Consider the following 112,483-nt stretch of genomic DNA (forward strand, 5'->3'; position numbering starts at 1 on the left):
CGTTGTTTACCCTATTGCTGATGATGGTGGCGATCGCATTGGCGATCCTGTTCCGCGCGCACAACCAGGATTTGTTGCTGCAGGGTGAAGTGGATGCGCCTGAAGTGATCGTCGCTTCCAAAGCGAAAGGCCGGGTGGTTGAACGCCTGATTGAGCGCGGCGACGACGTGAAAAGCGGTCAGTTGATCATCCAGCTCGACAGCCCTGAACTGATAGCGCAACTGCGTTCCGCACAGGCGACGCGCGACGAAGCCAAGGCGCAGCTCGATCAGTCGCTGAACGGCACCCGTGAAGAGAGTATCCGCAACCTGCGCGCCAACCTGGCGCAGGCCGAAGCGCAGTACCGCAATGCGCAAAATGACTACAACCGCAACCTGAGCGTGGCCGGCAAAGGCTATATCTCGAAGTCCGAGCTGGACGCTTCGCGCCGCGCGCGCGACACCGCCTTCCAACAGGTACAGGCGGCCAAAGCCAATCTGGATGAGGGCATCAACGGCGATCGCGTCGAGCTGCGGCAACAATATGCGGCGGCGCTGCGGGCGGCGGAAGAGAACCTGCTGCAGATCCAGGCGCAGACCGACGACCTGCAGGTAAAAGCGCCGGTGGACGGTGAAGTGGGGCCGATCCCGGCCGAAGTGGGTGAACTGCTGAATGCCGGCAGCCCGCTGGTGACGCTGATCCGAGTGCCGGACGCTTACTTCGTGTTTAACCTGCGCGAAGACATCCTGGCCCACGTGCGCAAAGGCGACAAGGTCAAGCTGCGGGTGCCGGCGCTGAAGGACAAAATGATCGACACCGAGGTGCGTTACATCGCACCGCTGGGGGATTACGCCACTAAACGCGCCACCCGCGCCACCGGCGACTTCGACCTGAAAACCTTCGAAGTGCGCCTGTATCCGTCACAGCCGGTGGACGGCCTGCGTCCGGGGATGAGCACCTTATGGCAATGGAAAGAGTAAGGGCCGGCTGGCGCTGCTTCAGTCACGCGTTCGACAAAGAGTGCCGCGTCGCCTTTCGCAGCCCGGTGGTGCACTGGCTGAGCTGGATCTTTCCGCTGATCCTGTTTGTGCTGATCAGCAGCAACTTCTCCGAAGGCACGCTGCTCGATCTGCCGGTCTCGGTGGTGGATAGCGATCACAGCCCGCTGTCCAAATCGCTGACGCGCCGGCTGGATGCGGGTTCGCACGCCCACGTCGAGGCTTACGGCGGCGGATTGCCGGAGTCGCTGAACCGCCTGCGCAGCGCGCAGGATTACGCGTTGCTGTACATCCCGCCGGACTTTGAGGCCAACGCGCTGTCGGGCAAGCAGCCGAGCGTGGTGATGTACTACAACGCGCTGTTCTACGGCGCTGGGCTGTACTCCACCCAGGACTTCGGCGGCCTGATGAACGAAATCAACGCCAGCACCCGCAGCATCATCGCCACCGAGATGGGTAAATCGCTGCCGCCGCTGGCGGACGTGACGCTCTCCTACGGCAGCCTGTTCAACGCCAGCGGCAGCTATATCTACTACCAACAGTTTGCCGCCACTATTCACCTGCTGCAGCTGTTCGTGGTGACCTGCATGATCTACGTGCTGGCGCGCAGCAAATCGCTGCTGCAGGCCAAGCCGTTCAGCCTGGCGCTGCTTGGCAAGCTGGCGCCCTACACGCTGTGTTTCACCACCCTGCTGATGGTGGAGATCGCGGCGCTGGTGGGCATCTTTGACGCCCGCGTCAGCGGCAATCCGCTGTTTATGCTTATGATCGGCCTGTTCTACGTGATGGCGGCGCAGAGCATCGGCCTGCTGCTGTACACCTTTACCGGCAGCACCATCACCGCGTACAGCCTGATCGGTATTTTGGTCAGTATCGCAATGACTTTCTCCGGCATGGCGGTGCCTGAGCTGTCGATGCCGCTGCCGGCGCGCATCATTTCCAACATCGAACCGTTGACCCACGCGCTGTACGCGATGTTCGACGTGTTCCTGCGCCAGGTGCACGCTAGCGCCATCTTCAGCGTGTGCGCGCTGCTGGCGGTCTATCCGCTGGTGGCCGCGCTGCTGGTGCGCAGCCGCCTGCCGGCGCGGCTGGCAAAAGAGGGGAACGCCGGATGAAGCTCTATTGGCAAACCTTCGTTAAGGTGCTGCTCGGCATGCTGGAGCGGCCGGTGTGGCTGATGCTGATCCTGTCGCTGTGTATCATGAGCCTGGTGTACGCCAACCGCACGGTGTGGGATCTGCCGGTGGGGGTGATCGATCAGGATCACAGCACCGCCAGCCGCCAGCTGATCCGCCAACTGGACGCCACCTCCAAGATCGCCATTGAAACTTACGACAGCCTGGAGCAGGCGCAGCGCGATCTCGGCTGGCGCAAGCTGTTTGCGGTGCTCATCATGCCGGTGGATCTGGAGAAGAAAATTCTCAGCGGGCAGAACATCGTGGTGCCGATGTACGGTGACGCCACCAACCGCCTGGCTAACGGCCAGATCCAACAGGACGTGGTGGCGGCCTACCAGCAGTTGTTGACGGAGTACAACAACGGGCTGCTGCTGCGCAGTGGCTTCAGCGAACGGCAGGCGCAGATATTGCTGACGCCGATACTGGGACAAACGCTGGACGTGTTTAACCCCGGCATCAGCTTTGCGGCGATCATCTTCCCCGGCCTGCTGGTGATGCTGTTGCAGCACTCGCTGCTGATCGCCTGTATCCGCGTCAATATCGCCATGAAGAGCATGCCCGGTGGCAAGGCGCCGCTGGCGGCGCACCTCGGCGGGCTGACGGCGCTGCTGCCGATCTGGCTGTTCCTGTCGATCGTGCTGTTCGTGCTGTGGCCGTGGGTCTTGGGCTATCGGCAGACGGCGAACATCGCCGAACTGCTGCTGCTGACCTTCCCGTTCCTGCTGGCGGTATTGGGGCTGGGCAAGCTGGTAACCGAGTGCCTGCGCAGCGTCGAGATGATCTACCTGACGCTGGCGTTCATCACCACGCCGATCTTCTATCTGTCCGGCACCATCTGGCCGCTGCAGTCGATGCCGGCCTGGGTGCGCGCCATTTCGTACAGCATTCCCTCCACCTGGGGCACCAAGGCGATCGCCGGCGTCAACCAGATGGGGCTGTCGCTGAATGAAGTGTGGGGCGACGTGGTGATGATGTTGATACTCGGCGTGGTCTATACCCTGCTGGGCTTCGGCGTGGGTTTCTTGCGCAACAGCGTGGCGCTGCGCGGGATGTTCAGGAAGCGGCGAGTGTAGGGGATAAATAAAGGCGCCATTTTCGGTGCCTTTATTATTTCATATTATCTATGTATTTAATTTGTTTTGTTTTGTTTAGTTGGTTGCTGGTTTTTTTTTGATTTTTTATCTTTCCTTTGGTAATTATAATTGCCGATAGATTTATGGAATTAATGGTCGGCGTTAATTTTATCTGTAACGTGTTATTTAAAGGATGGAATAATATGTCAACAATAAGAACGCTTACATTTGACGAGATGAAACTGATTGGCGGTTGTGGCGATGGGCATAACGGCGGCGATCGTGACAGCCCAAGCAGAGGTGCACCAAACTCTTGTGCCAATCAGGTTGGAATGGGCATTATCATTGGCGCATTTACCGGTTTTTCCGGCGGCCCGCCAGGGATGATAGGCATGGCAGTTGCCGGCGGCTTGATGGGGGCAGTTTCTTGCGCAGATAACAGCCCAGCAAGAAGCAATAAGAATAACGATGGTGCTTTGGGAGGCAATAAAAATGCCAATAGTGTTAATGGGCAGTGTCGCCGGTGATGTGAGTGTCGTTTCTGGGGCATCAAAATAGAGGTTAGAATGATGGCCAATAAACGTCTGGTCAACCTGCTTTGCAATATGGTGGCCTTAACATTGAGCATATTGCTTATTTCGTTCTCCTCACTGCATATTATTTCATACGGAGAACATTTGGCAGATGCGGCCATTGCGGTTTTCACATATTTTGGTATCAGAAGCTGCTGTCTGATGGGGGTAAGCTTATTCCAGTGGTTCCACGGTGGGAATAATCGCATTCCTCTTGATAAATAAACCATGCCGGCAGCGTCTGCTGCCGGCATTGTCTTTGCTAAGATACCAACTCCAGCCCTGCCACCCGGCGCCAGTAGCCGTTGCAGTCGGCGCGGTCGGCCAAGGCCAGCGGCTGTTCGCCGCGTTCATTGGCGCGGAAGGCGTCGATTTGCGCCAGCGTCTCGGCGCCCTGCGGCGATAGCCGCACGATGTCCACCAACCCTTGCATGCTCGGCAGCTCGTTGCCGAGGTTGTAGCAGTAGCCGCTCATGGTCTGGATGCCATTGAGCACGAACACCTGCTGTTGCTCTTGGGAGCGCATCATGCGGCCCTGCGGATATTTGATGCAGCAGGTTTCGCACTCGTCCTTGCCGCGGTTCTCCGAGCGGGCGGTGAAGCAGCGCGCCGAATAGGCCAGCGGCAGGTGGCCGTAGCTCAGCACCTCCACCTCGAAATCGTGGCGGAAGCCCAGCTCGTCGCACTGCGTCAGCAGGTTGGCCAGCCAGTCGCGCGACAGCTCGACCGGCATGCACCAGCGCACCATGCCCTGGCGGCGCAGCAGGCGCAGGGTATAGGCGTTGTAGCAGTTCAGCGCATGGCCGGCGACGAACGGCAAACCGCGTTCCGCCGCCATGTTCACCGCGCCCAGATCGTTGGCTTCAAGCAGGAACTCGCCGTTCTCCACATAGCGTTTCAGCTCATTCAGCTCGGACGGCGCCTGCAGCAGCGCCAGCGTGGAGATCACCACCTGCTTGCCGCTGCGGGCGATTTCGCGCGCCAGCGCCAGCCAATCGCCGACCTTCATCTCGCGCCGTTTGGTGCAGACGCTCTCGCCGAGGTAAATGATGTCGGCGCTGCTCTCCGCCGCCTGTTGATAGAACGCCGCGATGTCGGTTTTCGGCCAGTAGTAGAGTACCGGCCCCAGTGCGTATTTCATGTTTCCTCCGGCTACTGCCATTTGCGGTGATAGGCGCCCAGCGTGGTCTGGGTGCCTTCGGACATCGCGCCCAGCGTCTCCATCCAGGCGGCGTCAGCGCGGTAGGCGGCAGGATTGGCCTGGCAACGATCGATCGCCTGGCGCCAGACGCGTGCCACCTGGCTGACGTAAGCCGGGCTGCGCTGGCGGCCTTCGATCTTCACCGAGGCGATGTTGGCGGCCAGCAGCTCCGGCAGCAGCTCCAGCGTATTGAGGCTGGTGGGCTCTTCCAACGCGTGGTAGCGCACGTCGTCCACCAGATAGCGGCCCTTGCACAGCGTCGGGTAACCGGCGTTTTCATGATCCTGGTAGCGATCGATCAGCACGTCGTTCAGGCGCGACTCCATGCCCTGAGGGGTTTGCTGCCAGCGCACGAAACGCGCCGGCGAGCAGGCGCCGACGGTGTTCGGCGACTCGCCGGTCAGGTAGGAAGAGAGATAGCAGCGTCCTTCGGCCATGATGCACAGGCTGCCGAAGGCGAACACTTCCAGCGGCACCGGGCTGGTACGTGCCAGCTGTTTCACCTGATGCATCGACAGCACGCGCGGCAGCACCACCCGGCCCACCTCGAAGTTGCGCTGGTAAAAACGGATCGCTTCCTCGTTGGTGGCGGAAGCCTGCACTGAAACGTGGCGCTCCAGTAGCGGGTAGCGCTGAGCGGCGTATTCCAGCATCGCCAGATCCGCCAGAATCAGCGCGTCGGCGCCCAGTTGGGCCGCCATATCCACCGCGCGCTGCCAGCGGGCATAGCCGTCGGGATGGGCGAAGGTGTTGATGGCGATATGCAGTTTGCGGCCGTGGCGATGCACGTAATCAACCGCTTCCTGCAGCTTTTTCTCGGTGAAGTTGAGGCCGGCGAAGTGGCGCGCGTTGGTATCGTCTTTCAGACCGATGTAAACGGCGTCGGCGCCGTTATCCACCGCGGCCTTCAGGGCCGGCAGGTTGCCGGCGGGACAAAGCAGCTCCATAGATTTATCCTGGCTTAGCCGTACGCCCGGCCGGGCGCACGCTGTCTTTAAAGGTTGCCGACGGCGGTGTTCCGCCGGCAAACGCGATTTGGGGAGGCCATTTTAGGCAAAGGGGCACACACAGGTTTTGATTTGGGGCAGCTTATGGCGTATTGATAAACATGGCGGTGAAATGCACTGTTTGTTGATATAGACCGCTGAAGCCGCGCGCCAGTGTGGCAAAATAGCGGTAGTCCGTATTGAAAGGAGTGGATGACCGTGTTGGAACAACTACGAGCACGCCTTGTGCGCCAGGGGCCGTCGCTGATGCGCGTCCCGCTGAAATTCACGCCGTTCGCTCTGCAGCGCCAACTGCTGCAGCAGGTGCTGAGCTGGCAGTTCCGCCAGGCGTTGGCGGATGGCGATCTGGAATTTCTCGAATCGCGCTGGTTGAAGATCGAAGTTCGCGATCTGGCGCTACACTGGTTTATGACGGTAGAAAACGACAAACTGGTAGTCAGCCAGCACGCCGAAGCGGACGTCAGCTTCAGCGGCGACGCCAACGATCTGATCCTGATCGCGGCGCGCAAGCAAGATCCGGATACGCTGTTCTTTCAGCGTCGGCTGCAGATTGAAGGGGATACCGAATTGGGCCTGTATGTGAAAAATTTGATGGACGCCATCGAGCTGGAAAGCATGCCTGCGCCGCTGCGCATGGGGTTGCTGCAGTTGGCTGATTTTGTCGAAGCAGGGCTGCAGGAGGGCACGGCGTCGGCTTCCCGTGTGGCGGTATCATGCTGATCCGCGTAGAGATCCCGGTAGACGCGGCGGGCATCGACGCCTTGCTGCGCCGCGCCTTTGGCCGCGACGACGAAGCCGATCTGGTGCAGCAGCTGCGCGAAGACGGCCTGCTGACGCTGGGCGTGGTCGCCACTGACGACGAAGGCGGAGTAGTGGGTTACGCCGCGTTCAGCCCGGTGGATGTGGCCGGCGAAGATCGCCAATGGGTGGCGCTGGCGCCGCTGGCGGTGGACGAAAGCCTGCGCCGCCAGGGGCTGGCTGAAAAGCTGGTGTACGAAGGCTTGGATTCGCTGAACGAATTCAGCTACGCCGCGGTGGTGGTGCTGGGCGATCCGGCCTACTACGGCCGCTTCGGCTTTAAACCGGCTGCCTCCTATGGCTTGAACTGCCGCTGGCCGGGCACGGAAAACGCGTTCCAGGTGTATCCGCTGGCGGAAGACGCCCTGAAGGGCGTCAGCGGCGAAGTGGCTTTTTCGGCGCCGTTTAATCGCTTTTAACGATCGGCAACAAATACTCAAGCGACAGCGGCGGGTGATTCACCAGCCGCTCTTTTTGTATTTTGCTCAGCTGTTTGAGTTGGCAGTTCAGCTCTTCTGTGGTGTCTATGTGTCTGAGTGAAGCGGATGGTGACACCAAACAGGGAACTCAATAATCGCCCCTAAAAATGCTGCAATGCATTTTTACTCAGTTCTTGGTTGCCGAACCCTTTTTTGAGTGATTTGCATAATTTATTGATTTTATGTGATGTTTTTAGACGCTTTGAAAAAGGGTTTTTTAAAAGATATACCGATTTTCTTCCAACAATCAGATGATTAGCGCTAAGATTCAACGGTGCACTGCCGTACAGGCAGCTTAGAAATGGAGAAAATAAATGGCCGATATCACGCCTAAGTGCACTGCCGTACAGGCAGCTTAGAAAGACAGCAAACACACCATCACAGATCACACCGGGTGCACTGCCGTACAGGCAGCTTAGAAAAATACGGCACATTCAACGCCCTGCGTCCGTTCGTGCACTGCCGTACAGGCAGCTTAGAAAAAACAAAGCAGGCAAGAAGCCATGCGATCAAGGTGCACTGCCGTACAGGCAGCTTAGAAAACTGGTGCTCCACCGTCGCGTTGTTGGCCAGCGTGCACTGCCGTACAGGCAGCTTAGAAAATTCCATTAGCTGCTCAGGCGTCATACCTTGCGTGCACTGCCGTACAGGCAGCTTAGAAAGACGGGGGTGATCAAAATGTCGCTGACAGACTGTGCACTGCCGTACAGGCAGCTTAGAAATTCATGGTCACCAGCTCACAAGGTCTGGCACTGTGCACTGCCGTACAGGCAGCTTAGAAAGTAAAACGGAGGGGTCGTCTGACTACCGAATAGTGCACTGCCGTACAGGCAGCTTAGAAAAGCTGCGGAAACACTTTCGCGAAAACACGAAGGTGCACTGCCGTACAGGCAGCTTAGAAAATAACTGACGCTTAACGGGTCAGTCTTCCACCGTGCACTGCCGTACAGGCAGCTTAGAAATTGACGCTATATGTCGCGCTAGGGACAAATCCGTGCACTGCCGTACAGGCAGCTTAGAAAGGCTCCCCGGCCTCAAAGGCGCGGGTGGCAGAGTGCACTGCCGTACAGGCAGCTTAGAAAGATGCGGATTCGGCGCAGGCGAAGCAGATCAGGTGCACTGCCGTACAGGCAGCTTAGAAAGGAGGGGTTCAGATGTATGCCGGATGGCGCTAGTGCACTGCCGTACAGGCAGCTTAGAAAAGTGGAAGAGTCGGCATCGTCGTCTCCTTTGCGTGCACTGCCGTACAGGCAGCTTAGAAAGTCGACTTTGTCGTTCAGGGCCAGCGCACGCAGTGCACTGCCGTACAGGCAGCTTAGAAAAGCTATTAACGCAATACGGAATGAAGCATTGCGTGCACTGCCGTACAGGCAGCTTAGAAAAAACCGGGGCTGGTTATACCGTCGATAAATATGTGCACTGCCGTACAGGCAGCTTAGAAAAGCAGCAGCGGATCGGGATCTTTGCTGTTTCGGTGCACTGCCGTACAGGCAGCTTAGAAAAAGCAGCGCGCGACTCTTTCAGAACGGTGTGCATGCACTGCCGTACAGGCAGCTTAGAAATTGCGATCGACGCAGAGCTCTGGCAGATTGGCGTGCACTGCCGTACAGGCAGCTTAGAAATTGGAGCATAACCCTTCGATGGTAAGGAGATAGTGCACTGCCGTACAGGCAGCTTAGAAAGATCGCACCACCATAGAGTCGGCCCCACTTAAGTGCACTGCCGTACAGGCAGCTTAGAAACACTGGCCGAGTGCATGAAGCAGGCGGCTAAAGGTGCACTGCCGTACAGGCAGCTTAGAAAACGATCGACTCGGTGGCGAAAACCGGCACGTTGTGCACTGCCGTACAGGCAGCTTAGAAAACTCGAACGGCACGCGGAAGTCATTCAAGTGCGTGCACTGCCGTACAGGCAGCTTAGAAATCGCTACCAGCTTCGATAGCCTCAGAAACAAGGTGCACTGCCGTACAGGCAGCTTAGAAATGATCGCAGGCGACGAAGTGGCCGTTTTTAAAGTGCACTGCCGTACAGGCAGCTTAGAAAATGCGCCGCTTAGGCCGCAGTATCCGGCGCTCGTGCACTGCCGTACAGACAGCTTAGAAATCAACTTCAACTAGCCAGCGACCATCAACCAGGTGCACTGCCGTATAGGCAGCTTAGAAAGTAGGGAGAGGGGTACTACTATCCCTGGCGTCGTTCACTGCCGTACAGGCAGCTTAGAAATGTCAGCGTCGGAAGCCCGTTTCATCGCCACCGTTCACTGCCGTATAGGCAGCTTAGAAAAGTGCGCTCATGTAGCCGGGGCGTCGTCCGCGTTCACTGCCGTATAGGCAGCTTAGAAATATGGCCGGGGGTATGCAGACGGCGGTCTTGTGTTCACTGCCGTACAGGCAGCTTAGAAATCGAACGCCGGCGGGTCGATGTCCTGCGCATTGTTCACTGCCGTTCAGGCAGCTTAGAAACGATGACCAGCAACGAAAGCAGCTGCGCCATGGTGCACTGCCGTACAGGCAGCTTAGAAAGTCTCGCATGATTCGGGTCTAGTAACCGTCTAGTGCACTGCCGTACAGGCAGCTTAGAGAGTAAGGTGATATGGAGGTGGTGTCGGGGCTGTGTGCATTCCGTACAGGAAAAGTATAGGAAAAAGTAATACCTACTGAGCATATTTCGGGAACGATCAATAAATGGATGATTTTATTTTTCTGATTGATGGATATTGACTCGGTTGCAACGGATTTCCCTAGAAAAACGTGGTAGAACGTTGGTGCCGTTGTCATTGATATGTATTGCTTGCTATTTATTTAAATTGTAATTATTTCGTTATGGATGAGAAATATAACAATGACAAATACCCTTTCTCCCTCAGAGCTAAAAACAATTCTGCACTCGAAACGAGCCAATTTGTATTACCTACAATATTGCCGAGTTTTAGTGAATGGCGGCCGCGTCGAATATGTCACGGATGAAGGAAAACAGTCCCTGTACTGGAATATACCTATCGCTAACACCACAGCCATCATGTTGGGAACCGGAACCTCAGTTACACAGGCTGCAATGCGTGAGTTTGCTCGCGCAGGTGTGTTGGTCGGATTTTGCGGTGGCGGCGGCACGCCTTTATTTTCCGCCAACGAAGTGGAAGTCGCTGTCTCATGGCTGACACCGCAGAGCGAGTATCGTCCTACGGAATACCTTCAGAACTGGGTTAGCTTTTGGTTCGACGAGGAGAAAAGGCTTGAGGCTGCCCGAATTTTTCAACAGGTGCGTATAGAACAAATTAAACGGCATTGGTTGGGTGCCCGAATGCAACGCGAAGATGGATTTGTCTTGAATGAAGAGCGGTTATTGGCGTTGGTTGAACGCTATCAATCAAAGCTTAGCGAAAGTGCAACGCACAATGAATTGATGTTGCAGGAAGCGGTAATGACCAAAGCGCTATATAAGTTAGCGGCGGAAGCAGTCAGCTATGGCGATTTCATTCGAGCCAAGCGTGGCGGCGGCAGCGATCTGGCTAACCGTTTTCTCGACCACGGTAATTACCTGGCCTATGGTCTGGCGGCGACAGCAGCCTGGGTAACCGGCTTGCCTCACGGTTTGGCTGTCTTGCATGGTAAAACGCGGCGTGGCGGGTTGGTGTTTGACGTGGCGGATCTGATAAAAGATGCACTTATACTGCCCCAGGCATTTATCGCGGCGATGGCGGGGGAAGAGGAGCAAGAATTTAGGCAACGTTGCCTGAATGGCTTTCAGCGGGCAGATGCATTGGATTTGATGATCGATACCCTGCAGGCAACTGCCTCACGCTTGGGTGCAGGCACCCCATGAATATTTTACTGATTTCGCAATGCAATAAGTTCGCGCTCACGCAAACGCGTAAAATTCTCGATCAGTTCGCAGAACGGAAAGGCGATCGCACCTGGCAAACGGCCATCACCCTGCAGGGGTTGGATACGTTGCGGCGTGCATTACGCAAGACGGCGCGCCGAAATACGGCGGTTGCCTGCCACTGGATTAGAGGGACGAACCAAACGGAGCTGTTGTGGGTGGTAGGCAATTCGCGCAGGTTTAATGTCCAGGGAACAGTTCCGACTAACAGTACTGCTCGAGACGTTTTGAGAAGCCAGGATGAGAACCATTGGCACAGCGCTGAAGCGATTGCCTTGATGGCGGGAATTGCCGGGTTGTTTCATGACTTTGGTAAAGCAAACGCTTTGTTTCAGGCTGGGCTGATACAAGCAGGAGCGAAACGGTTTCAGCCGTATCGCCACGAATGGGTTTCTCTGCGCCTGTTCCAGGCCTTTGTTGGTCAGCGGCAAGATAAGCAGTGGTTGGCCGCGTTAGCTGAAATCACCGCAGAGGATGAACCGGCTCTATTACAGCGCTTGTATCGCGATAGGCAAGGGGTGTCTGAAAGCCCGTTCAAAACCTTACCGCCGTTGGCACAGGCGATTGGCTGGTTGATCGTAGCTCATCATCGATTACCTGTATATCCTCGGCCAGATGATGCCGAACGCTACCGTGATATCCCAGACTTTGCCTGCAGCGACAGTTGGTTGGAAAATCAGCTTAACGCATGCTGGAACTCGACGAATCAGGATCACAGTGACTGGGAACCGGAGGATTTCACTCAGGTATGGCAGTTCCCGCAAGGCACACCGCTGCAAAGTGCCTTATGGTGCGCGAAAGCGCAAAAGCTGGCCCAGCGCGCACAGCAACTTGGTTCGTTGGCTCAATTCGGTAATTTGGATCAACAGTTTGCCGTTCATTTGGCGCGTTTGACGCTGATGTTGGCAGACCACGTCTATTCCGCTGGGCCAGCGATAACCGATTGGCAGGCGCCTGGGTATGCGGTATGGGCGAATACCGATCGCCAGACCGGCCAGCGTAAACAGCAACTGGACGAGCATAATATTGGCGTAGGGCAAAGGGCGTTACTATTGGGGCGTTTACTGCCGCATGTACGCAAAACGCTGCCCGCCATCACTCGCCACAAAGGCTTCAAACGCCGCTCTGCGCACGAAAGATATCGCTGGCAGGACAAGGCCTACGATGTCGCGGCCGCACTGCGGCAGCGTTCGGTTAAACAAGGCTTTTTCGGTGTGAATATGGCGTCGACCGGCTGTGGCAAAACATTTGCAAACGCCCGAATCATGTATGCATTGGCGGATGAACAGGAGGGATGTCGTTTCAGTATTGCGCTTGGCCTGCGTACGTTGACGTTGCAAACCGGTGACGCTTTACGCGACAGGCTGCATTTACAAGACGACGATCTCGCCGTGATGATCGGTTCCACGGCTGTTCAGCAACTGCATAAGACCCCTGCTTCAGATGTCGGTAGCGTTTCTGCAGAGGCTCTATTTGCCGAACATCAGTATGTTCGTTACGACGGTTCGCTGGATGATGGCCGCCTGAGCCGATGGTTGGCTCAGGATAGCCGCCTGCATAAGTTGATCAGTGCACCGGTCTTGGTCAGCACTATCGATTACCTCATTCCGGCGACGGAGGGCGTTCGCGGCGGGAGGCAAATTGCCCCGATGTTGCGCTTGCTCACTGCCGATCTGGTGCTGGATGAGCCAGATGACTTCGATATCGCTGACTTGCCGGCGCTCTGCCGTTTGGTTAACTGGGCAGGAATGCTAGGTACCCGCGTGCTGCTTTCGTCCGCGACACTCCCCCCTGCGCTGGTGCAGGCGCTGTTTAACGCTTATTGCACCGGCAGACGTGAGTATCAACGTTCCTGCTCTGAGCCGGGTGCATCGCTGAACGTTTGCTGCGCCTGGTTCGATGAGCATGGCGCTGTCAGTGCCGAGATAGATAAAGCGTCGATGTTTTTGGATGAGCACACCCGTTTTGTCACGCAGCGTATTGGCAAGCTGGAACAGCTTACGCCTTTGCGTCAGGCGGCAATGTTGCCCGTCGTGGTTGCGGGTCGGCAAAAAGAGGTGGTGTTGGAGGCTGTTGCGGCCTGTTTGCACTCAGCCATTATCCAACTGCATCAGCATCACTGCCAGCAGCATACGAGCGGTAAGAGAGTCTCCATCGGTCTGATTCGCATGGCGAATATCGATCCGTTAGTGGCGGTAGCACAATGCTTGATGCAACTCGCTCCACCGGCCGGTTACCGCATTCATTATTGCGTTTACCACAGCCAGCATCCTTTGGCGATGCGTTCGCATATCGAACGGCGGCTGGATGCCACGCTGACGCGCCACCAACCGGAAACCTTATGGGGAGTAGAGGAGATCAAGCGGGCTGTCGCGTGTGATGATGAATTGAACCATCTTTTTGTCGTACTGGCTTCACCGGTCGCGGAGGTTGGGCGTGACTGGGATCTGGATTGGGCAATCGCCGAACCCAGCTCCATGCGCTCGCTTATCCAATTGGCGGGGCGTATTCAGCGACACCGACAGCAGACGCCGGTAACGCCTAATTTGTTAATTCTCAATAAAAACATTAAAGCGCTGCGCGAGCGAAATAGCGAAGGTCTGGCGTATTGTCGGCCGGGGTTCGAATCCCGACACTTCCGGTTAGCCAGCCACGATCTGCAGGCGTTGTTGTTCCCTCAGCAGTACCAATTCCCCAGCGCTATCCCACGAATTCGCGAACGGCAAGGTGCCGGTAAGGGGCCCCTGTTCGAGAATTTGGTCGATTTGGAGCATCGCCGGTTGTGGGAAACGCTACTCGGTACGCAGAAAACCACAGAAAGCGCCGCTCTGTGGTGGCGTTATCCCCTGAGCTGGAACGCTGAAATGCAACGGCGCTACCCATTCCGTCAGTCTGCCCAAGAAGCACAGTATTACCTGTCTCTGGAGGAAGGCGAAGAAAGCATGGTGTTTGTGAATCGCGACGCTGGCTCCAGCGGCAGCAAACAGAGCGGTGATTTTGACTACCCGGGCCTGGCATTAGCAGATGGTAACAGCCTTTGGATGGATAACGATTATCCGCAGCTTTACCGCCGCCTGGCGGATACGCTGGGGATGGAGTTTGCAGAAGTCAGCGAGAGGTTTGGCGAAATCAACTTACGCGAGCTGGACGAGGACGATACCGATACGTGGCGCTTCCATCCGGCGCTTGGAGTGTTCCGCGTATTTTGAATCATAGATTTGATAATTAAGGAGCTCAATATGCCACAACAAGGACTGGCTTCTTTTATCGTGACCTACATCGAAGGACGACGGCAACCTAAGCTGGAAGCCTTCGATAAGGACGCGCAAAAGAAGCTGGCGGCAGCAACGGAGGCCGAACAAGGTGCGTTGCAACAGCTGCTGGCGCTGGAGCGGCGCGATCTGGAGCAGCGCTACGAGGTGCGGGCCTGGTTAACGGACGCCGCCGCGCGCGCCGGGCAAATCAGCCTGGTTACCCATGCCGCCAAATACACCCACAGCGATGCCAAAAGTAGCAGCGTGTACGGCGAGGGGGAAGGTGATACACGTTACTTGTCGACGGCGACATTGCTAAAACCAGCTGTCGATGCCGTCGGCAATGCCGCCGCGTTGGATGTTGCCAAGCTGCTGCAAACCGAGCATCAAGCCAACTCTCTGCTGGCCTGCCTGCAGCAGCAGGATCATTCGGCGTTAGCTGAACTTGCTGAAAATGCTGAGCAGCTTGAGCAGTGGGTCCGTGGTTTTAGCCAGGCGCTGATTAATAAACAACCCAGTTCGCATAAGTTGGCCAAGCAGATCTATTTCCCGGTGGGGGACGGTTATCATTTGCTGAGCCCGCTGTTTTCTTCCTCCCTCGCCCAGGCATTGCACGATCGTTTGCTGCATGTGCGCTTCAGCGACGAAACCAAAGAGGTAAATCAGGCGCGCAGAGCGGGACAGTGGCACTCGCAGCAATTGACCTATTTCCCGCAGACGGCGGTGATGAATATGGGGGGCACCAAACCGCAGAATATCTCTTATCTGAATAGCACACGTGGCGGGCGAGTGTGGCTGCTGCCATGTACGCCACCGGAATGGCAAAGCCTGGATAAACCGCCTTATGGCTGTAAATCCATTTTTGAACGGCATGGGCCGTTCAGCTATTTGGTGCGGAGCATAGTGGTGCAGCTGAGACATTTCTTGCTTGGGGTGCAGGAGCGAGGTAGCACCGTAGAGATCCGTCGCCACCGTCAGGCCGCTATCGATCAGATCATTGGCATGCTGTTTAACGTTGTGGCAGATATTCAACGTGAGGAATGGCTTGGCTGGAGCCGTCATGATAATTGCGAGCTGAAACCGGCGCAGCAGCTGTGGCTTGATCCCTATCGGAGTATAGATGACGAGTTGTTCCGGGCAGAACGGGAAAAAGCAGCATGGCAGGTTGAGATTGCTGATGACTTCGCCGTTTGGCTGAACCGTCAGTTGAGTAGCGAATCGATGAATATGGGAATGGTGGAGCGCCGAGAGTGGCGCACTGCGCCGCTATTCCGTCAACGGTTAAGGGAACTGGAAGACGCACTGGCGGAGGATCTCAAATGAGCCATGTGATCGTATTGCGTCATCTTCAGGTAGAGAATGCCAACGCGGTGGCGGGTTTGACCTACGGTTTTCCTGCCATTAGTCACTTTCTCGGCTACGTGCACGCGCTGTCCCGCAGGTTACAGGCTAGCCACGGCTTAACGCTGGGCGGTTGTGGTGTGATATGCCACAAGCGCCAAATTCATGCCTATTCATCAGGACGTGACTACCAGTTTGCATTGACGCGCAATCCATTGACTAAAGACGCTAAAACCGCCGCCTTCAATGAAGAAGGGCGTATGCACATGACGGTTTCTCTGGTGATTGAATGCGCCGGTGAAATTGCCAACGGCGATATCAGCTTGGATCAGCTGCAAGAACACCTTTACCGCTTATGCCAAACGCAAAAATTGGCCGGTGGCAGCATTACGCAACTGCGTGGCGTTAGCGTACGCGGCTATCCACAGCAGCCCAATGAGGTGCGGCGATTGGTATGTCGGTTGTTACCCGGTTTTGTATTGTTGGATCGCTCAGAGCTGCTACAACAACATTTCACGGCGCTAAAACAACATCAGCCGCAAGCGGAAATGCTGGATGCCTGGCTCGACTTTGCCGCATTGAAAATGCAGGCGGTGCCTGCCAATCAGGAAAAAATGCCAGAAGTGGGAGACAAGGCCGCTTGGGAATATGTTGGTAAACCTCAGCCCGGTTATTTAGTGCCGCTGATGACGGGTTATCAGCGTATTTCTCCTCTCTACCCGGCGGGTGAAGTGCTGAATGTGCGCGATGCGTCAACGCCGTTCTGTTTCGCTGAGGCCGTTTATGGCGTGGGGGAATGGTGCGGTCTGCACCGTATTCACGATTTATCCGTGCTGTTCTGGCGCTATCAAACGACCGATAACGGTTATTACTGCCGTACCCCGTCTGCAGTGATTCCGCAGGATGATGAATCCCCCGATCTAATTTATCTCGATGACTTTTAAAGGACTATAGCAATGGCTAAATCAACGATTAAAACCGCTTCGGTGCTGGCATTTGAACGCAAATTGGCAAACTCGGACGCCACCATGTCGGCGGGGGAGTGGGGGGCTGATAACTGGCAGCCTGTCGGCATTAAAGAAAAGGCGGTGCGCGGCACTATTTCTAACCGCCTGAAAAATGCGATTACCAGTGACCCTGCCAAACTTGATGCAGAAATTCAGAAACCGAACCTGCAAACGGTTGATGTTGCGGCGCTGCCGCAAAATACCGATACCCTAAAAGTCGCGTTTACATTGCGCGTATTGGGCAATCTGGCGGTACCGTCGGTCTGTAACGATCAGGACTATCAAAATGCTCTGCAGGCGGTGATTGAGGGCTATATCGCCGAGCATGGTTTTGGTGCTTTAGCCGCGCGTTATGCCGAGAACCTGGCGAATGGGCGCTTCTTGTGGCGTAACCGCGTGGGGGCTGAAAAAATCGCCGTGCGGGTGACCGGCAGTAAAACCTGGGAATTCAACGCGCATGAGTACAGCCTGCGCGAATTTAGCCAACCGAAGGGGGCGTTAGGCGAGCTGGCGGCGGAAATTGAGCGTGGCCTGGCGGGCGAAAGTTTTGCTTTGTTCAATGTCGAGGCGTTTGTACGCCTGGGGAATGGGCAGGAAATTTTCCCTTCTCAGGAACTGGTATTAGACAGCAACAGTAAGAAAAGTAAGCTGCTGTACCAGGTGGATGGCGTTGCCGCGATGCACTCGCAGAAAGTCGGCAACGCGTTGCGCACTATCGATACCTGGCATTCTCAGGCGGATTCTCTTGGCGCGATTGCCGTAGAACCTTATGGCTCGGTGACCAGCCGTGGCATTGCCTGCCGTCAACCCAAGGATAAGATGGATTTTTATACGCTACTCGACCGCTGGGTGATTAAAGAAGAGAAACCGTCGGTTGAACAGCAGCACTACGTGATGGCGGTGCTGATCCGTGGCGGCGTATTTGGCGAAAAAGGCGAGTAAGGGGATATCATGGATCATTATCAGGACGTCCGCGTATTGCCCGATCCTGAGTTCAGCGAACCCACTCTGCTGTCGGCATTGTTCGCCAAGTTGCATCGGGCGCTGGCTGCCTATGGCAAAGGCGATATCGGTATCAGCTTTCCGCAGATGCAACGTACGCCGGGCGCCATTTTGCGTTTGCATGGCAGCCACGATGCGCTGACGGCGTTGGGGGGATTCGACTGGATTAAAGGATTGAGGGATTATACAGACCTATCATCCATCCTGGCTGTACCTGCTGAGACGGCGCATCGTACTCTTAGCAGAGTACAGGTAAAGAGTAGCGTTGAGCGTATACGCCGCCGGGCCGTCAGTAAAGGCTGGCTGACGGAAGAACAGGCGCGGGAAAGAATACCGATGGCGAACGAGCAACGAACCTCGTTGCCTTTTATCGCTTTGAAAAGCCTCTCCACCGGGCAACATTTCCGTTTGTTCCTGAAACAGGGCAAGTTGCAGGAAATGCCAACGCCAGGCATTTTTAGTTTTTATGGGTTGAGTGCCTCCGCCACGGTACCTTGGTTTTAACCCTCTTTTTTCGTTCAGAGGTAACATATTGATTTTGTTATCTCTGAACGGTATTTAAAAAATTAGGGGTAAACTGAGGTATTTGCCTGTTGTTCTTTAATAATCAGCTTGTTAGTGATTTTTTCGTTCAGTTCACTGCCGTATAGGCAGCTTAGAAACTGAAAATCGTTATTAACGGTTCTTTCGGTAAGTTCACTGCCGTATAGGCAGCTTAGAAACGGCCGACGATGACGACCTGCTGCGGCGGGCCAGTTCACTGCCGTATAGGCAGCTTAGAAACGAAACAGATCATCGACGCACAATGTCGCCTTGTTCACTGCCGTATAGGCAGCTTAGAAAAATGGGACATTCACAACTGACGATCGCCTGCTGTTCACTGCCGTATAGGCAGCTTAGAAATGACGCTGATGAACCTTGACGGCTATATCAGCGTTCACTGCCGTATAGGCAGCTTAGAAATGCTGCGATGCGTGCCACGCGGACACGGTCGCGTTCACTGCCGTATAGGCAGCTTAGAAAATGGTGACGATATCGCCGTCATGTACCGTAATGTTCACTGCCGTATAGGCAGCTTAGAAATGCTCGAAAACCAATTCCTGGCTGATATCGCAGTTCACTGCCGTATAGGCAGCTTAGAAAAGACGGCAAGGGCGGCACCGGCAAAGAGCCGCGTTCACTGCCGTATAGGCAGCTTAGAAATTGGCCTGCTTGGCTTCCTGCTCGCGCTGTTCGTTCACTGCCGTATAGGCAGCTTAGAAAAGCTGTTTCAGCGGCCAGGTCAGCCAGCCATAGTTCACTGCCGTATAGGCAGCTTAGAAAGTATCCGGGTCAAAATTCTCCGCAGTGTGCAAGTTCACTGCCGTATAGGCAGCTTAGAAATATCACGATCGCTTCGTTCTGGAGTATGATCGGTTCACTGTCGTATAGGCAGCTTAGAAAAGCCTCACGGATATGCTGCCTGACTGGATGAAGTTCACTGCCGTATAGGCAGCTTAGAAAACATACCCCAGACCAGGGGCCACGGTGGCCGTGTTCACTGCCGTATAGGCAGCTTAGAAAAGACCGGCCACCGCCACGACGCCAGACAACAGGTTCACTGCCGTATAGGCAGCTTAGAAAGGCACAGTGCATAAGCTCGGCTACCCCGACGAGTTCACTGCCGTACAGGCAGCTTAGAAATATCATCATGAAGCATTTCGCACAGGTCGAACGTGCACTGCCGTACAGGCAGCTTAGAAAAGCACCTCGACCGGGTAATCGTCGGTCACGATGTGCACTGCCGTACAGGCAGCTTAGAAAATACCGGCACTTCATTCCCGGCACTGCACAGGGTGTACTGCCGTATAGGCAGCTTAGAAAAGAACGAGGCGCTGTTGGTACAGCGTCACGGCGTTCACTGCCGTATAGGCAGCTTAGAAAAAACACAACGGGGGTTGTATTCGGTGCCGGAGGTTCACTGCCGTATAGGCAGCTTAGAAAGTCGCGTGTTCTACGGCGGCCCGCTTCATAGCGTTCACTGCCGTATAGGTAGCTTAGAAAGTATCGCACACCCGGCGAATCTAGTTCCATGTTGTGCACTGCCGTACAGGCAGCTTAGAAAATTAATTTACGCGCAACCTGAGACGGGCGAACGTGCACTGCCGCATAGGCAGCTTAGAAAGGCACCGGCAACCGCGAATACATGGAGTTAAAGTTCACTGCCGCATAGGCAGCTTAGAAAGGGCATAGATTTGGACGTGAGCAGCGTCCGCGGTTCACTGCCGTCCAGGCAGTTTGAAATAGAAGGGATAACACTTTACTGACACGTGTTAATCAGGCAACAAATACTCAAGCGACAGCGGCGGGTGACTCACCAGCCGCTCTTTTTGTATTTTGCTCAGCTGTTTGACGCGGTATTCCAGCTTCAACGCCGTTGAGCGATCCCCCACTTGGCAGTGAAACGCCAATGTCAGCTCCCCTTTGCCGCGCAGCGCCTTAGCGCCTTTGCCGGCCTGATGCTGCGCCAGGCGGCGCGCCACGTCGGTGGTGATGCCGGTATACAGCATGCCGCTCGGTAAACGCAGCATATAGAGGTGCCAGGGAGTGGGGGAGGTGTCGGTCATCGTACGCCGTTTTGGTGGCCAGGGTCGGCGTATGATGGCATGTTCGCCGCCACAATCCCATCCCCGGCCGCCGGTGCCTTACCGCTTTACCCCTTTTTTCCCGCCAGCTCGAAGCGCGGCGAAACGATGCCGTACAGCGTCCAGCCGAGGAAGGTGGCGATGGCGCCCCACATCATCGCTTCCTCACCGGAGCTGTAGAGCGCGTAGAAGCTGTACAGCGCGCCGATGCCGGCGATGATATTGGCGATGCGCGCCTTGTTGTCCGGCACCTTCGCCACTTTCTGAATAATGACCAGCGCCGCCATCGACAGGATGTAAGGGATGATGTTGGTCACCACCGCCAGGTTCACCAGCACGTTGAACTGTTTGTTCAACGACGGGCTGATGGTCATCAGCGACAAACCGCTCTGGATGACGACGATGGTCAGCATGCCTTTAACCGGCGCATCGGCCTTGCTCAGCTTGGAGAAGATTTTCGGGAAGAAGCCGCTGTCGGCGGAGGATTTGAACACCTGGGCGATGGTGAACTGCCAGCCGAGCAGCGAGCCGACGCAGGACATCACCATCAACGCCATGATGATCTTGCCGACCGTCGGGTTGAACATGTGGGAGAACGCCAGCCCGAACGGGGCGGTGGAGTTGGCCAGATCCATGTTCGGCACGATGCCGGCGATCACGTTGGTCGAAACGATATAGATCACCGCCGCGCTGAGGGTGCCGCCCAGTACGGCGATCGGCACGTTGCGCTCCGGGTTTTCCACCACGTCGGTGTTGGCGCAGGCGGATTCCAGCCCCAGGAATGCCCACAAGGTCATCGAGATCGAGGCGCCGATGGCTTCGAAGGTCGGCACCTGATGCGGGTTCCAGGCGGCGACGTAGGCGCTGCCGCTGAACCAGTACCAGCCGACGATCGAGATGCCTACCACTGGGATGATCACGCCCCAGACGGTGATGCCGCTGATTTTGCCGGTGATGCGTGCGCCGCCGAAGTTGGCGACGGTCGCAAGCCACAGCACGCCGATGGTGGCGATGCAGATCCCGAGCGGGCTGAGCGTGGTGTCGAACAGCTCGGTGCCGTAGCCGACGGCGGAAATGGCGATGGCGATGTTGGCGATCAGCAGCGAAACGCCGTAGGTGTAGTTCGCCATGAAGTTGCCTGATTTACCGAAGGCGTATTCGGCGTAGCCGCCCATGCCGCCGGATTTACGGCTGAACATGCCGCATTTGGCGAACGCGTAGGCCAGCGCCATCGAGCCGACGGCGGTCACCAGCCAGGAAACGATCGAAATCGTGCCCACTTCGGCCAGCTTGGTCGGCAGCATAATTATGCCGGAACCCATCATATTCACGGCGGTCAGGATCGTTAATTGCACGACCCCCATTTTATTGTTGGACTTACTCATGATCATTTTCTCTTTTAGGATGCGATCCGGGCGGCGAAAATAATCGCCGCCCCGTAAGGTGATTAATTTTTCATGACGTAGCCGTAAGCGCGGTTCCAGCCGTCCTCATCCTGTTGGATATAAACGCCCTGCAATTCCGGCGCGAATCCCGGCAATAAGTTGATGCCTTCTTCCAATGCCAGGAAATAACGCTGCGCGGCGCCGCCCCAAATTTCACCGGGCACCACGCACAGCACGCCTGGTGGGTAAGGCAGGGCGCCTTCGGCGGCGATGCGGCCCTCGGCCTTGGCCAGCGAGACCAATTCCACGTTGCCGCGTACAAACTCGGTATTGGCGTCCTGCGGATTCATCACCACGCGCGGGAAATAACTTTTGCGGAACATCTCTTTTTGCAGTTCTTTAACGTCGTAGCTGACGTAAAGGTCGTGCATTTCCTGGCACAGCTGGCGGATGGTGTAGTTTTTGTAGCGCTGCTGGTGGTTTTTATAGACCGCAGGCAGCACCTCGCTGAGCAGGGAGTTTTGCTCGATGTGCTTCTCGAAGCGGGCGATCAGGGCCACCAGGTGTTGCATCTTGGCGATGTCTTCCGCCGGTGTCAGCAGGAACAGGATCGAGTTGAGATCGCATTTTTCCGGCACGATGCCGTTTTCGCGCAGGTAGTTGGCCAGAATGGTCGCCGGGATGCCGAACTCGCTGTAGCTGCCGGTCGCGGTATCGATGCCCGGCGTGGTGAGCAGCAGTTTGCACGGATCGACGAAATACTGCGATTCGGCATAGCCTTCAAAGGCGTGCCATTTCTCGCCGGGCACGAAGTTGAAGAAGCGCAGATCGTTGGCCATCGCCGCGGTGTCATAGGCCTGCCAGGGCTTGCCGTCGATCTGATCCGGCACGAACGGTTTGATCATCGTGCAGGTATCCAGCAGCATTTTGCGCGCTTCGATGCCCACGCGCACACATTCTTGCCACAGGCGCTGGCCGCTCTTGCCCTCGTGCATCTTGGCGTTGACGTCCAGCGCGGCGAACAGCGGATAGAACGGGCTGGTGGAGGCGTGCAGCATAAAGGCGTTGTTGAAGCGCTTGTGGTTGCAGTAGCGGCTCTGCCCCTTGATATGCTTGTCTTTTTTGTGGATCTGCGAGGTCTGCGAGAAGCCTGCCTGCTGCTTGTGCACCGACTGGGTGACGATGATGCCGGGATCGTTTTCGTTCAGCTCCAGCAGCAGCGGCGAGCAGTCTTTCATCATCGGAATGAACTGCTCATAGCCCACCCAGGCGGAGTCGAACAGGATGTAATCGCACAGGTGGCCAATCTTGTCGACCACCTGACGGGCGTTGTAGATGGTGCCGTCGTAGGTGCCGAGCTGGATGATCGCCAGGCGGAACGGGCGAGCCTCGTTGGCGCGTTCCGGCGCCACTTCGCGGATCTGCTGGCGCAGGTAGCGTTCGTCGAAGCAGTGCGCGTCGATGCCGCCGATAAAGCCGAACGGGTTGCGGGCGGTTTCCAGATACACCGGCGTAGCGCCGGCCTGGATCAACGCGCCGTGGTGGTTGGATTTATGGTTGTTGCGGTCGAACAGCACCAGATCGCCGCGCGTCAGCAGGGCGTTGGTCGCCACCTTGTTCGAGGCCGAAGTGCCGTTGAGCACGAAGTAGGTCTTGTCGGCGTTGAACACCTTGGCGGCGTGCTGCTGCGCGGCGCAAGGTGCGCCTTCGTGGATCAACAAATCGCCCAGTTTGACGTCGGCGTTGCACATGTCGGAGCGGAAAAGTGTTTCGCCGTAGAAGTCGAAGAACTGGCGGCCCGCCGGGTGTTTGCGGAAGAACTCGCCGCCCTGGTGGCCGGGGCAGGCGAAGGTGGCGTTGCCCATTTCTACGTATTGCGTCAGCGTGTTGAAGAACGGCGGCAGCAGCTCGCTCTCATATTTGGCGGCGGCGGCCTCCAGCTGTTTGCCGTAGAACTGGATATTCTTGCCGCACAGTTCAAACACGCCGTGCAGCGCCGGCAAGACGGCGTTATCCAGCTCTTCTTCGCAGCAGACGGCGACGAACAGCGGGATGTTCAGGCCGTGTTCTTCGATGCGCGCCACCATGCCTTGCGCGACGTCGTCTACCGACAGCACGATGGCGGCGACGTCATTGAAATCGCTGTGATGCACATCGACGATGTCGCGTTCAGTTTCAAAGCAGCCGAGGGTTTGGGTGTTGGCGGCAATTTTTAAATTTTTCATTTTTCTCATTCTTCAGGCAAAGGCAGTCCGCCGGAAAATAATTTCATTTGCCGTTAACGCCTTCACGAAAATAAAGGTGTGCGAGAACCCAGTGATGCCGAAAGGCATTAGCTGTGTTCGTTGTTTTATTTGGCTTGGATGCGCTTGGCCGAAATTAAAAATGCATTGCGTGTCCTTCCCGGTTAGCGAGAAAGAGACATTATCACCGGAGTGCGGAGAATAAAGTGAAACGCAAAGACACTCTTATCAACGGCGTAAGAGCGAAGGGGAGGGTTATCTGTAGTTGAAGAATGCGAAGCTAAAGCAGCTGCGATGAGCCATCATCATAATATGGGTTGTACGCCTGATGTGCGCCATTTTTCGGTTATTGTTTTCCATTTTCTAATCCACCTTGCTGAGTGAAAAGATGGCGCTATTTTAGCGCAAGATTCGCTGAAAATCGTGATGAGAATCACATAAATGCCGGTTTTGATAAATAACTATTCACCGGTTATGCAATGCGTTGCATAAGTATCATCCGGGTGCAGAGGTTGGCATGTAAATGAATTGCTAATGTTCGCGAGCCCTGAACGCTTAATTTCAATGGCGCTCGGGAAGGAATAAAAAAAAGCGGTCAAATAACCGGCTGCATAACGGTCAAATAAATCTGTATTGTGTTATTTATGTTATCAACCTGCTTTATGCTTAAATAAATAAAAATTCACTATCTGTGTTTTTATATTCATTTTTGTTTTTTGGCGATTATCGTTATTTGTGACTCGCTTCAACAACGCAGGGTAAGATGAGGCGAGTGAACAGGGAGGCGATTGACCTTGAATACCCCAGAACAACGGCAGCAGATTGCGGATTTCATCGGTAAGCAACACGTCTTGACGCTGTGCGCCGGCGACGGCCTCGACATGTGGTGCGCCAATTGTTTTTACGTGTTCGACGCCGCGACGATGGCGCTGTGGCTGATGACCGAACCGCACACCCGCCACGGCGGGCTGATGCTGAACAACGGCCGGGTGGTCGGTACCATCGCGCCGAAACCGAAAAGCATCGCGCTGATCCGCGGCGTACAGTACCGCGCCGAGGCGGTGCTGCTGAGCGGCGAAGAGGCCGAGGCGGCGCGCGCGCGTTACTGCAAGCGTTTCCCGATCGCCAGGGCGATGAAGGCCTCGGTTTGGCGGCTGGATCTGCACGAGGTGAAGATGACCGACAACACCCTGGGCTTCGGCAAGAAGCTGCACTGGGCGCGGTCTATACTTTAAGTCGACGTATTGATTACAACGGGAGATCGCATGGCGCGAGCACTGTTAGTCGGCGCAACCGGGCTGGTGGGGCGCGAGTTGCTGCAGCGGTTGCAAAGCGATCCGCAGATAACGGCCATCGTGGCGCCGACGCGCACGCCGCTGCCGCCGCACGGCAAGCTGACCAATCCGGTCGGCGACGCGCTGTTCGAGTTACTGAGTAGCCTGCAACAGCCGGTCGATTTGGTGTTCTGCTGCCTGGGCACCACCCGCCAGGCGGCGGGCAGCGCCGATGCTTTCCGCTACGTCGATTATCAACTGGTGGTGGAGAGCGCGCTGACCGGCCGCCGGTTGGGGGCGCAGCACTGTCTGGTGGTGAGCGCGTTGGGCGCCAATGCGGATTCCACCTTCTTATATAACCGCACCAAAGGCGAGATGGAGCAGGCGCTGCGCGAACAGCACTGGCCGCGCCTGACGCTGGTGCGGCCTTCCATGCTGGTGGGGGATCGCCCTGCGCCGCGCCTGATGGAGCGCCTCACGCTGCCGCTGTTCAGGCTGCTGCCCGGCAAATGGCGGGCGGTCGCCGCCAAAGACGTGGCGCAGACGCTGTTGCAGCAGGCGTTCACGCCGGGTGAAGGGGTCAGGGTGCTGGAGTCGGATCGGCTGCACTGCTACCGAGGCTGACGCTGAGGAGATCGAACGCCAGCTCCAGTCCGGCGGGCAGTTCGTGGTCCAGTAGCCACAGATCGAGATGATGACTGATGTGCGTCAGCAGCGTGCGTTTGGGCTGCAGCAACCGCTGCGTCTCCTGCGCGCGGGTCAGATCGTTGTGGTTGCGTGGCGCCTGCGGCTGAGGCGGCAGGCTGCAATCGAGCACCAGCAGATCCAGCGCCACGTTCTGCAGATAGTCAGCGGTGGCCGGCGGCAGGCCGACGGTGTCGGTCAGGTAGGCCAGTGAAGCACCTGCCGCCTGGATCAGATAGCCGTGGGTCAGTTTGGAGTGTTGCAGCGGCAGCGGGGTGATGCGCATGCCGCCCAGCTCGACGGTGGCGAAGGGCGCCAGCGGCGGCTGAAACGCCAGAATGCCGGGGTGTTTGAACAGATCGTCGCAGCCCTGTTCATCCGGCGGGCCATACACCGGAATGGAATTTCCGCACCCCCAACGCAAAGGAAATAACCCCTGAACGTGATCCATGTGGTAATGTGTCAGTAAAAAACGTTGAATTTGCCCCGCCGAAAATCGCCGCTCCAAAGCCGGCAATCCCGCATCCAATAAGGTCGTTTCCCCCTGATAGTTGAGCATGGCGCTGCACGCTCGCCGCCGAAATGCCGGCTCGCGCCGCGCCCGTTGGCAGATAGGGCAGTCGCAGCCGAACACCGGCACCTGCTGCGCGCCGCCGGTGCCGAGAAAGGTCAGTTGCATCGCTCCCCTCCGCTAAAGGTACTTCTGCGCAAAGCGGTTGATGTCGCGAAAATCCGCCAGCCGCGCCTGCAGCGTAGCGTGATCCCAGTGCCACCACTGGCTGCGTTCGATGCGTTCTATCAGCGCGTCGTCAAAGCGCATGCCGATCTTTTTGGCCGCCACGCCGGCGACGATGCTGTAGGGCTCCACGTCCTTGGTGACCACCGCCGCGCTGCCGATCACCGCGCCGTTACCGACGCTGACGCCCGGCATCAGGATGGCGTTATGGCCGATCCAGACGTCGTGGCCGACGGTGACGTGGTGCTCGCGCCGCCAGTCGAAGAACGCCGCGTCGTCTTCCCCCAGCCCGTATTCGGAAGCGCGGTAGGTGAAGTGGTGCTGCGCGATGCGCTGGTAGGTCGGGTGGTTGCCGGGATTGATGCGCGCATAGGAGGCGATGGAGACGAACTTGCCGATGGTGGCGTAAAAGATCTGGTTGTGCCCGGCGGTGTAGGAGTAGTCCCCCATCTCCACCTCTTCCAGGATCGCATCGTCGGCCAGGTGCACATACTGGCCGAGCCGGGTGCGGTTAAGAGTCACATTGTCGCCGATTTTCGGCTGGGCGAAGTCGTTCATGGCGTCGCGTCCTGAGTTTGTCGGGTAGTGGTGGGCAGCAGCGCCAGCAGCGCCGCCAGGGTGTCGTCGAGTGGGCCGTCGTTGTGCAGCACCCGGCAGCCGGCGGGCAGACTCTGCTGGTATTCCGCCGCCCGCGCCAGCCGCTGCTCGATCTGCTCGGCGCCTTCTCGCCCGCGATCCTGCAGGCGCTGGCGCAGGATCGCGGCGCTGACCTGCAGGCACACCGGCAGCAGCTGCGCCCCATAGCGCTGCTGTGCCTGCGGCAGGTGGGCACGCGAACCGTTGACCGCCACGTCGATCCCCTGCAGCAGCCAAAGATCCACCTCGATCCCAAACGCGTAGCGCTGCTGGTGCGCCTGCCAGTCGAGCGCGAACAGCCCCTTGGCGCGGCGGCGCAGAAATTCGGGTTCGCTCAGCGCGATATGATTCTCGCAGCCGGCGTCTGCCGGCCGGGTGATATAGCGGTGCGCCACCAGCGGCGCGCGGTCGGCGTCGGCCCGCAGTGCGGCCAGCAGGCTGTCCTTGCCTGCGCCGGAAGGCCCCATCAGATAGATGAGCCGCGCCATCAGAACACCTGCCTGCCCTGACGCCACACGTTCTGCACGTAAACGTGCTCACCGTGCGGCCGCGCCAGCACCAGATCCGCCCGCAATCCTTCGGCGAGGGTGCCGCGATCCTGCAGATCCAGCGCCCGCGCCGGGTTGCGGGTGATCATGCGCACCGCCTGGGGCAGATCGTAGGCGTTGCGTTCGTCTGCCGCGAGGCGAAACGCCGCGTCCAGCAGGCTGGCCGGGTAATAATCGGAAGAGAGAATGTCCAGCACGCCCAGCGCCGCCAGATGGTGCGCCGCCACGTTACCGGAGTGGGAACCGCCGCGCACGATGTTTGGTGCGCCCATCAGCACCTGCAGGCCCTGCTGGTGCGAAGCGCGGGCGGCCGCCTCGGTGGTGGGGAACTCGGCGATGGCGCTGCCGAGCGCGCAGGATTCGGCCACGTGCGCGGCGGTGGCGTCGTCATGGCTGGCCAGCGAGATGCGGCGCGCGCGGCAGTGGGCGGCGATCGCCTCGCGGTTCGGCGCGGCCCAGCGGGCGGACAGGGCGACCTGCTGCTCCTCGTACTCGCTCATCTGCTGGTCGTTGAGGTGGTATTTGCCCTGATAATATTCGCGATACTTTTCGCGTGAGGCGAACTGGCGCTGACCCGGCGAATGGTCCATCAGCGACACCAGCGATACGCCCGGCTTGTCCATCAGCTGTTCGAACAGCGGCAGGGTGCTCTCGTGCGGCAGTTCGCAGCGCAGGTGCAGCCGGTGCTCGGCGCGGTTCACCCCGGCGCGCTGGCTGTGGATCACCGCGTCGATCATCTTCTGCAGGTTTTCCAGCCGGTGGCCGCCGTCGCGCACGTCGCCGATCGCCACCGCGTCCAGCACCGTGGTGATGCCGTTGGCCACCATCAGCGCGTCGTGGCTGCTCATCGCCGAATGGGCCGGCCAGTCGACGTTCGGGCGCGGGGTGAAAAACTTGTCCAGGTTGTCGGTATGCAGCTCGATCAGCCCCGGCAGCAGCCAGCCGCCGTCGCCGTCCAGCGCCTGTGGCAGCCGGCTTGGGCCGTCGGCGAAGCTACGGATCACGCCGTCCTGCATCTCCAGCGAGCCTTGCACCACCTGGTCATCCAGCACCAGCTTAACGTTATTGACGATCATCAGAGGGCCTCCAGCGCCTGCGGCGCCTGCATGTCATAAAGCCGGTCGGCGACCTGTTGGCGGACGCCTTCATCGTGGAAAATGCCGACGATCGCCGCGCCGCGCGCCTTGGCGCGTTCGATAAGCTGCACCACCGCCGCGCTGTTGCGGCTGTCGAGCGAGGCGGTCGGTTCGTCCAGCAACAGGATGGGATAATCGACGATAAAGCCGCGCGCGATGTTCACCCGCTGCTGTTCGCCGCCGGAGAAGGTGGACGGCGCCAGCGGCCACAGGCGCTGCGGCACGTTGAGCGCGGCGAGCAGCGCTTCGGCGCGTTCACGGCACTCGGCGCGCTCGACGCCCTGTTCCAGCAAGGGTTGCATCACCACCTCCAGCGCGCTGATGCGCGGGATCACCCGCAGGAACTGGCTGACCCAGCCCAGCGTATGGCGGCGCACCGCCAGAATCTGGCGCGCATCGGCACTGACCATGTCCAGCCAGTCGCCCTGATGGTTGATCCAGATATGGCCGCTGTCCGGTAGATAGTTGGCGTACAGCGAGCGCAGCAGGGTGGATTTGCCGCTGCCGGAGTGGCCGTGCAGCACCACGCATTCGCCGCCGTGGACCGTCAGGTTGGCGTCGTGCAGCACCGGCAGACGGGTGCCGTACTGCTGATGCAGCACAAAGGTTTTACTGAGATGTTCAACTCGGATTTGCATAGTCATCTGTTATCGCCTTGGGTTACGACAGCACCGAAGAAACCAGCAGCTGGGTATAAGGATGGTGCGGATCGTCCAGCACCCGGTCGGTCAGGCCGCTCTCCACCACTTCGCCCTGTTTCATCACCAGCAGGCGGTGGGCCAGCAGCCGCGCCACGCCGAGATCGTGGGTGACGATCACCGCCGCCAGCTGCATCTCCACCACCAGATTGCGCAGCAGATCGAGCAGGCGCGCCTGCACCGACACGTCCAGCCCGCCGGTCGGCTCATCCATAAACACCAGCTTGGGGTGGGTGACCAGATTGCGGGCGATCTGCAGCCGCTGCTGCATGCCGCCGGAGAAGGTGGTCGGCAGATCGTCGAGGCGCGACAGCGGGATCTCGACGTCCTCCAGCCACTGGCCGGCCTGGCGGCGAATGTCGCCATAGTGGCGCTGGCCGATGGCCATCAGCCGCTCGCCTATGTTGCCGCCGGCGGAGACCTGCGGCCGCAGCCCGTCGAGAGGATGCTGATGCACCACGCCCCAGTCGGTGCGCAGCAGGCGGCGGCGATCGCTCTCCGCCATGGCGTACAGATCGTGTTCCTGGGCCGCCTGAGGGCGGTAAAGGATCTGCCCGTGCTGCGGCGCCAGCCGCGCCGAGATCGATTTCAGCAGCGTGGTTTTGCCGGAGCCGGATTCGCCGACGATGCCCAGCACTTCACCGGGGTAGATGTCGAACGACACGTCGCTGAAGCCCTTGCCGGGGGCGTACAGGTGGGTGAGCTGGTTCACCGACAGCAGCGGGGTGGTGCTCAAAGGGGTGGAAGTCATCAGTGCTGCGCCTCTTGCGAAGATTGCGCCAGCTGCTGCCGGCAGTAGTCGGTGTCCGAACAGACGAACATGCGGTTGCCCCGATCGTCGAGCACCACCTCGTCCAGGTAGCTGTGGCGCGAGCCGCACAGCGCGCAGGGGTCGTCCCACTGCTGCACGCTGAACGGATGATCGTCGAAGTCCAGGCTCTCCACCTTGGTGAATGGCGGCAGGGCGTAGATGCGTTTCTCGCGCCCGGCGCCGAACAGCTGCAGCGCCGGCATCATGTGCATTTTCGGGTTGTCGAATTTTGGGATCGGTGACGGATCCATCACGTAGCGATCGTTGACCTTCACCGGGTAGGCGTAGGTGGTGGCGATGTGGCCGTAGCGCGCGATGTCCTCATACAGCTTCACCTGCATCACGCCGTACTCCTCCAGCGCGTGCATTTTGCGGGTCTCGGTTTCGCGCGGTTCGATAAAGCGCAGCGGCTCCGGGATCGGCACCTGATAGATCAGGATCTGGTCTTCGCGCAGCGCGGTTTCCGGAATGCGGTGACGGGTCTGGATCAGCGTGGCCTCCGGCGTGCGCTCGGTGGTTTCCACCCCGGCGACGCGCTGGAAGAAGCGGCGGATCGACACCGCGTTGGTGGTGTCGTCGGCGCCCTGGTCGATCACCTTCAACACGTCGGCGCGGCCGATGACGCTGGCGGTGAGCTGAATGCCGCCGGTGCCCCAGCCGTAGGGCATCGGCATCTCGCGGCCGCCGAACGGCACCTGATAGCCGGGGATCGCCACCGCCTTCAGGATGGCGCGGCGGATCATGCGCTTGGTCTGCTCGTCCAGATAACCGAGGTTATAGCCGGTCAATACTTCACTCATCGCGGGCCTCCTGACGCTCGCTGTATTCCTGTCGCAGCCGCTTGAGCAGCTCCAGTTCGGCCTGGAAGTCGACGTAGTGCGGCAGCTTGAGATGGGAGACGAAGCCGGCGGCCTCGACGTTGTCGGCGTGGGCCAGCACGAACTCTTCGTCCTGCGCCGGGCCGGCGACGCCTTCGCCGTAGTCGGGGCTCTGCAACGCGCGGTCCACCAGCGCCATCGCCATCGCCTTGCGTTCGGCGCGGCCGAACACCAGCCCGTAACCGCGGGTGAAGTGCGGCGGGTGGTCCTTGGGATCGACGAAGCCGTTGACCATTTCGCACTCGGTCAGCAGGATCTCGCCGATATCGATGGCGAAGCCGAGCTCTTCAGGCACGATCTCCACCGAAACGTGGCCGGTGCGGATCTCGCCGGCGAACGGGTGGTTGCGGCCGTAGCCGCGCTGGGTGGCGTAGCCGAGCGCCAGCAGGAAGCCTTCGTCGCCGCGCACCAGCTGCTGCAGGCGCGCCGAGCGCGAGCAGGGGTAAACCGGCGGGTTGCGGGTGATGTCGTCCGGTGTGCTGCCGTCGTCCTGTTCCTCGTGCGCCAGCTGCTGGCGACACAACAGATCGAACACGTGGCTGCAGTTGTCCGGCAGCGGTTCGTCGGCCTGCGGCGCACGCGGCGCTTCGCCTTCCGCCAGCAGCGCGAAGTCCAGCAGCCGGTGGGTGTAGTCGTAGGTCGGCCCCAGCACCTGCCCGCCGGGCAAGTCCTTGTAAACCGCCGAGATGCGCCGCTCCAGCCGCATGTTTTCGCTGGCCAGTGGCTCGCTGACCGCCAGGCGCGGCAGGGTGGTGCGATAGGCGCGCAGCAGGAAAATCGCCTCCACCAGATCGCCGCTGGCCTGTTTGATGGCCAGCGCCGCCAGCTCGCGATCGTAGATGCCGCCTTCGGTCATCACCCGATCCACCGCCAGCCCCAGCTGCTGTTCGATTTGTTCCGCGCCGATCGCCGGCAGCGCCTCGTCGCCGCGCCGCAGCTGTTCCTGCAGCTGATGGGCGGCCTCAATGGCTTTTTCGCCCCCTTTTACCGCTACGTACATCAGCACACCTCCACGCGGGTGGTCCGCGGGATCGCCAGCAGGCGATCGCCGCAGGTCAGCAAAATATCCAGCCCCAGCGGGAAGTGCTGCGGGCGGTTGACCAGGTAATCCAGCAGCGTCGGCGGCAGGCGCGGCGCAATCAGGCGATGATTCTCGATGCCGGGGCCGGTCAGGCGCAGCGCGATGCCGTTCTCCAGCTCGCCGAGCTGCACGATGACCGTGGCGCCGTATTCCGGCGAGATTTCAGTGCCGTGCGGCAACGCCTGCAGATCGGCGGCTTGCAGCTGCTCATCGAACAGGGCAAAGCAGACCTCCTGCGCCGTGGCGGCCAGCGGCGCGCCGCTGTGAAAACGAATGTTGGTTAGCACTTGCTCACTATTGAGTGCAGCGCACAGCTGCAGCGGCGTTTCCTGATCGGCCAGCGTCAGCAGCGCGGCGGTGCTGGCGGCGTTCAGCGGCGCCCAGGCCGGGCCGTTCGGCAGCGTCACCCGGTAGCCCGGTTCGCTCAAGGCTTTAAGAATCAAACGGAAAGCGTGCTGCGATTGGTCTATCGGTTGTTCAAAACCGGTCAATAAACTCATGGCTTAATCCCCTCGCACCAGCGTAAAGAAGTCCACCCGGCTGGAGGCGATCGCCCGGGCACGCAGCTGGCGCTGCTCGTGCTGCAGCGCGGCCAGCGGCGCGATCAGCTGTTGTTGCAGGCGCTCGCCGTGTTCCGGCTGTTGCAGCAGCGCATCGGCCAGCGCGCACAGCTCGGCGTGCGCCTTGTCGCGCCCGGCGATATAGCTGTAGCCGTAGCCGCCGTTGTCCAGCTGCACCACCGCGCGGGTGACCGTCATGTCCCCCAGCACGAAGCGGCGGCCGGTGGCGCCCATGCGCCCCTGCAGCTGGGCCAGGCCGATCTCCGGCGCGCGGATGCTGTGGTAACTTGGGCTGAGGTTCAGCGCCTGCCAGTGGCTGCGCAGCTGCTCGGGCTGGCTGTGCGCCAGCACCGACATCCAGCGTTGTCTCGACTCTAAGGCGTGCATTCAGTGCTCCATCGTCAGTTCAATCATGTCGGCACGGGCCAGGCTGACGGAGTATTCCGCCACGTCTTCGCCGCCGCTGCGGACGTTAAGGGTGCGCACGCACAGCAGCGGCGCGTGGGTGGCGATCTCCAACAGCCGGCTCTCTTTGGCCTGTGCGCGGCGCGCGCTGATGCGCGTCTGGCGGCGGGTCAGCGGCTGCTGCAGGTGCTGCTCGATAAACTGGTGCAGCGAACCGCTGTGGAACTGCTGCAGCGCCGGCCACCAGTCCAGACCGGGCAGATAGTGGTCGATCACGCTCATCGGCACGCCGTTGACCCGGCGCAGAGTGCGCAGGTGGATCACCATTTCGCCTTCCTCACGCGAGAGCGCGCTGGCGACATGCCCATTGCACGGGCGCAAGACGGCGAGTAAGCGCTCACTGGTGGGATGGCTGCCCTGCTCGAACAGGTTCTGGCTGAAGCGGGTGTTGGCGTGCAGCGGGTAGTCGTAAGGCCGCATCAGCACCAGAATGCCGACGCCGTGGCGGCGCTGCAGCCAGCCGCGCTCCACCAGCTGATCCACTGCGCGGCGCAGGGTGTGGCGATTGACCTGATAACGCTCGGCCAGCTGCTGTTCCGAAGGCAGGTAGTCGCCGCAGCGGTACTGCGTGCGCAGCTCCTGTTCCAGCTGCGCGGCGATCTGCTGATAGCGGGTGGGGTAAGTGGTCGGATGTCTAGATAACTCCATCATAATAAAAACCTCGTCATACCGATGGCTGTGCGATGAAGGCGGAAGCGGTGCGTTTCATCGTGCGTCTACCCTGTGGTTTTCACGTTGGCATCATGGTGACGGGCGCAGATGACAATCGCGTTACGCCTTGGTGGCGAACAGATGAACTATTTAGGACAGCCCGAACGTGCACGGGCGGCGGCGGCGCGCTATGCTGGCGCCACTGTTGACTGACTCTGGCCGCTACCATGCCGCAACCTCTGAACGCCCCTGAACACGCCCCACGCGCTTGGCCGCTGTGGAAACCGATCCTGTTTCTGCTGGTGGTGGCCGTCGGCCTCTACTACGTCAAATGGCAGCCTTACTACGGCAAGGCCTTCGTGGCGGCGGACAGCCATTCGATCGGCAAATCGATCCTGGCCGACGGCGCCGCGAGCCCCTGGCTGGCGGCCTGGCAGTACGCGCTGGTCTACTTCACCGCGGTGTGGAAGGCGGCGCTGCTCGGGGTGCTGTTAGGTTCGCTGGTGCAGGTGCTGATCCCGCGCGACTGGCTGGCGCGCACGCTCGGCCACCGGCGTTTTTCCGGCACCGTGCTGGGGGCGCTGATCGCGCTGCCGGGCATGATGTGCACCTGCTGCGCCGCGCCGGTCGCCGCCGGCCTGCGCCGCCAGTCGGTGTCCAGCGGCGCCGCGCTGGCCTTTTGGCTCGCCAACCCGGTGTTGAACCCGGCGACGCTGGTGTTCATGGGGTTTGTGCTCGGTTGGCCGTTCGCCGCCATCCGCCTGGTGGCGGGCGTGGTGATGGTGCTGGGCATCGCCTGGCTGGTGCAGCGCGTGACCGCCAACGATCCGCAGCCCGCCGCGCCGCAGCCGCCGGTGCTGACGGCGCAGAGCGATGAGCAGCCGTTCCTCGCCCGCTGGGGCAAAGCGCTGTGGGCGCTGTTTTGGTCGACCATCCCGATCTACGTGCTGGCGGTGCTGGCGCTGGGCGCGGCGCGGGTCTGGCTGTTCCCGCACGCCGACGGCGCCGTCGACAATAGCCTGCTGTGGATTATCGCGCTGGCGATCGTCGGCTGCCTGTTCGTTATCCCCACCGCGGCGGAGATCCCGATCGTGCAGACCATGATGCTGGCGGGCATGGGCGCCGGCCCGGCGCTGGCGCTGCTGATGACCCTACCTGCGGTCAGCCTGCCTTCGCTGCTGATGCTCAACAAGGCCTTCTCCGCCCGGGCGCTGTGCCTGACGGCGGCACTGGTGGCGCTGTGCGGCGTGCTGACCGGCGTGGTGGGGATGGGGTTGGTGTAACTTACCGTTGCTGATGAGGGTCTGATGCTGTCTCAAGGAGGAGACGGAAATGGGACAGCGGAATAAACCTGAAATGGACGTAGAGGCGATGTTCGTGGAGCAAGCGCTGCGTGAAAGGGTCGATGCCGCCTTTGCACGCTTAAGAAACGGCACCGCGGTTTATCTCAGCCATTCGGAGGCAGAAAAACGTTCAAAGCGAAAATCCGGGAACGTTATTGGCGGGGGGATTGAGGGGGATTCGTTCAGGGCTGGGCTGGCAGGTTTCTACGAATAGAACTGCCAGGCGGCTTTGAGCGATAAGCAGACGTTTGCTATATAGGTATACTGATGTGCTTGTCTGAAGTTTTCTAAAAAGTAATAGTCCATTTTGCCGGGATACTTAGGGCCTGCTTGTTGACAGAGCTAATGCCGCGAGCAGCAAAGAAATCCTTATCGATTATGGCTTAGGCCATAACTGCACGCTCTTCGACAAGAATCGTAAGTGGGCATACCGCGCTATTCACGAGGGCTCTCCTGGATAAGATCAGTGGTTGCAAGTCTGCCATGAATACACCAGCGAAAATAATCTGCAATTTGCATTGTATTGGAATAAAATATTGTAATTATAATAGATGACAGGATTTTGATTGAATCAAAGTAAAAAAATCGAAGTCATCTTTTGAGTAGGGTGTAAAAAAATACTAAAATCAAATATTCATTCTTTGCGTGGCAATAAAAACAAGGTTGGTGAATTGCCTTTTAATCCTGAATCAGTAGAATCAAGAAACCATAGTTAAAAAATGGTAGTAGATAGAAGTATTTATTATCGATAATTAAAGAGGTGATTATGTCTGGTTCTTATGAAGAGTTTCTTGGTGATTCCTTTGACTACAGCTCGCAAACTTTCAATGCTGAAAAAGCAAAGCAGGAAGCAGAGGAAAAAAAAGAGAAATTCAATATTATATTATTTGGTGCGACTGGCGTTGGAAAAAGCTCATTAGTTAATGCTGTTTTTGGCGAGGAAATAGTTAAGTCTGGAGTTGGTAAACCAGTTACACAGCACTTGAAGAAAATTAAAGTACCGAAAAAAGGATTGGTTTTATGGGATACTAAAGGAATTGAATCGAAAGATTATGAGGGGACAATAAATAATTTAAAAAAAGAAATTAAATCTAGTTTTGATAGCTACTCTCATTTGGATGATGTCCCACACCTTGGCTGGATGTGCATTGATGCTTCAGGCGCCAGGGTTGAACCAAGAGATATAGAGCTTATTGGAATATTAAAAGAGTATGAGATACCTATTGTAATAGTATTCACTAAAACTCTTGAAGAAGACACAGATGAGTTTGTTCATGAAGCCATCAATGAGATTGACAAGCATCATGGAAGTTATGTTGCAGATAATTATGTGCGAGTTAATTCAAAAGACAGGAAAATAGGTAAATTCATTGTTCCTGTTAGTGGGCTTGATGATTTGGTAGATATGAGTTTTAAATGCCTCCCCGACGCTAAGAGGGGAGCAAAGCAAGCATTAAAAAAGGCTCAAATGGTTAAAATGGGCGAACGACTTGAAGCTATGAAAAATGGCGCGAGAAATATTGTTCATGGAGCTTCTGCTGCTGCTGGCGCTGTAGGTGCTTCTCCTATACCCGGGTCTGACGCTCCATTAATTGCAGCAGTACAAAGTGGAATGATATATAAAATCAATGCTGAGTTTGAACTGGATACATCTACATCAACAACGACATCGGTTGTTGCGGGAATTCTTGGAGTTACAGCAGTCGCTCAAGTTGGCAAGGCCGTTGTTTCTAATGCATTAAAATTTATTCCTGGCGTGGGTTCCCTTCTCGGTGGTGTAATCTCAGCAGCGACAGCTGTCGCACTCACCCAAGCTGTAGGCCAAGCGTACATACAAGTTCTAGTTTCTTACTACAACAAGGAAACCGGAATTGTAGAGTTACCTGAAAGCGCCACTTCAATACTCTCAGTATTTAAAGAACATTTTTCCTTCAAGAAATAGATGTGAGAAAATAACAACCTATATCAGATAACCGCCCCCTCTTAAAAGGGGGCTTTATTCACTGAGGGTGTTGAAGCTGACATGTTCCCCGTATCATAAAATAAAATGATACCAACAACGTCCGCTTCTGGCACAAACCCGCCCATCAGATTAACTCCATACCGTAGCTCTGCCAGGCCGAGTCTGGTCGGTCAGCTCAACGCAACCTATGCACCACCTGGTTGCTGCTGCCGCGCCAGATCAGCGCCGGGTCTTTCAAATCCTGCACGAACTTGCCGTCGATCAGTACGTTGATCCTGTCCACCACCTGCATTTGCTGTGCGTCCAGCTCCGCCAGCCGGTAGCCGGTCCACAGCCAGATATCCTTGCCGGGGCACTCGGCGCGCACCCGTTTCACCAGCGTTAAGATGCTTGGCACGTTGGCCGGGTGCAGCGGATCGCCGCCGGAGAGCGACAGCCCCTGGCGCGGCACGCGTGTATCGTTCAGATCGGCGATGATGCGCTCTTCCAGCGCCGGGGTAAACGGCTGGCCGGAGTTGAGCCGCCAGGTGCTTTTGTTGTAGCAACCGGGGCATTGGTGCACGCAGCCGGCGACAAACAGCGTGCAGCGGGTGCCGGGGCCGTTGACCACGTCGATCGGGTAATACTGGTGATAATTCATGTGAGGCCTGCCCATCAGGCTATTTTACTGGCCATCTTGCCTCCGGGCAGTGCTCCCAATCCTCACGTACTGCGTGTACGCTGCGGTTTGTTCGCGCTGGCCGAAGGCAAACTGGCTGCGACAATCACGCCTGATGAACAGGCTTCTGCATAGGCTGTACGGCGCTTTTCAGCCGAGCTGCCCATTACCGAGGTGTTTCACCCGGCGCTTCACCTCTTCCTGCTTGCCGGCGTTGAACGGCCGGGCATCGGGGCTGCCGAGATAGCCGCACACCCGGCGGGTGACCGAGACCTTGGCCGAATCGTGGTTGCCGCATTTCGGGCAGGTGAAGCCTTTGCTGGTGCAGGAGAATTCACCGGTGAAGCCGCATTCGTAGCACTCGTCGATCGGCGTGTTGGTGCCGTAGTAAGGCACCCGGCTGTAGCTGTAGTCCCACACGTCTTCCAGCGCCTTCAGATTGTGCTGCAGGTTCGGGTATTCGCCGTAGCAGATGAAGCCGCCGCTGGCCAACGGCGGGTAGGGCGCTTCGAAGTCCAGCTTGTCGTACGGATTGACCTTCTTCTCCACGTCGAGGTGGAAGCTGTTGGTGTAATAGCCCTTGTCGGTAACGCCCGGCACCACGCCGAAATCGGCGGTGTCCAGCCGGCAGAAGCGATCGCACAGGTTCTCGCTCGGCGTGCTGTAGAGGCTGAAGCCGTAGCCGGTCTCGTCCTTCCAGGCGTCGACGGCGGCGCGCAGCCGCGCGACGATCGCCACCGCTTTGGCGCGCAGCGCTTCGTCGTCATACACGTGGTTTTCGCCGCCGAACAGCGCGTTGATGGTCTCGTGCAGGCCGATATAGCCCAGCGAAATTGAGGCGCGGCCGTTCTTGAAGATATCGGCGATGTTGTCGTCGGCCTTGAGCCGCACGCCGCAGGCGCCTTCCATGTACAAGATTGGCGCCACCCGCGCCTTGATGCCTTCCAGCCGGGCGATGCGCGTCATCAGCGCCTTTTTCGCCAGCTGCAGGCGCTGATCCAGCAGCGTCCAGAAGCGCGACTCATCGCCCATCGCCTCCAGCGCGATGCGCGGCAGGTTGAGGCTGATGACGCCGATGTTGTTGCGGCCGTCGTGCACCAGCTCGCCGTCCTGCTCGTAGGTGCCGAGGAAGCTGCGGCAACCCATCGGCGTTTTGAACGAGCCGGTGACCTTCACTACCTGATCGTAGTTGAGGATGTCCGGGTACATGCGCTTGCTGGCGCACTCCAGCGCCAACTGCTTGATGTCGTAGTTCGGATCGCCGTACTGGTGGTTGAGGCCGTCGCGGATGGCGAACACCAGCTTGGGGAACACGGCGGTCTTGCGGTTTTTGCCCAGCCCGGCGATGCGGTTTTTCAGGATTGAGCGCTGGATCAGGCGCGACTCCCAGCTGGTGCCGAGGCCGAAGCCGAAGGTGACGAACGGCGTCTGGCCGTTGGCGGTGTGCAGGGTGTTGACCTCGTACTCCAGCGACTGGAAGGCGTCGTAACACTCTTTCTCGGTGCGCGCCATGGCATAGCCTTTGGCGTCCGGGATCTGCCACTCTTCCGCCACCTGCAGGTGTTTGCGGAAGCTCTCGTCGACGAACGGCGCCAGAATTTCATCGATGCGGTTGATGGTGGTGCCGCCATAGATATGGCTGGCGACCTGGGCGATGATCTGCGCGGTCACGGCGGTGGCGGTGGAGATCGACTTCGGCGGCTCAATCTCGGCGTTACCCATCTTGAAGCCGTTGGTCAGCATGCCTTTCAGATCGATCAGCATGCAGTTGAACATCGGGAAGAACGGCGAGTAGTCGAGATCGTGGTAGTGAATTTCGCCGCGTTCATGGGCCAGCACCACGTCGCGCGGCAGGATGTGCTGCTTGGCGTAGTGTTTGGCGACGATGCCCGCCAGCAGGTCGCGCTGGGTGGGGATCACCTTGCTGTCCTTGTTGGCGTTCTCGTTCAGCAGCGCGCGGTTGCTCTGCTCGACCAGGCCGCGAATCTCCTGGTTCAGGCGGCCGCGCAGCTCGCGCGCCACGTCGCGATCGTGGCGGTATTCGATATAGGCGCGCGCCAGCTGCTTGTATTCGCCGGCCATCAGCTGGTTTTCCACCGCCTGCTGGATCTCGTGGATATCGACGCGCGGCTGTTGCTGCATGCGCTGAGCGACCACGCGGGCGACGGTGGCGCAGTAGTCGGCGTCGACCACGCCAACCGCCAGCGCGGCGCGCTCGATGGCCTGCGCGATGCGCGCTTCGTCAAAAGGTACCTGGCAACCGTCCCGCTTAATCACTACTGGTTTCACGTTGTACTCCTTGTTCCCCGAGGGAGCGTTCATACCCGCCTGACGCGGCGAGCAACCGTCAAATTTCGCTTATCCACAGGGCAAAGCCGCAGCGCGCAAGGGCTGTGGCGACGTGTGGATGATTTTGTGGATAACTACTATATATAGGTGTTCACAATTCTTAATGCACTATATATAGATATTGGCGCGATTCTTTTGATGTAGAACAAGGAAAACGGAAGAGCGTGTGCAAGCTGAACAGACGTCAATCGCCCGCCGGCCGATCGCGAAAATGTTCCAGCAGAAAATCGACCCAGGCGCGCACCCGCGGCGGCAGATCCGCCGAAGCGTAATAGAGCCACAGCTGCACCGGGCGCGGCCAGCATTGCGCCAGCACCGGCCGCAGCGTGCCTTGCTCGAAGTGCTTTTCAACGTACCAGCGCGCCAGGTTGACGATGCCGAGCCCGGCCAGCGCCGCATCCAGCAACATCTCCGGCCGGCTGACCACCAGCCGGCCGCTCAGATCCAGCGCCAGCGTTTCGCCCTGATGGCGCAGCTGCCATTTGACGTGGCGGCCGTTGCCCGGGTTGCGGTGCAGCAGGCAGTCGTGGCGCAGCAGATCGTGCGGCGTTTGCGGCTCACCGCGCCGCGCCAGATAGTCGGGCGAGGCCGCCAGCACCATATGCATCGGGTAGAGCGGGCGGGCCACCAGCCGGCTGTCGGGATCGACCCGGCTGCCGATGCCGACGTCGAAGCCTTCGCCCACCAGGTTCACCACCCGGGCGTCCAGCGACAGATCGAGATCGATCTGCGGATAGCGCGCCAGAAATTGCGGGATCAACGGCATCAGCATCTGGCGGCCGAAGCCGGGGATCATGCTGACGCGCACCACCCCGGCGGGCGCCTGCCGTTCGCCGCCGGCGCTCTCCAGCGTGGCCGCCAACGCCTGCCACAGCGGCGCCACCTGCGCCAGCAGCGCTTTGCCCTCGTCGGTCAGCAGCACGTTGTGGGTGTTGCGCTGAAACAGCCGCAGCGCCAGCTTCTCTTCCAGCACGCGGATGTTTTTGCTGACCGCCGCCGGCGTCACGCCCAGCTGGCGAGCGGCGGCGGAGAAATTTTGCGCCTGCGCGGCGGCGAGGAAGGCCGGCAGCAGGCGGTGCACGTCAAAGGGCAGCGACATAGTGGTTGATACTTTTGGTTGAAATTGAAGTGACCTTTAACAGCCTACACCCGAAGCGGCAGAAATGGAAAAATGCCCTCATCTTCTTATGACCGAGGAATCGTTATGTCGCGCATTTTAGTGTTAACTGCCCACCGTACTCCCGACGAGTCGCGCATCAACAAAGCGCTGATCGCGGCGCTGAGTCCGTTGCCCAACGTTACCGTTCACGAACTGATCCGCGCGTACCCGGATTACCGCATCGACGTGGCGCGCGAGCAGGAACTGCTGCAGAGCCATGATGCGGTAGTGATGTTGTTCCCGTTTTATTGGTACAGCTCGCCGGCGATCCTCAGCGAATGGCAGGATGCGGTATTAACCTACGGTTTCGCCTACGGCAGCGAAGGCACCCAACTGCACGGCAAGCCGCTGCAGCTGGTGGTGAGCACTGGCGGCAACGCGCAGGCCTATACGGCGGAAGGGTACAACCGTTATCCGGTGCAGGATCTGCTGCTGCCGTTCCACGCCATGGCCAACCTGACCGGCATGGATTATCTGCCGCCGCATCTGGTGCAGGGTGTGTTCGACATGAGCGATGAACGCCTGGCGCAAGAGGCCGCCGGGGTGGTAGCGCTGCTGGGGAAATGGTAGGGCGCAGCGCTCGCCGCGCCCTGCGGGGTTAGTCTTCGAGCAGCCACCACACCGCTTCGAACGGCCGCAGCGTCAGCGCCTGCGGCTGGTCTGCCGAGTCGCTGTAGTTGCTCATCAGCGGGCGCCACTGGGCGGAAGGCTCCACGCCCGCCGCCGTCCAGGCCTGCGGCTCGCGGCTCAGGTTGGCCACCACCAGCAGGCGCTGGCCGTTCCAGCTGCGCTGATAGCACCACAGTGCCGGGTGTTCCGGCGCCAGATCCTGATAGTCGCCGTGGGTCAGCAGCGGGTACTGCTTGCGCAGGGTGATCAGCTGGCGATAGGCGTAAAACACCGAGTCGAGATCGGCCAGCGCCGCTTCGGCGTTGATCTGCGGGTAGTTCTCGGCGCAGCCGATCCACGGCGTGCCGGTGGTGAAACCGGCGTGCGGCGCGGCGCTCCACTGCATCGGCGTGCGGCCGTTGTCGCGCGATTTGTCGGCCAGGATCGCCAGCAGTTCGGCATCGCTGCGGCCCTGAGCGCGCAGTTCGGCGTACATGTTCAGGCTTTCCACGTCGCGATACTGTTCAATGGCGCGGAAGCCGGGGTTGGTCATGCCGATCTCTTCACCCTGGTAGATATAAGGTGTGCCCTGCATGCCGTGCAGCACCATCGCCAGCATTTTGGCGGCCGGCAGCCGCAGTGCGCCTTCATCGCCGAAGCGCGACACGATGCGCGGCTGATCGTGGTTGCACCAGAACAGCGCGTTCCAGGCGCGGTTGTGCATTCCTTGCTGCCAGTGGCGGAAGATCTGCTTCAGCTCCACATAATCCGGCGCCGCCCGCGTCCATTTTTCGCCGCCGGCGTAGTCCACCTTCAGGTGGTGGAAGTTGAAGGTCATCGACAGCTCTTCGCCGCTCTGTACCGCGTATTGCTGGCAATGCTCGAGCGTGGTGGAGGACATCTCGCCCACCGTCATCAGGCCGCGCGGCTGGAACACGTCGCGGCTCATCTCCTGCAAGAACTCGTGGATGCGCGGGCCGTCGGTGTAGAAGCGGCGGCCGTCGCCCTGGCTGTCGGACGGGAAGTCCTGCTGTTTGGACACCAGGTTGATCACATCGAGGCGCAGGCCGTCGACGCCTTTATCCGCCCAGAACTGGCACACTTTCTTCAACTCTTCGCGCACCGGCGGGTGTTCCCAGTTGAGATCCGCCTGCTCGGCGGCGAACAGGTGCAGGTAGTACTGGCCGCTGTCGGCGTGCCACTGCCAGGCGTTGCCGCCGAACTTGGAACGCCAGTTGTTCGGCGGCGTATCGCCTTCGCCGTCGCGCCAGACGTAGAACTGACGATACGGGCTGTGGCGATCCTGCGCGGCCTTGAACCACGGGTGCTCGGTCGACGTGTGGTTGAACACCATGTCCATCACGATGCGAATGCCGCGCTGGTGGGCGGCGGCGACCAACTGCTCGAAGTCCGCCATCGTGCCGTAAGCCGGATCGATGGCGCAGTAGTCCGCCACGTCATAGCCGTTGTCCACCTGCGGCGATACGTAGACCGGCGTCAGCCAGATGGCGTCGACGCCCAGCTCCTGCAGATAGTCCAGCCGCCGCGTCACCCCGGCCAAATCGCCGTAGCCGTTGCCGGTGCTGTCCTGAAAACTCTTCGGATAAATTTGGTAGATGACGCCGTTCTGCCACCAGGGGGTTGGGTTGCTCATAGCTGTATACCTTTGAATCGTGACAACGAGCCTGCGCGAGCAGGCTCCTACATTCATTTTGCGTGAATCAAACCGGCAGCTCGCCGCGGGCGGCCTTGCGTTTGTAGACCATGATGGTCAGCACCAGCGGGATGACGATCGCCACCAGAATCGCCAGCGAGTAAATCAGCCAGAACTGCGGTTTGATAGACAGGATGCCCGGCAGGCCGCCGACGCCGATGCCGTTGGCCATCACGCCGTCCAGGCCGCAGATAAGGCCGGCGATTGCGGAGCCGATCATCGCGCACAGCATCGGGAAGCGGTATTTGAGGTTGATGCCGTACATCGCCGGTTCGGTCACGCCGAGATAGGCGGAGATCGCCGCCGGCACCGAGATTTCACGCTCGTTGGCCTTGCGGCTGATGATGATGATGCCGAGCACCGCCGAAGCCTGCGCGATGTTGGACAGCGCAATCAGCGGCCATACCGGGGTGCCGCCCATGCTCTGGATCATCTGCATGTCGATAGCCAGCGTGGTCTGGTGCACGCCGGTGATCACCAGCGGCGCATACAGGAAGCCGAACAGCGCGGCACCCACCGGCGCGAAGCTGCCGGTCATCACCGCTTTCACCGCCCAGGCGACGCCGTCGCCGATCATGCGGCCGAACGGCCCGATCAGCGCGTGCGCCAGGAACACCGCCAGCAGCAGCGAGACCACCGGCACCACCACCAGATAGAGATAGTCGGGGACGATCTTTTTCAGCCGGGTTTCGATCCAGCCCAGCGCCATGCCCGCCAGGATCGACGGGATCACCTGCGCCTGATAGCCGACTTTCTGGATCACGAACCAGCCGAAGTTCCACACTTCCGGCGTTTGCTGGCCGAGCAGGTAGGAGTTCATCAGCTGCGGCGACACCAGGGTCACGCCCAGCACGATGCCGAGCACCGGCGTGCCGCCCATCTTTTTCACCGTCGACCAACAGATGGCCACCGGCAGGAACATGAAGATCGCTTCACCCAGCAGCCACAGGAAGTCGTAAACGGTTTTCCACGCCGGGTGCATCTGCGCCAGCGTTTGGCCGCCGGACATCGGGATGTCGCCGATCACGTTGCGGAAGCCGAGGATCAGACCGCCGCTGATCAGCGCCGGCAGCAGCGGGAAGAAGATCTCGGCGAAGTGGGAGATGGTGCGCTCGGTCCAGGTCATGTTCTGGCGTGCCGCCACCTTGGCCTGTTCCTTGTCGGCCTCGTTGACGCCGGTGCTGGCGATCAGCGCCTGATAGTAGTCGCCGACGTCGGTGCCGATCACCACCTGGAACTGCCCGGCGTTGGTGAAGCAGCCTTTGACCATCGGCAGCTCTTCGATTTCCTTTGGGCTGGCCTTGCTGGGGTCATTGAGGACGAAACGCAGCCGGGTAATGCAATGGCTGACGGTGGCGATGTTCTCGCGGCCGCCGACCAAAACAATCAGGCGATCAATATCCTGCTGTTTTACTTTGCTCATTATGGGATACCTGCAGAGGTGTTGACTGAGTAATGATCAAAGCTTAGCCACTCGGCTTTTTGAATGAAATGGGAACGTTCCCGGTTTGGGGCGAGGATCACAAAATGACAAAAAATGGTCAACTTCTAAGCAGGTCGTCAGGACAGTTTGCTGGGCACCACCAGGCGGCGGATCCCCTGTTCGCCGCTGAGCTGCGCCAGCAGCTGCTGCGCGGCCAGCAGGCCGGCGCTGCCGTAGCCGAACTCAACAGACAGGGTATCGGGGAACAGGAAGCTGAGCAGCGGGGTGTTGCCGATGGCGCACACCTGAATGGCGCGCGCCGGCTGCTGCTGCAGGTATTTGATCGCGCCGAGGGCGATGCTGTCGGAGGCGCAGATCAGCGCGCTGGTGTGCGCATCGATCACTTCGGCGGCGTGCTGGAAACCGCTCTGGTAACTCAGCTCGCCCAGCGTGGCGCGCGGCGTGAGCTTGAGGCGTTCACAGGCGTCGAGATAGGCCTGGTAGCGGCGCTGGCCGGTGGTGGCGTCGCTGAGCTGCACCCCCAGATAGCCGATATGCCGATGCCCCTGCCGGTACAGACGATCCATCAGCAGGTTCACCGCGCCGGCGTCGTCGTAGCAGACGGACGAGAAGCCGTCGTATTCGCGCACCATCACCACCATTTTTTCCTGCCAAGGTTTGAGCATCGCCGCGGTAAGGCCGGTGAAGCCGAACAGGATCACGCCGTCGACGTTGCGCTGGTGCAGCACGTGCAGGTGTTCCTGCACCAGGCGGGTTTCGAACTGGCTCTCCATCACGATCGGGTCGAAGCCCTGCTGGTACAGCAGCGGCAGCATGGTGCGCACCGCCTGGTTCTCCGACGGCGAATCGAGACGGGAAACGATGATGCCCACCACCTTGTCGCTCTGGCCGCGCATGGCGCGCGCCGACTTGGAGGGGGTAAACCCTTGCTGACGGATCACCGCTTCCACCCGTTCGCGGGTTTGCGGGCTCACGCTGCCTTCATTGTTCAGCACGCGTGAGACGGTGGATTTGCCTACGCCGCTCAGGCGTGCGATGTCCTTGATGGTCAGCCGGTTTTGCATGGTTTACTTGTCGTTTAGGTTGTAAGGCGTAAATTGACGGCCAATAATGAATGCCCGTCAGCATAGCTCATTTTCCGACGCGGATCTTGATGCAAAACGGGATTGTGACATTGCGATGAACGGCCGCTCCTGCCGCTCTGTTTTTCCCTTTACCGGAGGTTATACCCCATATGGACCCCGACCCGACTGCTTTAGACACTCACTCGGTTCTCCGGTAAAACCTCTCCGCCTGGCGCTGCTGTTTTACCGGTGAAGTACATCACGGTAACCGGTGGCGCGCGCTTCGTCGTTCGCTCCTGCTGCTGAAAAAAGAATAAGGATCTGCATTGGCAGAGGCTTTTTGGCGTGCCCGCCATCCGCCCGGCCGATGACGATCCCCGTTTACCCGCTGCCGTGAGGCACCGGGCGACGAGGTGCGAACCATGAAACTGAAAAAACTCCCCCGTCAGCTGCTGGGCCTGTTCGCCCGCGGCCTTCCGCGCCGTTTGGTGCGCCGCGACAGCCTGCTGGACAGCGTCAGCGGCGCTGCGCGCGATATGCCGGCCGGCCTGGCGCAGCAGCGGCTGGAATGTGCCGCCGCAGAGACGATGCAGCTGTTTGAGCGTTTCCACAGCCACCCGGAAGGCATCACCGCCCATGAGGCGGAACAGGTGCGCCAACGCTGCGGCGAGAACGTCATCGACGATCAGCAGAAAGAGGCCTGGTGGCAACACCTCTGGCACTGCTACCGCAACCCGTTCAATCTGCTGCTGACCGCGCTCGGCATGATCTCTTACGCCACCGAAGATCTCACCGGCGCCTTGGTGATCGCGCTGATGGTGCTGATCTCCACGCTGCTGAACTTCATCCAGGAGGCGCGTTCCAACCGGGCGGCCGATGCGCTGAAAGCGATGGTGAGCAACACCGCCACGGTGATCCGCAGCGATGCGCTCACCGGCAGGAGCGAGCACGTGGAGCTGCCGATCGCGCAGCTGGTGCCGGGCGATATCATCAAGCTGGCGGCCGGCGACATGATCCCGGCGGATCTGCGCGTGCTGTCGGCCAAGGATCTGTTCATCAGCCAGGCGGCGCTGACCGGCGAATCGCTGCCGGTGGAGAAATCTGCGGCGCCGCAGGCGCTGGCGGCCGATCCGCTCGATTGCCAGAACCTGTGCTTCATGGGCACCAACGTGGTCAGCGGCACCGCGCTGGCGATGGTGATCGGCACCGGCGGCAGCACCTATTTCGGCCAGCTGGCGCAGCGCGTCACCAGCCAGGATGAGCAGCCGAACGCCTTCCAGAGCGGCATCAGCAAGGTCAGCTGGCTGCTGATCCGCTTTATGCTGGTGATGACGCCGATCGTGCTGCTGATCAACGGCTACACCAAGGGCGATTGGTGGGAAGCGGCGCTGTTCGCGCTGTCGGTGGCGGTCGGGCTGACGCCGGAAATGCTGCCGATGATCGTCACCTCGACGCTGGCCAAAGGGGCGGTGAAGCTGTCGCGCCAGAAGGTGATCGTCAAACGGCTGGACGCCATCCAGAACTTCGGCGCCATGGATATTCTGTGCACCGACAAGACCGGCACCCTGACCCAGGACAAGATCGTGCTGGAGCGCCACACCGACGTGTTCGGCGCCAGCAGTGAGCGGGTGCTGCGCTACGCCTGGCTGAACAGCTTCTACCAGACCGGGCTGAAAAACCTGCTCGACGTGGCGGTGCTGAGCTGCGCGGAGCAAAATCAGCAGCCGGAGGCGCTGCAGCACTACCGCAAGGTGGATGAAATCCCGTTCGACTTTGTGCGCCGCCGCATGTCGGTGGTGGTGGCCAAAGACAACGAGTATCACGAGCTGGTGTGCAAGGGCGCGCTGGAAGAGATGCTGGCGATTTGCAGCCACGTGCGCCACGAAGACGAGGTGATCCCGCTCAGCGAGGCGCTGCTGGCGCGCATTCGCCGCATCACCGACGATCTCAACCAGCAGGGGCTGCGGGTGGTGGCGGTGGCCAACAAGATCCTGCCGGCGCAAACCCATGAATACGGCGTGGCGGATGAATCGGACCTGATCCTCGAAGGTTACGTCGCCTTCCTCGATCCGCCGAAGGAGAGCACCGCGCCGGCGCTGGCGGCGCTGAAACAGAATGGCGTCACGGTGAAGATCCTCACCGGCGACAACGAGCTGGTGGCGGCCAAAGTGTGCCGGGACGTCGGGCTGGCGGCCGATCACCTGCTGCGCGGCAGCGAGATCGAGCTGATGGACGACGAGCAGCTGGCGCAGGCGGCGGCGCGCACCACGGTGTTCGCCAAGCTGACGCCGCTGCACAAGGAGCGCATCGTCAAACTGCTGCGCCGCCAGGGGCACGTGGTGGGCTTTATGGGCGACGGCATCAACGATGCGCCGGCGCTGCGCGCGGCCGACATCGGCATCTCCGTCGATTCGGCGGTGGACATCGCCAAGGAAGCGGCGGACATCATTCTGCTGGAAAAAAGCCTGATGGTGCTGGAGCAGGGGGTGATCGAAGGGCGCCGCACCTTCGCCAACATGCTGAAATACATCAAGATGACCGCCAGCTCCAACTTCGGTAACGTGTTCAGCGTGCTGATTGCCAGCGCCTTCCTGCCGTTCCTGCCGATGTTGCCGCTGCACCTGTTGATTCAGAACCTGATGTACGACATCTCACAGATCGCCATCCCGTTCGATAACGTCGACGACGATCAGATCACCCAGCCGCAGCGCTGGAACTCCGCCGATTTGGGGCGGTTTATGGTGTTCTTTGGGCCGATCAGTTCAATCTTCGACGTGCTGACCTTCAGCCTGATGTGGTGGGTGTTCAAGGCCAATACGCCGGAAATGCAGACGCTGTTCCAGTCCGGCTGGTTCGTGGAAGGGCTGCTGTCGCAAACGCTGATCGTGCACATGATCCGCACGCGCAAAATTCCGTTTATCCAGAGCCGCCCGTCCTGGCCGCTGTGCATCATGACGCTGGCGGTGATCGCCACCGGCATCGGCCTGGTGTTCTCGCCGCTGGCCGGCTTCCTGCAGCTGCAGGCGCTGCCGCTCGCCTACTTCCCGTGGCTGGTGCTGATCCTCGCCGGTTACATGGTGCTGACCCAGTGTGTGAAAGGCTGGTTCGTGCGTCGCTACGGCTGGCAATAACCCGTTCGCCCCCTCCGGCCGGGAGGGGGCAATTGTGATCCCGTCCGCTTTTTCACCGCAACGGTTGGACATCTGTTCTGTGCTGAGTCTTTATCTACAGCGTTGGCTGTTTTCCCCTGCGCCTTTCAAGCCCGCGCGTTGTTGGCTGTACGCCCGCCCCCCAGTTACTTAGCAGACCTAAGCGCCTGGGGATGCGGGCACTTGCCGCCTAGCGGTGGTTTGAAATTCATTGGGGATATTTTGTTTTTTTCCTCTGAGGAATTTCCGATGCACAGACCTTTCCGTTATACGCTACTGGCTTCATCGTTATGGCTTTCTTGCGGCGCGCTGGCGCAGCCGGCGGGCGATCTGCCGCTGATGCCCTGGCCGCAGCAGGTGGAAGTGACGCAACCGGCGGGCAAGCTGGTGCTGGATCACCGGCTGGCGTTAAGCCTCCAGGGCGACGATCTGGGCGACGCGCTGCCACGCTGGCGTCAGCGCATCGAACTGCAGACCGGCTGGACGCTGGCGCCGAGGGAAGAAGCGAACGGCGCGGCGATCAAGGTGGTGATCAAGGACCGGGTGGCGGCGCAGCCGCTGCCGGGCAGCGACGAAAGCTACCGGCTGGCGGTGACGCCGCAGGGCGCTACGCTGACCGCCAACACCCGCTTCGGCGCGCTGCGCGGCATGGAGACCCTGCTGCAGCTGCTGCAGACCGACGGGCAAAACACCTTCCTGCCGCTGGTGGACATCCGCGACGTGCCGCGCTTCCCGTGGCGCGGCGTCTTGTTGGATTCGGCGCGTCATTTCCTGCCGCTGCCGGACATTCTGCGCCAGCTTGATGGCATGGCGGCGGCCAAGCTCAACGTGTTCCATTGGCACCTGAGCGACGATCAGGGCTGGCGCTTCGCCTCCGAGCATTACCCCAAACTGCAGCAGCAGGCCAGCGACGGCCAGTTCTACACCCGCGAGCAAATGCAGCAGGTGGTGGCTTACGCCACGGCGCGCGGCATTCGCGTGGTGCCGGAGATCGACATGCCGGGGCACGCCTCCAGCATCGCGGTGGCCTATCCCGACCTGATGAGCGCGCCGGGGCCGTATCGCATGGAGCGCGAGTGGGGCGTGCATAAGCCGACGCTCGATCCGACCCGTGACGAGGTTTATCAGTTTGTCGACGCGATCGTCGGCGAGCTGGCGGCGATCTTCCCCGATCCTTATCTGCACATCGGCGGCGACGAGGTGGACGCCAGCCAGTGGCGGGCGTCGCCGTCGATTCAGGCGTTTATGCAGAAGAACGGGCTGGCGGATACCCATGCGCTGCAGGCCTACTTCAACCAGAAGCTGGAAAAGATCCTCGAGAAGCACCAGCGGCAGATGGTTGGCTGGGATGAGATCTACCACCCGTCGCTGCCGCGTTCGATCGTCGTTCAATCCTGGCAGGGGCAAGACTCGCTGGGTGCCAGCGCCCAGGACGGCTATCAGGGCATTCTCTCCACCGGTTTCTACCTCGATCAGCCGCAAAGCACCGCCTATCACTACCGCAATGAAATTCTGCCGCAGCCGCTGGGGGTCGAGACGGCGGTACAGCCCGGCGAGCAGGCGCAAAGCTGGCACTTCAGCATGCCGCGCCTGAAGGGCAGCGCGGTGGAAGGCAGCTTCACGCTGATCGAGGGCAAGCAGGGCTGGCGTGGCTTTATCGATTTCAACGGCAAGTCGCGCCGCGCGGTGCACGACATCGTCTGGCGCACGCCGCAGCAGGTGACGTTCCGCGTCGATACCTGGATGGGCGACACGCGGCCGGTATTCACGCTGCAGCAGGACAAGCTCAGCGGCTATACGCTGGTCGGCAACGTGCGTTACCCCACCAGCGGCGACAAGCTGGCGGCGGCGGCGGGCAAGATGCCGGTGGTGCCGGACGAGAAGGGGCAGGCCAACATTCTCGGCGGCGAAGCGGCGCTGTGGGCGGAAAACGTGCGCGCGCCGCTGCTCGATATCAAGCTGTGGCCGCGCGCCTTCGCGGTGGCGGAGCGGCTGTGGTCGGCGCAGGACGTCACCGATGAAAGCAACATGTACCGGCGGCTGGCGGCGATCGACGCCTGGTCGGTGGTGTCGGTCGGCCTGCAGCAACATGCGGAAACGGCGCGCGAATTCACCCGCCTGAGCAACAGCGTGCAGATCGCGCCGCTGCAGATCCTGGCCGAGGCGGTGGAACCGGCGCAGTATTACACCCGCCAGCACTTGAAGTTCCAGGCCGGCAACTATCACCAGTTCGAACCGCTGAACCGCTTTGCCGATGCGCTGCCGCCGGAGAGCGAGGCGGTGCGCGCCATGCATGCCCAGGTCGCGGCCTTGTTGCAGGATAAACGCGATAAGGCGGCGGCGCAGGCGCTGCGCGAACGGCTGCTGCGCTGGCAGGCGAACGGCGCAGCGCTGCAGACGGCGATCGCGGGCAACCGCACGCTGCGTGATCTGGCGCCGGTGGCGCAGGACGTCGGCACCCTGGCCACGCTGGGCTTAACGTTGCTGGAGCGCCATCAGCAGGAAAAACCGCTGAGCCGGGCCGAGGCCGAGCAAGCGCAGCGCCAGCTGGATGCGGTGGCGCAGACGCGCGACGAAGTGGTGATTGCGGCGGTATACCCGCTGGAGGCGCTGCTGCGTGGTCTTAAAACAGAGTGAGGACAAATAAAAACGGCCAGTCTGCACTGGCCGTGATTCGCGTACGTGTCGATTAACGACGCACGGCGATGGCTTCGATTTCGATCTTCACGTCTTTCGGCAGACGCGCCACTTCCACGCAGGAGCGGGCCGGGAACGGCGCGCTGTGCTCGGTGAAGAAGGCTTCGTACGCGGCGTTGACGGTGGCGAAGTCGTTCAGGTCTTTCACGAACACGGTGGTTTTCACGATGTCGGCAACGTTCAGGCCGGCGGCTTCGACGATCGCTTTGACGTTTTCCAGCGACTGGCGCGCCTGAGCGGCCACGTCGTCGGCGACGGCGCCGGTTTTCGGATCGACCGGGATCTGGCCGGAAGTGATGATCATGCTGCCCAGATCAACGCCCTGCACATAAGGACCAATGGCTGCCGGGGCGAGTTCAGTGCTGATGTTACGTGACATGTTTTCTCCTGATAGACCCGTTGTCTTTCACGCCGCCGCGCGGTCGGCCGCAGCGTGAAATTCGGTGGGTAGCAACGTGGGTAGAGTTATTTTCAGGCATCCATTATAGGGAGTGACGCGCAGATTAACAGCGCCGCTCCCGCAAAGGGGCAGAATTCAGTCCGCCTGCAGCACCACCTGATGCTCGAACTCTTTTTCGCAGTAGCGGCACTTCAGGTGCACTTCGCCATCGCGCGGCTTCACGCTGAAGCTCGACGCCACCGGCTCGCTGCGGCTGATGCAGTTGCCGTTCGGGCAGGTCAGCACGCCGTCGATGTGGTCCGGCAGGCTGAGAGTCAGCTTGCGCACCACTTCATAGTTATCGATGCGGTTCACCGTGGCCTTCGGCGCGTACATCGCCAGCTGGTTGGCCTGCTGTTCGGTCAGGAAGGTGTTCTCGATCTTGATCAGATCCTTGCGGCCCAGCTCGTTGGAAGGCAGGTTCAGGCCGATGGTGATGCGCTGGTCGGTGGCGGTCAGCTTGAACAGCGTCAGCAGTTTGAAACCGATCTGCGCCGGAATGTGGTCGATCACCGTGCCGCATTTGATCGCTTCGACCTGCAGTTTGTTGTCATGAGTCATGGCGGTTCCCCCTTAAAGAGCCAAATCTGCGTTGAGCACCAGCGCCAGCAGCGCCTGGCGGGCGAAGATGCCGTTGCCCGCCTGCTGGAAGTAGTAAGCGTGCGGCGTTTTATCCACGTCGGTGGCGATCTCGTCGATGCGCGGCAGCGGGTGCAGCACCTTGAGGTTGGCGCGCGCGCCGGCCAGATCCGCGGCGCGCAGCACGAACTGCGCCTTCACGTTGGCGTACTCGGACGGATCGAGGCGCTCTTTCTGCACCCGGGTCATGTAGAGAATATCCAGCTCCGGCACCACTTCTTCAATGCTGCCGTGCAGGCTGTACTCGATGCCTTTCTCGTCCAGCATTTTCAGGATATAGGCCGGCATCGCCAGCGCATCTGGGGCGATGAAGTAGAAGCGGTTGCCTTCGAACTTGGCCAGCGCCTGGGTGAGCGAGTGCACGGTGCGGCCGTACTTCAGGTCGCCGACCATGGCGATGCTGAGGTTGCTCAGGCGGCCCTGGGTTTCCTGGATGGTGAACAGATCCAGCAGGGTTTGGGTCGGGTGCTGGTTGGCGCCGTCGCCGGCGTTGAGTACCGGCACGTTGCCGGAGAACTCCGAAGCCATGCGCGCCGCGCCTTCCTGCGGGTGGCGCATCACGATGGCGTCTACGTAGGTGCTGATCACCGAGATGGTGTCGGCCAGGGTTTCGCCTTTCTTGCCGAGCGAGGTGTTGCTGCCGTCGGCGAAACCGACCACCGAGGCGCCGAGGCGGTGCATCGAGGTTTCGAACGACAGGCGGGTACGGGTCGAGGCTTCAAAGAAGCAGCTGGCGATCACCTTGTGTTTCAACAGCTCCGGCTGCGGGTTGGCTTTCAGACCGGCGGCGGTGCGCAGCACCAGCTCCAGATCCTCGCGGCTGAGATCGTTAATAGAGATGATGTGTTTGTGATACAGCGGGTTGGCCATTTTTCACTCCTCCTCGACGCGTGCCCGTGGCGCGGGACTTTGGGATATTCTCAAGGCAAAAAAAAGCCCCTCAATGAGGGGCTTGAAACGATCGGTTTAGCAACAGGAGAAACAACGGCAGCTGGCCGCCGATAGGCAGTCGGTTTTGTCGATTGCGGCTAACAAAACAAACGTCGTTTTTCATGCTTTCTCCTGGCAAATTGTGGCGCATTATACTCGCGCTTTTCGCCACTGCAAGCGTTAAAACGCCGTTTTTTGCCGCCCCGCAATCGATTGGCCGACGGTGGCCGCCCGCCGGCTATTTGCTGACGCGATCGTAGTAGACCATGTCGGCGTTCAACCCCTGTTGATAGCCTTTGACGTTGTCGCGCAGCACCACCTCGGTTTTGGCCTGATCGATAAATACGTACGGCGAACTGCGCTGCAGCTCCTGCTGCATGGCGGTGTACAGCGCACGGCGCTTGGCCGGATCGGCTTCGGCCAGCGCCGCCAGCGTCTGCTTATTCAACTGCGGGATCTGCCAGCCGTTCAGCCCGGCCACCGTGCTGCTCTTGCCGTCGTTGTAGGCGAAAGCGCTGGCGTTGGAGTGGGCATCGAAGTAATCCGGGATCCACAGGCGGATCGCCGCCTGGTGCTGTCTGGCGCGCACGCGGGAGTAAACCTGGCTGCCGGCGGCCGGCAGCAGCTCGACCTTCACGCCGGCGGCGGCGAAGCTGCCCTGCAGCGCCTGCGCGATGGTGATGAACGGCGGTTTGTTCTCCACGTCCAGCGTAAAGGCGGCGTGGGTGATCCCCGCCTTGGCCAGGATGGCTTTCGCCTTGGCCGGATCGTAGCTGAATGGGTTGGTCTCCAGCGCGCCCGGCAGCCCGACCGGCAGGAAGCTCTGGTGCACGAAGTATTGGCCCTTCAGCAGATCCTGGGTGATGCCCTGATAATCCACCAGATAGCGCGCCGCTTCCCAGAAGGCCGGGTTGCTCAGCAGCGGATTGGCGCCGTTGCCGGCGTTGAACACCAGGTAGTTTTGCTCGGCGGACGGGATCTCCAGCACCTTGACGCCGGGCTGGTTCTTCAACGTGTCGGTCTGATCGGCGCCCAGTTCGCGGGCGATATCGGCGTCGCCCTGCTGGATCAGCAGGCGGCGGGTGGCCGGATCCGGTACGTTTTTAATGATGATGTTTTTCAGCTGCGGCTTGTCGCCCGGCGAGGTGGGGTTGGCGTCCAGCACGATCGCCTGATGCGGCTGATAGACGCGCATCTTGAACGGGCCACTGCCGGCGGAGTGCATTTTCAGCCAGGCGTTGCCGAAGTCGCCGTCCTTGACGTTGGCCAGCGCTGCCTTGCTGTCGACGATCGAGGCGATCGGCGTCGAGAGGATATTCAGTGCTACCGCCGGGCTGACGTCCGCCGTCCAGCGCAGCTGCACGGTATGTTCGTCGATCTTCTTCAGCTGCGCGTCGATGTTGTCCGGCTGCCAACCGAGCACGTTGAGGATGAACGCCGGCGATTTGTTCATCTTGACCGCGCGGCTGTAGGAGAAGATCACGTCGTCGGCGGTCAGCGGGTTGCCGGAGGCGAACGCCGCCTGCGGCCGCAGTTTCACCGTCAGCGTTTTGGCCGCCGCATCGCTCTGCCAGCTTTCCGCCAGCACCGGTGCCACCTTGGCCGGATCGTCGCGATCCGCCTGCACCAATCGTTGATACAGGCTGGGCACCGTCTGGATGCTGGAGAGTTCGTTGGCTTCCGCCGGATCGAGGCTGACGATGTCATCCAGCGATTGCACCACCACCAGCGTATTCGGCGGCGTGGCGGCTAACGCGGCGGCGGGCAGGGCGGCGAGCAGGAACAGCGGCAAGAGTTTGGCTTTCATCGGTGTATATCCCCTGAAGGCGCCACAAGGCGGCGCTGAGAACGGTTTGTTATCGTTGGTTTTTACGGCGCGGGCGCCGTCGGCCTGTCACGGTAGAACCTTTGCCGGCGGTGGGCAAAGGTCAATCCGCTATTTGATATTCCTGGAATATATTAGCCGCCCTGGCCGGGGGCGCCAGGGCGGAGGGGGGGATTGTCAGAGGGTGTTGCTCAGCGTAGCGACCAGCACCGCCTTGATGGTGTGCAGCCGGTTTTCCGCCTGATCGAACACCACGCTGTGCGCCGATTCGAACACCTCGTCGGTCACTTCCATGCCGCCGTGCAGATCGTACTGCTGCGCCATCTGCTTGCCGAGGGTGGTTTGGTCGTCGTGGAACGCCGGCAGGCAGTGCAGGAACTTCACGTTCGGGTTGCCGGTCAGCTTCAGCATCGCCATGTTGACCTGATACGGCCGCAGCAGCGCGATACGCTCCTGCCAGGTCTCTTTCGGTTCGCCCATCGACACCCAGACGTCGGTGTAGAGGAAGTCGGCGTCTTGCACCCCTTCGGCGATGTCTTCGGTCAGGATGAGCTTCGCGCCGGTTTGCTGCGCCAGCGCCTGACACTCGGCCACCAGCTCCGGCTGCGGCCAGCAGGCCTTCGGCGCCACCAAACGCAGATCCATGCCCGCCAGCGCGGCGGCTTCCAGCAGCGTGTTGCCCATGTTGTTGCGCGCGTCGCCGACGTACGCCAGCTTCACCTCGCTCAGCGCCTTGCCCGGCAGATGCTCCTGTACGGTGAGCAGATCCGCCAACAGCTGAGTAGGGTGGAACTCGTCGGTCAGGCCGTTCCACACCGGCACGCCGGCGTGCTGCGCCAGGGTTTCCACCAGCGCCTGGCCGTAGCCGCGATACTGAATACCGTCGTACAGGCGGCCCAGCACCCGGGCGGTGTCTTTCATCGACTCTTTATGGCCGATCTGGCTGCCGCTTGGGCCGAGATAGGTCACCTGTGCGCCCTGATCGAATGCGGCAACTTCGAAAGAGCATCGCGTACGGGTCGAGTCTTTTTCGAAGATGAGCGCAATGTTTTTGCCCTGAAGCCGGCGCTGTTCCTGCCCCAGCTTTTTGGCCTGTTTCAGATCGGCCGCCAGCTTCAGCAGCGCCTGCAGTTCGGCGGGGGTGAAATCCATTAACCTCAGAAAGTGACGTTGGTAGAACGCATTGCCGGTGCTCATAGTCCGATTCCCTGATTGTGTAATTGAATTAAAATTCACTTTATATGTATGAATATTCAATTTCAACCCCGGCATGGAAATCTTTCACGTTTATCGTGGAAGCAACGTCGGCGGTGTGTGAAAATAGAAGGAATGAAGGCCATTTGACTTGAGGATATAGGCATGGCAAACCGCGAATTGCTGGAAGAACAACGTGAAGAGACCCGCCTGATCATCGAAGAGCTGTTGGAAGACGGCAGCGATCCGGACGCGCTCTACACCATCGAGCACCATCTGTCCGCCGAGAAATTTGAGGTTCTGGAGCAGGCCGCCGTTGAAGCCTTCAAGCTGGGCTACGAAGTGACCGACGCCGAAGAGCTGGAAGTGGAAGACGGTTCGCTGGTGATGTGCTGCGACGTGATCAGCGAAGTCGGCCTGAACGCCGAGCTGATCGACGCCCAGGTAGAGCAGCTGGTGGCGCTGGCGGAACGCTGCGGCGTCAACTACGACGGCTGGGGCACCTACTTCGAAGATCCGAACGGTGAAGACGGTGAGGATGACGAAGACGGCGACTACATCGACGAAGACGACGACGGCAAACGCCACTGATTAACCCCGCTTATTCACATGGGCCGGTTCTCGCCGGCCCCTGATATCCCCGTCGTCTTTCAAGCTGCAGCGTTGTTGGCTGCACTCTCTCACCCCAGTCACTTACCTGAGTAAGCTCCTGGGGATGAGTGAGCTGGCCGCCTGGCTGCAACTTGAAATACATAGGGCAATGACGCCATGACATACCAATCCCTGTTAGCCCCGATTTTAAGCTTCCTGCACTGTGAAACTCCCGACGCCTGGATCGACGCCGCGCGCCGTCCGGAAAACCTGCAGCTGTTGTTGACCGACCATCTGGTGTGCGAGCTGAAAGCCGCGCAGACCGGCATGTGGCTGATCCGCCGCTACGTGGCGGACAAAGAGAGCGGCGACGCGCTGTTGGCGCTGCTGCGCCCCTACGAGGCGTTTCTGCACGAAGCGCAGGGCGCGCCGGACACGCTGTTCCGCCAGGGCCAGTTTACCCGCAAGATCCTGCCGAAAAACGGCTCGGCCTACGGCCAGGATCTGGCGGATCGCATGGTGCTGTTGATCAAGGAAGAGCTGCATCACTTCTCGCAGGTGCTGGAGATCATGCAGGCGCGCGGGATCCCGTATCGCAAGATCACCGCCAGCCGCTACGCCAAGGGCATGATCCGCGAGATCCGCACTCACGATCCGGCGACGCTGATCGACAAACTGATCTGCGGCGCCTACATCGAAGCGCGATCCTGCGAACGTTTCGCCAAACTGGCGCCGCACCTGGACGACGAGCTGAACCGCTTTTACGTCTCGCTGCTGCGCTCTGAAGCGCGCCACTATCAGGACTACCTGACGCTGGCCGAGCAGATCGCCGGCGGCGACATCAGCGAACGGGTGGCGCATTTCGGCCGCCTCGAAGCTGAACTGATCCTGTCGCCGGACAGCGAGCTGCGCTTCCACAGCGGCGTGCCCGCCGCCGCCTGAGGTTGAGGCGCGCCCTTACTGCGGCGCGCCCAGCAACAGATCCACCGCCTTTTCCGCCAGCATGATGGTCGGCGCATTGGTGTTGCCGCTGGTGAGTTGCGGCATCACCGAGCAGTCGATCACCCGCAGCTGTTCAAAACCGTGCACCCGCAGCTGCGGATCGGTCACCGCGTCCTGCGGCGACGGCCCCATGCGGCAACTGCCCACCGGGTGATACACCGTCTTGCAGAAGTTTCGCACGAACTCTTCCAGCTGCGCCTCATCGCGCGTCCACTCCGGCTGCGGCATCAGCAGATCTTTGATCAGCGGCTTCAGCGCCGCGGTTTGCAGGAAGCCGAGGCCGAACTTTACCGCGCGCACGCTGCCGGCCAGATCGTCCGGGTGGCCGAGGTAGTTGGCGTGCAGCTTGACCGGATCGCGCGGGTTGCTGCTGCGCAGCAGCACTTCGCCGCGCGCCTTCGGCTGCAGGTAGCCGACCTTGAGCGTGAAACCGTGAATGTTCGGCAGCGGTTCGCCGGGCACGTCGTCCCAGCTGTCCAGCAGCGGCAGGAAGTGGATCTGCACGTCCGGCCGGCCGTCGCCCTGGCTGTCGGTAAAGGCGGCGCCTTCCAGCACGTTGGACGAGAGCACGCCGCTGCGAAACGCCAGCCACTGCGCACCGTGGCTCAGCGCCTGCAGACCGCGATCGGCGCCGAACAGGCTAATCGGCTCGCGGGTGCTGACGTTGATCGACATGTGCAGGTGGTCGTGGAAGTTTTTGCCCACCGGCAGATCCGCCCGCACCTCGATGCCCAGTTGCTGCAGGTGGTCGCGCGGGCCGATGCCGGACAGCATCAGCAGCTTCGGCGAACCGACCGCGCCGGCGCTGACGATCACCTCTTTGGTGGCGCGCGCGGTGACTTCCGCACCGCCGTTTTGGCTGTAGACCACGCCGGTGGCGACGTTGCCCTCGAAGGTCAGCCGGTGCGCCAGGGCGTTCAGTTTCACCACCAGCCGCCGTTCGTCGCGCACCGCCTTCAGGTAGGTGCGGGCGGTGCTGGCGCGCTCGCCGTTGTGGGTGGTGGTTTGGTAGAAACCGACGCCGTGCTGGCTGTCGCCGTTGAAGTCGTTGCGATAGGGCAGGTTCAGCTCCTGGCCGGCGCGGATAAACGCCATGCTGAGCGGGTGGCGGTAGCGATTCTCGCTGACCGGCAGCAGCCCGTCGGCGCCGTGGTAGTCGTCGGACAGGCTTTCGTTGGCCTCGGCGCGTTTGAAGTAGGGCAGCACCTCGCGGTAGCTCCAGCCGGTGCAGCCGTAGCGTTCGGCCCAGTCGTCGTAGTCTTGCGGCTGGCCGCGCAGGTAGATCATGCCGTTGACCGAACTGCTGCCGCCTAGCACCTTGCCCTGCGCGATCTGCATGCGGCGGTTGTTGGCGTGCGGTTCCGGCTCAGTCTCATAAGGCCAGCTCTTTTTGGCGATGATCTTGGCCACCCCGGCCGGCATCTTGATGAACAGGTTATTGTCGTCGCCGCCGGCTTCCAGCAGCAGCACCCGCGCCTGCGTGCGGCGGATGAGCTGCGCCGCCAGCACGCAGCCGGCGGAACCGGCGCCGACGATGATGTAATCAAAAATATTTTCCGACATGACAGCTCTCCGTGCGCGATTGAGATACTGGCAGAGTAACGCGGGGGAAAAGGCGGTCAATTTACGATCGTTAATTTATTAACGAACTTCACATTAAATTTACATCGTGGTTTTTAACGTCAGTTTATCTGCTTGAAAAACGGCGTTATAGCGAGTTTTACTGATTGATTGCGATATTAATAAAAAAGGCGCAGCAAGCTGCGCCCTGATGAAGAGGCGGGGGGCGATTACAGCGTTTTCAGCATGGTGACTTCGCAATCGACGTGGCCGGTGGTGCCCATCGCGTGATCGATGTGTTCGAAGCCCAGGTGTTCGTACAGCGCAACGGCCTGCGTCAGGCTGGCGGTGGTCTCGAGGTAACAACAGCGGAAGCCGTGCTGGCGGGCGAAATCCAGCGCCTGCAGCGCCAGGCGTTTCGCCAATCCCTTGCCGCGCAACACCGGCAGGAAATACATTTTCTGCAATTCGCAAATATCGTCTGCGCCACCCTGCAGCGGCGCGATGCCGCCGCCGCCGGCGACCTGGCCGTCCACCTCGATCACCCAGTAAGCGCTGCGCGGCAGGCTGTAGAGCTGATACAGGGCGTCCAGATTGGGATCGGAGACGGTATAGCCTTTATCCGCCGTCAGGCCGTGCTCGGCGGAGACTTCGCGAATGACGTGAGCAATGGCGGGATTGTCTTCCGCCGTGATGGGGCGCACCAGCAGGCGCGCCGGGGTTGCTGTTGTCATGTTTACACTCGCCATTGAAAGAGACCACGTTCGTTTTTCGTTTTTATCGCAGCGCGAAACGCGCCGGGGTTATTTCCCGGCGGCGTCCTTGCGGCAGTAATATCTTGTAATAACATCTAACCCGGCCCGGATGCAACGGCGATAAAAAAACAGCGGGGCAGACCCCGCTGTTTTTCAGGCGTTGGCGTGAGCCGGTGGATTACAGCGCGGCGATGGTCGCCTGCTGTTCCTGCAGCTTCACTTTGCCTTCTTTGCAGGCCGCCAGACGATCGCGCTCTTTGGCAACTACCGCTTCCGGCGCGCGCGCCACGAAGCCTTCGTTCGCCAGCTTGCCTTCGATCGAAGCGATTTCCGCATCCAGCTTGCCCATCTCTTTCGCCAGACGCGCGATCTCGGCGTCCTTGTCGATGAAACCGGCCATCGGGATCAGCAGCTCGGCGCCGTCCACCAGTTTGGTGACGGAGACCGGGCCTTTCTCACCGGCCGGCAGCAGCGCGATGGATTCCAGACGCGCCAGACGGGCGATAAAGCTCTGGTTCTCCTGCACGCGGCGCTGGGCGTCGGCGCTGCAGTTGCGCAGCAGCACGTCGAGCGCTTTGCTTGGCGCGATGTTCATCTCGGCGCGAATGTTGCGCACGGCGATGATGGTTTGCTTTATCCACTCCAGATCGTTCAGCGCCTGCTCGTCTTCCAGCGCGGCGTCGTAGGCCGGGAACGGCTGCAGCATGATGGTGTCTGCGGTCGTGCCGGTCAGCGGCTTCACGCGCTGCCAGATGGTTTCGGTGATGAACGGAATGATCGGGTGCGCCAGGCGCAGCAGCGCTTCCAGCACGGTGATCAGCGTGTGGCGGGTGCCGCGCTGTTCCGCTTCGCTGCCGTTGCTCACCACCGGCTTGGTCAGCTCCAGATACCAGTCGCAGAACTGGTTCCAGGTGAATTCGTACAGGATGTTGGCCGCCAGATCGAAGCGGTAGGTATCCAGCGCTTCGCGGTAGGCTTTCACCGTGCGGTTGAATTCGGCCAGGATCCAGCGATCCGCCAGCGACAGCACTTTCTCGCCGCCGTTGAAGCCGCAGTCGTGCGCTTCGGTGTTCATCAGCACGAAGCGGCTGGCGTTCCACAGCTTGTTACAGAAGTTGCGGTAGCCTTCCAGGCGCTTCATGTCCCAGTTGATGTCGCGGCCGGTCGAGGCCAGCGCCGCCAGGGTGAAGCGCAGGGCGTCGGTGCCGTGCGGCTCGATGCCGTTCGGGAACTGCTTCTCGGTGCGCTTGCGGATCTTCTCCGCCAGCTGCGGCTGCATCATGTTGCCGGTGCGTTTTTCCAGCAGATCTTCCAGCGAGATGCCGTCGACCATGTCCAGCGGATCGATCACGTTGCCTTTCGACTTGGACATCTTCTGGCCTTCGTCGTCGCGGATAAGGCCAGTCATGTAGACGGTCTTGAACGGCACCTGCGGCTTGCCGTTTTCATCCTTGATGAAGTGCATGGTCAGCATGATCATGCGCGCGATCCAGAAGAAAATGATGTCGAAGCCGCTGACCATCACGCTGGTCGGGTGGAAGGTTTTCAGCGCCTCGGTCTGCTCCGGCCAGCCCAGGGTGGAGAAGGTCCACAGGCCGGACGAGAACCAGGTGTCCAGCACGTCTTCGTCCTGGGTCAGCACCACGTCGGCGCCCAGGTTGTTCTCGCTGCGCACTTCTTCTTCGCTGCGGCCCACGTAGACTTTGCCGTTCACGTCGTACCAGGCCGGGATGCGGTGGCCCCACCACAGCTGACGCGAGATGCACCAGTCCTGAATGTCGCGCATCCAGCTGAAGTACATGTTTTCGTACTGCTTCGGTACGAACTGGATTTCGCCCTGTTCGACCGCTTCCACCGCCACTTTGGCCAGCGGCGCGGTGCGCACGTACCATTGGTCGGTCAGCATCGGCTCGATCACCACGCCGCCGCGATCGCCGTAAGGCACCGTCAGGTCGTGCGGTTTGATCTCGTCCAGCAGGCCCAACTGGTCGAAGGCGGCCACTACCGCTTTACGCGCCGCGAAGCGCTCCAGGCCACGGAACTCGGCCGGGATCTCGTTGCAGTAGTCGGTGCAGACTTCGCCCAGGGTGTTGAACACTTCCGCTTCCTGACGGATGTCGCCGTCGAAGGTCAGAATGTTGATCATTGGCAGGCCGTGACGTTTGCCGACTTCGTAGTCGTTGAAATCGTGCGCCGGGGTGATCTTCACGCAGCCGGTGCCTTTTTCCATATCGGCGTGCTCGTCGCCGACGATGCGGATGCGGCGGCCGACCAGCGGCAGAATGATCTCTTTGCCGATCAGATCTTTATAGCGCGGATCTTCCGGGTTGACCGCCACGCCGGTATCGCCCAGCACGGTTTCCGGACGGGTAGTGGCGACCACCAGATAGTCTTTGCCCTCGGCGGTTTTCGCGCCGTCGGCCAGCGGGTAGCGCAGGTGCCACATGGAACCTTTGGACTCGCGGTTTTCCACTTCCAGATCGGAGATGGCGGTGCGCAGCTTCGGATCCCAGTTCACCAGGCGCTTGCCGCGGTAGATCAGGTCTTCTTTGTGCAGACGGACAAACACTTCGCGCACCGCGTTCGACAGGCCTTCGTCCATGGTGAAGCGCTCGCGCTCCCAGTCCACGGAGTTGCCCAGACGGCGCATCTGACGGGTGATGGTGCCGCCGGATTCCGCCTTCCACTGCCAGATCTTGTCGATGAACGCGTCACGGCCGTAGTCGTGGCGGGTTTTGCCTTCTTCCGCGGCGATCTTGCGCTCTACCACCATCTGGGTGGCGATGCCGGCGTGGTCGGTGCCCGCCTGCCACAGGGTGTTTTTACCCTGCATGCGCTGATAGCGAATCATGGTGTCCATGATGGTCTGCTGGAACGCGTGGCCCATGTGCAGGCTGCCGGTGACGTTCGGCGGCGGGATCATGATGCAGAAGCTTTCCTGGCTGGTGTCGCCGTTCGGCTTGAAGTAACCCTGATTCTCCCAGTGATCGTACAGCTTCTGTTCGATCTGTTTTGGGTCGTATGCGGTGTCGAGCTGACTGTTTGTCTTTTCCATTCTTTATCGTATTCAGTGAGTTGGCGGCGTAGCCGTGGTCAAATGGAAGCCGACGCTGCGATAGGCCTTGTAACGGTCGCGCGCCAACTGTTTCAGAGTGTCTTCGTAAGGAACGAAGTCTACCACTTCATGGAAAGCGGTAGCAAAATCGGCAAACTGCGGCAGCAGGGCGATCAGCAGATCGCGCGGGGCATTGCCGCGCTTGCCGGGCCAGCACAGTTCCACCGGCGCGCCGTAGTGCGGCCCTTCGCCGGCCAGGTTGTGCGGCACGAATTCATGCGGCTCGCGCTGCCACAGCGCTTCGTCCAGCCGCTGGGCCTGCTCCTGGCTCTCGCAGGCGATCAGCACCCGCTTGCCGGCACGCCAGCGTTCGGCGGCAACGGCGCAGGCCACGGCCTCATGGGCGCTGAGCGCACCTGACGGTTCCGCGTTGTCGAGCAAATAAAACGTCGCCTGTTTCATTAAGGATCCACCGCTGCCGATAAAAAAACAGGGCACAACATGTAGGTTGCGCCCTTTTTGGGAACGGAGCAGATAACTCTACCCCTTCGCTGCTGAGAGGATTATATACCCAATAGATTTCAAGTTGCAGCTAGGCGGCAAGTTCGTTCATCCCCAGGAGCTGACATCAAGTCAGTGACTGGGGTGAACGAATGCGGCCAACAACGCTGCGGCTTGAAAGATGAAGGGTATTTAATCGTCGCCGTTCAGGCCTGCACGGTTCAGTAAGAACTGCGACAGCAGCGCCACCGGGCGGCCGGTCGCGCCCTTGGCTTTACCGGAGCGCCAGGCGGTGCCGGCGATATCCAGGTGCGCCCAGGTGTACTTGCGGGTGAAGCGAGACAGGAAGCAGGCAGCGGTGATGGCGCCGCCAGGGCGGCCACCGATGTTCGCCATGTCGGCGAAGTTGGAGTCCAACTGCTCGTAGTACTCGTCGGCCATCGGCAGGCGCCAGGCGCGGTCGCCGGCCTGCTCGGAAGCGCCCAGCAGCTCGTGCGCCAGCGGGTTGTGGTTCGACATCAGGCCGGTGATGTGGTGGCCCAAGGCGATCACGCAGGCGCCGGTCAGGGTGGCGATGTCGATCACCAGCTCCGGCTCGAAGCGCTCGACGTAGGTCAGGGTGTCGCACAGCACCAGACGGCCTTCGGCGTCGGTGTTCAGCACCTCGACGGTCTGGCCGGACATGGTGGTCAGCACGTCGCCCGGACGATACGCCCGGCCGCCCGGCATGTTTTCACAGCCGGCCAGCACGCCGATCACGTTCAGCGGCAGGTTCAACTCCGCCACCACGCGCATCACGCCGTACACGGTCGCCGCGCCGCACATGTCGTATTTCATCTCGTCCATGCCGTCGGCCGGTTTGATCGAGATGCCGCCGGAGTCGAAGGTCAGCCCTTTACCGACCAGCACGATCGGCTTAGCGTCCGGATTTGGGTTGCCCTTATATTCCATCACCGACATCAATGATTCGTTCTGCGAACCGGCGCCGACTGCCAGATAGGCGTTCATGCCCAGCTCTTTCATCTGCTGTTCGCCGATGACGCGGGTGGTGATGTTGGTGCTGAAGGCGTCCGCCAGCTGACGGGCCTGCGAGGCCAGATAGCCGGCGTTACAGATGTTCGGCGGCATGTTGCCGAGATCTTTGGCCGCCTTGATGCCGGAAGCCACCGCCAGGCCGTGCTGGATAGCGCGCTCGCCGCTGGTGAGCTCACGGCGGGTCGGCACGTTGAACACCATTTTGCGCAGCGGACGACGCGGCTCCACCTTGTTGCTTTTCAGCTGATCGAAGGTGTAGAGCGTCTCTTTGGCGGTTTCCACCGCCTGACGCACTTTCCAGTAGGTGTTGCGGCCTTTCACGTGCAGCTCGGTCAGGAAGCAGACCGCTTCCATCGAGCCGGTGTCGTTGAGGGTATTGATGGTTTTCTGGATCACCTGCTTGTATTGGCGCTCATCGAGCTCGCGCTCTTTGCCGCAGCCGATCAGCAGGATGCGCTCGGAGAGAATGTTGGGCACATGGTGCAGTAGCAGCGTCTGCCCGACCTTGCCTTCCAGTTCGCCACGGCGCAGTAATGCGCTGATATAACCATCACTGATTTTGTCGAGTTGTTCTGCGATAGGGGACAGGCGGCGCGGTTCGAAAACGCCGACTACAATACAGGCACTGCGCTGTTTTTCCGGGCTACCGCTTTTTACACTGAACTCCATGCACTCTCCTGAATCTTAAAGACAAAGGCGGACGCTACGGCTAGAATAACCGACTCCGTAACGATCTCCTGCCATTTGAGTTAACGGATTATGTTAACCTGAACGGCATAAATTGCTCTGTTTTGGCGACTATAAGCAAGTTCCTATAGGACACCCAAACGGCTTGATGTTGTAATACTATTTTAGCTGTGAAGGTTGCCATATGATGAGAATAAATGGCGGATTAACGATGAAATTATCGATTTTCCTGCAAAAAGACAAGTTTTCACAGGCGTAATAAGCGTGATCATCATAAGATATCTGGTACGGGAAACGCTCAAGAGCCAAATCGCCATCCTGTTCATCCTGCTTCTGATCTTCTTTTGTCAGAATTTGGTCAGGGTGTTGGGCGACGCGGTGGACGGCAATATCCCGACAAACTTAGTTCTCTCTCTGCTCGCGTTGGGCGTGCCGAAAATGGCGCAGCTCATCCTGCCTTTGAGCCTGTTTCTCGGCTTGCTGATGACGCTTGGCCGGTTGTATACCGAGAGCGAAATCACCGTCATGCACGCCTGCGGGCTGGGCAAACGCACCCTGATTATCGCCGCCATGATCCTGGCGCTGCTTACCTCTGCGGTTGCGGCGGTGAACGTATTTTGGGCCGGCCCCTGGGCCTCGCGCTATCAGGACGTGGTGGTGAACGAAGCCAAGGCCAACCCGAGCATCGCCGGGCTGGCGGAAGGGCAGTTCAAACCCTCGCAGGACGGCAACGCGGTGCTGTTCATCGGCAACGTGAAGGGCAGCACCTTCAACGACGTGTTCCTGGCGCAGCTGCGGCCGAACGGCAACCAACGCCCGTCGGTGGTGGTGGCCGAGCACGGCAACATCGTGCAGCAGAAAGACGGCTCGCAGGTGGTGACGCTCGACAAGGGCACCCGCTTTGAAGGCACCGCGCTGCTGCGCGACTTCCGCATTACCGACTTCACCGACTACAAGGCGGTGATTGGCCACCGCACCGTGGCGGCGGATAACACCGAATCCGAACAGATGTCGATGCAGACGCTGTGGGAATCCGACGATCCGGACGCGCGCGCCGAGCTGCACTGGCGCCTGACGCTGGTGGTGTCGGTGGCGCTGATGGCGCTGCTGGTGGTGCCGCTCAGCGTGGTGAACCCGCGCCAGGGCCGCGTGCTGAGCATGCTGCCGGCCATCCTGCTGTACCTGATCTTCTTCCTGCTGCAGACCTCGCTGCGCTCCAACGCCGGCAAGGGCAAGCTGGATCCGATGCTGTGGCTGTGGCTGGTTAACGGCGTTTACTTCGCGATCGCGCTGGCGCTGAACCTGTGGGATACCGTGCCGATGCGCAAGCTGCGCGCACGCCTGAGAGGAGCGGCCTGATGTTTGGCGTATTAGACCGGTATATCGGTAAAACGATTTTCAACACCATCATCATGACGCTGTTCATGCTGGTGTCGCTGTCCGGCATCATCAAGTTTGTCGATCAGCTGCGCAAGGTCGGCCAGGGCGAGTACACCGCGCTGAGCGCCGGCATGTACACCCTGCTGAGCGTGCCGAAAGACATTGAGATCTTCTTCCCGATGGCGGCGCTGCTTGGCGCGCTGCTCGGCCTGGGCCAACTGGCGACGCGCAGCGAACTGGTGGTGATGCAGGCTTCCGGCTTCACCCGCCTGCAGATCGCCGGCTCGGTGATGAAAACCGCCATTCCGCTGGTGCTGCTGACCATGGCGATCGGCGAGTGGGTGGCGCCGCAGGGCGAGCAGATGGCGCGTAACTACCGCGCCCAGCAGATGTACGGCGGCTCGCTGCTCTCCACCAAGAGCGGGCTGTGGGCGAAGGACGGCAACGACTTCATCTACATCGAGCGCGTCTCCGGCGATAAAGAACTCTCCGGCGTGAACATCTACCACTTCAACGATCAGCGTCGCCTGGAAACGGTGCGCTATGCGGCTACCGCCAGCTTTGAGAACGGTCTGTGGCAGCTTTCGCAGGTGGACACCTCGGATCTGACCAACCCGAAACAGGTGACCGGTACCCAGACGCTGACCGGCGAATGGAAAACCAACCTCACCCCGGACAAACTGGGCGTGGTGGCGCTGGATCCGGATTCGCTTTCCATCAGCGGGCTGCACAACTACGTGAAGTACCTGAAGCAGAGCGGCCAGGAATCCAACCGTTACCAGCTCAATATGTGGAGCAAAATCTTCTCGCCGCTGTCGGTGGCGGTGATGATGCTGATGGCGCTGTCGTTCATCTTCGGCCCGCTGCGCAGCGTGCCGATGGGCATCCGCGTGGTGACCGGCATCAGCTTCGGCTTCCTGTTCTACGTGCTGGATCAGATCTTCGGCCCGCTGAGCATGGTATACAGCATGCCGCCGGTGCTGGGCGCGCTGCTGCCGAGCATGCTGTTCCTGCTGATCAGCGTGTATATGCTGCTCAAACGCAAGTAGCGGGGCGAGCGGTAGTGAAGAAAGGCGTGGCCGTGGGGCCGCGCCTTTTTTGTTGAAGGGATCAGCCGACGCTTAGCAGCGCAATGCCGGCATCCTGATAGGCCTGCGCGTCTTCCGGCAGGCGATCCAGCACGAGGGCGTCGATCTGGGCAGGGGAGGCGAACTGCGCCAGCGAAGTGTTGCTCAGCTTGGAGTGATCGCACACCACGATCACCTGATTGGCATGTTCCACCATCGCGCGCTTGGTTTCGGCCAGCATGATATCGGCCACGCAGGCGCCCTGTTTCAACGACAGCGCGTTGGTGCCCATAAACGCCTTGTCGATGTTCAGCGTATCCAGCAGTGAACGGCCGTTGATGGCGACCGCGCAGTGATAACCCTTTTTGACGATGCCGCCCAGCAGGATGATCTGGATCGATTCGACGTCTTCCAGGCTCTTGGCGATCATGAAATCGTTGGTAACCACGGTCAGGTTGCGCTTTTGGCGCAGATGGCGAGCGATCTGCAGGGTGGTGGTGCCGGTGTCCAGCACGATGATATCGCCGTCTTCCACCAGGCCGGCGGCCAGTTGACCGATCTGCTCTTTGGCGTTGAGGTTCACCTCTTCACGCTGATCGGAACTGACCTCAAAGCTGGCGCGGGTGCGCAGAATGGCACCGCCGTGGGTGCGCGTCAGCATGCCGGCGTCTTCCAGAATGCGCAGATCGGTGCGGATGGTGGCGCCGGAGACGTTAAAGCGCGAGCTCATTTCCCCCACGGAGAGCTTGCGCTTCTCCTTGAGAATGGCGAGAAGTTTTTCCTGGCGCTCTTCTGCGAACATGCTCACTCATTCACTCCTGACCGGCACAATGGATGTGCGGCTAATATACCTTGCACATCGGCCGCAGGCAAAGCGGCTTGCCGGCTACCGCAGCCGGACTGCCCATAGGAGAATGTGAAGGTTACGGCGCGTCGATCCTTTTTGGTATAGTCTACCCAGCAGCGTATTGGGTAGCGGGGCAGGCAGTTAATGGAATATGAAGAGAATATCAGTCACATTATCAGCAAGCATCTGGAAGCGGCATTAGGCGATTTCGGCGAGCTTATCTGGGCCTACGTGGTGTTATCCAAGAAAGATATGTCATGTATCTTTGGCGTCACCAATTATCCCGGTGAATGGGTAAAGCAATATAAAGAGCAAGGGCTACAATATACCGATCCGGTAGTCATTACGGCGCTCAATCGCCTGACGCCTTTTGCCTGGGATGAAAATCTGATGGCCGGTGCCGGCTTCCGCTTTTCTGAGTTGTTCGAGCAAGCACGCGAATTCGGCGTAGCCGACGGCTATACCTTCGTGTTGCATGATTTTAATAATAATCTGGTGACCCTTTCCTTTACCCTCGCTGCCGAGCGCAAGGCGGAAACCATGCAGATGCTGAATCAGCATAAAGGCGATATTTCATTGCTGTTGGCATCGACCCATGAGATGTATTTGACGCTGACTTCACTGTCCGAAAAAAACACCGCGCGCCAAGAAAAAAACGCCCGTTTTACCGAGAGAGAAAACGAGATCCTCTATTGGGCCAGCGTAGGGAAAACCTACCAGGAAATGGGTATGATCCTGGGGATCAAAACCTGCACCATCAAGTTTCATATGGGGAACATTGTCAAAAAGCTGGGGGTGGCGAATGCCCGGCATGCTATCCGTTTAGGGATGGAACTTCAGCTGATTAAACCGGTGGGGTGATTAGAACGCAGGTTCGTCGCTCAACGGCCAGGCGTTTAGCATGTGCTCGTCTTGCGTATTCAACTTTTTGAATATTCTGTTTTTTAATGCCTCCTGGCTCTGACGATCAACGTGGCCCAACAGCAAATGAACGGGCTCGTTCTTTTCCGATATGCCTGTCTTCAGCAGCGTGACGTTCCAGCCGGAGCTTTTGATGATATGCAACATCGGATGGCTGGAGACGGCCAGTATGCCGTCATAGCCGTGTTGCCGCGCATAGTTGATCAGCGATAAGAACAGCGCCAGAGTCACAGGGAACCGGCGACCCAGCAGTGACTGGGTTCTTTCTTTATCGACGAAAAAGCGTGTGGATTCGATGAAATTCCCTTCTGGAATGACGATGTCATGAAAGAAAGAGGAAAATGCGCTGTTCAGCATATTCTTGTGTTTCATATCAATCATCCTGGTACCACAAACTATCATGTTGTCCTTTACGCCAAATATATAGTTTGTCTTATCATTATCAAACTCATCCAGCTCCTTGCCGTCTGAACAGTTCACGGCCCATTGCAGCCTGTCTTTAAAGACATTTTTCCTTAAAACATAAAGATCTGCTGATTTTTCGGTGCTCATTGATGCGTAGTTGGTGCTGTAAATATTAAACATAATGTTACCTTTGAATAAATTAAGAGAAATAACTTTATCCAGTAACATCAGCGAAGTTTCACTACGAGCATGCCGGTGCGTGAGAATGATAAGGCTTTTTAAGCGATCGGCGCTAACCTTATTATGCCGTGCCGCGAGGCAGTTTCAGGGCAATGGCACAGTGAACACAGCAGGCCGGCGAAATTGAACGGCCTGGCCGATTAAAGACAGGAGAGGATTCCAGAATTGCTATCATGGGCTGCCCGGCCTTGTCTGCCATGGCGAAATATTAACTGGTGATTTTATAATGAATGGTGTCTTAATTATTTTAATAGTGAATTGGTGATATTTTCCTACTGAAGATTTGCCTATAAGGCATGACTGCGTCGTCCCGCAGAGGAATAAGCGTGAAAATGGCGGCCAGTGTGATTTTTACAGTATGTCCTCGGAGCTGTACTCCTGCGTGACCAAGTCCGCTCTTAAAAAATATCTGATAGAGATCACATTATTGTAATGACAGGAACGGTGCTATTTCGTGATGTTTCTGCGGGTATGTTGGGTTGTTGTGTGAAATGAGCCACGTGTAGTGGTCTTGGTAGAACGCCGTGGCGGCTGAGATACTGAGCGAAAAATAGTGCTGGCAGCCGATTTCCGCTATGTGAAATAATAACCTAACTGACCTAATGAAGGTCTAGTAAGGTACTATACTTTAGTCTAACTAGCTTCTAACTCCCTAAGGCGATACACTTTTCTGGTCAGTTCTCGACGAAAAAAACATAAAAAAAACCTGACCTCGTAGGGTCAGGCTGCCAAGATCGGCCAACACCAGGGAAAATTTTCTTACACCATCTTAAAGCTATCAACTCAGCAGAGGCAAGTGTTCTCTGCTGGTTTTTAGCTTTGGGTGGCTGTTTTGTTACGTATGCACGCTATTTTCTGTTGGTTCCAGATAAAATCCCATCTCAACAAATAACATCCCTCTCCTGACAACCCCGTACCCATTGGCTTATTCCAGTCATGACTACCATAAATGAAAAAATATTGTTCCTGGAATGTTGCGCAAACTCATTTTTTATTGGCTGACACATTGTTATGCAATTATTTGCAGTGTTGTCATTGCGGCTGGGGATTATTTGGTGCTGCCCGGTAGGGCGATTGAGGAAATGTAGGCGATGGCCGATAAGGTGCATGGCTATGGCGGTAAAGGCTCGTGAGCTGACAAAAAAAGCGAATGAGGCCCGATGGCTTATAACCGCCATCGGGCCTTGTGCTATGTGGGAAGAAACATTACAGCGGTTGGCTGAACTCCACCCGTTCGCCGTCCGGCCCGGCGATCATCAGATAGCGCACGCCGTTGGCACCGCTGGGTTGCAGTGTCGGCCCTTCAATCACCGGATACCCCAGAGCCGCCAGCCAATGCTGCGTGGCCGCCAGATCGGTGACCCGAAAAGCGATGTGGTCGATACCATAGGTGCTGGCGGGGCGAGTCAGCCCTTCGTCAGGTAACTGGTATAACTCCAGCGTTAGCTCACCTAACTGCAAAAACTGTACGGCGATGGGGCCGCCGAGCGTCAGCGTTTGCTGGGGTTCAAAACCGAGTGAGCGATAGAAGCCGGCGGCTCGTTCGATATCGGCGCAGCGCAGACCGACGTGCATCAACCCGTTAATCCGGTGTGCCATATCAAATCCCCTTGCGCGCGCAGTAGAAGCCATAGAAAGCGACGTAGGCGAAGCAGACCAGCGGCACCGCGAAGGCGATCTGCATATCGCCGCCGTTGAGATCGGAGATGATGCCCATGATTAACGGCACCACCGCGCCACCGATGATCGACATCACCACGATCGAACCGGCCACCTGAGTTTCTTCGCCCAGCCCTTTGATCGTCAGGCCAAAGTTGGTTGGCCAGCACAGCGCCATGCAGAAGTTGACGCCCATGATCGCCACCACCGCCAGCAGGCTTTGGATGTTGACGGCCAGCAGCAACAGCAGCACGCATACCGAACAGAACACGCCGAGCAACCGCGCCGGGCTGAACTTTTTCATCAGCGCGGTGGTGACCACCTTGCCGGCCGAGTAGCAGACCAGCGTGGCCAACAGCCAGTAGGTGGCCGAATGCTCGCTTGCCCCCTGTTCAATCATCTGTACAAAACGAATGGTGAAACTCCACAGCCCCACCTGCGCACCGACATACAGGAACTGCGACAGCACCCCCAATCGGAAGCGCGGCAGTGCCAGCAGGATTTTCAGCGATTGCATCAGCGGCTTGCCCACCCCCTGGTGCGAGCGTTGGGTTTTGCAGGCGGGGAATTTCACCGCCACGAAGATCAGTGCCAGCACGATAAGCACGCTACCGATGATCAGATAAGGCGTGACCACCTGCGACACCATCTGGGTGCGTGCCGCTTCGGCCGCCGCCGGTGGCATTTGCAGCAGCTCGGCGTGGCTGGGATCGTTTTTGCCGAACACCAGCTGCTGGCCGATCAATACGCCAAAAATGATCCCCAGCGAGTTGAAGATCTGCGAAAAGTTGATGCGCTGGGTGGAGGTTTCCAGCGGCCCCAGCAGGCTGGAGTAAGTATTGGCTGAGGTTTCCAGGAACGACAGCCCGGTGGCGATCACCCCCAAGCAGGCCAGGAAGGCGCCGTAGGTCATGATCTGCGCTGCCGGGATAAACAGGAAGCAGCCGAGCGCGTACAGGCACAGGCCGATCACGATCGCCACCTTGTATGAGTAGCGTTTGATCACCGCCGCAGCGGGTAGCGCCATTACGAAGTAGCCTAGGAAGAAGATCGATTGCACCAGCGCGGTTTGGGTATCCGACAGATCGAACCCCTTCTTGAACTGGGCGATCAGAATGTCGTTCAGGTTGCCGGCCATGCCCCACAGGGCGAACAGGCAGCAGACCAGCATCAGCTGCAGCCAAGGCGTGGCGGGCAGATAGGCGCTGCGGTCGATGCTTTCGGCCGCGGCGTGTTGTGCCACGTCGCCTTTGTTAATCAGAGAGTCGCTCATTGCGGTGTTCCTTCATCCGGAGAAAAAGAGAACGAGCTAATAACGTCAAGCTGCTCGTAGAGGGGTTGCGCCTGGCGGTAGAGCTGTTCGAACAGCTCGAAGCAGCGCAGGTAGTGTTCGTGTTGGCGCGGATCGGGGGTAAATTCGCGCTCGATGCTGACGGTGCGGCTCACCCCTTGGGCGAAACTGCTGAACAACCCGACGCCGACCCCGGCAACTATCGCGCAGCCGGTAGTGCCGTTTTCCTGATTGCGCGTTTGCAGCAGCGGCAGGTTGTAGACCGAGGCCTTGATCTGCAGCCACAGCGGGCTGCGTGCGCCACCGCCCGAAGCGATCATTGCCTCCGGCTCCTGTGCGTGGCGCCTGAGCTGCTGCAGATTGCGCAAGGACGCCAGCGCCACCCCTTCCAGCACCGCGCGGTAGAGATGCGGCTGCCTATGCTTGCGCTGCAGGCCGAAGAACTGCGCGCGCGAGTTGGTGTGTTCCGCCAGCCGCTCGCCGGTCAGGTAGGGCAGGAACAGCAGCCCTTCGGCGCCCGGCGGCACCTCGGCCGCCATATCGAGCATCTGCTGGTGGCTGAGTTGGCCGGTGCTCAGCGCCGAACGCGCCCAGCGCATGGCGTCGCCACCGGCGTCGAGCAGGGTGAAACCACCCCAGGCCGAGTTGGCCAGGTGCAGGTTGTTGACGCTGGCAGAGAGCAGCGGGTGCTCCGAGACCACGGTGAGTAACGTGGAGGTGCCGGTGCTGTCGGAAGCGATACCGGCCTGATAGACGCCGGAACCGAGCAGAGTAGCGGCCATATCCGCCGTGCCCGCCACCACCGGCACGCCCGGCGGCAGACCGGTGGCGCTCGCCGCTGCGAGCGTAATGTGGCCAATCACCTCGCTGGAGAGATGGATGGCGGGCAGCTGATCGGCACGCAACCCGAACTGCCGCAGCGCCTCTGGCGACCACTGCAGCGTGGCGCTGTCCATCAGGTAATAGCAGGAGGCCTCGCTGTAATCAGTGGCGCGCACGCCGCAGAGCCGGAAATTGACGTAATCCTTCGGCATCAACACCGTGGCGATGCGCTCCCACTGCGATGGATGATGCTCGCGCAGCCAGGCCAGCTTGAACGCCGGCCAGGCGGCGGTGGGGGGATTGTTCAACAGTTCCAGCCAGGGCTGCGGCGGCTGTTGGTGGCTAAAGCGCGCCACCTGCGGCTGCGCGCGTTTGTCGTTCCACAGCATGGCGCGATCGACGACCAGTTTGCCGTCGGCATCGAGCAAGACCGTGCCGTGCATTTGCCCGCAGGCGCCGACGGCGGCGATACGCGGCCAGTATTCGGCGTAGCGCGCGTGCAGCTCCTGCGTACACTGGCAGACGCACTGCCACCACAGCGAAGGCGGTTGTTCCGACCAGCCGGCCTGCGGCGTGATCTGCTCGTACTCGCGCTGCGCAAAGCCAAGGATTTCCCCGGTGTTGGTGACCAGCCCGGCGCGGGTGCTGCCGGTGCCGATATCAAGGGTAAGAAGTAAATCTTTCATTGTTATCACTCCCGTGGCGGATGGCGCGGGCCACCCGCAGAAGCGTGCGCTGGGATCGCGCAAGATTAGTTATCGTTCAGTTCCGGGAACAGGCCTGGATCCTGTTCGAGCTGCTCCAGCACACGCTGGGTGGCCGACGCGCTCATGCCAAAGCGGCGCACGCCCAGCCGATATAGCGCGCGCACCGTGTCCAGATCGCGAATGCCGCCGGCCCCTTTGATCTGGATGCGGCCACGCAGCTGATCGGCGATGATCGCTACCTTCTCTACCGTGGCGCCGGTCGGTGCCCAGCCGGTGGAGGTTTTCACCCAGGCCATGCCGACCTCGACGGCGATATCGCACACCCGACGGATCTGCTGCTCGTTCAGATAGTGCGTCTCCAGAATGACTTTGGCCGGTACCGGCGCGGCGGCCTCGACTACCCGGCGCAGATCCTCGCGCACGTAGTCGTAATCCCCCGACAGCACCTTGCCGATGTTCACCACCATATCGACCTCGCGCGCGCCCTCGGCGATCAGCTGGCGCACCTCCTGCACCTTGAGGTCGGTAGTCTGCCCGCCGCCGGGAAAGCCGACCGGCCCGCCAATCATCACGTCCGCCTGGCCGCGCTCCGGCAGCAAAGTGCTGAGGAAACGCGTCCAGCACGGCAGCACGTGCACCGAGATAATGCGATAGCGACTGGCCAGTGCGGCGCAGTGGCGCACGTCTTCCTCGGTATTGGTGGCCTGCACCGCGCTCAGATCGATCAACCTGGCCATGCGTCTGGTTGTTTCATTCATTGCGTTTATCCTTCTTTTGTTTTCATTTAATTTTATTTGTTCACCTTATTCTCTTTCATATGGCTTTAAAATCAGCGTTTGGTGAAATTGTGATCGGATCTGCGATTTTGTTGCGAGGAGGGTGAAAGTGTGGGAGGAAGATGCGGCAAACGCCGCAATAAGAGGGTAAACGGGGATTGTGACGCTTTTTTCAACATTTAACTCATTGAATGCCTGATAACTCTTGCGCACGGATCGCGGGAAGGTATAATGCACCCGTTTTCCGCATACTACTTCAGTGCCGAAGTGGCGAAATCGGTAGACGCAGTTGATTCAAAATCAACCGTAGAGATACGTGCCGGTTCGAGTCCGGCCTTCGGCACCATTAAGTACCGCGCAAACAAGAAGCCACCGAAAGGTGGTTTTTTTGTGCCTGGGATCTGCCTGCCGCAATTACCTACCCACTTTACTCTGTATTGACGTATTTCCCATTCCCGTAAAAATCAGAGCTTCCTGATGTTTTCCTAAGGTCTATCTGATTGACCTTAAAGGCTAAAATGGCGTTTCATTGAACCCTTTCGGATCAAGGAATTCCAGGATGGAGCCACAACAGGAAGGGAGCACGCGGGCGTTAACGCCGGGCGAAGTCAATCTGGCGCGTTCAGTGTTTGGCAGCACCATTTTCTATCAAAGCGTGTTGGTTCACTGCGACAGCTATCTGCCGTATGAGTTGCAGAATCAGTACACGGCGATGAGTCCGAATGGGGGAGCTGTACTTTCGCAGCGCTTTATATAAAAAGGATTATGCGAGCCAGGATCCTGAAGCTCAGCATCTTTTTATTCATGAGATGGCACACGTTTGGTAGCCCCAAAAGGGCATGTGGGTTCGTACCCGTGGGCTTCACAGTTGGCGGTAAGTTATCAATATCGGCTTGATCAACCTTTACTACGCCACTACAGCATGGAACAGCAAGTATCGATAATTGCGGACTATTTCATTCTCAAGAGATATGGGGCGAATACCTTCTTCCGCTTGCCAAACAGGAAACTCATCGGGATAGTGGACAGAAGGACATTGTCACAATTTCATCCCATTATCAGAAGCGCAGGGCTGCCATTATGAGAAAATATTTATTCCTTCTTCTTCCTTTTTTTATTTCGGGTTGCCCAACGGGTGACAGGTTTAACCTTTATCAAGTACAAAGTAAGATCGTAGATGGTAAAGTCTGCGTCATTTTTTAATGAGAGCGATATCGTAAAAAAGAATCCATACTGAATATCGCCATTTGGAAACAAGGAGGCGATACCTACGTATACGAAAAATCATATGCTTACAATCCGATAACGTTGGAGGCCAACAAGTGTGTTCCAGGTATCGGTGAGTTTAGTTTTATCGCAGGTGAAGGATACACCGTGTTGGTAAGAACACCGCTGAATTCATATCGGACCAGTTTTGTTGTGTGGAATATAAATGGAAGAGTTATGGTAAAGGCGGATTAGCTGGTAAAAATGTGAACTGTTGAAGTAAATTATTATGTCGTAAGTAATAACATCCTTACAGAGTTAACTCACTAATAACCACTAAATTGAAAATGTTATTTTTTCGTGTGATACTGAGAGTTGTTAGTTGTAAATATGGCTCATCGTTACGATGAGCACTTTAAATAGAGTGAAATGATTCATGTGATTTCTATGTCAAACAACTCTCCATCCTTTTATACTTTCATTTTCTGATAGTCCACTCTTTATCAATATTATGTGAATGTTATCAGTGGAGTCAAAACCTACAATTATGTTATCGCCTTCATTTGCCATTTGCATAACAACATTTTCATTGAAGTAAAGACGATGTTCTGAGCGTGTTGGATGTGCTTCTCTGGCATCATACCATGTTATATTAGCTATGCAGTTCACATCCTCGCCTCGGATTGAAAATACAGCATCTTTGCTAAAACCAGCTAAGCCAAATAGAGATTTTAGCTCTTTTACACCATTAAATTCATGTTGGTTTGATCTTTCTGGTCTTGCCTCTACTGCTGAAAGCGTTTTTATACATGAAGCCCGAAAATGAATCGTTTCTTTCGCCATCGCATCACCTTTTATCTAATTTATGGTTCTGGTTACGAGAGTTTTAGATAACATCACTCCCCACTCTCTTTCTTCGTATCCTCAATGAATTCATGTAATGAAATTAATTCATTTCTTATTCCTTTTGGATATTTTTCGTGTAATGGTTTCGGTACCACTAATGTAACCCCAGCATTTTTCATTTCTTGAAACTGATTGATTGAAACACCTTCCTGCAGAGTGAATAAGTGTATTTTATCGATGCGGTCAGCTTCACTAAGGGCTTGTCTCCAGCGATCTTTGCATGTTGTTTTAACCGCAAGCATCCTTAATTTTTCCGCAGGGTAAGCTGGGTTGTGGTAGTCTGCTCCTGAAGGGAAAAGAAAATCAGGTTTCTTCTTTCCTTCTGTAACACTCTGCGTTGTGAATTTTACTAGACCGTTGGCGATGAAAATTTTCTCGAGATGCATTTCAAGAGATTTTCCTGAGCGAGATTTACGGCGATTGCTTACTGAGTTTGCGAGCTCAATGAACTCTTCAACAGAATCAAAACCCTCTTTAACTTTGTCAAGAACATGAAGCTCTTCGATTTGGCGGAATAGATCGTATTCTTTTTCTCTTCTCTCTAATAAAAGTTTGTCAGGAGTTTCATTCTTAAACTTAAATATTTTTGGTAAATATTCAATGATCTCGCTTCCGCTAGGGAATGTTACTTTCCAGTGCTCGGGTATTTTATAATTCCGAGATTTCCAGTTTGTATCATCGATAGCGAAACCGCCAAGAAGTTGTGTCGATAAGCCTGATAATGCGGTTCCAGGAAGTACTTCTCCAATAATTGTTTCAACTAAGTCTTCTTCATCAATGGAGTTGCATACCCATACTTCGACAAGATCACAGTCTTTTAGATTATCGGATGCAGAGAAGCAGAATATAGCTAATGCGCCTGTATTTTTCTGGCTTTGAAGTGGGCTTTTTTTACCACCCCAGCAGGTAATTCGTGTTTCATTCCTGCCCTTGGGGTTAAGAGTTCTCGGTTTGCTGTTATAATAGACAGCTCTAACTTGTGTATCGCTGACATTGTGGGAAAGTGTTTTAGCGAGAAGTTCTACAGAGGGATTCTCTTCATCGATTCTGTTAATTGAAGGGAACAAAAAATTTGCTGCGTTCTTCGGTAGGTAAACACCTGATTGATGGCCGCCCGTAGCACCTGTATCGTTTGCAGAAAGCCGTTTTATGTGAATATACCAATTATTTGATGACTTTTCATTTAGCCAATTTTGAAAGTTCGACACTTAACGCCTCTCATCGATACATGAATAATTATCATGGGACTATTATCCATTTTGTAAGATAGATGTCGATGATAGAAGATGATATTTTTGATTTTGGCTGGGTTTTTGGGTTTTCCCTATGCAGAATGAAAGGTTAATGAACTAGTCATTTAGATGATGAATGCCTTTAGTATCTATACAGGCGTGGTGCTCACTTGCGCATAACCATTCTTCAATTCTTTCTGAAAGTGCTCTGGTTGAAAGCTTGAGCCGTCCTTTCATGGCGCACTCCCAGATAATCAACTCGCGCCACCCTTGCTCTGATAATAATTTCTTGACTTTATTATCTCGTTTCACATTTGAATCAATTTTTTTTAGCCAAAAATCTGTTCTTGTAGCTGGTACCTTGAACAGATAGCAATCATGGTGATGCCAGAAGCATCCATGAACAAAGATGACGGCTTTATATTCATCGAGAATAAAATCAGGCTTACCTGGCAGGTCTGTAGCTTGAGTACGGTAAGCTATCCCTGCTTCGTCCAGAAGCTGGGATAGCATTTTCTCAATGGCTGTATTTTGATTGCGTATGGCCCGCATATTTTTACTTCTAACTGCGGGAGGATGCACATCAGCCATTTTTTACCTCAAGCCGCTTTACTGCTATCTTTTTCAACAGCAGAAACAATGTAAGGTTCAAGCAACTTAGCAACGGCTGCAAAAGCGGGAACAATGACTGAGTTACCGAACTGCCGGTATGCCTGAGTATCTGAAACAGGGATGCGGAATGACTCGCCATCAGGTTTTTCAAAACCCATAATTCTGGCGCATTCTTTGGGCATTAAACGGCGTGGTCTGTTGGCTTGGTTTTTGGGATCCGAGAAATTTGTTTCACCGAGCTTCATGTCCCAGCCCCTGTCGATGAGAATCTCTGAACCGTCTTTGTGATAGCGTGCTGAGAGCGTTCTGGCAATACTTGTTTTGTTTTTCGGATCGACTAAGCCAAAACCAAAGCCATTTCCTTTAGCCTGATGTTTTTTTGCGTAGTTATACAAATACTTCCATAGATGCTCCGTAAGAATATATTTTTCAGGTGGGTTCTCTATTAATAACTCACCGAAAGATGGGCGATTCTCTGGGAAGAAACGATGTAAATCGTTCAATGTAAAACCATTATGAATATTGAGATCGCGTCGGAATCCCACTAACACAATACGTTCACGATGTTGAGGCAAGAAGTTTTTTCCATCGATGATTTTAGGATCGCTGGGGCCTGAAGCCTGAGCATCAGCAACTTCATAACCTAATTCATCTAACGTTTCCATGATAATTTTAAATGTTTTTCCTTTATCATGGCTTTTAAGATTTTTAACGTTTTCTAGCAAAAAGATTGCAGGTTTTTTGGCCGCAATGATCCGTGCAACATCAAAAAACAACGTACCCTGAGTCTCACACTCGAAACCGTGAGCACGGCCCAGCGAGTTCTTCTTGGATACCCCTGCAAGGGAGAATGGCTGGCAGGGGAAGCCTGCGAGTAATACATCGTGATCAGGGATTTCTTTATCTATATTTTTATATGCATCCTGAACGGAGACATCATTATCTTCGCTAAGAGTTATTTCACGTATATCTGAATTAAATTTGTGATGTTCAGGATCGCAGTACCAGTTCGCTTTGTAGGTACGAACTGCCTCTTTGTTCCACTCACTGGTAAATACGCACTGCCCACCGATGTCTTCAAAACCTTTGCGAATGCCACCGATACCAGCAAACAGATCGATAAAACGGAATTTGTAGTTGGGGTGAAACCGGGAAGGTTCCGGCAACATCGATCTAAGTAACTTGAACTCTTCCTCTGTCAAAACTTTTTGTGGGGTTTTCCCCTTCAGCCAACGATTGAGTGACTCACGAGTCCACTCGTAGCTCCCGCTGACCTCACGTAAAAGCTCAGCTATGGCTTTTTGATCATAAACTTCTACCAGTTTCTCGACCAGAGCTTTGTCTTGCTCTTGTCTGGTTTGTTGCTGATGTTCTGCTTCGACACGCAGCTTTCTGGCATACTCTTGAAACTCTTGCATAATAACATTTTCCAAATGTGGAACGACTTAGTGATAGCTTATCACTCACTATACCCAGTTGAAAGGTGTATGGATAAATATCCAGTAAATTTCCTTCAGGTCTGGATGTAGACAATGAGGTTAGTGTAGCAGTGCTGGTCAACAACCAGCACTGCTACTACAGTTCATCGTTCTACGGCTTCCATCTCCCGCAACGCCCGCCCATAAAGGTTACATAGCGCAGGAACCAGATGCGCCGTGGCGTTGAGATAGCGATTCAACTGTTCCCAGCCTTCGGCATCCAACTGTGGATGCTTTAGCAGCAAGTGGCCGAACAGCATCAGCCCGTGGCACAGCCCTTCCGCCTGCTCGGCAGAGAGGGCAGCCAGGTCTAAGAGTTCCGAAGGGTTAAAAGTGCTGAGATCGAGGTGGTTAAACAGTTGGCGATAAAGGGTAAGGGTGTTGGGGATGGTTTCAGAAGCGTTGGGTAAGTAAGTGTTTTCCATATCGGCTATTTCCATTGGGTGAGAAATACCGCTACCAGAAGAGACGCTAAACTCGGGTGGTAGCTCGAACGGCGTTAGCGTACCGGCCCCAACGGATACCGGCCTTCCCGGAGGAAGCACCGCCCGAGCCACCATTGTTTTGGTGCGCACCGGCATGTTCGAATTTATATCATATTCGAACAGGGGTGGGGGATTCGGAACGCTAACTCCGGCTGCGGATTTTGCCGCAGCGGAAAAACTATAACGTTATCAGTAAAAGGAAAAAATAAGCTGTATGGAATTACAGTTTATTTACTTTTAGGATTGGAATGCAGCTCGCAGTTCGCAGTTCGCCGTTCTCTCGGCATTAAATGATTAGTCATAAATTCATAGGTGATATTTATTGGTTAAAGCTAATAAAATGGAATGTGATGGCGGTAGGTTTATTATCGCAAGAAAAAACAGGTGGGAACCAATCTACGGCTAATACCACTCCCTCCATCCCATTAGCACCATATGCCCATAAAGGAGCCCACCCACAGGCTCCCATATCCAATCTCTCGCTTACCCCAACCCTCCAATCCGCTCCCGAATCTCCTCCTCCGGCAGATCCACGCCGATAAACACCAGTGTACTCTTGCGCTCTTCCTCCGGCAGCCACTCCCGATCCCAGTCGGCGTTATACAGCCGCTGCACGCCCTGGAACAGCAGGCGGCGCGGCTCGTCTTCGATAGACAGTATGCCTTTGTAGCGCAGCAGGTTGTCGGCGTATTCCAGCAGCAGGCCTTCCATCACTTCGGAGATTTGCATCAGCGGCAGCGGGCGCTCCAGCGTCACCACGATTGAGCGGATGTCGCTCTGCGGCTGTGGGATGCGGCGGAACAGCGGGGTGGCTGGCGTCAGGTTCAGTTTGTCGTTCAGCGTGAAGCCTTCGATGTCGAACAGCACGCTCAGATCGATATCGCCGTGCGTCACCTTATACACCGGCGCGCGGGCGTTCATCCGCTGCAGCCGCTGGATCAACACCTCGCAGTCCGGCGCCACGTCGGTTTTGGTCAGCAGAAGGCGGTCGGCGTAGCCCACCTGCGCCTGGGCGATGCTGAACTGGCTCAGCTGCTGCTCGGCGTGTGCCGCGTCCACCAGGGTGATGATGCCGTCCAGCAGGAAGCGTTCGCACAGGATCTCGTGCGAGAAAAAGGTCTGGGTAATCGGGCCGGGATCGGCCATGCCGGTGCATTCGATGATCAGCCGGTCGAACGCCAGCTGGCCGCTGTCGACGCCGTCCAGCAGATCCAGCAGCACGTCTGCCAGTTCGTTGGACTTGCTGCAGCAGATGCAGCCGTTGCTCAACGTGGTGATGCGGCTGGCGCGATCGCCGATCAGCGCGTCGTCGATCGGCACTTCGCCGAACTCGTTCTCGATGACCGCGATTTTATAGCCGTGTTCGGCGTTCAGGATGTGGCGCAGCAGGGTGGTTTTGCCGGCGCCCAAAAAGCCGGTCAGGATGGTGACTGCAATGGGTTTCATACGGGTCCTTGTGACTGCGGGTTAACAGCAGCGCATGCCGCCTTTGCCGTCGCCGCCGTAGCGCGCTTGCTGGCGCTCGCGGAAAAATTCTTTATAGGTCATCACCGGCTTGTCCGGGTGGTTGTCTTTCATGTGCTGGACGTAGGTATCGTAGTCAGGCACGCCCACCAACATGCGCGCTGCCTGCCCGAGGTACTTCCCCGCCTGGCCGAGATTTCCGAACATAAGCCTTCTCCAACTTTACCCTGCATCACTACAGCGCTTGCTTAAGCCTGATATTAGGGGAAGCCGGGGGATGGGGTTCCCGCAGGGATGCCCCACCTCCGGGTCGCCCCGGGTATCTCGATTGCATCGCGCCGCACGCCTGGCATCTTGCGATACGCAGGCCGTGCGGCTTTGGGTACTACTTAACGTTTATTATGCAGGGTATCCGTTAAATCACATCAATGCTGGGTCGAAACTTTGACCTCCCCCTCAGTTACGCCGTCGGCGGGCGCGGCCTGCGGCACCGGCACGTAAGGCGTTTCCTGGTCGGTGCGTTTCGGGTTCTTGTGCGCCGCCATCGCGGTTTTCACCCCGTAGAAGATGATGCTGTACACCACCAGCAGGAACAGAATGCTCAGCCCGGCGTTGGTGTAGTTGTTCACCACGATGTGGTTCATGTTGGCGATCTGCTGGGCGCTCAGCTCGGCGCCGCCTTCGGCGATCTTACGCTTGTATTCGCCGGCCAGGAAGAAGAAGCCTTCCAGCTGCGGGTTGTCGCTGAACAGCTTCAGCCCCAGCGCGTAGGTGGTGCAGATCAGCAGCCACACTGCCGGCAGCACGGTCACCCAGATGTATTGGGTGCGCTTCATCTTAATCAGCACCACGGTGCCCAGCACCAGCGCCACGGCGGCCAGCATCTGGTTGGAGATGCCGAACAGCGGCCACAGGCTCTTCACGCCGCCGAGCGGATCCACCACGCCCTGATACAGCAGATAGCCCCACAGCCCGACGCAGCCGGCGGTGCCGATAATACCTGCCACCAGCGAGTCGGTTTTCTTCAGGAACGGCACGAAGTTGCCGAGCAGATCCTGCAGCATAAAGCGGCCGGAACGGGTGCCGGCGTCCAGCGCGGTCAGGATGAACAGCGCCTCGAACAGAATGCCGAAGTGGTACCAGAAGCCCATGTTGGCGCCCGGAATGATCTGGTGGAACACATGGGCGATGCCCACAGCCAGCGTTGGCGCGCCGCCGGCGCGGTTCAGCACCGAAGGTTCGCCGATGTCGGTGGCGGTCTGCAGGATCTGTTCCGGGCTGATGACGAAGCCCCAGGAGCTGACCGCCGCCGCCGCATGCACGGTCACGTCCTTCAGAGAAGCCATGATCATCGGCGCGTCTTCGGTGCCCAGGCGGTGCAGATCCGGCATGGTGATGCCCAGCGCCGCCGGCGGGGTGTTCATGGCGAAGTACAGGCCCGGCTCGATGATGGAAGCCGCCACCAGCGCCATGATGGCGACGAAGGACTCCATCAGCATCGCGCCGTAGCCGATAAAGCGCGCGTCGGTCTCATTGGCCAACAGCTTCGGCGTGGTGCCGGAGGCGATCAGCGCATGGAAGCCGGAGACCGCGCCGCAGGCGATGGTGATGAACAGGAACGGGAACAGGGTGCCTTTCCACACCGGGCCGGTGCCGTCGACAAACTGGGTCACCGCCGGCATTTTCAGCTCAGGGTTGAGGATCACGATGCCGATCGCCAGCCCGACGATCACGCCGATTTTCAGGAAGGTGGCCAGGTAGTCGCGCGGCGCCAGGATCAGCCACACCGGCAGCAGGGCGGAGACAAAGGCGTAGCCGATCAGCGTGAAGGTGATGGTGGTGTCTTTAAAGGTCAGTGCCGGGCCCCAGTACGGGTCGTGCGCCACCACGCCGCCGAACCAGATGGCGGCCACCAGCAGCACGATGCCGATGACTGACACTTCACCCACGCGGCCGGGGCGCAGGTAGCGCATGTAGATGCCCATAAACAGCGCGATCGGCACGGTAGAGCAGACGGTGAACACGCCCCACGGGCTTTCCGCCAGCGCTTTCACCACGATCAGCGCCAGCACCGCCAGGATGATGATCATGATCAGGAAGCAGCCGAACAGCGCGATGGTGCCCGGTATCGGCCCCATCTCTTTTTTGATGATCTCACCGAGCGAGGCGCCGTTGCGGCGCGAGGAGATGAACAGCACCATAAAGTCCTGCACCGCCCCCGCCAGCACCACGCCGCCCAGCAGCCACAGCGTGCCGGGCAGGTAGCCGACCTGCGCGGCCAGCACCGGCCCCACCAGCGGCCCGGCGCCGGCGATGGCGGCGAAGTGGTGGCCGAACAGCACGTTCTTGTTGGTCGGCACGTAGTTCAGGCCGTCGTTGTTGACCACCGCCGGGGTGGCGCGGCCGGCGTCCAGCTTCATCACCTTGGTGGCGATGTACAGGCTGTAGTAGCGGTAGGCCACCAGATACACCGCCACCGAAGCGACGACGATCCACAGCGCGCTGATGTGTTCGCCGCGGCGCAGCGCCACCACGCCAAGGCAGGCTGCGCCGAGTATCCCCAGCAGCATCCACGGAATGTGCTTTAAAATCCCCTCTCGTTTCATGAGGTATCCTTAATTCCAGTCTGCAAAATATGAATGAACTCATCCGCTTGTAAGAGATGTCAGAGTGGCGCGGCGAGCCGTAGCGTCTTTCCCGAGGTAAGGCGGGTTTAGGAACAGCTCATCATCGCCGGGGGTAAGGGGGGAAGACAGGCGTATTTCGCTCAGCGGTCAGATTCGCCGGGTGAACGGTTGGATTGACGGGGTGAGCGGTTGGCGGCCTGAACCAGAGAGTCGGCCGCCGGCGGTCTGAGCTCAATAAACCTGCCTGCCGTTGATGCCGGCGGGGAAAATGCCGGTGGCGAATAGATGCCCGTTGGCCTGGATCTGGTCGTCGGGCAGCATCTCCAGCGGGAACTCGCCCGCCAGGCAACTGAGAAAGGCGTTGCGATCGTCCGTGCTGGTAAAGCCGATCAGATCGTAGAACAGCAGCGAAGCGATCAGCTGGCGGTGTTCCGGGATGCGTCGCAGCAGCGCCGCCGACGGAAACGGCAGGTGGAAAAAGAACGCGCAGGCGTTTAGCAGCCCCTGTTCCTTCAGCGCCTGGGCGCAGGGCAGCAGCTGGTAGTCGTCGACGCAGACGATGTCGCCGGGGCACAGGTGCTCGCAGGCGATATCGGCAAAATGGCGGTTCAGCTGCCGGTAGGCGCGGTAGTTTTCCGGCGTGAAGTGCGCCTTCTCCGGCTGGTTGTGGAACACCGGCCACAGGCCGTCGTGGTAGTAGCCCTGATAGTGGCGGCGGAACTCCTCGATCGACAGCGGGAAGGTCACCTGATCGTAACCGGCGCGTTGGCGGCAGCTGATCGGGCGCTGCGCAAAATTCTGCACGTCGCCGTTCCAGCCCAGCCACAGCCCCGGTTCGGCGTCGGCCGCCAGCGTCTGGCCGGCGCAGGCCAGATCCTTGCCGTCGCACTGCTTGTTCGAAATCAGCACTAAACGAGACATCAGGAGCTCCTTATCAGTGAAGGGCGCGCGGGGCGTGCGCCGAACAATCGGCGCGCCAGGGGGCTTGCAGAGCGGGCAGCGTGACGCGCAGGCCGCGCAAGGCCGGATGCGCCAGGCAGCAGCGCGTCAGCCAGCTGCCCAGCCCGACGCCGCGGTATTCGGCGCTGACGAACAGTTCGCTCACCGAGGCGAAGGTGGCGTAATCGGTCACCATGCGGGCGAAACCGAGCAGGTGGCGCTTGCGGTACAGGCCGAAGCACAGGCCGTGGTGCACCAGGCGTTCGGCCGCCGCCCGATCCGGCAGGCTGAGGAAACGCTGGATCGCCTCGATGTCCAATAACTGCCGGTCGGTGCTGATATGAAAAACGCCTTTGCGCCAGCAGAGCAGCGGCTGCGCGGGCGCCGGTTGCGGTTGCATCTTCATGATTATCCTTAGGTTAATGAACCGGGTGGTTACAGCATCCAGCCGAGTTCGGCGGCGGTGACCTGTTCCTCGAAGCGGCGCAGTTCGGCGCTTTTGCAGGTGTGCCACAGGGTGCAGAACGCCGGGCCGAGCAGCTCGCGCAGCGGATCGCTGTAGCGGAACAGCGTCAGCGCCTCCTGTTGGCCGAGCGGCAAGGGGGCGGCGTTGTCACTCTCGCAGCCGTTGGCGGCCGGCGGCAGCGGTAGCGGCTGTTCCAGCCCGTGCAGCAGGCCGCCGAGCATCACCGCCAGCGCCAGATAGGGGTTGGCGTCGGCGCCGGCCAGGCGGTATTCGATGCGCTGGTTGGCGCTGTCGGCGCAGGGCAGGCGCAGCGCCACCGTGCGGTTGTTGTGGCCCCAGGAGGCGCGCAGCGGCACGTGCATGCCGGGGCGGAAACGGCGGAACGCGTTGATATTGGGCGCCAGGATCGCCATCGACGCCGGCATCAGCGCCAGCATGCCCGCCATCGCCTGCTGCATGTTGTCGTTCAGTTCGCCCGGCGCGCCGGTCAGCAGGTTCTCGCCGTGCTCGTTCTGCAGGCTGATGTGAAAGTGCAGCCCGCTGCCGGCGGCGTGGGCGCAGGGTTTGGCCATAAAGCAGGCGTGCTGGTGATGTTGCTCGGCAATTTGCCGCGTCAGGCGTTTTAGCGCCATGATCTGGTCGCAGGCTTCCAGCACGCGCCGGCTGTGATGCAGGTTCAGCTCGTACTGGCCGGAGGCGGCTTCGGCCACCACGCCGGTCAACGGCAGGTTTTGCAGGCGGGCGTGCCGTTCGATGTCGCTCAGCAGCGCATGGTGGCGCTCCGGCGCATCCACCGCGAAGCTCTGCGTTGGGCAGGTTTCCGCCTCGGCGGGGTGCTGCGGATCCTGCAGGTAGAACTCCAGTTCGGCCGCCACCACCGGGAAGCAGTTGCGCTCGTGCAGGCGCTTCAGCACCCGTTGCAGCACCACACGCGGCTCCAGCTCGCAGGCGTCGCCATCGGCGTTTTGCATCGTCAGCAGCAGCTGGGCGTGGCGCTCGGGATCGCGCGCGCAGGGGCGCAGCGTACCGGGCACCGGCAGGCATAGCCGGTCCGGCTCGCCCGCCCGCTGCCCCAGCCCGCTTTCTTCTACCACCCGGCCGTGCAGATCCATGGCGTAAATCGACAGCGGGAAGTAGCAGCCTTTTTCCAGCCCAAAGGCTTCGGCGATCGGCAGCCGCTTGCCGCGCAGCTGGCCGTTCAGATCGTGCAGATAAATATCCAGCTGTTCGGTATCCGGATAGCGCTGCAGATAGTGCTCCAGCTCTTTGTGGAAGGCGCGCGTCGGCGAAGCGGGCAGCTCCGCCAGCAGGGGATTGAACCCGATGATATTAGCATGCATGGCGTGCTCCAGAACGAAGACCGGTCACGGCCAGAGGCAGGGATAAACGCATGAGACAACTCTCTTGTGAGGCCATAGCGGCGATGTGAAAAGGGTATCTGCGGCGGCAAAAACTGTCTGTAAAAACGCCGTAACGTTAACGGGGCGCGGAATAAAAATGCCGTAAAGAGCGCGGCGGGTTGGCCGGGTCGGCACGGTCTATACTGGCGAGACGGGCCGTAGAAGGAGAGATAACGATGAAGAGAATAGGGCTGCTTATCGCCGCGCTGGCCGCGTTCAACGCCACTGCGTCTTCCCCCCAGGCGTGGGCCAAGAGCGAACGGGCGATGCGCGCCGCCTGCCTGTAGGCCAGCGCGCTAAAAAACGCCAGGGTGGAAGGGGCGATTATTCACTACGGTGATGACGTCGGCTATTCGGCGCTGTTTATTGGCGGGCGCTATCCGCAGCCGTTTATGAAAAACCAGCCGGGCAGGGAGCTGTGCTTATATCAGCGTGCCACGCAGAAGGCGGCGGTGCAGGCTGTGGAGGGGAGCAACGCGTCTACTCAACTTTGATGATTGATGAGGTAAATAAAAATACAGCCCACGGTGGTAATCATGGCCTCTACGAGCAAAAGTATAAAGTCCATTGCCAGCCACTTCTGTAGCTCAGGAGAGGCGGTTTTTTGCACGAAATCGTAGGTTTTCGCATCGAGCCAAACTTGATCCCTTATTTTTATTTTTTTCCTTTTCAGAATCCAAAGAAACCACTGTGCTTTCAATGAGGTTCCAAGCATGCCGAGGCTATCGGCAAAGGCGACGTAGGGCGGAATAAAATGTCCGCTGCCGGCGTAACGCTGATAGAAAGCATCAAAATCTTTTTTATGGCGACGGTAACCAATGAACTGGATGAAGGCGCTTAGAACCAGCAGCGTTAAGCATAATATGACAAGGGTTTTCATCGAGCAGCCTGAATCACGACATTCTCGTTATCATCATAAAGATCAATGCCATGATGAAGAACAAGCCTTCCAGCGCCAAAAGCGTGCCGTTGTTTTTCATCCAGGTCTGCAAGCGTTCAGATGATGAAAGACGAAAAAATTCATAGGTCTTGGCGGGAAGATATTGGTTTTTCTTCACCTTGATTTTCTTGCCGAAAAGGATCCCTCTGAACCATTGGACTTTGATGGAAGTACCTAAAGAGCCAAGGCCATCGGCAATTGCGACGTGAGCAGGGACAAAGTGGCCCTGTTGGGTATAGCGTTGATAAAAAACATCGAACTCGTGTTTATAGCGACGAGAGTAAATATATTGAGCAAGCCAACAAAGTAAGAGCAGCACGGCTGCAGTAAGTGATGCTGTTTTCATAAGCCACCGGCTAAGGTTCAAGGGGCGTTATGCCTTACTCAAAAAAGCAAAAATACACATTAACGCCAAACACCCCATTTTCAGCACGCTTAAGATGAAGTCTTTTCGAATCCAACTCTTCAGATGTTGAGATGTGTTTTCATTCACGAATTCGTAGGTTTTTGAGCTCAGAAAAGCGTTTTTCCCTATCCTTATTTTTCTGCCATTCAATACCCAACGGAACCATTGCGCTTTAATAGACACACCGAGCAAACCAAGGTTATCCGCGAAGATGACAAATGGAGGCAAGGGATGGGCGCTTTGCACATAACGTTGATAGAATTCAGAAAATTCGTCTTTATAGCGCCGATAGCAAAGATACTGCACCAAGGCGCTAATCAATGTCAGAGTGAAGAACAGGACGATAGCGATTTTCATTATTCACCAAAAATGAAACCAGTAATGCTGTCGGCGGCTACACCGCCACCCCAACTGCCAGCTGCGCCACCCAGAGCAGCGCCTGCTATACCACAAGCTAAAATACCGGTACCAAACGTGGAGGCGCCTAAGACGATACTGCAAGCCGTCATTGCTAACATTGCACCGCCTTCACCCCCCAAAATCCCCGCCGCAGTACTCGCCGCAAAATGACTGTATCCCTTTACCGCGATCTTGGCGCACTCCTGTTCGCGACCGGTGGTGCAGGCATTGTAGACGTCGTTGGTGGTATTCAGCCCACTCAATCCGATGCCGATCCAGCCGCCGGCTTTCATAAACTTGGCCGCCCGGCTGGCGCTGTCGACGTAGTTCGAATAACCCTTAATGGCGCCGACGCCGGCGGTGCTCCATTCATGCACCAGCGATTTACTGGAGAGCCCCAGCGCGTGTTTGATTTGCGCATACTCTTTCATATTGAGTTGAGCACGAGTAAGGCGATTCAGTAACGGTTTTAATGTACCGAACAGCCGCGCTCGTTCCACCTGAAACTGGGTGCCAATCAACGCGCCACTCGTGCGGAACTGATTTTGGTAGGTTTTTTCAATCTCAACCAGGATATTTTTGATCTGGCTGAAGTAGCGTTCTCCGGCATCCGAAGCCAGCCCGACGACCGTTTCCCCATAGCTGGTGAAGGCGGCGATAGCGGCGTAATTGCGGTGCAAGAAGGTGGAGAAATCGCTGTCACCGGCTTTCACCGCTTTGCTGGTGCGGCTCTTGGCCTGCATCAGGGCGGCGATCTGCGTAGATTGATTATGATTGCGCGGATCGGCGACGATCAGCATTTGCCCTGATTGAACCAGCGGCGTATCGGCATTGAGCTGCATAAAAAAGCGTGCCGCTTCCGATGGCCTGCCACCGAACAGGTAGTTGGCGTGGAAGGCGAGCGGACCGGTTTGTTGGGCGATGCAATAGCCCGGTGCGATGCTGCTGGACTTCTGTTCCATGTCGAAAAGCCTCCTTATTTTTAGGAAACTTAACATTTTCTACAGGGTGGTAACAGGTTCTGGCTCACGCTCTCGATCGGAGAATCATCTGAAAACATCGGCATTTCGCTAAATTTGCCTCTCCTTTCCTCTATTTGATAGACGATGGTCCTATCGGTTTCTTTTGCGAGTCGCCAGGCAAAACGCCAACGGCGCTCTGGAGAAAATTATATATTTCAGTCTATCGTTTTGTCATAGATTGTACTCTATAATCAGGAGATGTCATGTGGACGGTAATGACAACGGAAGAGTTTGATCGGTGGCTCTGTGAGCAGGATGAATCGACGCAGGAAAAGGTGCTGGCCGCGCTGGTGATGCTCGAGCGTGCCGGGCCTTCTCTTCGGCGGCCTTTTGTCGACGTGCTGAAAGGCTCGTTGCATCCCAACATGAAAGAGCTGCGTATTCAGCACAAAGGGCGGCCGATTCGCGCTTTTTTCGCCTTCGATCCGGCGCGGCAGGCGATTGTGCTGTGTGCGGGCGACAAAACGGGTAATGAGAAGCGGTTTTATAAAGTGATGCTGCCCATCGCGGATGCGCAGTTCACCCAATATTTGATGTGTGATTTCAAGGAGTAACCATGAGCACCTTAAAGCAACTGCTGGCCTCCCGCACGCCGGAGAGCCGCCGGCGCATCGAGGAAATGGCCGAAGAGATGCTGTTTGAAGCGCACCTGCACCAGCTGCGGGAAGCGCTGAATATTTCCCAACAGGAACTGGCGAAAACGCTGGGTATTTCCCAGCCTTCGGTCGCGGCCATCGAAGGGCGCGGCAACGAGCTGAAGATTTCCACTTTGAAACGCTACGTGGAAGCGATGGGCGGCACGCTACGCCTGGACGTTGAGCTGCCGGGCGGCAAGCACGTCGGGTTTACGGTTTAAGCGCAGGTTCTGCGCCACTTCCCGCCATCTCCCGTTCGATCACCGTCGCCAGCGCCTGCGCGGCGGAAGAGAGTTGGTGCTGCGCCAGGCGGATCAGGCCCACGCGCCGTTCGATGATCGGGCCGATCAGCGGCACGCAGACCGCTCCCAGCTCATCCATCTGTTGCTCGCACAGCGCCGGTACCGCGCTGGCGCCGAGGCCGTTGGCCACCATGCGCCCGACCGTTACCAGTTGGTGGCTTTCAAACGCCACCTCCAGCGTGCGGCCGCTGCGGGCCAGCTCCTGCTCCAGCAGCAGCCGCACCGCCGATGGCCGCTGCAGGGTGATGAAATCCAGCGTCAGCAGCTCTTTCCAGCTCACCTGCGCCTTGCGCGCCAGCGCCGAATCCTTCGGCACCACCGCCATAAAGCGATCGCGGCACAGCGGGGTGAAGTGCAGGGTGTCGCTCGGCTCCGGCTCGAAGGCGATGCCCATCTCCACCCGGCCTTCGCGGATCATTTCAAACACCTGCTCGTTGATGACGTCGTGTACTGCCACGTTGATGCCGGCGTAACGATCGCGAAACGCCTTGAGGATCGGCGGCAGCGGGTTGCCGGCGAACGACGGCATGGCGGCGATCGCCACCTTGCCCATCTGCAGGGTGAAGCGCTGGCGCATCGCCTCTTCCGCGTTGTCCCAATCCGCCAGCAGCTGGCGCGCCATCGGGAAGAAGCTTTCGCCCTCCGGCGTCAGCGTCACCCGGCGGGTGGTGCGCAGCAGCAGCGGCCCGCCCAGCGCGTCTTCCAGCCCACGGATCGCCAGGCTGAGCGCCGGCTGAGAAATATTCAGCCGCTCGCTGGCCTGGGCGAAGTTCAGAGTGTGAGCTACCGCTAAAAACGCGCGTAACTGTTTGATGCTCATTTTCATTTTGGCTGGAGTTAACTCTTTGTTAATTGTCGGTTAACGGTTGATTAATAAAAATTCTAAATGAATGCGGCATAAAAACAAAATTAACAAATCATTTTTGTGACCTGAAGATGCCCTCACGCAAGCCAGGGCATTTCGCCCTGCGCCGCAACATGCAGGGGCAACGATATGGCAGGGCTCGACAAACGCGTCGGCAGCTACCAGGAAGCGCTGGCAGGCCTGACGGACAACATGACGGTGCTGGCGGGCGGCTTTGGCCTGTGCGGCATCCCGGAAAACCTGATCGAAGAGATCCGCCGGCGCGGCGTGCGCGGCTTGACGGTGGTTTCCAACAACTGCGGCGTCGACGGGTTCGGCCTCGGGCGGCTGCTGGAAACCCATCAGATCCGCAAGGTGGTGGGATCGTACGTCGGCGAAAACGCGCTGTTCGAGCAGCAGGCGCTCAGCGGCGAGCTGGAGGTGGATCTCACGCCGCAGGGTACGCTGGCGGAGAAGATCCGCGCCGGCGGCGCCGGTATCCCGGCGTTCTTCACCGCCACCGGTTACGGCACGCCGATCGCCGAAGGCAAAGAGGTGCGCGAGTTCAACGGCCGCCCTTACATCATGGAAACCGCCATCACCGGCGATTTCGCCATCGTTAAAGGCTGGAAGGCCGATCACTTCGGTAACGTTATCTACCGCCACACCGCGCAGAACTTCAATCCGCTGATGGCGACCGCCGGGCGCATCACGGTGGTGGAAGTGGAAGAGATCGTGGCGCCGGGCGAACTGGATCCGGCGGCGATCCATACCCCCGGCATCTACGTCGATCGGCTGATCCAGGGCACCTTCGAGAAGCGTATCGAACAACGCACCCTGCGGGCATAAGGAGAATTCGCATGCTTACCCGTGAACAAATGGCGCAGCGCGTAGCGCAAGAGCTGAGAGACGGTTACTACGTCAACCTGGGCATCGGCATCCCGACGCTGGTGGCCAACTACGTGCCGGCGGGCATGGACGTGATGCTGCAGTCGGAAAACGGCCTGCTGGGAATGGGCGAGTTCCCGACCGAGCAGCAACTGGACGCCGACATGATCAACGCCGGCAAGCAGACGGTCACCGCGCGCCTCGGCGCGTCGATCTTCGATTCGGCGCAGTCGTTCGCCATGATCCGCGGCGGCCATGTCGATCTGACCGTGCTGGGGGCGTTTGAAGTGGACGTCGAGGGCAACATCGCCTCGTGGATGATCCCCGGCAAGATGGTCAAGGGCATGGGCGGCGCGATGGATCTGGTGGCGGGAGCGGAGAACATCATCGTGGTGATGACCCACGCCGCGAAGGGGGGCGAGTCCAAGCTGCTGCCGCGCTGCACGCTGCCGCTGACCGGCGCCCGCTGTATCCGCAAGGTATTGACCGATCTGGCCTACCTGGAAATTGAAGACGGCGCCTTCGTGCTGCGCGAACGCGCGCCGGGCGTCAGCGTGGCGGAGATTGTCGCCAAAACCGCCGGCCGGCTGATCGTGCCGGAGCAAGTGCCGGAAATGCGTTTCTGAGACGGGAGGTGAATGTGCAACAACGTGAAGTGGTGATCGTGGCGGCGACGCGCACGCCGGTCGGCAGTTTTCACGGCGCGCTGGCGCCGTTGACGGCGGTGGAACTGGGCACGGCGGCGGTGCAAGGGCTGCTGGCGCAAAGCGGCGTGGCGCCGCAGCAGATCGATGAAGTGATCCTCGGCCAGGTGCTGACCGCCGGCTGCGGGCAGAATCCGGCGCGCCAGACCGCGCTGAACGCCGGGCTGCCCGTTACGACGCCGGCGCTGACCATCAACAAGGTGTGCGGCTCCGGTTTGAAGGCGGTGCATCTGGCGGTGCAGGCGATCCGCAGCGGCGACGCCGAGGCGGTGATCGCCGGCGGCCAGGAGAGCATGAGCCAGTCGCCTTACCTGATGGCCGGTGCGCGCGCCGGTCTGCGCCTCGGTCATGCGCAGATGGTGGACAGCGTGATCCACGATGGCCTGTGGGACGCGTTCAACGACTATCACATGGGCATCACCGCCGAAAACCTGGCGGAGAAATACGCCATCAGCAGAGAAGAACAAGACAGGTTCGCGCTGCGCTCGCAGCAGAAGGCGCAGGCGGCGCAGCAGGCCGGGCGTTTCGCGCAGGAGATCACGCCGGTGACGGTGCCGAAGCCGAAGGGGGAGGCGCTGCGGGTTGAGCACGACGAACAGCCGCGCGACACCAGCCTGGAGGCGCTGGCGCGGCTGCGCCCGGCGTTTCGCAAGGAGGGCACGGTGACCGCCGGCAACGCCTCGTCGCTCAACGACGGCGCCGCCGTGGTGCTGCTGATGAGCGCGGAAAAAGCCGCCGCGCTGCGCTTGCCGGTACTGGCGCGCATCGCCGGTTACACCTCGTCGGGCGTCGATCCGGCGATCATGGGCATCGGCCCGGCGCCGGCCGCGCGCCGCTGCCTGGAAAAAGCCGGCTGGCGGCTGGAGGAGGTCGATCTGATCGAAGCCAACGAAGCCTTCGCCGCGCAGGCGCTGGCGGTGGGTAAAGAACTGGGCTGGGATGCGGAGCGGGTCAACGTCAACGGCGGGGCGATCGCGCTGGGGCATCCGATCGGCGCGTCCGGCTGCCGCATTTTGGTGTCGCTGCTGTTCGAAATGCAGCGCCGCGGGGTGAACAAGGGGCTGGCGATGCTGTGCATCGGCGGCGGGCAGGGCGTGGCGCTGGCGGTAGAGCGCCCGTAAACAACCGAGGAGGCACGATGCAGTCATCTGACTATGCGGTACTGGGCGCCGGCTTGATGGGGGTGGGCATCGCCACCCATTTTATCCGCCACGGCCATGGGGTGCTGCTGTATGACCCGGATCCGCAGCGCCTGGCGGAAGCGCCGGTGGTGGCGAGCGGCATTCTGGCCGAGCTGAGCGACGTCGGGCAGTTTGATAACGATGAGCGCGACGCGGCGCTGGCGCGGCTGTGCGTGACCGGCGATCTGAACGAGGTGGCGCGCGCCCGGCTGCTTATCGAGGCGATCCCGGAACGGCTCGAGCTGAAGCATGCGCTGTATGAGCAGCTGGAGGGGGTGATCGCCGACGACGCGGTGATCGCCAGCAACACCAGCGGCCTGCCGCCGGACGAGTTGGCGGCGCGCATGACCCATCCGCAGCGCCTGCTGCTCGCCCATTTCTGGCACCCGCCGCACCTGATCCCGCTGGTGGAGATCGTGCCCGGCAGCGCCACCGAACCGCGTCATCTGGCGGCGGTGCAGGCGCTGCTCGGCGAGATGGATCTTGAGGCGGTGCTGCTGGAGCGCGCCGCGCCGGGGTTTGTCGGCAACCGGCTGCAGTTTGCGGTGCTGCGCGAGGCGCTGCACATCGTACACAGCGGCATCGCCAGCGCCGAGGTGGTGGATCAGGTGATGCGCGCCTCGCTGGGGCGGCGCTACGCCATGGTCGGCCCGCTTGAAGCCGCCGACATGACCGGGCTGGCGACGGTGGCGGACATCGCCCGCCACCTGTTCCCGGAACTGGCGACCGGCGACGAGATGATGGCGCTGGTGGAACAGCGGCTGCAGCGCGGCGATAGCGGCCAACGCAGCGGCCGGGGATTTTATCTGTGGGATGAAGCACGCAGGGAACGCATTCAACGGCGCCGGGCGCATCAGCTGCGCTTTGCGCTGAAACCGTAATTTCGCACTCCGTACCTGACAATAACAACGATAGCGAGGTGTCCGATGAGCGTTTTGATTGCCCTGGCAGCACTGGGATTACTGATGCTGGCCGCCTACCGCGGCTACAGCGTGATTTTGTTCGCCCCGATCGCCGCGCTGGGCGCGGTGCTGTTGACCGACCCCGGCGCGGTGGCGCCGACCTTCACCGGGCTGTTTATGGAGAAAATGGTCGGCTTCGTGAAGCTCTATTTCCCGGTGTTCCTGCTGGGGGCGGTATTCGGCAAGCTGATTGAACTGTCCGGTTTTTCCCGTTCGATCGTCGCGGCGGCGATCCGCATTCTCGGCCGGCGTCATGCCATTCCGGTGATCGTGCTGGTGTGCGCGCTGCTGACCTACGGCGGGGTGTCGCTGTTCGTGGTGGCGTTCGCGGTCTATCCGTTCGCCGCCGAGCTGTTCCGCCAGAGCGGCATCCCCAAGCGGCTGATCCCGGCCACCGTGGCACTCGGCGCCTTCTCCTTCACCATGGATGCCTTGCCCGGCACGCCGCAGATCCAAAACATCATCCCGACCAGCTTCTTCGGCACCAATGCCTGGGCCGCGCCCTGGCTGGGGCTGATCGGCTCGCTGTTCATCATCGCGGTCGGTCTGCTGTATCTTGAACGCCAGCGGCGCAAGGCGCAGCTGAAAGGCGAAGGGTACGGCACCGAGCTGCTGAACGAACCGGAAACCCCGGACGATATCAACCTGCCGAATCCGCTGATCGCCATCTTGCCGTTGATTCTGGTCGGGGTATTCAACCTTGCCTTCACCCATTGGATCCCGCAGTGGTACGGCGCCAGCCACGAGCTGACGCTGCCGGGGCTGGCCAAGCCGATCACCACCGACGTGGCGAAGATCACCGCCATCTGGGCGGTGGAAGCGGCGCTGGTGTCGGGTATTCTGCTGGTGGTGGTGTTCGGCTTTGGCAATATTCGCGGCCGACTGGCGGAAGGCAGCAAGACGGCGGTCGGCGGCGCAATTCTGGCGGCGATGAACACTGCCTCCGAATACGGCTTCGGCGCGGTGATCGCCGCGCTGCCGGGCTTTTTGGTGCTGTCGCAGGCGCTGTCGGCGATCCCCAATCCGCTGCTGAACGAAGCGATCAGCGTCACCCTGCTGGCCGGCATCACTGGCTCGGCCTCCGGCGGCATGAGCATCGCGCTGGCGGCGATGGCCGATAATTTCGTGGCCGCCGCCCACGCCGCGCATATCCCGCTGGAAGTGCTGCACCGGGTGGCCTCGATGGCCAGCGGCGGCATGGACACCTTGCCGCACAACGGCGCGGTGATCACCCTGCTGGCGATCACTGGCCTCAGCCACCGGCAGGCCTATGGCGGCATCTTCGCCATCACCCTGATTAAGAGCGCCGCGGTGCTGTTCGTGATCGGCGTGTTCTACCTGACCGGCATTGTTTAAAGGAGCGATACCATGAGTGTACAAGGCAAAACCGCGCTGGTGACCGGCTCGACCAGCGGCATCGGCCTCGGAATAGCGTCCGTGTTGGCCGCCGCCGGCGCGCGCGTGATCCTCAACGGCTTCGGCGAAGTGGAGCAGGCGCAAGCGCAGGTCGCCCGGCTGGGCACCGCGCCGGGGTATCACGGTGCCGACCTCGGCGATGCGGCCCAGATAGCGGACATGATGCACTATGCCGAACGCGAGTTCGGCGGCGTGGATATTCTGGTGAACAACGCCGGCATTCAGCACGTGGCGCCGCTGGATCAGTTCCCGGTGGAGAAATGGAATGCCATCCTCGCCATCAATCTGTCGGCGGTGTTCCATACCTGCCGATTGGCGCTGCCGGGCATGCGCGAGCGCCACTGGGGGCGCATCATCAACGTGGCGTCGGTGCACGGGCTGGTGGCGTCGAAAGACAAGTCGGCCTATGTGGCGGCCAAGCACGGCGTGGTGGGGCTGACCAAGACGCTGGCGCTGGAAACGGCCCGCACGCCCGTCACCTGCAACGCCATCTGCCCCGGCTGGGTGCTGACGCCGCTGGTGCAGCAGCAGATCGACAAACGCATCGCCGCCGGTACCGAGCCGCAGCGGGCGCGCGATGAGCTGTTGGCGGAGAAGCAACCTTCGCAAGAGTTCGTCACGCCTGAGCAGCTCGGTGAGCTGGCGCTGTTCCTGTGCAGCGATGCGGCGGTGCAGGTGCGCGGCGCCGCCTGGAACATGGACGGCGGCTGGCTGGCGCAGTAGTGAGATTTTCCCCGGAGCGCGCAATGCGCTCCGTCGTTATTTCCCACCTTTAATTAATTCCCTCGCGTGACGGTTTACCTGCGGCAATAATATTTATTTGTTATTTGCTATCATTATTCCCAGATAATCACGCCGGGTTATTTTGGATGAAACGTGCGGATTGGTTTATTTCGTGCTGCAGTTATTACATTGTTTTTCTCCATGTTACAGGTGAACACGTTTTTGCTGAAATTAAATCCAACCTGAAATAATGGCAGGTTATGGCGTAAATTTTTATATCTTGCGTGCGCTGTTCACATCGGGTAATTATTTTGGCGTGGCTTAAGACCACCGTATTTATAAAAATAATTCTTTTTAGGGCAGGGGTAATAATGAGAAAAACCACAACGCCAATCGTCATTGGCGGCGTCTTGCTGTCGGCGATTTCCGCCGGCGCGCAGGCCGAGATCACCATTCTGGATAAAAACCCGCAGAGCAATGTGTTGCTGGCGCCGCTCAGTTTAAAGGTGGGCGGCAGCATTCGCCCCGAGTGGATCTTCAATAACGGCCCGGAGCCGGGCTATGACAAAAACGGCCACGACGGCGGCACGCGCTTTCGCTTCAGCGGCGACTATGCGCTGACGCAGGACACCTCGATCATCGGCTATTACGAGTGGGGCGTCGATCTGGCGCACGCGCTCAGCTGGGACGGGCACTATAACGAAGACGGCAAGCGTGACTATCAGCGCCAGCTGTACGCCGGTTTTAAAGACGATCGTTACGGCACCCTGACCTACGGCCATCAATACGGCATCTATTATTCCGTGGTCGGCATCAAAAGCGACGTCTGGGATAACGATGGCCATGCGGGCGGCACCGGCATCGGTATTTCCGGCGACTACGACGGCGGCAATAAACCGAAAAACAGCATCAAGTACACCAATGATTTTGGGCCGGTGACGCTGTACGCCAACTATTTATTGCCGGAAGACGATCTGCACACCGCGGATAACCTGATTTATCGCCGCAAGGGCGGCGGCGGGCTGGGCTTCGATTATAAGGTGACGAAAGACTTCACCTTCAGTGCCGCCTACAGTTATACCGATGCGAAGATCAAAGATAATCTGTACAGCGAAAAAGATTATCACCAGCAGTTGTCCGGCACCGCGTTAACCTGGCAGCCGAACAACTGGTACATCGTCGGCACCGCCAGCTACTACAAAGACTATGTGCCGAGCACCCGCCAGCGCACGCTGTCGCATTTCTTCGCCGGCGACGGCTACGGGCTGGAAGGCTTCGTCGGTTACACCTTCAATATCGACAAGCCGTTTCTCAAATCGATCCAGCCTTACGTGGCGGCGGACTCGCTGCGGCTGAAGGGTGACGAGGCGTATCACGCCAACCACGTCTACCTCGGCGCGGGCACCACCATCGGTTACGGTCTGTCGGTGTATGTGGAGCGCACGCTGGCCAACAGCAGCGACAATGAGCCGGACTCCACCTGGATTACGGTGTTCTACGACTTCTGATTTTCACCTGCTCCAAGCCGGCGCCTGCGCCGGCTTTTTCACATGGTTATCGCGCCGCCCAGGGTTTCTCTAGAGGCGTTGCGCTCCGCCAGGTAGCGCGCCGGCGGTTTGCCCACTGCCTTTCTGAACATGGTGACGAAGCCGCTGGCGCTCTCGTAGCCCAAATCCAGCGCCACCGTCTGTACGCTCTCGCCCTGCGTCAAGCGCTGCAGCGCCAGCATCACGTGCAGCTGGCGCCGCCAGTGGCCGAAGCTCATGCCCATCTGCTGTTGCAAGGTGCGGCTGAGGGAGCGCTCGCTCATGCCGATGCGCTGCGCCCACTGCCCGAGGGTGGATTTGTCCGCCGGGCTGCTCAGCATGCCTTCGGTCAACTGCCGGATGCGCGCGTCGTCGGACACCGGCAGGTGCAGGTTCTCGATCGGTGCGGCCGCCAGCTGGTCCAGCAATACCGCCGTCAGGCGCCCCTCGGCGCCCTGTTCGTCGTAGAGCGGCTCGAAGGTGCTGGCCTGCAGCAGCAGCTCGCGTAGCAGCGGCGAGACCGACAGCGTGCAGCAGTTTTGCGGCAGACCGGCGGCGGCATGTTGATCGACGAACAGGCAGTAGGCCTCGGTGGAGCCGGCGCCCTGGGCGTTGTGCAACACGTTGCCCGGCATCCACAGCGCGCACTGCGGCGGCACCAGCCACAGGCCGTTTTCCACTTCGCAGCGGATCATGCCGCGTACCGTGTAGATCAGCTGCGCCTTCTGATGGCGGTGCGGCTCGACTTCCCAGTCCTGCTCGAGGGTGGAACCTTGCAAGGCAAACAGCGGGCGCGGCACCTGATCGATATCCAGACAGTGGCGGGGGATCTGTACTTTCATGAGAACAATTCTCAATTTGGCGGAATTGAAAAGTATTATGTCCTGATTGCGCAATGTGGTCTAGCGCCGCTGCCGATAAAGTAAGCGCCAGTGCTAAACCCTTTCGTGAGGAAACTGATTATGTCATTGGATACCGCCGATTTTCCGCTGGTGTGGATGCGCCGCAGCGGGCGCGATACCCAGGCCGATCTGGCCGAATTCAGCGCGCTGCTGGCGCGCGCCGAGCCGTTCGTCCTGATGACCGACCGCAGCGTCGGCGATGAAGAAGAAGAGGGGCACGATCGCGATGCCCGCACTCAGGTGGCGCTGTGGAAACGCGATAACCGCGAGGCGCTGAAGCTATGGGTGAAAGGCATGATCATGCTGGAGCCGGACGACGCCAAACGCACGGCGGCGGAAGAGTTCGCCGAATATGGCGCCAAGTTTTGGGGCTATCCGGTGCTGGTGGCCGCCGACGAAGCCGCTGGCCGGGTGCTGGCGCAGACGTTATTGATCAAATAAGGGGAATACCATGCATCAGCAACAGGTGATTGAACAACTGCTGGCCTGGATCGAGCAGAGCCTGGATCAGCCGCTGACGCTGGACGATATCGCCGCCCGCTCAGGCTACTCGAAGTGGCATTTGCAGCGGATGTTCAAACAGCAAACCGGCCATATCCTCGGCACCTATGCGCGCCGCAGAAGGTTGACCGCCGCCGCGCGCGAACTGCGCCTGACCGGCACCAGCGTGGCCTGCATCGCCGATACTTACCAGTTCGATTCGCAGCAGACCTTCACCCGTTGCTTTCGCAAGCAGTTCGGCCTGCCGCCGGCCAGCTATCGCCGCAGTCAGGATTGGTCGAGCTATGGCCTGCAGCCGCCGCTGCGGCTGACCGAAGCGCCGTTGCCGCAGGCGGAAATCGTGACGCTGCCCGCGATGCAGCTGGTGGGGCACACTCAACGCCGCCACTGCACGCTGGGGCAGCTGGCGGCCTCCAAGTGCGAGCTGCGCCGCCACGCCTGGCGGCAACTGCTGCGGCCGCAGGCGCTGCCGGAGGTGATGTATGGCCTCACCAGCCTGGAGATCGACAGGCAGCGGCGCGGCAATCCGCGCATGGCCTACACCGCCGCGTTGCCGGACGAAGGGGCTGTGGGGGAACGGGTGCTCATCGAACAGGGGGAGTACGCTCGCTTTACCTATCAGGGGCAGGTCGAAGGGTTACAAAACTTTATCGTCCGGCTTTATGACACCGCGATGCCGCAGATGAATGCCATTCGCCGGCCAGGGCAGGATATCGAGCGTTTCTACCCGGCGCAGGAGGGCAGCAGCCCGCTCGGCGGCGCGGCGATCCGCTGTGAGTATCTGATCCCGATCCGGCGGGTGGAGGCGTTGGCTGCCGCCAGTTAGGCGGCGGTTCTCGCAAAAAATCGCCTTCGTGGCGCGTCAGGTTACAAAAAATTGCGATATTACATCGGTAATGGTTCACACTTTGATTGATGTGCACATATAATGCGCATCCGGTCAAATCCCCCTGGTCTTTCAGGCCGCAGCGCGCTTGGCTGCCGGCTGAAATTCATCGGGGCAAGGTGGCCGTAGAAACCGATACCCATAATCGCCAGTGGCCTTGACCAACACGAAGATGAAAATGAGCATTCGCGCGTTATTAACCCTGTTTACGGCACTGGTTGCATTCAGCCAGGCTGCCTTCGCCGTCGTTTACCCGCTGCCGCCTAAAGACAGCCGCTTGGTGGGCGAGAATATCCAAATCACCGTACCGGAAGACAGCAAACTGCCGCTGGAAAGCTTCGCCGCCCAGTATCAGATGGGGCTGAGCAACATGCTGGAAGCCAACCCGGGCGTGGATCCGTTCCTGCCGAAGGCCGGCAGCACCCTGACCATCCCGCAGCAGCTGATCCTGCCGGACGCGCCGCGTGACGGCATCATCATCAACAGCGCCGAGATGCGTCTGTACTACTACCCGAAAGGCTCCAACACCGTGGTGGTGCTGCCGATCGGCATCGGCCAGCTGGGTAAAGACACCCCGCTGAACTGGACCACCACCGTTCAACGCAAGAAAGATGGCCCGACCTGGACGCCGACCGCCAAAATGCGCGCCGAATATGCGGCAGAAGGCGAAATCCTGCCGGCGGTGTTCCCGGCCGGCCCGGATAACCCGATGGGGCTGTACGCGCTGTATGTCGGCCGTCTGTACGCCATTCACGGCACCAACGCCAACTTCGGCATCGGTCTGCGCGTGAGCCACGGCTGCGTGCGCCTGCGCGCCGACGATATCAAGTACCTGTTCCAGAACGTGCCGGTCGGCACCCGCGTGCAGTTCATCAACGAACCGATGAAAGCCACCGTGGAACCGGACGGCTCGCGCTACGTGGAAGTGCACAACCCGCTGTCGGCCAACGAAGAGCAGCTGCAATCCAAAGATCCGGTGCCGCTGACTATCTCCGCCCCGGTCGGCAAAGTGCTGATGGACGCCGGCGTCAATCAGAGCGAAGTAGACGCGGCGATCAAGGCCCGTTCCGGCATGCCGGTGAAAGTGAACTGATCGCCCTTAGGCTGCAGTGAACGAGATAAAAAAGACGCCCGCGGGCGTCTTTTTTTATGCTTCCAGCCGCACGCTGTTGGCGCGGCGAATTTATTGCTTCCCTATCATCGTCTTTAAAACGAAAAGCGCCGATTCATGTTGGTCTTTATTGACCCGTTCGAGATATCTATTATCAATCGCGTCGGCAATGGGGCGGCTGGATTCGAACAGCGCCTGCCCTGCTGGCGTCAGGTAAATAAATCGGCGGCGCTTATCATGTTCGCCGGCTTCCCGTTTTAACAGACCTTTCCCTTCCATGCGGCTGAGCAATTCGGCCAGCGCGGCTTTACTGCTGATCGCCGCTTCCATTAATTCGACTTGTTCAATGCCCGGAGTTTCTGAAACGGTGGCCAGAATGGAATATTGCTGTTTGCTGAGTTCAGGAAGCGATTTTTGCCATTGGGCACTATGATCCTGAAGCAGCTCACGGATGAGATGGAAAAAAGTATTGGCCAGCGTTCTGTTCATACGTTTATCCCAGCGAGGAAAAAAGCGAGTAATAATATCAATATAACAAAACCGGCCGGTAAGAGATACTTGCCTTGATAGATCGTTCGCTTACGAACAGTTACATCTCGCCCACTTGTTTTATCGCCATCTCGGGACTAGATTTGATATATAGTTCGTATACGAACTTTGTGGGGTGTTGCATGAGACTGGTGATCGCGATGACGGGGGCGACCGGGGCGCCGCTAGGCACGGCGCTGCTTCAGGCGCTGAAGGCCATCGAGGGGATAGAGACGCATTTGATCTTGAGTAAGTGGGCCAAAACGACCATTGAACTCGAAACAAACTTCACCGTGCATGAGGTGATGGCGATGGCTGATGTGACACACAGTTCTGCCGATCAGGCCGCCACGATATCTTCAGGTTCTTTTCATACGGACGGCATGATCATTATTCCCTGCAGCATGAAAACGTTGGCGGGTATTCGAGCTGGTTATGCCGAGGGTCTTATTGGCCGAGCGGCGGATGTGATTATCAAAGAAGGGCGGAAATTGGTGCTGGTTCCCAGAGAAACGCCACTGAGCACCATTCACTTGGAAAATATGCTCGCGCTCTCGAAATTAGGAGTGTCATTGGTGCCGCCAATGCCCGCTTATTATAACCATCCTACTCATATCGATGACGTCACCGCTCATATTGTCGCACGGGTTCTGGATCAATTTGGCATTGATTACGGCCGGGCAAAGCGCTGGGCCGGATTAAAAAAGAATGGCCAAAAAACCACTGACACCGAGGAGGATTAAATATGGCTTATGACGATCTGCGAAGTTATTTAGCGGCGCTGGATAAGGCCGGACAATTACTCGATATCACCGAGGAGGTTCAGGCGGAACCGGATATTGCCGCGGCAGCCAACGCCACCGGCAGAATCGGTGAAGGCGCCCCCGCCATTGCATTCAGGAACATTAAAGGCTTTGAACATGCGCATGTGGTCATGAACACCCTTGGGTCATGGCAGAATCACGCCATAGCCCTGGAGCTTCCGCCGACCACGCCGGTGAAACAGCAAATCGATGAGTATATTCGCCGCTGGGATCATTTCCCTGTCTCTGCGGAACGCCGCAATAATCCGCCCTGGGCCGAGAATGAGGTCAACGGCGAGGAGATTAATCTGTTTGAGATCCTGCCGCTGTTTCGCCTAAACGACGGCGATGGTGGATTCTACCTGGATAAAGCCTGTGTCGTTTCCCGTGATCCTGAAGATCCGACCCATTTCGGCAAGCAAAACGTCGGCATCTATCGTATGGAGGTGAAGGGCAAGCGCAAGCTGGGTCTGCAACCGGTACCGATGCACGACATCGCGCTGCATCTGCATAAAGCGGAAGAGCGCGGTGAGGATTTGCCTATTGCCATTACGTTGGGTAATGACCCGATCATTACGCTGATGGGGGCGACGCCGCTGAAATACGATCAGTCGGAGTATGAGATGGCCGGCGCCCTGCGCGAAAGCCCGTATCCGATAGCAACGGCTCCTTTGACCGGCTTTGATGTGCCGTGGGGTTCCGAAGTGATCATCGAAGGGGTGATTGAGGGCCGCAAGCGCGAGATTGAAGGCCCGTTCGGCGAGTTTACGGGCCATTATTCCGGCGGCCGCAACATGACGGTGGTGCGTATCGATAAGGTTTCTTACCGAACACGCCCAATTTTTGAATCCCTTTATCTGGGCATGCCCTGGACAGAAATCGACTATCTGATGGGGCCGGCCACCTGCGTGCCGCTGTATCAGCAGTTGAAAGCCGAGTTTCCGGAAGTGCAGGCGGTCAATGCGATGTATACCCACGGGTTGCTCGTCATCATCTCCACCAAAAAGCGTTACGGCGGCTTCGCGCGCGCGGTGGGAATGCGGGCCATGACCACGCCGCATGGGCTGGGCTATGTGAAAATGGTGATCATGGTCGATGAGGATGTCGATCCCTTCAACCTGCCGCAGGTTATGTGGGCGCTGTCCGCCAAGGTCAACCCGGCCGGCGATCTGGTGCAGTTGCCGAACATGTCGGTGCTCGAGCTGGATCCCGGCTCGAGCCCGGCGGGGATCACGGACAAATTAATCATCGATGCGACAACGCCGGTGGCTCCGGATACGCGTGGCCACTACAGCCAGCCGGTCAAGGATTTACCCGAAACCGCCCTGTGGGTGGATAAATTAACCGCCATGTTGGCTAACCGTCCTTAAGGAGCTCCTATGATTTGTCCTCGTTGTGCCGATAAACAGATAGATGCCATGGCGCATTCTCCGGTCAAGGGCGTGTGGACGGTATACCAGTGTCAACACTGCCTTTATACCTGGCGGAGTACCGAACCCGCTCGCAGAACGGAACGGGAGCATTATCCGCCCGAGTTTCGTATGATTCAGCAGGATATCGATAATGCGCCGGAAGTGCCGACCATTCCTCCTCTTTTGACGAAATGAAACCGCAGGCGGGGAAAGGCCCGCCTGTCCATGGATATGGCAATGATGAAAAATGAAGACGTCGTTTTGCTTGATGCCGCCTGGCAGCCTTGCGGGACGATGCCCAAAAACCAGGTCCACACGCGCCATACGCCGCTGCATTTGGCCTTTTCCTGCTATCTGTTCACCCCAGAGGGCAACGTGTTGGTCACAAGACGCGCCTTGAGCAAAACCGCCTGGCCGGGAGTCTGGACCAATTCCTTTTGCGGCCACCCTTTGCCGCAAGAAGCGCTGGAGCAGGCGGTGATGCGCCGTGCCCAGGTTGAGTTGGGCACGAAAGCAGAGCAGATAACGTTGCTGAGCGACGCCTTCAGTTATCAGGCGACCGACGCGTCCGGCGTGATGGAGAATGAGGTCTGCCCGGTATTTGCCGCGCATAGTAAAGGCGATCTCTATGCTAATCCGGATGAAGTGGCGGATTATGCGTGGGTCGAGCTCAACCATTTAATGGCGGCGGTAAAATTAACGCCTTTCGGTTTCAGCCCGTGGATGGTTTCGCAATTGAATACCGACGCGATAATTTCAGGTTTGAAAGAATATCGGGATGCGATCGTGACAAAGCGTTCAGCGGGTGACGTAGGGCAAGGACGGCAATAAAATAAATAGCCACCGCAAGGGTGACTATTTATTAATGCTTACAGGCTGCCGCCGACCGAGGTCGAGGTGGAGCCGATAGTTTCGCGGAAATGTTTGGCGTAGTCGGCCACTTCCTGCTGCGTATGCGTCAGACCATAAAGACCCAGCCCCACGCCGCCTGCAACGCCGCCGATGATAGTGCCGACCAATTGGCCGACGGCGCCGGCAATGAAGCCGCCTGCACCTGCGGATTTGCCTGCAATCAGCGCGCCGGTCATCGCGCCATCCAGCAACCCATCCCAGGCCGCGTTCAGATCGCCACCGCTGACGTACTGCTCTTCATATTGACTAAGTACTTTCATATACATTCCTTATAAATAAAAGGGTGACTTAGTGGGTTTAATTAACACCGAGAATAACGCTGTGGCGCTACTCCACTTTAAAAATATAACAGCTGATAATCTGTTGGCAATAATATATCCAATGAGGAATATTGTTTGGTTATATATGCGAGCATTTATTTTCTGTCGATATTTTTATGACAGATATTGAGAATATTCTTGGTTAAAAAAGGCGATATCACTGGAAACGCCGCTGGAAAACTCATCATGCCTTATTGTGGATGGGCTGAGGCGATTTCTCTAAGGGGGGCTTTTTTCCGCCTTTGCCGCGCAGCCCGCTGTGGCTGTCACTATTTTCACATTTCAGGCTCTGCTACCGGTCAGGGAGTACGTCCGTATTGTGATTATTCCATTAAAAACTATAATTAATTAATAAGTTATATCTCTTCCGTTATCTCCTACCATTGAAAAAATTCTCGCAAAAAATCCACACTGTGAAAATAAGATCACACAAGCGTAACAAAAGGTAAACAAAGCCCTCCTATATTGGCTGCTTCGCTTTTGGGAGGGAGTGTCATGCGTAACTGGAACGAACCGAAAAAGAATAAAGCGCACATCGAACTGATCCCGATGATCGACGTGATGATGTTTTTATTGGTGTTTTTCGTCTTGATTAGCCTGAACGTCATTCCGGCGCTCGGGCTGAAAACGCAGCTGCCGTCCGCCGGCAGTGCGCAGCAGCTGAAACCGCAGAAGAAGGCGATCATTACGCTGGGGGCTGATGAGCAGCTGCAGCTGGATGGCCAGCCGATCGCGCTCGACGCGTTGGTCAACACGCTGAAGCAACAGCAGCAGGCCAACCAGACCACCACCATCATCGTCAACAGCGATAAAGGCGTGGCGGTCGAGCGGCTGGTGGCGGTCATGGACAACCTGCGCCAGGGCGGTTTCTTCTCCGTCTCCATCGCGACACGGAAGCTGTGACATGTATCTGCTCTATCGCTCACGTCATCTTTTCAGCTGGTTGCCGGCGCTGATTGTCGCCGGTTGCCTGCTGTTCGCCAGCCAGCAGGCGGCGCTGAAGATCCAGCCGCGCTACGACGAAACCGCCATCGAACTGGCGCTGGTGGAGCCTGAACCGGCGCCTGAACCTCAACCGGAAACGCCGCCGGAGCCCCAGCCCGAACCGCCGCCGCCCGAGCCGGAGCCGATTCCCGAGCCGGTGGTGCCGGCGCCGGAACCGATCGTGGAAGCCAAGCCGGTGCCGAAACCGCAGCCGAAACCCAAACCGAAACCGGTAAAAGAGAAAGCCAAACCGGTGGAAAAGCCTAAACCGACGCCGGCGCCAGCCGCGCCGCGCGCGCTGGTCAGCAAACCGGCGGCGCAGCCCGCGCCGGCTGCCCCCGCGGCGCCGAAGGTGAACGCGCAGGCGATTGAAAACGGCTATCTGCTGGCCTTGCGCCGCGAGCTGGAACAGCGCAAGCGCTACCCGACCGGCCGTCAGGCCTCGCTCGAGCGCCCGCAGGGCAACGTCGAGGTGTGGCTGGAGGTCGATCGCAGCGGGCGGGTGCTCTCTTCCGGCATCGCCAACAAAGCCGCCAGCATGCTGCTGAACCGCGCGGCGATGAGCAGCCTGCAAAGCATCAGTTCAGTGAAGCCGTTCCCGAGCGAGGCGTTCGCCGGGCAAACAACCAAAAGATTTACCGCAACGTTCAATTATCAGGCGCCTTAGCGCAAGGGTTAATCGTTTGATTTTTAAGGGATGCACACCATGAAATCGTTTAATCGTTCTGGGATCTATCTGGCGGTGATGTCGGCGATGCTGCCGGGCGCCGCGCTGGCGGCCGACGCCACCGATGTCGGCACCATCAGCGTCAAGGGGCAGTCGCTCGGCGGCGGCATGATGGTGCAGGACGACAGCGCCAAGGCGCGCTCCACCGTCACCAAAGAAGCGATGGACAAAATGCCGGCGGCGGGGAACGCCATCGATAAGCTGAAATACACGCCGGGCCTGAACGTCAACAGCAACGACGCCAGCGGCCTGAGCGGCGTGGACTACACCATGCGCGGCATGAACTCGGATCAGATCGGCCTGTCGATGGACGGCATTCCGATCAACGACTCCGGCAACTACGCGGTGTACCCGAACCTGCTGGGCGACGCGGAAAACCTGGAGGAGGTGTTCGTCACCCAGGGATCTTCCGAAGCGGACGGCCCGCACATCGGCTCCAGCGGTGGCAACATCGGCCTGGTGACGCGCCGCCCGGCGAAAGACTTCGGCGGTTTCCTCAAGCAGACGCTGGGCAGCAACAGCCTGAGCAAAACCTTCGCCCGCCTCGAGACCGGAGAGTACAACGGCTTCAGCAACTGGCTCTCCTATTCGCACACCGAGGCGAAGAAGTGGCGCGGCGAGGGCCGGCTGTACTCCGACAAGTTCGAGATGAACTCGCTGTATGAAGACGGCAACGGCAACAGCAGCAACCTGATCATGAAGTATAACCGTCAGAACAACACCAACTACAATACCCTGAGCAAGGCGCAGTTCCAAAACGACGGACGTGACACCGACTACGTCACCACGCCGGAGTACAACAACAAAGGGCAGTTGAACAAGTACTACAAGATCGAGCGCAACCCGTTCGAAACCTTCACCCTGTCGTTCAGCCAGAAGCTGCAGCTGCGCGACAACCTGTCGTTGACTCTGCAACCCTATTACTACTGGGGCAACGGCGGCAGTTTCAACGGCCAGACGGCGTCGGTGCTGTCCAGCACCTCTAGCAAGGCCGGTCAGTATGACCTCAGCAATCTGCAGTCCAATACCTATTACCGCCCGTCGTGGACCCAAACCTGGCGGCCGGGCATCACCACCAAGCTGAAGTGGGACATCAACGATCAACACAGCCTGGACGTCGGCTACTGGTACGAGCGCGCGCGCCAGCTGCAGACCCAGCCGTTCATCAGCATCAAAGATGATGGCAATCCGGCGCAAATCTCAGGCAAACCGGGCGGTTCCGATCAGGTGAAGGACGCCAACGGTAAGACGGTACAGGGGCGCAATCAGTACACCATCACCCCGGCGCAGAAGGTGTGGCTGCAGGACACCTGGTTCGCCACGCCGGACTGGACCTTTGTCGGTGGGTTGGCCTATCAATACGTTGAACGCAAGGGACAGCGGTATGGCAGCCTGACCGAGCGGCCGGACAGCAAAAACGCCAAGTACCATGAGTTTCTGCCGAACTTCAGCGCCAGTTATAAGGTGAACCAGGAAAATCAGGTGTTCTACAACCTGACGCGCAACATGCGCACGCCGCCGAACTACGTGCTGTACAACGCCGGCGACTCGCTCAGCACCAAGCCGGAACTGAGCTGGAACCATGAATTGGGCTGGCGTTTCCAGCAGGAAGACATGCTGCTGAGCGCCACGCTGTTCTACATGCGCTACAGCGATCGCCAGATCTCCACCACCAACTCGTCGGGCGACTACGAGATGATGAACATCGGCAACGTGGAGAACAAAGGGCTGGAGCTGGAGTGGAGCGGCCAGTTGCCGCATAACTTCAACTACTACACCTCTTATACCTACACCGAGTCGAAGCAGAAGAGCGACATTGTCAGCAACGGGTTGCCGCTGCCGACCTCCGGCAAAGAGGTGCCGAACGTGCCGAAAAACCTGCTGAATATGACGTTGGGTTATGACGACGGGCTTTATTACGGCAGCGTCAGCGGCAAGTACGTCAGCGCGTTCTACGGCGACTTGACCAACGA

Annotated in this window: 103 protein-coding genes, 1 tRNA gene, 4 pseudogenes and 2 CRISPR repeat arrays (1 of these 110 cut by a window edge); of the genes and pseudogenes, 50 read left to right on the top strand and 58 right to left on the bottom strand. The window is 58.7% G+C overall.

Translation table 11 applies throughout. The annotated features are described in order from the left end of the window. Positions 1-2: 2 nt before the first annotated feature. The 5 genes from AC6BYQ_RS19960 (at position 3) to AC6BYQ_RS19980 (ending at position 4,028) form a co-directional block, all read left to right on the top strand. Positions 3-959, top strand: coding sequence for an HlyD family secretion protein (locus AC6BYQ_RS19960; protein WP_498057413.1), 957 nt, complete (start codon positions 3-5; stop codon positions 957-959). Beyond that, complete coding sequence (locus AC6BYQ_RS19965; protein WP_498057414.1) at positions 941-2,095, top strand: ABC transporter permease; 1,155 nt, start codon at positions 941-943, stop codon at positions 2,093-2,095. Before AC6BYQ_RS19960 ends, AC6BYQ_RS19965 begins: the two co-directional genes overlap by 19 nt. Further along, positions 2,092-3,231, top strand: a complete 1,140-nt coding sequence (locus AC6BYQ_RS19970; protein WP_154747202.1) for an ABC transporter permease — start codon at positions 2,092-2,094, stop codon at positions 3,229-3,231. Before AC6BYQ_RS19965 ends, AC6BYQ_RS19970 begins: the two co-directional genes overlap by 4 nt. Before the next feature lie 143 nt (positions 3,232-3,374). Further along, a complete protein-coding gene (locus AC6BYQ_RS19975; protein WP_154747201.1) occupies positions 3,375-3,758 on the top strand; it encodes a hypothetical protein in 384 nt (127 codons plus the stop codon). Between the two features lie 39 nt (positions 3,759-3,797). Next, complete coding sequence (locus AC6BYQ_RS19980) at positions 3,798-4,028, top strand: hypothetical protein (RefSeq protein ID WP_154747200.1); 231 nt, start codon at positions 3,798-3,800, stop codon at positions 4,026-4,028. 37 nt (positions 4,029-4,065) lie between these two features. On the opposite strand, the gene AC6BYQ_RS19985 is transcribed toward AC6BYQ_RS19980, so the two are convergent. Together AC6BYQ_RS19985 and ubiU are read right to left on the bottom strand one after the other, a co-directional pair. Further along, positions 4,066-4,944: a U32 family peptidase gene (locus AC6BYQ_RS19985; RefSeq protein ID WP_498057415.1), complete on the bottom strand. Its 879-nt coding sequence runs from the start codon at positions 4,942-4,944 to the stop codon at positions 4,066-4,068. Between the two features lie 11 nt (positions 4,945-4,955). Further along, positions 4,956-5,951 (bottom strand): ubiquinone anaerobic biosynthesis protein UbiU, encoded by a 996-nt coding sequence (gene ubiU, locus AC6BYQ_RS19990; protein ID WP_063918030.1) that lies wholly within the window; start codon positions 5,949-5,951, stop codon positions 4,956-4,958. Positions 5,952-6,209: 258 nt separating this feature from the next. Between ubiU and ubiT the strand changes: the two genes are divergently transcribed. The 8 genes from ubiT (at position 6,210) to cas6f (ending at position 18,278) form a co-directional block, all read left to right on the top strand. Continuing rightward, on the top strand, positions 6,210-6,731 hold the full coding sequence (gene ubiT, locus AC6BYQ_RS19995) for a ubiquinone anaerobic biosynthesis accessory factor UbiT (RefSeq protein ID WP_498057416.1): 522 nt from the start codon (positions 6,210-6,212) through the stop codon (positions 6,729-6,731). Continuing rightward, a complete protein-coding gene (locus AC6BYQ_RS20000) occupies positions 6,725-7,228 on the top strand; it encodes a GNAT family N-acetyltransferase (protein WP_440528648.1) in 504 nt (167 codons plus the stop codon). The genes ubiT and AC6BYQ_RS20000 overlap by 7 nt, the downstream gene beginning before the upstream one ends. Positions 7,229-7,562: 334 nt before the next feature. Further along, positions 7,563-9,870: direct repeats of the CRISPR family, unit length 28 nt; unit sequence GTGCACTGCCGTACAGGCAGCTTAGAAA. A gap of 259 nt (positions 9,871-10,129) precedes the next feature. Further along, positions 10,130-11,110 (top strand): type I-F CRISPR-associated endonuclease Cas1f, encoded by a 981-nt coding sequence (gene cas1f, locus AC6BYQ_RS20005; protein WP_498057417.1) that lies wholly within the window; start codon positions 10,130-10,132, stop codon positions 11,108-11,110. Further along, on the top strand, positions 11,107-14,379 hold the full coding sequence (gene cas3f / locus AC6BYQ_RS20010) for a type I-F CRISPR-associated helicase Cas3f (RefSeq protein WP_498057418.1): 3,273 nt from the start codon (positions 11,107-11,109) through the stop codon (positions 14,377-14,379). The genes cas1f and cas3f overlap by 4 nt, the downstream gene beginning before the upstream one ends. Before the next feature lie 30 nt (positions 14,380-14,409). Continuing rightward, the gene (gene csy1, locus AC6BYQ_RS20015) at positions 14,410-15,747 is read left to right on the top strand and encodes a type I-F CRISPR-associated protein Csy1 (protein ID WP_498057419.1); all 1,338 of its coding nucleotides are present in this window, start codon (positions 14,410-14,412) and stop codon (positions 15,745-15,747) included. Then, on the top strand, positions 15,744-16,709 hold the full coding sequence (gene csy2 / locus AC6BYQ_RS20020) for a type I-F CRISPR-associated protein Csy2 (RefSeq protein WP_498057420.1): 966 nt from the start codon (positions 15,744-15,746) through the stop codon (positions 16,707-16,709). Before csy1 ends, csy2 begins: the two co-directional genes overlap by 4 nt. Positions 16,710-16,721: 12 nt before the next feature. Then, entirely contained in the window at positions 16,722-17,714 is a 993-nt protein-coding gene (gene csy3, locus AC6BYQ_RS20025; protein WP_498057421.1) for a type I-F CRISPR-associated protein Csy3, read from the top strand. A gap of 9 nt (positions 17,715-17,723) precedes the next feature. Continuing rightward, positions 17,724-18,278, top strand: a complete 555-nt coding sequence (gene cas6f, locus AC6BYQ_RS20030; protein ID WP_498057422.1) for a type I-F CRISPR-associated endoribonuclease Cas6/Csy4 — start codon at positions 17,724-17,726, stop codon at positions 18,276-18,278. Between the two features lie 130 nt (positions 18,279-18,408). Next, a CRISPR array of direct repeats spans positions 18,409-19,998; the repeat unit is 28 nt; unit sequence GTTCACTGCCGTATAGGCAGCTTAGAAA. 88 nt (positions 19,999-20,086) lie between these two features. On the opposite strand, the gene AC6BYQ_RS20035 is transcribed toward cas6f, so the two are convergent. From AC6BYQ_RS20035 to speFL, 4 genes are all read right to left on the bottom strand, one after another. Next, positions 20,087-20,380 carry a GIY-YIG nuclease family protein gene (locus AC6BYQ_RS20035; RefSeq protein ID WP_498057423.1) on the bottom strand — a complete coding sequence of 98 codons (294 nt, stop codon included), beginning with the start codon at positions 20,378-20,380 and terminating at the stop codon, positions 20,087-20,089. Positions 20,381-20,466: 86 nt separating this feature from the next. Continuing rightward, positions 20,467-21,783 (bottom strand): putrescine-ornithine antiporter, encoded by a 1,317-nt coding sequence (gene potE, locus AC6BYQ_RS20040; protein WP_154747197.1) that lies wholly within the window; start codon positions 21,781-21,783, stop codon positions 20,467-20,469. A gap of 62 nt (positions 21,784-21,845) precedes the next feature. Next, the gene (speF, locus tag AC6BYQ_RS20045; protein WP_498057424.1) at positions 21,846-24,008 is read right to left on the bottom strand and encodes an ornithine decarboxylase SpeF; all 2,163 of its coding nucleotides are present in this window, start codon (positions 24,006-24,008) and stop codon (positions 21,846-21,848) included. A gap of 273 nt (positions 24,009-24,281) precedes the next feature. Then, a complete protein-coding gene (speFL, locus tag AC6BYQ_RS20050) occupies positions 24,282-24,386 on the bottom strand; it encodes a leader peptide SpeFL (RefSeq protein WP_004933443.1) in 105 nt (34 codons plus the stop codon). 434 nt (positions 24,387-24,820) lie between these two features. Between speFL and AC6BYQ_RS20055 the strand changes: the two genes are divergently transcribed. Both AC6BYQ_RS20055 and AC6BYQ_RS20060 read left to right on the top strand, forming a co-directional pair. After that, positions 24,821-25,261, top strand: a complete 441-nt coding sequence (locus AC6BYQ_RS20055; RefSeq protein ID WP_015376428.1) for a YhbP family protein — start codon at positions 24,821-24,823, stop codon at positions 25,259-25,261. 30 nt (positions 25,262-25,291) lie between these two features. Next, positions 25,292-25,924 (top strand): NAD(P)H-binding protein, encoded by a 633-nt coding sequence (locus AC6BYQ_RS20060; protein ID WP_198635740.1) that lies wholly within the window; start codon positions 25,292-25,294, stop codon positions 25,922-25,924. Here AC6BYQ_RS20060 and phnP read toward each other — a convergent pair. Genes phnP through phnF form a run of 11 tightly spaced genes read right to left on the bottom strand, consistent with a single transcriptional unit; the run spans position 25,881 to position 34,184 of the window. Continuing rightward, positions 25,881-26,663, bottom strand: a complete 783-nt coding sequence (gene phnP / locus AC6BYQ_RS20065) for an MBL fold metallo-hydrolase (RefSeq protein ID WP_498057425.1) — start codon at positions 26,661-26,663, stop codon at positions 25,881-25,883. The two genes, AC6BYQ_RS20060 and phnP, sit on opposite strands and share 44 nt — an antisense overlap. 12 nt (positions 26,664-26,675) lie before the next feature. Further along, complete coding sequence (locus tag AC6BYQ_RS20070) at positions 26,676-27,278, bottom strand: DapH/DapD/GlmU-related protein (protein WP_015376431.1); 603 nt, start codon at positions 27,276-27,278, stop codon at positions 26,676-26,678. Continuing rightward, the gene (gene phnN, locus AC6BYQ_RS20075) at positions 27,275-27,844 is read right to left on the bottom strand and encodes a ribose 1,5-bisphosphokinase (RefSeq protein WP_074055390.1); all 570 of its coding nucleotides are present in this window, start codon (positions 27,842-27,844) and stop codon (positions 27,275-27,277) included. The genes AC6BYQ_RS20070 and phnN overlap by 4 nt, the downstream gene beginning before the upstream one ends. After that, on the bottom strand, positions 27,844-28,980 hold the full coding sequence (gene phnM, locus AC6BYQ_RS20080; protein WP_015376433.1) for an alpha-D-ribose 1-methylphosphonate 5-triphosphate diphosphatase: 1,137 nt from the start codon (positions 28,978-28,980) through the stop codon (positions 27,844-27,846). Before phnM ends, phnN begins: the two co-directional genes overlap by 1 nt. After that, positions 28,980-29,684 (bottom strand): phosphonate C-P lyase system protein PhnL, encoded by a 705-nt coding sequence (phnL, locus tag AC6BYQ_RS20085; protein WP_047729228.1) that lies wholly within the window; start codon positions 29,682-29,684, stop codon positions 28,980-28,982. Before phnL ends, phnM begins: the two co-directional genes overlap by 1 nt. 16 nt (positions 29,685-29,700) lie before the next feature. After that, positions 29,701-30,489 carry a phosphonate C-P lyase system protein PhnK gene (phnK, locus tag AC6BYQ_RS20090; protein ID WP_498057426.1) on the bottom strand — a complete coding sequence of 263 codons (789 nt, stop codon included), beginning with the start codon at positions 30,487-30,489 and terminating at the stop codon, positions 29,701-29,703. Beyond that, complete coding sequence (locus AC6BYQ_RS20095) at positions 30,489-31,349, bottom strand: alpha-D-ribose 1-methylphosphonate 5-phosphate C-P-lyase PhnJ (RefSeq protein ID WP_411748932.1); 861 nt, start codon at positions 31,347-31,349, stop codon at positions 30,489-30,491. The genes phnK and AC6BYQ_RS20095 overlap by 1 nt, the downstream gene beginning before the upstream one ends. Next, complete coding sequence (locus AC6BYQ_RS20100; protein WP_498057427.1) at positions 31,342-32,427, bottom strand: carbon-phosphorus lyase complex subunit; 1,086 nt, start codon at positions 32,425-32,427, stop codon at positions 31,342-31,344. The genes AC6BYQ_RS20095 and AC6BYQ_RS20100 overlap by 8 nt, the downstream gene beginning before the upstream one ends. Next, a complete protein-coding gene (phnH, locus tag AC6BYQ_RS20105; RefSeq protein ID WP_498057428.1) occupies positions 32,427-33,008 on the bottom strand; it encodes a phosphonate C-P lyase system protein PhnH in 582 nt (193 codons plus the stop codon). The genes AC6BYQ_RS20100 and phnH overlap by 1 nt, the downstream gene beginning before the upstream one ends. Before the next feature lie 3 nt (positions 33,009-33,011). Further along, positions 33,012-33,455 (bottom strand): phosphonate C-P lyase system protein PhnG, encoded by a 444-nt coding sequence (phnG, locus tag AC6BYQ_RS20110; protein WP_498057429.1) that lies wholly within the window; start codon positions 33,453-33,455, stop codon positions 33,012-33,014. Continuing rightward, a complete protein-coding gene (gene phnF, locus AC6BYQ_RS20115) occupies positions 33,456-34,184 on the bottom strand; it encodes a phosphonate metabolism transcriptional regulator PhnF (RefSeq protein ID WP_498057430.1) in 729 nt (242 codons plus the stop codon). A gap of 227 nt (positions 34,185-34,411) precedes the next feature. Here phnF and AC6BYQ_RS20120 point away from each other — a divergent pair, with 227 nt between their 5' ends. The 4 genes and pseudogenes from AC6BYQ_RS20120 to AC6BYQ_RS20135 all read left to right on the top strand — a co-directional run bounded on the left by AC6BYQ_RS20120 (position 34,412) and on the right by AC6BYQ_RS20135 (position 37,469). Further along, positions 34,412-35,467 carry a permease gene (locus AC6BYQ_RS20120; RefSeq protein WP_498057431.1) on the top strand — a complete coding sequence of 352 codons (1,056 nt, stop codon included), beginning with the start codon at positions 34,412-34,414 and terminating at the stop codon, positions 35,465-35,467. A 49-nt stretch (positions 35,468-35,516) separates the two neighbouring features. Beyond that, the gene (locus AC6BYQ_RS20125; RefSeq protein ID WP_498057432.1) at positions 35,517-35,741 is read left to right on the top strand and encodes a hypothetical protein; all 225 of its coding nucleotides are present in this window, start codon (positions 35,517-35,519) and stop codon (positions 35,739-35,741) included. A 130-nt stretch (positions 35,742-35,871) separates the two neighbouring features. Further along, a pseudogene (locus AC6BYQ_RS20130) lies at positions 35,872-35,985 on the top strand (replication initiation protein); the annotation flags it as partial. Positions 35,986-36,293: 308 nt separating this feature from the next. Further along, entirely contained in the window at positions 36,294-37,469 is a 1,176-nt protein-coding gene (locus AC6BYQ_RS20135; RefSeq protein WP_498057433.1) for a GTPase, read from the top strand. Positions 37,470-37,665: 196 nt separating this feature from the next. Here AC6BYQ_RS20135 and nrdG read toward each other — a convergent pair whose 3' ends face one another. The 3 genes from nrdG to AC6BYQ_RS20150 all read right to left on the bottom strand — a co-directional run bounded on the left by nrdG (position 37,666) and on the right by AC6BYQ_RS20150 (position 41,596). After that, complete coding sequence (nrdG, locus tag AC6BYQ_RS20140) at positions 37,666-38,130, bottom strand: anaerobic ribonucleoside-triphosphate reductase-activating protein (RefSeq protein WP_160125698.1); 465 nt, start codon at positions 38,128-38,130, stop codon at positions 37,666-37,668. Positions 38,131-38,298: 168 nt separating this feature from the next. Further along, positions 38,299-40,437, bottom strand: a complete 2,139-nt coding sequence (nrdD, locus tag AC6BYQ_RS20145) for an anaerobic ribonucleoside-triphosphate reductase (RefSeq protein ID WP_309530827.1) — start codon at positions 40,435-40,437, stop codon at positions 38,299-38,301. A gap of 244 nt (positions 40,438-40,681) precedes the next feature. Continuing rightward, a complete protein-coding gene (locus AC6BYQ_RS20150) occupies positions 40,682-41,596 on the bottom strand; it encodes a LysR family transcriptional regulator (protein ID WP_498057434.1) in 915 nt (304 codons plus the stop codon). A gap of 105 nt (positions 41,597-41,701) precedes the next feature. On the opposite strand from AC6BYQ_RS20150, the gene AC6BYQ_RS20155 reads away from it, so the two are divergent. Beyond that, positions 41,702-42,226 (top strand): NAD(P)H-dependent oxidoreductase, encoded by a 525-nt coding sequence (locus AC6BYQ_RS20155; RefSeq protein ID WP_049187806.1) that lies wholly within the window; start codon positions 41,702-41,704, stop codon positions 42,224-42,226. Between the two features lie 28 nt (positions 42,227-42,254). Here AC6BYQ_RS20155 and treC read toward each other — a convergent pair whose 3' ends face one another. The 3 genes from treC to treR all read right to left on the bottom strand — a co-directional run bounded on the left by treC (position 42,255) and on the right by treR (position 46,487). Then, positions 42,255-43,919 (bottom strand): alpha,alpha-phosphotrehalase, encoded by a 1,665-nt coding sequence (gene treC, locus AC6BYQ_RS20160; RefSeq protein ID WP_498057435.1) that lies wholly within the window; start codon positions 43,917-43,919, stop codon positions 42,255-42,257. Positions 43,920-43,986: 67 nt separating this feature from the next. After that, positions 43,987-45,402 (bottom strand): PTS trehalose transporter subunit IIBC, encoded by a 1,416-nt coding sequence (gene treB, locus AC6BYQ_RS20165; RefSeq protein WP_019453304.1) that lies wholly within the window; start codon positions 45,400-45,402, stop codon positions 43,987-43,989. A gap of 137 nt (positions 45,403-45,539) precedes the next feature. Next, complete coding sequence (gene treR, locus AC6BYQ_RS20170; protein ID WP_019453303.1) at positions 45,540-46,487, bottom strand: trehalose operon repressor TreR; 948 nt, start codon at positions 46,485-46,487, stop codon at positions 45,540-45,542. A gap of 422 nt (positions 46,488-46,909) precedes the next feature. On the opposite strand from treR, the gene mgtA reads away from it, so the two are divergent. Together mgtA and AC6BYQ_RS20180 are read left to right on the top strand one after the other, a co-directional pair. Beyond that, positions 46,910-49,618 carry a magnesium-translocating P-type ATPase gene (gene mgtA, locus AC6BYQ_RS20175; RefSeq protein WP_019453302.1) on the top strand — a complete coding sequence of 903 codons (2,709 nt, stop codon included), beginning with the start codon at positions 46,910-46,912 and terminating at the stop codon, positions 49,616-49,618. A gap of 267 nt (positions 49,619-49,885) precedes the next feature. Then, the gene (locus tag AC6BYQ_RS20180; RefSeq protein WP_498057436.1) at positions 49,886-52,273 is read left to right on the top strand and encodes a beta-N-acetylhexosaminidase; all 2,388 of its coding nucleotides are present in this window, start codon (positions 49,886-49,888) and stop codon (positions 52,271-52,273) included. A 52-nt stretch (positions 52,274-52,325) separates the two neighbouring features. Here AC6BYQ_RS20180 and ridA read toward each other — a convergent pair whose 3' ends face one another. The 5 genes from ridA to argF all read right to left on the bottom strand — a co-directional run bounded on the left by ridA (position 52,326) and on the right by argF (position 57,363). Next, on the bottom strand, positions 52,326-52,712 hold the full coding sequence (ridA, locus tag AC6BYQ_RS20185; protein ID WP_019453299.1) for a 2-iminobutanoate/2-iminopropanoate deaminase: 387 nt from the start codon (positions 52,710-52,712) through the stop codon (positions 52,326-52,328). A 156-nt stretch (positions 52,713-52,868) separates the two neighbouring features. Continuing rightward, positions 52,869-53,333, bottom strand: a complete 465-nt coding sequence (pyrI, locus tag AC6BYQ_RS20190; protein WP_019453298.1) for an aspartate carbamoyltransferase regulatory subunit — start codon at positions 53,331-53,333, stop codon at positions 52,869-52,871. A gap of 12 nt (positions 53,334-53,345) precedes the next feature. Then, on the bottom strand, positions 53,346-54,281 hold the full coding sequence (gene pyrB / locus AC6BYQ_RS20195; protein WP_019453297.1) for an aspartate carbamoyltransferase: 936 nt from the start codon (positions 54,279-54,281) through the stop codon (positions 53,346-53,348). A gap of 298 nt (positions 54,282-54,579) precedes the next feature. Then, positions 54,580-56,148, bottom strand: a complete 1,569-nt coding sequence (locus AC6BYQ_RS20200; RefSeq protein WP_498057437.1) for an ABC transporter substrate-binding protein — start codon at positions 56,146-56,148, stop codon at positions 54,580-54,582. Positions 56,149-56,343: 195 nt separating this feature from the next. Continuing rightward, positions 56,344-57,363, bottom strand: coding sequence for an ornithine carbamoyltransferase (argF, locus tag AC6BYQ_RS20205; RefSeq protein ID WP_498057438.1), 1,020 nt, complete (start codon positions 57,361-57,363; stop codon positions 56,344-56,346). 162 nt (positions 57,364-57,525) lie between these two features. Between argF and rraB the strand changes: the two genes are divergently transcribed. After that, positions 57,526-57,951, top strand: coding sequence for a ribonuclease E inhibitor RraB (gene rraB / locus AC6BYQ_RS20210; protein WP_004933365.1), 426 nt, complete (start codon positions 57,526-57,528; stop codon positions 57,949-57,951). A gap of 177 nt (positions 57,952-58,128) precedes the next feature. Next, positions 58,129-58,893: a tRNA isopentenyl-2-thiomethyl-A-37 hydroxylase MiaE gene (miaE, locus tag AC6BYQ_RS20215; protein WP_015376459.1), complete on the top strand. Its 765-nt coding sequence runs from the start codon at positions 58,129-58,131 to the stop codon at positions 58,891-58,893. A gap of 15 nt (positions 58,894-58,908) precedes the next feature. Here the strand turns inward: miaE and AC6BYQ_RS20220 are convergent, their stop codons facing one another. The 5 genes from AC6BYQ_RS20220 to pepA form a co-directional block, all read right to left on the bottom strand. Beyond that, complete coding sequence (locus AC6BYQ_RS20220; protein ID WP_498057439.1) at positions 58,909-60,516, bottom strand: GMC family oxidoreductase; 1,608 nt, start codon at positions 60,514-60,516, stop codon at positions 58,909-58,911. Positions 60,517-60,743: 227 nt separating this feature from the next. Further along, on the bottom strand, positions 60,744-61,247 hold the full coding sequence (locus AC6BYQ_RS20225) for a GNAT family N-acetyltransferase (RefSeq protein ID WP_498057440.1): 504 nt from the start codon (positions 61,245-61,247) through the stop codon (positions 60,744-60,746). Between the two features lie 199 nt (positions 61,248-61,446). After that, the gene (locus tag AC6BYQ_RS20230; RefSeq protein ID WP_063918055.1) at positions 61,447-64,323 is read right to left on the bottom strand and encodes a valine--tRNA ligase; all 2,877 of its coding nucleotides are present in this window, start codon (positions 64,321-64,323) and stop codon (positions 61,447-61,449) included. A 12-nt stretch (positions 64,324-64,335) separates the two neighbouring features. Next, on the bottom strand, positions 64,336-64,785 hold the full coding sequence (locus AC6BYQ_RS20235) for a DNA polymerase III subunit chi (RefSeq protein ID WP_019453292.1): 450 nt from the start codon (positions 64,783-64,785) through the stop codon (positions 64,336-64,338). 231 nt (positions 64,786-65,016) lie between these two features. Beyond that, positions 65,017-66,528, bottom strand: coding sequence for a leucyl aminopeptidase (pepA, locus tag AC6BYQ_RS20240; protein WP_004933352.1), 1,512 nt, complete (start codon positions 66,526-66,528; stop codon positions 65,017-65,019). Positions 66,529-66,810: 282 nt separating this feature from the next. On the opposite strand from pepA, the gene lptF reads away from it, so the two are divergent. Further along, entirely contained in the window at positions 66,811-67,905 is a 1,095-nt protein-coding gene (gene lptF, locus AC6BYQ_RS20245) for an LPS export ABC transporter permease LptF (RefSeq protein WP_019453291.1), read from the top strand. Next, positions 67,905-68,975, top strand: a complete 1,071-nt coding sequence (gene lptG / locus AC6BYQ_RS20250) for an LPS export ABC transporter permease LptG (protein WP_019453290.1) — start codon at positions 67,905-67,907, stop codon at positions 68,973-68,975. The genes lptF and lptG overlap by 1 nt, the downstream gene beginning before the upstream one ends. A gap of 61 nt (positions 68,976-69,036) precedes the next feature. Here the strand turns inward: lptG and AC6BYQ_RS20255 are convergent, their stop codons facing one another. Next, positions 69,037-69,795 (bottom strand): DeoR/GlpR family DNA-binding transcription regulator, encoded by a 759-nt coding sequence (locus AC6BYQ_RS20255; protein ID WP_498057475.1) that lies wholly within the window; start codon positions 69,793-69,795, stop codon positions 69,037-69,039. 189 nt (positions 69,796-69,984) lie between these two features. Between AC6BYQ_RS20255 and AC6BYQ_RS20260 the strand changes: the two genes are divergently transcribed. Further along, positions 69,985-70,701 (top strand): helix-turn-helix transcriptional regulator, encoded by a 717-nt coding sequence (locus AC6BYQ_RS20260; protein WP_033636878.1) that lies wholly within the window; start codon positions 69,985-69,987, stop codon positions 70,699-70,701. On the opposite strand, the gene AC6BYQ_RS20265 is transcribed toward AC6BYQ_RS20260, so the two are convergent. From AC6BYQ_RS20265 to deoC, 5 genes are all read right to left on the bottom strand, one after another. Then, a complete protein-coding gene (locus AC6BYQ_RS20265; RefSeq protein WP_080352413.1) occupies positions 70,702-71,394 on the bottom strand; it encodes an acyl-homoserine-lactone synthase in 693 nt (230 codons plus the stop codon). A 1,218-nt stretch (positions 71,395-72,612) separates the two neighbouring features. Further along, the gene (locus AC6BYQ_RS20270; RefSeq protein ID WP_498057441.1) at positions 72,613-73,005 is read right to left on the bottom strand and encodes a VOC family protein; all 393 of its coding nucleotides are present in this window, start codon (positions 73,003-73,005) and stop codon (positions 72,613-72,615) included. A gap of 1 nt (position 73,006) precedes the next feature. Next, positions 73,007-74,338, bottom strand: a complete 1,332-nt coding sequence (fucP, locus tag AC6BYQ_RS20275; RefSeq protein ID WP_498057442.1) for an L-fucose:H+ symporter permease — start codon at positions 74,336-74,338, stop codon at positions 73,007-73,009. Further along, a complete protein-coding gene (locus AC6BYQ_RS20280; protein ID WP_498057443.1) occupies positions 74,335-75,864 on the bottom strand; it encodes a xylulokinase in 1,530 nt (509 codons plus the stop codon). The genes fucP and AC6BYQ_RS20280 overlap by 4 nt, the downstream gene beginning before the upstream one ends. Before the next feature lie 65 nt (positions 75,865-75,929). Continuing rightward, positions 75,930-76,643 (bottom strand): deoxyribose-phosphate aldolase, encoded by a 714-nt coding sequence (gene deoC / locus AC6BYQ_RS20285; RefSeq protein WP_498057444.1) that lies wholly within the window; start codon positions 76,641-76,643, stop codon positions 75,930-75,932. A gap of 279 nt (positions 76,644-76,922) precedes the next feature. Between deoC and AC6BYQ_RS20290 the strand changes: the two genes are divergently transcribed. From AC6BYQ_RS20290 to AC6BYQ_RS20300, 3 genes and pseudogenes are all read left to right on the top strand, one after another. After that, positions 76,923-77,007: transfer RNA gene (locus AC6BYQ_RS20290), tRNA-Leu, on the top strand. A 213-nt stretch (positions 77,008-77,220) separates the two neighbouring features. Beyond that, positions 77,221-77,418, top strand: a complete 198-nt coding sequence (locus AC6BYQ_RS20295; protein WP_498057445.1) for a hypothetical protein — start codon at positions 77,221-77,223, stop codon at positions 77,416-77,418. A gap of 323 nt (positions 77,419-77,741) precedes the next feature. Next, positions 77,742-78,122, top strand: a pseudogene (locus tag AC6BYQ_RS20300) (putative T6SS immunity periplasmic lipoprotein). 195 nt (positions 78,123-78,317) lie between these two features. On the opposite strand, the gene AC6BYQ_RS20305 reads toward AC6BYQ_RS20300, so the two are convergent. The 11 genes from AC6BYQ_RS20305 to AC6BYQ_RS20355 form a co-directional block, all read right to left on the bottom strand. Continuing rightward, positions 78,318-78,710, bottom strand: coding sequence for a type II restriction endonuclease (locus tag AC6BYQ_RS20305; RefSeq protein ID WP_498057446.1), 393 nt, complete (start codon positions 78,708-78,710; stop codon positions 78,318-78,320). Positions 78,711-78,763: 53 nt separating this feature from the next. Further along, complete coding sequence (locus AC6BYQ_RS20310; protein WP_498057447.1) at positions 78,764-79,981, bottom strand: type II restriction endonuclease; 1,218 nt, start codon at positions 79,979-79,981, stop codon at positions 78,764-78,766. 141 nt (positions 79,982-80,122) lie between these two features. After that, positions 80,123-80,596, bottom strand: coding sequence for a very short patch repair endonuclease (locus AC6BYQ_RS20315; RefSeq protein ID WP_498057448.1), 474 nt, complete (start codon positions 80,594-80,596; stop codon positions 80,123-80,125). Between the two features lie 8 nt (positions 80,597-80,604). Further along, positions 80,605-82,035 (bottom strand): DNA cytosine methyltransferase, encoded by a 1,431-nt coding sequence (locus tag AC6BYQ_RS20320; RefSeq protein ID WP_498057449.1) that lies wholly within the window; start codon positions 82,033-82,035, stop codon positions 80,605-80,607. Between the two features lie 164 nt (positions 82,036-82,199). Beyond that, positions 82,200-82,520, bottom strand: coding sequence for a hypothetical protein (locus AC6BYQ_RS20325; RefSeq protein WP_498057450.1), 321 nt, complete (start codon positions 82,518-82,520; stop codon positions 82,200-82,202). A 543-nt stretch (positions 82,521-83,063) separates the two neighbouring features. Further along, positions 83,064-84,026 (bottom strand): GTPase, encoded by a 963-nt coding sequence (yjiA, locus tag AC6BYQ_RS20330; RefSeq protein ID WP_498057451.1) that lies wholly within the window; start codon positions 84,024-84,026, stop codon positions 83,064-83,066. A 21-nt stretch (positions 84,027-84,047) separates the two neighbouring features. Then, positions 84,048-84,251, bottom strand: coding sequence for a YbdD/YjiX family protein (locus AC6BYQ_RS20335; RefSeq protein WP_004953088.1), 204 nt, complete (start codon positions 84,249-84,251; stop codon positions 84,048-84,050). 218 nt (positions 84,252-84,469) lie between these two features. Then, positions 84,470-86,650, bottom strand: coding sequence for a carbon starvation CstA family protein (locus tag AC6BYQ_RS20340; RefSeq protein ID WP_154747166.1), 2,181 nt, complete (start codon positions 86,648-86,650; stop codon positions 84,470-84,472). A 252-nt stretch (positions 86,651-86,902) separates the two neighbouring features. Continuing rightward, positions 86,903-87,592: a trehalose-6-phosphate synthase gene (locus AC6BYQ_RS20345; RefSeq protein WP_063918078.1), complete on the bottom strand. Its 690-nt coding sequence runs from the start codon at positions 87,590-87,592 to the stop codon at positions 86,903-86,905. Positions 87,593-87,605: 13 nt separating this feature from the next. After that, positions 87,606-88,016, bottom strand: a complete 411-nt coding sequence (locus AC6BYQ_RS20350) for a GNAT family N-acetyltransferase (protein ID WP_197667682.1) — start codon at positions 88,014-88,016, stop codon at positions 87,606-87,608. A gap of 29 nt (positions 88,017-88,045) precedes the next feature. Continuing rightward, positions 88,046-89,416 carry a glutamine synthetase family protein gene (locus tag AC6BYQ_RS20355; protein ID WP_498057452.1) on the bottom strand — a complete coding sequence of 457 codons (1,371 nt, stop codon included), beginning with the start codon at positions 89,414-89,416 and terminating at the stop codon, positions 88,046-88,048. Between the two features lie 236 nt (positions 89,417-89,652). Between AC6BYQ_RS20355 and AC6BYQ_RS20360 the strand changes: the two are divergent. Continuing rightward, positions 89,653-89,970 (top strand): annotated as a pseudogene (locus AC6BYQ_RS20360) (hypothetical protein). On the opposite strand, the gene AC6BYQ_RS20365 reads toward AC6BYQ_RS20360, so the two are convergent. From AC6BYQ_RS20365 to AC6BYQ_RS20380, 4 genes are read right to left on the bottom strand one after another with little or no spacing between them, the layout of a single operon-like run. After that, entirely contained in the window at positions 89,961-90,356 is a 396-nt protein-coding gene (locus AC6BYQ_RS20365; RefSeq protein ID WP_498057453.1) for a hypothetical protein, read from the bottom strand. The pseudogene AC6BYQ_RS20360 and the gene AC6BYQ_RS20365 sit on opposite strands and share 10 nt — an antisense overlap. Before the next feature lie 13 nt (positions 90,357-90,369). Continuing rightward, on the bottom strand, positions 90,370-90,762 hold the full coding sequence (locus tag AC6BYQ_RS20370; protein WP_498057454.1) for a hypothetical protein: 393 nt from the start codon (positions 90,760-90,762) through the stop codon (positions 90,370-90,372). Positions 90,763-90,789: 27 nt separating this feature from the next. Beyond that, entirely contained in the window at positions 90,790-91,179 is a 390-nt protein-coding gene (locus AC6BYQ_RS20375) for a hypothetical protein (protein WP_063918084.1), read from the bottom strand. After that, positions 91,179-92,183: a hypothetical protein gene (locus tag AC6BYQ_RS20380; RefSeq protein ID WP_498057455.1), complete on the bottom strand. Its 1,005-nt coding sequence runs from the start codon at positions 92,181-92,183 to the stop codon at positions 91,179-91,181. The genes AC6BYQ_RS20375 and AC6BYQ_RS20380 overlap by 1 nt, the downstream gene beginning before the upstream one ends. Positions 92,184-92,446: 263 nt before the next feature. Here AC6BYQ_RS20380 and AC6BYQ_RS20385 point away from each other — a divergent pair, with 263 nt between their 5' ends. Together AC6BYQ_RS20385 and AC6BYQ_RS20390 are read left to right on the top strand one after the other, a co-directional pair. Beyond that, positions 92,447-92,797, top strand: a complete 351-nt coding sequence (locus AC6BYQ_RS20385) for a type II toxin-antitoxin system RelE/ParE family toxin (RefSeq protein WP_019453271.1) — start codon at positions 92,447-92,449, stop codon at positions 92,795-92,797. 2 nt (positions 92,798-92,799) lie between these two features. Beyond that, positions 92,800-93,099 carry a helix-turn-helix domain-containing protein gene (locus AC6BYQ_RS20390; protein WP_019453270.1) on the top strand — a complete coding sequence of 100 codons (300 nt, stop codon included), beginning with the start codon at positions 92,800-92,802 and terminating at the stop codon, positions 93,097-93,099. On the opposite strand, the gene AC6BYQ_RS20395 is transcribed toward AC6BYQ_RS20390, so the two are convergent. Beyond that, positions 93,089-94,006: a LysR family transcriptional regulator gene (locus tag AC6BYQ_RS20395; RefSeq protein WP_498057456.1), complete on the bottom strand. Its 918-nt coding sequence runs from the start codon at positions 94,004-94,006 to the stop codon at positions 93,089-93,091. The genes AC6BYQ_RS20390 and AC6BYQ_RS20395 overlap by 11 nt on opposite strands. A 168-nt stretch (positions 94,007-94,174) precedes the next feature. On the opposite strand from AC6BYQ_RS20395, the gene AC6BYQ_RS20400 reads away from it, so the two are divergent. The 7 genes from AC6BYQ_RS20400 (at position 94,175) to AC6BYQ_RS20430 (ending at position 101,406) form a co-directional block, all read left to right on the top strand. Beyond that, positions 94,175-94,873: a CoA transferase subunit A gene (locus AC6BYQ_RS20400; protein ID WP_004933280.1), complete on the top strand. Its 699-nt coding sequence runs from the start codon at positions 94,175-94,177 to the stop codon at positions 94,871-94,873. An 11-nt stretch (positions 94,874-94,884) separates the two neighbouring features. Further along, the gene (locus tag AC6BYQ_RS20405; protein ID WP_015376496.1) at positions 94,885-95,538 is read left to right on the top strand and encodes a CoA transferase subunit B; all 654 of its coding nucleotides are present in this window, start codon (positions 94,885-94,887) and stop codon (positions 95,536-95,538) included. Positions 95,539-95,552: 14 nt separating this feature from the next. Further along, entirely contained in the window at positions 95,553-96,737 is a 1,185-nt protein-coding gene (locus tag AC6BYQ_RS20410; protein ID WP_498057457.1) for an acetyl-CoA C-acetyltransferase, read from the top strand. A gap of 17 nt (positions 96,738-96,754) precedes the next feature. Next, a complete protein-coding gene (locus tag AC6BYQ_RS20415) occupies positions 96,755-97,678 on the top strand; it encodes a 3-hydroxyacyl-CoA dehydrogenase family protein (protein WP_498057458.1) in 924 nt (307 codons plus the stop codon). Between the two features lie 45 nt (positions 97,679-97,723). After that, positions 97,724-99,115, top strand: a complete 1,392-nt coding sequence (locus tag AC6BYQ_RS20420) for a GntP family permease (RefSeq protein WP_025159601.1) — start codon at positions 97,724-97,726, stop codon at positions 99,113-99,115. Between the two features lie 12 nt (positions 99,116-99,127). Beyond that, positions 99,128-99,898, top strand: a complete 771-nt coding sequence (locus AC6BYQ_RS20425; protein WP_019453264.1) for a 3-hydroxybutyrate dehydrogenase — start codon at positions 99,128-99,130, stop codon at positions 99,896-99,898. A 371-nt stretch (positions 99,899-100,269) separates the two neighbouring features. Continuing rightward, positions 100,270-101,406, top strand: coding sequence for a porin (locus tag AC6BYQ_RS20430; RefSeq protein ID WP_025159602.1), 1,137 nt, complete (start codon positions 100,270-100,272; stop codon positions 101,404-101,406). Between the two features lie 38 nt (positions 101,407-101,444). On the opposite strand, the gene AC6BYQ_RS20435 is transcribed toward AC6BYQ_RS20430, so the two are convergent. Continuing rightward, positions 101,445-102,266, bottom strand: coding sequence for an AraC family transcriptional regulator (locus AC6BYQ_RS20435; protein WP_498057459.1), 822 nt, complete (start codon positions 102,264-102,266; stop codon positions 101,445-101,447). Positions 102,267-102,386: 120 nt separating this feature from the next. Between AC6BYQ_RS20435 and AC6BYQ_RS20440 the strand changes: the two genes are divergently transcribed. From AC6BYQ_RS20440 to AC6BYQ_RS20450, 3 genes and pseudogenes are all read left to right on the top strand, one after another. After that, a complete protein-coding gene (locus AC6BYQ_RS20440; RefSeq protein WP_019453261.1) occupies positions 102,387-102,767 on the top strand; it encodes a hypothetical protein in 381 nt (126 codons plus the stop codon). Positions 102,768-102,777: 10 nt separating this feature from the next. Next, positions 102,778-103,653: a helix-turn-helix domain-containing protein gene (locus AC6BYQ_RS20445; protein ID WP_074055339.1), complete on the top strand. Its 876-nt coding sequence runs from the start codon at positions 102,778-102,780 to the stop codon at positions 103,651-103,653. Between the two features lie 232 nt (positions 103,654-103,885). Then, positions 103,886-104,803, top strand: a pseudogene (locus AC6BYQ_RS20450) (L,D-transpeptidase family protein); the annotation flags it as partial. A 93-nt stretch (positions 104,804-104,896) separates the two neighbouring features. Here the strand turns inward: AC6BYQ_RS20450 and AC6BYQ_RS20455 are convergent. Continuing rightward, positions 104,897-105,313: a MarR family winged helix-turn-helix transcriptional regulator gene (locus AC6BYQ_RS20455; protein WP_019453258.1), complete on the bottom strand. Its 417-nt coding sequence runs from the start codon at positions 105,311-105,313 to the stop codon at positions 104,897-104,899. 182 nt (positions 105,314-105,495) lie between these two features. Between AC6BYQ_RS20455 and AC6BYQ_RS20460 the strand changes: the two genes are divergently transcribed. The 4 genes from AC6BYQ_RS20460 to idi are packed head-to-tail and all read left to right on the top strand — an operon-like array spanning position 105,496 to position 108,398. Beyond that, positions 105,496-106,095 carry a non-oxidative hydroxyarylic acid decarboxylases subunit B gene (locus tag AC6BYQ_RS20460; protein WP_074055338.1) on the top strand — a complete coding sequence of 200 codons (600 nt, stop codon included), beginning with the start codon at positions 105,496-105,498 and terminating at the stop codon, positions 106,093-106,095. A gap of 2 nt (positions 106,096-106,097) precedes the next feature. Continuing rightward, the gene (locus AC6BYQ_RS20465; RefSeq protein WP_498057460.1) at positions 106,098-107,525 is read left to right on the top strand and encodes a non-oxidative hydroxyarylic acid decarboxylases subunit C; all 1,428 of its coding nucleotides are present in this window, start codon (positions 106,098-106,100) and stop codon (positions 107,523-107,525) included. Positions 107,526-107,534: 9 nt separating this feature from the next. Beyond that, the gene (locus AC6BYQ_RS20470) at positions 107,535-107,762 is read left to right on the top strand and encodes a non-oxidative hydroxyarylic acid decarboxylases subunit D (RefSeq protein ID WP_071532813.1); all 228 of its coding nucleotides are present in this window, start codon (positions 107,535-107,537) and stop codon (positions 107,760-107,762) included. 42 nt (positions 107,763-107,804) lie between these two features. Then, the gene (gene idi / locus AC6BYQ_RS20475) at positions 107,805-108,398 is read left to right on the top strand and encodes an isopentenyl-diphosphate Delta-isomerase (protein WP_498057461.1); all 594 of its coding nucleotides are present in this window, start codon (positions 107,805-107,807) and stop codon (positions 108,396-108,398) included. 38 nt (positions 108,399-108,436) lie between these two features. On the opposite strand, the gene AC6BYQ_RS20480 is transcribed toward idi, so the two are convergent. After that, entirely contained in the window at positions 108,437-108,739 is a 303-nt protein-coding gene (locus AC6BYQ_RS20480) for a DUF5862 family protein (RefSeq protein ID WP_004933246.1), read from the bottom strand. Between the two features lie 555 nt (positions 108,740-109,294). On the opposite strand from AC6BYQ_RS20480, the gene AC6BYQ_RS20485 reads away from it, so the two are divergent. The 3 genes in view from AC6BYQ_RS20485 to AC6BYQ_RS20495 are tightly spaced (at most 39 nt apart) and all read left to right on the top strand, a layout consistent with a single transcriptional unit that may run on beyond the window. Beyond that, the gene (locus AC6BYQ_RS20485; RefSeq protein WP_004933244.1) at positions 109,295-109,702 is read left to right on the top strand and encodes an ExbD/TolR family protein; all 408 of its coding nucleotides are present in this window, start codon (positions 109,295-109,297) and stop codon (positions 109,700-109,702) included. A gap of 1 nt (position 109,703) precedes the next feature. Then, entirely contained in the window at positions 109,704-110,450 is a 747-nt protein-coding gene (locus tag AC6BYQ_RS20490; RefSeq protein ID WP_498057462.1) for an energy transducer TonB family protein, read from the top strand. 39 nt (positions 110,451-110,489) lie between these two features. Then, positions 110,490-112,483, top strand: partial view of a TonB-dependent receptor family protein gene (locus tag AC6BYQ_RS20495; protein ID WP_198635781.1) — the 5' portion only. 247 nt of this gene lie beyond the right edge of the window; the window shows 1,994 of its 2,241 coding nt (coding positions 1-1,994); the start codon lies at positions 110,490-110,492; its stop codon lies beyond the right edge, outside the window.

This window comes from Serratia sp. LTN-2 (assembly GCF_059740205.1).

Excerpts from the sequence above, each read along its gene's own strand:
- AC6BYQ_RS19965 (WP_498057414.1), top strand. The coding sequence starts at position 941 with ATGGCAATGGAAAGAGTAAGGGCCGGCTGGCGCTGCTTCAGTCACGCG.
- AC6BYQ_RS19970 (WP_154747202.1), top strand. The coding sequence starts at position 2,092 with ATGAAGCTCTATTGGCAAACCTTCGTTAAGGTGCTGCTCGGCATGCTG.
- AC6BYQ_RS19975 (WP_154747201.1), top strand. The coding sequence starts at position 3,375 with ATGGAATTAATGGTCGGCGTTAATTTTATCTGTAACGTGTTATTTAAA.
- AC6BYQ_RS19980 (WP_154747200.1), top strand. The coding sequence starts at position 3,798 with ATGATGGCCAATAAACGTCTGGTCAACCTGCTTTGCAATATGGTGGCC.
- AC6BYQ_RS19985 (WP_498057415.1), bottom strand. The coding sequence starts at position 4,944 with ATGAAATACGCACTGGGGCCGGTACTCTACTACTGGCCGAAAACCGAC.
- ubiU (WP_063918030.1), bottom strand. The coding sequence starts at position 5,951 with ATGGAGCTGCTTTGTCCCGCCGGCAACCTGCCGGCCCTGAAGGCCGCG.
- AC6BYQ_RS20000 (WP_440528648.1), top strand. The coding sequence starts at position 6,725 with ATGCTGATCCGCGTAGAGATCCCGGTAGACGCGGCGGGCATCGACGCC.
- cas1f (WP_498057417.1), top strand. The coding sequence starts at position 10,130 with ATGACAAATACCCTTTCTCCCTCAGAGCTAAAAACAATTCTGCACTCG.
- cas3f (WP_498057418.1), top strand. The coding sequence starts at position 11,107 with ATGAATATTTTACTGATTTCGCAATGCAATAAGTTCGCGCTCACGCAA.
- csy1 (WP_498057419.1), top strand. The coding sequence starts at position 14,410 with ATGCCACAACAAGGACTGGCTTCTTTTATCGTGACCTACATCGAAGGA.
- csy2 (WP_498057420.1), top strand. The coding sequence starts at position 15,744 with ATGAGCCATGTGATCGTATTGCGTCATCTTCAGGTAGAGAATGCCAAC.
- csy3 (WP_498057421.1), top strand. The coding sequence starts at position 16,722 with ATGGCTAAATCAACGATTAAAACCGCTTCGGTGCTGGCATTTGAACGC.
- cas6f (WP_498057422.1), top strand. The coding sequence starts at position 17,724 with ATGGATCATTATCAGGACGTCCGCGTATTGCCCGATCCTGAGTTCAGC.
- AC6BYQ_RS20035 (WP_498057423.1), bottom strand. The coding sequence starts at position 20,380 with ATGACCGACACCTCCCCCACTCCCTGGCACCTCTATATGCTGCGTTTA.
- potE (WP_154747197.1), bottom strand. The coding sequence starts at position 21,783 with ATGAGTAAGTCCAACAATAAAATGGGGGTCGTGCAATTAACGATCCTG.
- speF (WP_498057424.1), bottom strand. The coding sequence starts at position 24,008 with ATGAAAAATTTAAAAATTGCCGCCAACACCCAAACCCTCGGCTGCTTT.
- speFL (WP_004933443.1), bottom strand. The coding sequence starts at position 24,386 with ATGGAAAACAATAACCGAAAAATGGCGCACATCAGGCGTACAACCCAT.
- AC6BYQ_RS20060 (WP_198635740.1), top strand. The coding sequence starts at position 25,292 with ATGGCGCGAGCACTGTTAGTCGGCGCAACCGGGCTGGTGGGGCGCGAG.
- phnP (WP_498057425.1), bottom strand. The coding sequence starts at position 26,663 with ATGCAACTGACCTTTCTCGGCACCGGCGGCGCGCAGCAGGTGCCGGTG.
- AC6BYQ_RS20070 (WP_015376431.1), bottom strand. The coding sequence starts at position 27,278 with ATGAACGACTTCGCCCAGCCGAAAATCGGCGACAATGTGACTCTTAAC.
- phnN (WP_074055390.1), bottom strand. The coding sequence starts at position 27,844 with ATGGCGCGGCTCATCTATCTGATGGGGCCTTCCGGCGCAGGCAAGGAC.
- phnM (WP_015376433.1), bottom strand. The coding sequence starts at position 28,980 with ATGATCGTCAATAACGTTAAGCTGGTGCTGGATGACCAGGTGGTGCAA.
- phnL (WP_047729228.1), bottom strand. The coding sequence starts at position 29,684 with ATGACTATGCAAATCCGAGTTGAACATCTCAGTAAAACCTTTGTGCTG.
- phnK (WP_498057426.1), bottom strand. The coding sequence starts at position 30,489 with ATGACTTCCACCCCTTTGAGCACCACCCCGCTGCTGTCGGTGAACCAG.
- AC6BYQ_RS20095 (WP_411748932.1), bottom strand. The coding sequence starts at position 31,349 with ATGAGTGAAGTATTGACCGGCTATAACCTCGGTTATCTGGACGAGCAG.
- AC6BYQ_RS20100 (WP_498057427.1), bottom strand. The coding sequence starts at position 32,427 with ATGTACGTAGCGGTAAAAGGGGGCGAAAAAGCCATTGAGGCCGCCCAT.
- phnH (WP_498057428.1), bottom strand. The coding sequence starts at position 33,008 with ATGAGTTTATTGACCGGTTTTGAACAACCGATAGACCAATCGCAGCAC.
- phnG (WP_498057429.1), bottom strand. The coding sequence starts at position 33,455 with ATGCACGCCTTAGAGTCGAGACAACGCTGGATGTCGGTGCTGGCGCAC.
- phnF (WP_498057430.1), bottom strand. The coding sequence starts at position 34,184 with ATGATGGAGTTATCTAGACATCCGACCACTTACCCCACCCGCTATCAG.
- AC6BYQ_RS20120 (WP_498057431.1), top strand. The coding sequence starts at position 34,412 with ATGCCGCAACCTCTGAACGCCCCTGAACACGCCCCACGCGCTTGGCCG.
- AC6BYQ_RS20125 (WP_498057432.1), top strand. The coding sequence starts at position 35,517 with ATGGGACAGCGGAATAAACCTGAAATGGACGTAGAGGCGATGTTCGTG.
- AC6BYQ_RS20135 (WP_498057433.1), top strand. The coding sequence starts at position 36,294 with ATGTCTGGTTCTTATGAAGAGTTTCTTGGTGATTCCTTTGACTACAGC.
- nrdG (WP_160125698.1), bottom strand. The coding sequence starts at position 38,130 with ATGAATTATCACCAGTATTACCCGATCGACGTGGTCAACGGCCCCGGC.
- AC6BYQ_RS20150 (WP_498057434.1), bottom strand. The coding sequence starts at position 41,596 with ATGTCGCTGCCCTTTGACGTGCACCGCCTGCTGCCGGCCTTCCTCGCC.
- AC6BYQ_RS20155 (WP_049187806.1), top strand. The coding sequence starts at position 41,702 with ATGTCGCGCATTTTAGTGTTAACTGCCCACCGTACTCCCGACGAGTCG.
- treC (WP_498057435.1), bottom strand. The coding sequence starts at position 43,919 with ATGAGCAACCCAACCCCCTGGTGGCAGAACGGCGTCATCTACCAAATT.
- treB (WP_019453304.1), bottom strand. The coding sequence starts at position 45,402 with ATGAGCAAAGTAAAACAGCAGGATATTGATCGCCTGATTGTTTTGGTC.
- treR (WP_019453303.1), bottom strand. The coding sequence starts at position 46,487 with ATGCAAAACCGGCTGACCATCAAGGACATCGCACGCCTGAGCGGCGTA.
- mgtA (WP_019453302.1), top strand. The coding sequence starts at position 46,910 with ATGAAACTGAAAAAACTCCCCCGTCAGCTGCTGGGCCTGTTCGCCCGC.
- AC6BYQ_RS20180 (WP_498057436.1), top strand. The coding sequence starts at position 49,886 with ATGCACAGACCTTTCCGTTATACGCTACTGGCTTCATCGTTATGGCTT.
- ridA (WP_019453299.1), bottom strand. The coding sequence starts at position 52,712 with ATGTCACGTAACATCAGCACTGAACTCGCCCCGGCAGCCATTGGTCCT.
- pyrI (WP_019453298.1), bottom strand. The coding sequence starts at position 53,333 with ATGACTCATGACAACAAACTGCAGGTCGAAGCGATCAAATGCGGCACG.
- pyrB (WP_019453297.1), bottom strand. The coding sequence starts at position 54,281 with ATGGCCAACCCGCTGTATCACAAACACATCATCTCTATTAACGATCTC.
- AC6BYQ_RS20200 (WP_498057437.1), bottom strand. The coding sequence starts at position 56,148 with ATGAAAGCCAAACTCTTGCCGCTGTTCCTGCTCGCCGCCCTGCCCGCC.
- argF (WP_498057438.1), bottom strand. The coding sequence starts at position 57,363 with ATGAGCACCGGCAATGCGTTCTACCAACGTCACTTTCTGAGGTTAATG.
- rraB (WP_004933365.1), top strand. The coding sequence starts at position 57,526 with ATGGCAAACCGCGAATTGCTGGAAGAACAACGTGAAGAGACCCGCCTG.
- miaE (WP_015376459.1), top strand. The coding sequence starts at position 58,129 with ATGACATACCAATCCCTGTTAGCCCCGATTTTAAGCTTCCTGCACTGT.
- AC6BYQ_RS20220 (WP_498057439.1), bottom strand. The coding sequence starts at position 60,516 with ATGTCGGAAAATATTTTTGATTACATCATCGTCGGCGCCGGTTCCGCC.
- AC6BYQ_RS20225 (WP_498057440.1), bottom strand. The coding sequence starts at position 61,247 with ATGACAACAGCAACCCCGGCGCGCCTGCTGGTGCGCCCCATCACGGCG.
- AC6BYQ_RS20230 (WP_063918055.1), bottom strand. The coding sequence starts at position 64,323 with ATGGAAAAGACAAACAGTCAGCTCGACACCGCATACGACCCAAAACAG.
- AC6BYQ_RS20235 (WP_019453292.1), bottom strand. The coding sequence starts at position 64,785 with ATGAAACAGGCGACGTTTTATTTGCTCGACAACGCGGAACCGTCAGGT.
- pepA (WP_004933352.1), bottom strand. The coding sequence starts at position 66,528 with ATGGAGTTCAGTGTAAAAAGCGGTAGCCCGGAAAAACAGCGCAGTGCC.
- lptG (WP_019453290.1), top strand. The coding sequence starts at position 67,905 with ATGTTTGGCGTATTAGACCGGTATATCGGTAAAACGATTTTCAACACC.
- AC6BYQ_RS20255 (WP_498057475.1), bottom strand. The coding sequence starts at position 69,795 with ATGTTCGCAGAAGAGCGCCAGGAAAAACTTCTCGCCATTCTCAAGGAG.
- AC6BYQ_RS20260 (WP_033636878.1), top strand. The coding sequence starts at position 69,985 with ATGGAATATGAAGAGAATATCAGTCACATTATCAGCAAGCATCTGGAA.
- AC6BYQ_RS20265 (WP_080352413.1), bottom strand. The coding sequence starts at position 71,394 with ATGTTACTGGATAAAGTTATTTCTCTTAATTTATTCAAAGGTAACATT.
- AC6BYQ_RS20270 (WP_498057441.1), bottom strand. The coding sequence starts at position 73,005 with ATGGCACACCGGATTAACGGGTTGATGCACGTCGGTCTGCGCTGCGCC.
- fucP (WP_498057442.1), bottom strand. The coding sequence starts at position 74,338 with ATGAGCGACTCTCTGATTAACAAAGGCGACGTGGCACAACACGCCGCG.
- AC6BYQ_RS20280 (WP_498057443.1), bottom strand. The coding sequence starts at position 75,864 with ATGAAAGATTTACTTCTTACCCTTGATATCGGCACCGGCAGCACCCGC.
- deoC (WP_498057444.1), bottom strand. The coding sequence starts at position 76,643 with ATGAATGAAACAACCAGACGCATGGCCAGGTTGATCGATCTGAGCGCG.
- AC6BYQ_RS20295 (WP_498057445.1), top strand. The coding sequence starts at position 77,221 with ATGGAGCCACAACAGGAAGGGAGCACGCGGGCGTTAACGCCGGGCGAA.
- AC6BYQ_RS20305 (WP_498057446.1), bottom strand. The coding sequence starts at position 78,710 with ATGGCGAAAGAAACGATTCATTTTCGGGCTTCATGTATAAAAACGCTT.
- AC6BYQ_RS20315 (WP_498057448.1), bottom strand. The coding sequence starts at position 80,596 with ATGGCTGATGTGCATCCTCCCGCAGTTAGAAGTAAAAATATGCGGGCC.
- AC6BYQ_RS20320 (WP_498057449.1), bottom strand. The coding sequence starts at position 82,035 with ATGCAAGAGTTTCAAGAGTATGCCAGAAAGCTGCGTGTCGAAGCAGAA.
- AC6BYQ_RS20325 (WP_498057450.1), bottom strand. The coding sequence starts at position 82,520 with ATGGAAAACACTTACTTACCCAACGCTTCTGAAACCATCCCCAACACC.
- yjiA (WP_498057451.1), bottom strand. The coding sequence starts at position 84,026 with ATGAAACCCATTGCAGTCACCATCCTGACCGGCTTTTTGGGCGCCGGC.
- AC6BYQ_RS20335 (WP_004953088.1), bottom strand. The coding sequence starts at position 84,251 with ATGTTCGGAAATCTCGGCCAGGCGGGGAAGTACCTCGGGCAGGCAGCG.
- AC6BYQ_RS20340 (WP_154747166.1), bottom strand. The coding sequence starts at position 86,650 with ATGAAACGAGAGGGGATTTTAAAGCACATTCCGTGGATGCTGCTGGGG.
- AC6BYQ_RS20345 (WP_063918078.1), bottom strand. The coding sequence starts at position 87,592 with ATGTCTCGTTTAGTGCTGATTTCGAACAAGCAGTGCGACGGCAAGGAT.
- AC6BYQ_RS20350 (WP_197667682.1), bottom strand. The coding sequence starts at position 88,016 with ATGAAGATGCAACCGCAACCGGCGCCCGCGCAGCCGCTGCTCTGCTGG.
- AC6BYQ_RS20355 (WP_498057452.1), bottom strand. The coding sequence starts at position 89,416 with ATGCATGCTAATATCATCGGGTTCAATCCCCTGCTGGCGGAGCTGCCC.
- AC6BYQ_RS20365 (WP_498057453.1), bottom strand. The coding sequence starts at position 90,356 with ATGAAAACCCTTGTCATATTATGCTTAACGCTGCTGGTTCTAAGCGCC.
- AC6BYQ_RS20370 (WP_498057454.1), bottom strand. The coding sequence starts at position 90,762 with ATGAAAACAGCATCACTTACTGCAGCCGTGCTGCTCTTACTTTGTTGG.
- AC6BYQ_RS20375 (WP_063918084.1), bottom strand. The coding sequence starts at position 91,179 with ATGAAAATCGCTATCGTCCTGTTCTTCACTCTGACATTGATTAGCGCC.
- AC6BYQ_RS20380 (WP_498057455.1), bottom strand. The coding sequence starts at position 92,183 with ATGGAACAGAAGTCCAGCAGCATCGCACCGGGCTATTGCATCGCCCAA.
- AC6BYQ_RS20385 (WP_019453271.1), top strand. The coding sequence starts at position 92,447 with ATGTGGACGGTAATGACAACGGAAGAGTTTGATCGGTGGCTCTGTGAG.
- AC6BYQ_RS20390 (WP_019453270.1), top strand. The coding sequence starts at position 92,800 with ATGAGCACCTTAAAGCAACTGCTGGCCTCCCGCACGCCGGAGAGCCGC.
- AC6BYQ_RS20395 (WP_498057456.1), bottom strand. The coding sequence starts at position 94,006 with ATGAAAATGAGCATCAAACAGTTACGCGCGTTTTTAGCGGTAGCTCAC.
- AC6BYQ_RS20400 (WP_004933280.1), top strand. The coding sequence starts at position 94,175 with ATGGCAGGGCTCGACAAACGCGTCGGCAGCTACCAGGAAGCGCTGGCA.
- AC6BYQ_RS20405 (WP_015376496.1), top strand. The coding sequence starts at position 94,885 with ATGCTTACCCGTGAACAAATGGCGCAGCGCGTAGCGCAAGAGCTGAGA.
- AC6BYQ_RS20415 (WP_498057458.1), top strand. The coding sequence starts at position 96,755 with ATGCAGTCATCTGACTATGCGGTACTGGGCGCCGGCTTGATGGGGGTG.
- AC6BYQ_RS20420 (WP_025159601.1), top strand. The coding sequence starts at position 97,724 with ATGAGCGTTTTGATTGCCCTGGCAGCACTGGGATTACTGATGCTGGCC.
- AC6BYQ_RS20425 (WP_019453264.1), top strand. The coding sequence starts at position 99,128 with ATGAGTGTACAAGGCAAAACCGCGCTGGTGACCGGCTCGACCAGCGGC.
- AC6BYQ_RS20430 (WP_025159602.1), top strand. The coding sequence starts at position 100,270 with ATGAGAAAAACCACAACGCCAATCGTCATTGGCGGCGTCTTGCTGTCG.
- AC6BYQ_RS20435 (WP_498057459.1), bottom strand. The coding sequence starts at position 102,266 with ATGAAAGTACAGATCCCCCGCCACTGTCTGGATATCGATCAGGTGCCG.
- AC6BYQ_RS20440 (WP_019453261.1), top strand. The coding sequence starts at position 102,387 with ATGTCATTGGATACCGCCGATTTTCCGCTGGTGTGGATGCGCCGCAGC.
- AC6BYQ_RS20445 (WP_074055339.1), top strand. The coding sequence starts at position 102,778 with ATGCATCAGCAACAGGTGATTGAACAACTGCTGGCCTGGATCGAGCAG.
- AC6BYQ_RS20455 (WP_019453258.1), bottom strand. The coding sequence starts at position 105,313 with ATGAACAGAACGCTGGCCAATACTTTTTTCCATCTCATCCGTGAGCTG.
- AC6BYQ_RS20460 (WP_074055338.1), top strand. The coding sequence starts at position 105,496 with ATGAGACTGGTGATCGCGATGACGGGGGCGACCGGGGCGCCGCTAGGC.
- AC6BYQ_RS20465 (WP_498057460.1), top strand. The coding sequence starts at position 106,098 with ATGGCTTATGACGATCTGCGAAGTTATTTAGCGGCGCTGGATAAGGCC.
- AC6BYQ_RS20470 (WP_071532813.1), top strand. The coding sequence starts at position 107,535 with ATGATTTGTCCTCGTTGTGCCGATAAACAGATAGATGCCATGGCGCAT.
- idi (WP_498057461.1), top strand. The coding sequence starts at position 107,805 with ATGATGAAAAATGAAGACGTCGTTTTGCTTGATGCCGCCTGGCAGCCT.
- AC6BYQ_RS20480 (WP_004933246.1), bottom strand. The coding sequence starts at position 108,739 with ATGAAAGTACTTAGTCAATATGAAGAGCAGTACGTCAGCGGTGGCGAT.
- AC6BYQ_RS20485 (WP_004933244.1), top strand. The coding sequence starts at position 109,295 with ATGCGTAACTGGAACGAACCGAAAAAGAATAAAGCGCACATCGAACTG.
- AC6BYQ_RS20490 (WP_498057462.1), top strand. The coding sequence starts at position 109,704 with ATGTATCTGCTCTATCGCTCACGTCATCTTTTCAGCTGGTTGCCGGCG.